The following is a 95,021-nucleotide window of genomic DNA, read 5'->3' as shown; positions in this document are numbered from 1 at the left end:
GGGTGGTCGGTGGCATCTGCGGGGGCGGGCCGAAGACACCGGAGGCCGGGGTCGCCGTCCCGGCTTCGCCCGCCGCCCCCACAGCGGCCTCGTCGCCCGCCGCCACCGACGGCCGGCTGAACCCCACGGGTCCCGACGCCTCCCCCGCGGGCGCCTCCGACGCCGCCTCCAGGTTCAGCAGCTGTACGGCGCCGCGGCTGACCTGTTCCACCAGCGCGCCCGGCAGCCAGCCGCCGGTCACCAGGCGGGCCGCGCCCCCGGGGGCCAGGCGCCGGGCCACTTCGCCGGGGGACGGGCGGGCGGACGGGTCCTTGGCGAGGCAGGACGCGGTCAGGTCGCGCACGTCACCGTCCAGGTCGGCCAGGCCGTCGAGCTGCGGTTCCTCGTGGACGACCTTGTAGAGCAGCGCCGCCGAGGAGTCCCCGGGGAAGGGAGGCCGTCCGGTTGCCGCGTACGCCAGGACCGCGCCCAGCGAGAAGACGTCTGCCGCGCCCGTCACGCCCTTGCCGAGGATCTGCTCCGGGGACATGTAGCCCGGCGAGCCGACCGAGACTCCGGTCGAGGTCAGGGAGGCGGTGCCGTCCGTGGCACGGGCGATGCCGAAGTCGATCAGGAGGGGGCCGTCGAGGGTGAGGAGGACGTTGGACGGCTTCACGTCGCGGTGGACGAGGCCCAGCTCGTGCACCGCCGCCAGCGCCTCGCCGAGGCCCGCGCCGAGCGCCCGTACCGAGTGGGCGGGCAGCGGGCCGCCGTCCGCCACGGCCGCCGTGAGGGAGGGGCCGGCCGCGTACGCCGTGGCGACCCACGGCACGCGCGCCTCGGGGTCGGCGTCCAGGACCGGCGCGGTCCAGGCGGCGCCGACGCGCCTCGCCGCGTCCACCTCGCGCCGGAACCTGGTGCGGAACTCCTCGTCCAGCGCGAAGTGCGGGTGCACGATCTTCACCGCGACCGTGCGGCCGCCGGCGCTGCGGCCCAGGTAGACCCGGCCCATGCCGCCGGAGCCCAGCCGGCCGAGCAGCCGGTAGGGCCCCACGGCCGTGGGCTCGTCGACATCGAGCGGCCGTACGGCGTCCCGCATGGCGTCCACCCCTCCCCCGTACGCCGGTGTGTGCCAGCAGGGTAGTGGGCCGCCGCCGCGGGTGCCCCGGGCGTGTCAGGTGCCGAGCAGGTCCACCTTCACGTCCGCCGGGAAGCCCGTGGTGGGGCCGACCCGGCGGGCGAACTCGCCGACCGCCTCCAGCTGCGGGCCGCCGAAGCGGAAGTCGAGGGTGGTGAAGTACTTCGCGAGGGTCTTCTCGTCGAAGGCCTCCCAGCGGGCCGCCTGCTCGGCGACCTTGTCGACCTCCTCCAGGGAGAGGTTGCGGGAGGCGAGGAAGGCCTCGTGCACCTTGCGGGTGATGACCGGCTCGCGCTCCGCGTAGTCGCGCCGGGCCGCCCAGACCGCGAAGACGAACGGCAGGCCCGTCCACTCCTTCCACAGCGCGCCCAGGTCGTGCACGTCGAGGCCGTAGCGCGGGCCGTCGATCATGTTGGCGCGCAGGGCCGCGTCGCCGATGAGGACGGCCGCGTCGGCCTCCTGCATCATCAGGCTCAGGTCCGGCGGGCAGGTGTAGTAGTCCGGCTGGACGCCGAAGCGTTCCGCCAGCAGGAGCTGGGCGAGGCGTACGGAGGTGCGCGAGGTCGAGCCGAGGGCGACCCGGGCGCCGTCCAGCCGGTCCAGCGGGACCTGCGAGACGATCACGCAGGACATCACCGGGCCGTCGCAGCCGACGGCGATGTCGGGGAAGGCGACGAGGTCGTCGGCGTTCTTGAGGAATTCGACCAGGGTGACGGGGCCGATGTCGAGATCGCCCTGCACCAGCTGCTCGCTGAGCTTCTCCGGGGTGTCCTTCGTCAGCTCGAAGTCGAGGAGCGTGCCTGTTCTCGCGAGCCCCCAGTACAGGGGCAGGCAGTTCAGGAACTGGATGTGGCCGACACGCGGCCGGGTGCGAGAATTATCCACATCGTGAGGCTAGACCTCCCGGCGTATCGGCCCGCCTTCGACCCCCGGGGTCAGCCGAACGGCGCAGGTGTTCAAACGTTCGGGTGAAGTGATCTTGGCCTCTGTTGCGCCGGGGGGCCTGCGTGCTAGGCTCACAGCAAGTTGCAGTTTGGTTTCCCTTGCAGTACAGAGCCTGCGGAGCATGTGACCGCGGGCTCTCGTCGTTCTCAGGCGTATGCAGTTGTGCGGAATTTAACATCTTCACACTTGCTGGTTCTGGAGCAGGGCAACCCTTTGAGCCCAAGGAGGGCTTATGGCTACCGGAACCGTGAAGTGGTTCAACGCCGAAAAGGGCTTTGGTTTCATCGCCCAGGAAGGCGGCGGCCCCGACGTCTTCGTCCACTACTCCGCGATCAACGCGACCGGATTCCGGTCCCTCGAGGAGAACCAGCAGGTGTCCTTCGACGTCACGCAGGGTCCTAAGGGCCCGCAGGCGGAGAATGTCACTCCTGTCTGATTGACAGCAGTACCCAAGGAGCCCCGCGCCGTTCCGGCGACGGGGCTCCTGCCCTTTTCGCGGGATTCACCGGCGTTCACCCGGATTTCGCCGGCCCACGCCGGAGTCAGTGGCTGTCTCCGGCCCACGCCGGTGTCAGTGGCTGTCGCTAGGGTCCGTGGCATGACCGATCCCGCCTTCGTGGCCAGCACCCGGACCTTCTACGACGCGGTCGCCGAGGACTACCACGACCGCTTCCGCTCCGTACTCGCCGACGCCCCGCTGGACCGGGCGCTCCTCGGTGCCTTCGCCGAGCTGGTGGGGCCGGACGGGCAGGTGGCCGACCTCGGGTGCGGGCCCGGCCTGGTCACCGGGCACCTGGCCGCGCTGGGCCTGCGGGTCTTCGGGCTCGACCTGTCCGCCTCGATGCTGGAGATCGCCCGCCGCGAGAACCCGGGGCTGCGGTTCGAGCAGGGGTCGATGCTGGAGCTGGACCTGCCCGACGGGGCGCTCGCGGGGGCCGTGTCCTGGTACTCGTCGATCCACACGCCGTGGGAGCGGCTGCCGGACCTCTTCGGGGAGGTGCGGCGCGTGCTGGCGCCGGGCGGGCACCTGCTCCTCGGCTTCCAGGTCGGGGACGAGCCCCGGCACCACGACCGCCCGTGGGGTCACCCGGTCGCCCTGGACTTCGAGCGGCGGCGGCCGGAGCCGATGGCCCGGCTGCTGGAGGAGGCCGGGTTCACGGTGCTGTCGCGGACCGTGCGCATACCGGAGTCTGACGCCTCGGCCCAGGTCCCGCAGGCCTGCCTCATCGCCCGCCGCTGAAGCCGGGGGTCCCGGGACCGGGCTGTCCGTCGTACAGGCCCTCCACCACTCCCGCGAAGTCCCGCATGATCGTCTCGCGCCGGAGCTTCATCGAGGGGGTCAGGTGGCCCTCCCACTCGGTGAAGTCCCTGGGCAGGACGGCGAAGCGGCGGATGGACTCCGGTCGGGAGACCAGTTTGTTGGCCTCGTCGACCGCGCGCTGGAGCACCGCGTGGACGTCCGCGTCGTCGGTCAGCAGCTCCGGCGGCACCGGGTGCTTGCCGTTCATGCGGCGCCAGTGGTTGACGCCGTCGGGGTCGAGGGTGAACAGGGCGCATACGTAGGGGCGGCGGTCGCCGAGGACCATGCACTGGGAGACGAGGGGGTGGGAGCGCAGCCAGTTCTCCAGCGGGGCCGGGGCCACGCTCTTGCCGCCCGCGGTGATCAGCAGTTCCTTCTTGCGGCCGGTGATCGTCAGGTAGCCCTCGTCGTCCAGGCTGCCGATGTCGCCGGTGGCGAACCAGCCGTCGGGGGCGGCCGGGACGACACCGCCCGCCTGGGGGTCCCAGTAGCCGTGCAGGACCTGGTCGCCCGCGATGAGGACCTCGCCGTCGGCGGCGATGCGGACGCGGGTGCCGGGCAGGGGCCAGCCGACGGTGCCGAGGCGCGGTTGGAGCGGTGGTGTCACGGTGGCCGCCGCGGTCGTCTCGGTGAGGCCGTAGCCCTCGAAGATGTCGATGCCCGCTCCGGCGTAGAAGGCGGCCAGGCGGCGGCCGAGCGGGGAGCCGCCGCAGATCGCGTACTTGACCCGGCCGCCCATCGCGTTCCGTATCTTGCGGTAGACGAGGGGGTCGTAGAGGGAGCGGGCGGCGCGCAGGCCGCGGCCGGGGCCGTTGCCCGTGCCGGTCTGGCGGGCCTCCTTGGCCTCGCCGTAGCGCACCGCCACGGAGGCGGCGCGGTCGAAGGCGGCGGCCCGGCCGCCGGACTCGGCCTTGGCGCGGGCGCTGTTGTAGACCTTCTCCAGCATGTACGGGATGGTCAGGAGGCAGGTCGGGCGGAAGGCGGCCAGGTCGGGAAGCAGGTCGGCGGGCTTCAGGCTCGGCGCGTGGCCCAGGCGGACCCGGGCGCGGACGCAGGCCACGGCGACCATGCGGCCGAAGACGTGCGACATGGGCAGGAAGAGCAGGATCGAGGGCTCCTCGCCGGTCTCCGCCTTGAAGACGGGGTAGAGCAGCTCGATCGCGTTGTCGACCTCGGCGAAGAAGTTCCCGTGGCTCAGCACGCAGCCCTTGGGGCGGCCGGTGGTGCCGGAGGTGTAGATCAGGGTGGCCAGGGTGCTCGGGCCGAGCATGCCGCGGCGCACCTCCACCTCCGCGTCCGGGAGCCGTCCGCCCAGTTCGGCCAGGCGCTCCACGTGGCCCTTCTCCATCACCCACAGGTGCCTGAGGTCGGGTATGCGGTCCAGTTCGGGGCCGAGCGCGGCCGCCTGCGCGGTGGTCTCGGTGACCAGGGTGACGGCGCCGGAGTCCTGGAGGATCCAGCGGGTCTGGAAGAGGGAGGAGGTCGGATAGATCGGGACGGTGACCAGGCCGGCCGCCCACGCGGCGAAGTCGAGCAGGGTCCACTCGTACGTCGTCCGCGCCATGATCGCGACGCGGTCGCCCGGCATCAGGCCCTCCGCGATCATGCCCTTGGCCACCGCGAGGACCTGCCCCGCGAACTCGGCCGCCGTCACCTCGGACCAGTCCCCGTCCGGCGAGCGGCGGCTGAGGACCGCCTGGTCCGGTACGGCGGCCGCGTTGTCGAAGGGCAGGTCGGCGAGGGACCCGCGGTGCACCGGCGGGGCGAAGGGCGGTACGTATGCCTCCCGCACCGCGCCGTCCAGCCGCCGGGTCTCGGGCGCCACCATGGTGGGGCCGGGCGAGTCGGCGTAGGCGGCGGACGCGGCGAAGGACGGAAGCGGGGTGGACACGGGCGGCTCCTGGGACGTGCAGCGAGGACACGGCTTCCAGCAAGGACTGCGCTTCTGCCCAAGCTCTCTGCTTACAGCTTTCGGCTGTCGCTGCTGTGCTCTGCTGCATGACGTACGTGCCTCGCGCGCCGAGGCGTTCATCGCCGGGCTCCGCGGACAGGGGTCACCGGCGGTCAGTCTCGGGATCGTACGGCCCCGGAGTGGGGAGTTGGTGCGCGTTCGGGGGCGGTCCCGCGTCGGGTGTGTGCAGTCCCGACGGAAACCTGAGGGTAGGTCACGTTCGTTCCAGTATCGCCGTGACACCCTGGCCGCCCGCCGCACAGAGGGAGACGAGTCCGCGCCCCGGTCCGTTCCGTTCGGCGAGCAGGGCGGCCAGCGTCGCCACGATCCGGGCGCCGGTCGCGGCGAAGGGGTGGCCGGTGGCGAGGGAGGAGCCCGCCACGTTCAGACGGTCTCGGTCCACCGGGGCCAGGCCCAGCTTCTCCCAGGCGGCGAGCGTCGCGAGGACCTGGGACGCGAAGGCCTCGTGGATCTCGACGAGGTCGAAGTCCTCGATGCCGAGGCCGGCCCGCTCCAGCATCCGCGGGACGGCGTACGCCGGGGCCATCAGCAGTCCGTCCCCGCCTCCGGCCGCACCACCGGCCGCGTCACCGCCCGCCACACCATCGCGCGCCGCACCGCCGCCCGTCACGTCCCCGCCGACGAAGTCGACGGCCGCCGTCTCGTACGCCGTGAGGTACGCGAGCGGCTCGAGGCCGCGGGCCTCGGCCCACTCCTCGCTCGCCAGCAGCACGGTGGCCGCGCCGTCCGTGAGGGGCGTCGAATTGCCCGCGGTCATCGTGGGGTCGGGCCCGTCGAGCCCGAACACCGGCTTCAGCGCGGCCAGTTTCTCCGCCGTCGAGCCGGGGCGCAGGTTCTGGTCGCGGTCCAGGCCGCGGAAGGGGACCACCAGGTCCTGGAACAGGCCGCGTTCGTAGGCCGCCGCCAGCCGCCGGTGGCTGGTCACCGCCAGCGCGTCCTGGTCCTCGCGGGTGATGCCCCAGGCCCGGGCGGTCACCGCCGCGTGCTCGCCCATCGACAGCCCGGTGCGCGGTTCGGCGTTGCGCGGGATGTCGGGGACCAGGTGGCCCGGGCGGATCCCGGCGAGGGCCTTCGCGCGCCCGCCGGGGGACTTCGCCCGGCGGGCCTCCAGGAGGATGCGGCGCAGACGGTCGTTGACGCCGAGCGGGGCGTCGCTCGCCGTGTCGGCGCCGCCCGCGACCGCCGACTCCGTCTGGCCGAGAGTGATCTTGTTGGCGGCGGCGATCACGGCCTGGAGGCCGGTGCCGCAGGCCTGCTGGATGTCGTACGCCGGTGTGCGCGGGTCCAGGGCCGAGCCGAGGACCGTCTCGCGGGCGAGGTTGAAGTCGCGGCTGTGCTTGAGGACCGCGCCGGCCACGAACTCGCCGACCGCGCCCGGACCCTGGAGGCCGAACCGGTCGACCAGGGCGTCGAGGGCGGCGGTGAGCATCTCCTGGTTGGAGGCGGTGGCGTAGGGCCCGTCGGAACGGGCGAAGGGGACGCGTGCGCCGCCGATGACCGCGACGCGGCGCGTCGACCGCGGTGCCGATGGGCTCATCTCGACCTGCTCCTCACCCGTGACATAGGATTACCTCCGGTAACCTTACTCCAGAGTAAGTAGATCTGGGCAACCGTACAGCCGCTGTTGGGGAGATCACGACATGGCCGACCGCTATCTCAGCTTCACCGGCACCGCACCCGGCCGTTTCCTCACCCGCCGGCTCGGCCTGCCGCAACCCGCGCCGCTGCGGCGCGACGCCCTCGACGGCGGTCTGCTCCACCTCACGGCGGGCAAGACCGACCTCGGCCTCGCCCCCGTCCTGGCCCGCGCGGGCCTGCCCGCGGACGAGAACGGCCGGCCCGCCGCCGTCGTCCTCGACGCCACCGGCGTACGCGACGTCGACACGCTCGCCGAGGTGCACGCCGCCCTGCACCCCGTCCTGCGGTCCGTCACGGCCGGCGGACGCGTCGTGGTGCTCGGCGCCCCGCTCGACCCGGCCGACCACCACCAGGCCGCCGCCCAGCAGGCGTTGGAGGGCTTCACGCGCTCACTCGGCAAGGAGGTCGGGCGGGGCAGGACCGTCAACCTCGTCCGGATCGCCGGTGCGGACGCCGGCGCCGCCGAGTCCACCCTCCGCTTCCTCCTCTCCCCCGCCTCCGCCTTCGTCAGCGGACAGGTGATCGAGGTACGGGCGGCGACGGACCCGGTGACCGCCCCGGACGACTGGGAACTCCCGCTCGCCGGGCGCACCGCCCTCGTCACCGGCGCCGCGCGCGGCATCGGCGCGGCCGTCGCCGAGACGCTGGCCGGGCAGGGCGCGCAGGTCGTCGTCCTCGACGTTCCGCAGGCCGGCGACGCGGCACGCCGGGCCGCCGAACGCCTCGGCGGCACCGCCCTCGCCCTCGACGTCACGGCGGCCGACGCGGGCGAACGCATCGCCGCCGCCGTGCCCGGCGGACTCGACATCCTCATCCACAACGCCGGTATCACCCGCGACCGGCGCCTGGTCAACATGGACGCCGCCCGCTGGAGTTCCGTCCTCGACGTCAACCTCGCGAGCGTCCTGCGCACCACCGACGCGCTGCTCGCGGCGGGCGCCGTCAACCGGGGCGGCCGGATCGTGGCCACGGCGTCGATCGCCGGGCTCGCGGGCAACGCGGGCCAGACCAACTACGGCGCCAGCAAGGCCGGTGTCGTCGGCCTGGTCCGCTCCCTCGCGCCGCGCGCGCTCGCCGAGCACGGGGTGACGGTCAACGCGGTGGCGCCGGGCTTCATCGAGACGGAGATGACCGCGGCGGTCCCCCTGTTCATCCGCGAGGCCGGCCGCCGCATGAGCTCCCTCGCCCAGGGCGGCCTGCCCGTCGACGTCGCCCGCACCACCGCCTGGCTCGCCCACCCGGCCTCCGGCGCCGTCAACGGCCAGGTCGTCCGGGTCTGCGGCCAGAGCCTGCTGGGGGCGTGATGACCACGACGACCCCTGCCGCCACGCCCCTCACCACCGCTCCCGCGCTCGCCCCGCTCCTCGCCCGCGGCGCCCTGCTCTCGCCCCTCAAACGCCCCCGCCCCGACGCCGACTATCCCCGCGCCCGCCTTGTCCTGCCCGGCCTGCGCATCGACCTGGCGCGGCTGGCGGCGTACGAAAGGACCTGCGGGTTCGCGACCGGCGCGGACGCGCTCCCGGTCACCTACCCGCACGTGCTGGCCTTCCCGCTGGCCATGCGCCTGATGAGCGGCCGGCGCTTCCCGCTGCCCCTGCTCGGCCTCGTCCACACGTCGATCAGCATCACCCGCCGCGCCCCGATGCCCGCGACGGGCACGTACGAACTCGCCGTGCACATCGAGGGCCTGACCGCGCACCGGCGGGGCACCGAGGCGTCGGTGGTCACGGAACTGCGCGCCGGCGGCGGCACCGACCGCACGCCGGGCGGGCCCGGCGCGGCGCCCGTGTGGGAGTCCCGCAGCACGTACCTCGCCCGGCACCGCACCAACGCCGCGCACCCGTCCCCGCAGGCGCCCGCGAAGACGCCGGAACCGTCCGCGCCCCTGCCCGCCCTCGCCGAGTGGCGGCTCGCCGGTGACGTCGGGCGGCGCTACGGCGCCGCGTCCGGAGACCGCAACCCCATCCACCTGCACCCGCTCACCGCCCGCCTGTTCGGCTTCCCCCGGGCCGTCGCGCACGGCATGTGGACCGTGGCCCGGTGCCTGGCCGAACACGGGACGCCGGACGCGGCCGTGGTCCGGGCGGACTTCCGGGCACCGGTGCTGCTGCCGGGGACGGTGACGTACGGGGCCGGAGACGGCCGGTTCGAGCTGCGCGGCGGGGACGGGCGGCGACTGCACGTGTCCGGCGAGGTGGGGCCCTACCGGGCGCCCGGCCGAGTCGGCCCCTACCCGGCGGCCTGAGCCACGGGGCGGTGCGCCGGCTGCGGGCCGGGCTGAGGGTTCGATCGGGGGGCGGGCTGGGGGTCCGGTCCGGGCTGGGGGTCCGGTCCGGGCTGGAGGTCCGGTCCGGGCTGGAGGTGAGGGTCCGGTCCGGGCTGCGGATGAGGCTGGGGCTCCGATCCCGGCTCCGGCTCTGGATCCGACCCCGACCCAGCCCCCGACTCCGGCTCCGGCTCCCGCACGGGCTCCGACTCCGGCTCCGACTCCGGCTCGGGCTCGGGCTCGGGGTCCTCCGGTGCCGACCAGGGGCGCCCCGCCATCAGGTCGCCCAGGCCCGCCCAGGCGAAGTTCATCAGGGTCGCCGCCGCCTGCTTCGCGGTGACGCCCTCGGTGGCGCCCGCCCAGTCGGCCAGCGACTCGGCGGCCCCGACCAGCGCCTCGGCCAGCCCGGCGACCTCTCCCTCGGGCAGGTGCGGGTCCTGGTGCGCGTCCCGGGCCGCCGCCGCGATGAGCTGCGTCACGAACGCGACGATGTCCGCGCGCATCGCCGCGACCTCGGCCGCGAACCGCTCGCCGTGCGTACGGGCGTGCAGGTGCAGCATCCGCCAGGCGTCCGGGTGGTGGGCGGTGTGGGTGAAGAACGCCCGCAGGCCCGACCAGAGTTGCCCGTCCGCGGAGAGCCCCGGACGCACACCGGCCCGCACCGCCTCGGTGAGGGCGCGGGCCTCGCGGCGGATGCAGGCGGTGAAGAGGTCGTCCTTCGAGTTCAGGTAGAGGTAGACCAGCGGCTTGGAGACGCCCGCCAGTTCGGCGATCTCGTCCATCGACGCCGCCATGTAGCCGCGCCGTCCGAAGACGCTCACGGCCGCGTCCAGCATCTGCTGCTCACGGACCGCACGCGGCATCCGCTTGGTGGTCTTCTGGGCACCCATGCGCATCAGCGTACGGTCCGTGCGGCGGTGATCAGGACCCCAGCGCGGTGCCGACGCCCTGATCACCGAGGTCAGGCGGCGACCGGAACCGGCTCCGACTCCTGCTTCTCCCGCTCGGGCTCGTCGATCGGCGAGGCGTGGGCCTCGTCGTAGGCCTTGCGGTCGAGCAGCCCCTCGCGGGCGGAGACGATCACCGGGACCAGCGCCTGGCCCGCCACGTTCGTGGCCGTGCGCATCATGTCCAGGATCGGGTCGATGGCGAGGAGGAGGCCGACGCCCTCCATGGGCAGGCCCAGGGTGGACAGGGTCAGGGTGAGCATGACCGTGGCGCCGGTGAGGCCGGCCGTGGCGGCGGAGCCGACGACGGACACGAAGGCGATCAGCAGGTAGTCGCCGACCCCGAGGTCGATGCCGAAGATCTGGGCGACGAAGATCGCCGCGATGGCCGGGTAGACCGCGGCGCAGCCGTCCATCTTGGTCGTCGCGCCGAAGGGGACGGCGAAGGACGCGTACTCCTTCGGCACGCCGAGGCGCTCGGTGACCTTCTGGGTGAGCGGCATGGTGCCGACGGAGGAGCGGGAGACGAAGCCCAGCTGGATGGCGGGCCAGGCGCCCTTGAAGAACTGGAGCGGGCTCGCCTTGGCGACGGTGGCCAGCAGCGTCGGGTAGACGACGAACATCACGATCGCGCAGCCGACGTAGATGTCGGCGGTGAAGGTGGCGTACTTGCCGAGAAGGTCCCAGCCGTAGGTGGCGATGGCCTTGCCGATGAGGCCGACGGTGCCGAGCGGGGCGAGGCGGATGACCCACCACAGGGCCTTCTGGAGGAGTTCCAGGACGGACTCGCTCAGGTTCAGGATCGGCTGGGCCCTCTCGCCGAGCTGGAGGGCGGCGATGCCGGCGACGGCGGCCATGAAGACGATCTGGAGGACGTTCAGCTCGGTGAACGGCGTGATGACGTCGGTCGGCACGATGCCGGTCAGGAAGTCGATCCAGGAGCCGGTGTGCTCGGGCTTGGCGCCGTCGGCCGGGGTGAGGCCGGTGCCGGAGCCGGGGTTGGTGACGAGGCCGATGACGAGGCCGATGGCCACCGCGATCAGCGACGTGATCATGAACCAGAGGAGGGTGCGGGACGCCAGGCGCGCCGCGTTGTTGACCTTCCGCAGGTTGGTGATCGACACCAGGATCGCGAAGAAGACGAGCGGGGCGACGGCCAGCTTCAGCAGGCCGATGAAGGTGTCACCGACCTTCTCCAGGGTGGTGACCAGCCAGGATATGTCCTGGCTGCGGGCCAGCCAGCCCAGCAGCACGCCGAGGACGAGACCGGCGAGTATCTGCGCCCAGAAGGGGACCTTGAGGTACTTCGTGACCGAGGACACTGACGAGGAAGAGGACACGGACATGCTCCGTAAGGGGACGGGACGCGGGGATGGCGCTGAGCTGACGTGGGGCGCGGAGAGACGTGGAAAGACGTGGAGGACGGCGGGATGAGGGGGAACGTCAGGGGCGACAGTTCGCGGACGCGCACCGGCAGAGGTCCACGTGCAGGCGCGCCACGAGCGCGAGGCGCTGCGGTGTGAGGGGCGCGGCTGCTTGCTTCATGCACACGACTTTAACACTGGCGCTTTGGGACACTCAAAGCCTCACTTTGAGAGGCAGGAGTGCACCAACGCCCGCAAAACGCAAAGCGCCCCGGTTTCCCGTGAATTAGGAAGCCGGGGCGTGCGGGCGTGTGACGGGCGTTACGAGGCCGAGGCGTGGCCCTGGGCGCGCGCCGTGTCGTCGGCGACGTCCTCCTGGCCGCGGTTGGCGTCCAGGTTGGCCTTCATGCGGTCGACGCGCTGGACGACCCGCTCCGAGGCGCGGTCGCGCTCCTTGCGCAGGGCGATGTAGCTGATGGGAGCGGAGATCAGCAGGGCGAGCAGGAGGATCCACATGCCGTTGGAGTCGCCGAGACCGCGCGGGAAGACTCCGACGTAGACGAGGCCCCAGACGGCCACGAGGCAACCCGCGAAGATCCCGAGGCGCATCAGCGTGTAGCGGAGCATCTCAATCCACTCTTCCGTTTCCGGCACAAAGGGGCACCGTCCAGTGAAACATGCCGGGGTCCCCGTCCCGCAGGGGGGTCGCACTCGGTTCGCCGCCAGGGGCCGTCCGACGGCGAAGGCCAGGCCAGGTCAGGTCAGGTCAGGTCAGGTCAGGTCAGCGGCAGGAGCATGAAGACGTCGTCGCGGTCGTCGCCCGGCGCCACGCGGATCGCGGCGGGGATCCGGCCGACCTCCTTGTACCCGCAGGACTCGTAGAACCGCTCCAGGCCGAGGCCGCCGCGGCAGGTGAGGCGGATCGCCTCGATGCCGCCGAGGGTGCGGGCCGCCTCCGCGGCGGCGGTCATCAGGTCCCGGCCGTAGCCGCGGCCCTGGTGGCGGGGGTGGACCATGACCGTGTAGAGCCACAGCCAGTGGGTCATCAGCCGGTGCGTGTTCTGGACGAGGAACGCGGTGGCGGCCACCCGGCCCTCCTCGTCGTGGCCGACGAGCAGGCGGGTGCCGCCCTCGGCCATGCCGACCATGTGCTTGACCAGCGCCGGGCGCACCTCCTCGCGCGTCACGGGCGGCACGAAGGCCACGGCGCCGCCCGCGTTGGACACGTCGGTCCACAGGTCGAGCACGCCGTCGCGGAGTTCGGGGGTGACGGCCGGATCGAAAGTGAAAGTAAGGGACACGCAGCCATAGTAACCATTACGAAAGTGCCCGTGCAGCCACTTTCAGGTCCGACAGCAGCCCCTGGTAGGCGGCGTCCCGGTCGTCGGACCGCAGCACCGCCGAGGGGTGCACGGTCGGCACCAGCCGTTCGGGGTGCCCGTGGATCTCCTCCTCCAGCACGGTGCCGCGCACCCGGGTGACCCGGAACGCGGAGCCGAGCAGCGCCTTGCCGGCGGTGGCGCCGAGGACGACGATCAGCTCGGGCTTGACGCGGTCCAGCTCGGCGGCCAGCCAGGGGCCGCAGGCGGCCGCCTCGCGCAGGGTGGGCGCCTTGTGGATACGGCGCTTGCGGGGTTCGGTCCGGGTGAACTTGAAGTGCTTGACGGCGTTGGTGACGTACGCGTCCGCCGGGTCGACGCCGGCCTCCGCCAGCGCCCGGTCGAGCAGCCGCCCGGCGGGGCCGACGAAGGGCTCGCCCCGCCGGTCCTCCTGGTCGCCGGGCTGTTCGCCGACGAGCATGACGCGGGCGGAGGCCTTTCCGGCGCCGAAGACGGTCCGGGTGGCGTCCCGGTGCAGGGGGCAGCCGTGGCAGTCGGCGGCGGCCTTGCGGAGGGCGGTCAGGCCGCCGCGGTCCGGAACGAAGGGTTGTGCGGTGTAGTCGTCCTCGGTGGCCATGGGGTGCGGGTACCCGCCGGGGGGCGGTTCGATCGGATGCCGGGTACGGGCGCGTGGGGGGCTGGTCGCACCCACGCGGCGGAGCCGCATATCGATACAGCCCCGCGCCCCTGCGTCGGGACAGTCCCGGCGCCCCTGTCAGCAGGCGTCAGGGTGTGCCCAGAGAGGCGCGGGGAACTGCGCGAACGGCCGAACGGCCCCCACCGCCCGCAGCCGAAGAACGGCCTCGGGGAATCAGACCCGCATCGGCTGCGGCGCCTCCCGGCGCTCCGGGTCGGGGCCCTCGTACTCCCGCAGGATCTCGTACCGCGTGTTCCGCTCGACCGGGCGGAACCCGGCGTCGCGGATGAGGTCGAGCAGGTCCTCGCGGGTCAGCTTGTTCGGCGTGCCGAAGTCGTCCGCGTCGTGAGTGATCTTGTACTCGACGACCGAGCCGTCCATGTCGTCCGCGCCGTGCTGGAAGGCCAGCTGGGCCGTCTGGACGCCGTGCATGACCCAGAAGACCTTGACGTGCGGGACGTTGTCGAAGAGGAGGCGGGAGACGGCGAAGGTCTTCAGGGCCTCCGCGCCGGTCGCCATCTGCGTCCGCGCCTGGAGCCGGTTGCGGACCTTGCCGTCCTTCATGTCCACGAAGTCGTGCTGGTAGCGCAGCGGGATGAAGACCTGGAAGCCGTTCGTCTCGTCCTGTAGCTCACGCAGGCGCAGCACGTGGTCCACGCGGTGGCGGGGCTCCTCGATGTGGCCGTAGAGCATGGTGCACGGGGTCTTCAGGCCCTTCTCGTGCGCCAGGCGGTGGATGCGGGACCAGTCCTCCCAGTGGGTGCGGTGGTCGACGATGTGCTGCCGCACCTCCCAGTCGAAGATCTCCGCGCCGCCGCCGGTGAGGGACTCCAGACCGGCGTCGATCAGCTCGTCCAGGATGTCGGAGGCGGACATCCCGGAGATGGTCTCGAAGTGGTGGATCTCGGTGGCCGTGAACGCCTTGAGGGACACCTCGGGCAGCGCGGCCTTCAGTTCGCGCAGCGAGCGCGGGTAGTAGCGCCACGGCAGGTTGGGGTGCAGGCCGTTGACGATGTGCAGCTCGGTGAGGTTCTCGCCCTCCATCGCCTTGGCGAGCTTCACCGCCTCCTCGATGCGCATCGTGTACGCGTCCTTCTCCCCCGGCTTGCGCTGGAAGGAGCAGTACGCGCAGGAGGCGGTGCACACGTTGGTCATGTTGAGGTGGCGGTTGACGTTGAAGTGGACGACGTCGCCGTTCTTCCGCGTCCGCACCTCGTGCGCGAGGCCGCCGAGCCAGGCGAGATCGTCCGACTCGTACAGCGCGATGCCGTCCTCGCGGGTCAGCCGCTCACCGGAGCGGACCTTCTGCTCCAGCTCGCGCTTGAGCCCGGCGTCCATGCGATACCTCTTTCTGAGACGAACCCGTCAACCGTACGCTCCGGCGCGGCGGCCGGTTCCGGTGGCTAGACCTCTTCGGGGAGTTCGCCCACCCGGTTCTCCCACTTGGTGGACAGCACGATGGTGGTACGGGTCCTGGAGACGCCCTTGGTGCCCGACAGCCGCCGGATGATGCTCTCCAGGCCGTCCACGTCGGCCGCGCGCACCTTGAGCATGTAGGAGTCGTCGCCGGCGATGAACCAGCAGTCCTCGATCTCCCGCAGCTCCTTGAGCCGCTGGGCCACGTCCTCGTGGTCGGCGGCGTCGGAGAGCGAGACACCGATGAGTGCGGTGACGCCGAGGCCGAGCGAGGCGGCGTCGACGGTGGCCCGGTAGCCGGTGATGACGCCGGCCGCCTCCAGCCGGTTGATGCGGTCGGTGACGCTGGGTCCCGAGAGCCCGACGAGGCGCCCCAGCTCGGCGTAGGAGGCCCGGCCGTTCTCCCTCAGGGCCTGGATGAGCTGCCTGTCCACCGCGTCCATGCGATCGAAGCCTTCCACTGAAGAATTCTGAAGATGTGGGTAACGAAGGTGCGTGGGGGGTGTGATTGCGGGTGTGATCGGGGGTGTGGTGCTCAGGGGCCGGGCGGGCGGGCCGCGCCCAGCTCGCCCCGCCAGCGGCGGTAGAGGTCGTGGCCGACGCCCGCCGCGTCCAGGACGCGCCCGGCGACGAAGTCCACCAGGTCCTGGATGTGCGTCGCCCCCGCGTAGAAGGCCGGGGAGGCGGGCACCACGGCCGCGCCCGCGTCGTCCAGCGTCACCAGGTGCCGCAGGGTACGCCCGTCCAGCGGGCTCTCCCGTACGGCGACGACGAGCCGGCGGCGCTCCTTGAGGGTGACGCTCGCCGTCCGCTGGAGCAGGTCCTTCGACAGGCCGAGCGCGACACCGGCCACGCAGGCCGTCGACGCGGGCACGATGAGCATGCCCTTGGCCGGGTACGACCCCGAGGACGGCCCGGCCGCGAGGTCGCCCGCGCTCCAGTGCCGTACGCCGGTCACGTCCGCGTCGAACGCGTCCGGCTTTCCGTCGGCTCCGCGGGCCAGCCACTCGCGCAGGTCCTGCTGCCAGTGGGCGTCGCGGAAGGAGATGCCGGTCTCGTCGAGCAGGGTGAGCCGCGAGGCCCGGCTGACCACCAGGTCGACGCTCTCGCCGGCGGCGAGCAGCGCACGCAGCACGGCGGCGGCGTACGGGGTGCCGGACGCCCCGGACACCCCCACGATCCAAGGCGTGCGCTGCGATTCTCCTGGGTTCACATCTTGAGCCTACCGGTGGACGGGGCAGTCCTCAGGACCGGTCCGGTGCCTTGGGGTCCACGGGGAGGCGGCCGGTGTCGATGGTCAGCTTCCCGAGGGGGGAGTCGACGGTGAGGTCGGGGCCGTAGCGGAGCATGTCGCGGCCGCGGTATCCGTCGGGGCCGGGGTTCCACATGGTCACGACCTGCCCGCGCAGCGGGTCGAAGACCAGGTAGTTGGCGATGCCGCGGGAGGCGTACCAGAGCGGCTTGACCTCGTAGTCGCGGCGGACGCTGCTCGGCGACACCACCTCGGCCACGAACTCGATCAGGTCGGCCTGGTACGAGCCGCTGTTCTCGGCCTCGGCCTCGCTCGGAATGACCGCCAGATCGGGGCAGAACTCGTTGTCCCCGTCGAAGGGGAACGCGACGTCGGTGACCAGACTCCAGCCGTCGGGGAGCTGGTCCTCCAGGTCGACCCACAGTCGCGTGATCGTCCTCCCGTGGAACGGCCTGACCGGGTTCATCATGATGCTGCCCTCGACAATCTCCGTGCGATAGCCGGGGAACATGCCCTCCAGCCGGCTGAGCTGCGAGTGCAGGCGGTCAAGGTCCGAGACGGTCACGGTGGCCTCCCTGGGTTCCTGCTCCCGATGGTAGGCCGCACCGTATTCAGACGGTCAGACCCCGAACCAGCAGGTCCAGCAGCGCACACACGAACAGGGCAATGCCGATGAAGCCGTTGACCGAGAAGAACGCCCTGTTGAGGCGGGTCAGGTCGTGGGGGCGGACGATGGTGTGCTCGTAGCCGAAGGCGCCCGCCACGATCAGCAGGCCGAGCCAGAAGAAGGCGCCGGCGTCGGTGGCGACGGCGTACCAGGCGAACAGGGCGGTGGTGACCGTGTGGCAGGCGCGGGCGCCCCAGATCGCGGCAGGGACGCCGAAGCGGGCCGGGACGGACTTCACGCCGACCTGCCGGTCGGTCTCGACGTCCTGGCAGGCGTAGATCAGGTCGAAGCCGCCGATCCAGATGCCGACCGCCAGGCCGAGGATCACGGCCTCCCAGGACCACTCGCCGGTGATCGCCAGCCAGCCGCCGATCGGGCCCATGGCCTGGGCGAGGCCGAGGATGGCCTGCGGGAAGTTCGTGAACCGCTTGCCGTACGGGTAGACCACCATCGGTACGACGGCCACGGGGGCGAGGGCCAGGCAGAGCGGGTTGAGCAGGGCCGCCGCGCCGAGGAAGACGACGAGGGCGACCAGCGCGCCGGTCCAGGCGTGCTTGACCGACATGGCGCCGGTGACCAGTTCGCGGTGGGCGGTGCGCGGGTTGCGGGCGTCGATCTCGCGGTCGATGATCCGGTTGACCGCCATCGCGAAGGTGCGCAGGCCCACCATGGCGACGGTGACCAGGAGCAGCCGGCCCCAGTGGATGTTCTCGTCCCACCGGTACATCGCGGTCAGCGCGGCGATGTAGGCGAAGGGCAGCGCGAACACCGAGTGCTCGATCATCACCAGGCGCAGGAAGGCCTTGGTGCGCCCCGGCTGCTGCGGCAGGGCGGCGGAAGCCGACGTCACAGTCCGTACTCCTTCCAGCGGCGGTCGACCTTCGCCGCCGTATCCGGGTCGGACAGCACCATGTCCGGCCAGCCCCCGTCGCGCGTGTACCCCTCCTCGGGCAGTTTCCGCGTGGCGTCGATGCCCGCCTTACCGCCCCAGAACTGCTGGTAGGAGGCGTGGTCGAGGTGGTCGACCGGGCCTTCGACGACGGTGAGGTCACGGGCGTAGTCGGTGTTGCCGAGCGCCCGCCACGCGACCTCGTGCAGGTCGTGGACGTCGCAGTCGGAGTCGACGACCACGATCAGCTTGGTCAGGGACATCATGTGCGCGCCCCAGACGGCGTGCATCACCTTCTGCGCGTGCTTGGGGTACTTCTTGTCGATCGAGACGATCGCGCAGTTGTGGAAGCCGCCGGCCTCGGGCAGGTGGTAGTCCACGATGTCCGGGACGATGATCTTGAGGAGCGGGAGGAAGAAGCGCTCCGTGGCCCGGCCGAGGGGGCCGTCCTCCGTCGGCGGGCGGCCGACCACGATCGACTGGAGCAGCGGACGCTTCCGCATCGTCACGCAGTCGATCTTCAGTGCGGGGAACGGCTCCTGCGGCGTGTAGAAGCCGGTGTGGTCGCCGAAGGGGCCCTCGGGGAGCATCTCGCCGGGCTCGAGCCAGCCCTCGATGACGACCTCGGCCTGCGCGGGCACCTGGAGCGGGACCGTCTTGCAGTCCACCATCTCGATCCGCTTGCCCTGCAGGAACCCGGCGAACAGGTACTCGTCGATGTCGCCGGGGAGCGGCGCGGTGGAGGCGTACGTCACGGCGGGCGGGCAGCCGAAGGCGATCGCGACCGGCAGCCGCTCACCGCGCCGGGCGGCGACCTGGTAGTGGTTGCGGCTGTCCTTGTGGATCTGCCAGTGCATGCCGATGGTGCGCCTGTCGTGGCGCTGGAGCCGGTACAGGCCGAGGTTCCGGATGCCCGTCTCCGGGTCCTTGGTGTGGGTGAGCCCGAGGTTGAAGAAGGAGCCGCCGTCGTCGGGCCAGGTGAAGAGGGCCGGGAGGCGGTCGAGGTCGACGTCGTCGCCGGTGAGGACGGTCTCCTGGACGGGCGCGCTGTCCCCCTTCACCTTCTTCGGCGGTACGTGCGTCATCGCGCCGAGCTTCCCGAAGGCCTCGCGCACACCGACGAAGCCCTGCGGCAGCTCGGGGCGGAGCAGCCCGCCGATCTTGTCGGAGATGTCGGAGTACGCCTTGAGCCCGAGGGCCTTGAGCAGGCGGCGGTCGGTGCCGAAGACGTTCATCGCGAGGGGCATGTCGGAGCCCTTCACGTTCTCGAAGAGCAGCGCCGGGCCGCCCGCCTTGTTCACCCGGTCGACGATCTCCCCGACCTCCAGGTACGGGTCCACCTCGGCCTTGATGCGCTTGAGGTCGCCCTCGCGCTCCAGCGCCCTGAGCAGGGAGCGAAGATCGTCGTAAGCCATGCCGTCCAGTATCCCCGAGCGGTTACCCTGGCCCTGTACCTGGGGGCCCGTGACGCGTCCCCACCCCTCGCTTGAGCTGGAGAGGCCCATGCTCCGGGTGCTGATGTTCCTCGTCCCCCTGGCCCTGAGCGTCTACGCGTTCATCGACTGCATCAGCACGAAGGACTCGGACATCCGTCACATGCCCAAGCCGCTGTGGGCGATCCTCGTGCTGCTCTTCCCGCTGGTCGGCTCGATCTCCTGGATCATCGCCGGCAAGAAGCGGCAGCCGGCCGGAACGTCGCCCTGGCCGGGCGGCGGGCGGCGGCAGTGGGTGGCGCCGGACGACAACCCCGACTTCCTGAAGTCCCTCGACAACGACGAGGAGAGGGACGACAAGAAGGACAAGGACTAGACAAAGGCCTGGACAAGGGCCAAAGGCCCCAATGGATCCGAAGGGGCCAAAAGGCGAAGGAGTGGGTGCGGGCACAGGCGCCGGGCCGGGCCTCCCGGGGCTGCGGGCCGGTCAGGACGACCGGGACCAGTGCTGGAGCGCCGAGCCGTCGCACACCTGCATCATGACCAGTCCGCTGACCGTGGACTCCTCCATGCACCTGCCGGTGTTGGTGGCGACGAGGGAACTGCCCGAACCGAGGCGCCACTCCTGACCGCTCTGCGAGCTGCAGTAGGCGGCGTGGAGCGAGCCGTAGCTGCTCAGGCAGTTGCCGGACGCCTTGTGGACGACGCGGTAGGTGCCGGACGAGGCGCCTTTCAGGTTCCAGACCGCGGCCTCGCCGCTGCAGGAGCCCGGGCGGATGTTGCCCTGCGCCACGGTGACGCAGTGCCCGGTCTGTCCGTTGCGCAGGACGGTGCCGCCGCCCGTCGACGGGGCGCCGTCCCCGCTGCCGGGGTCCGTGCCGGTGCCGTCGTCGGAGCCGGTGCCGGTGCCCGGGTCCTGGTCCGAGGAGGAGCCGCCGCCCCCAGCGCCGCTGCCGGCGTCACCGCCGCCCGCACCGTCGCCCGAGCCTTCGTCACTCTTCGCTCCGCTTCCGTCGTTGTCCGAGCCGGTGCCCGCCACACCGGACGCGGTCGCCGACTCCTTCGCCTCCGACTCCGGCTTCTTCGGGGAGGACGCGCTGGTGGACGGCGACGGCGCCGCGGATCCGGTGCCGGTGCCCGACGGTGTCGCGGTGGTGGAGGCCGTGACGGACGCGCGGGCGTCGGGCCCGGCGGCGTCGCTGGAGTCGGTGACGTAGGGCAGGAGTTGGAAGGCGAGGGTGCCTCCCGCCACGACGACCACGACCGGGACCAGCACGGGCCGGATGCGCCTGCGGCTGCGCTCCTTGCGGGACTTCTCGGGCTTGCGCCGCCCCACGGGGTCGGGATCGGGGTCGCGGTCGGGCTCCCGCGCCGTCTTGGGCTCCGGTTTCCTCTCCGGCTCCGGCTCCGGCTTCTTTTCCTGCTCCTGCTCCTGCTCCTGCTCCTGCTTCTCCTCCGGCTCCCGTTCCGGGGTCGGGTCCGGCTGGGCGGTGGGTTCCGGCGGTGGGAGGTCGTCGGGGTGCGGGGTGCGTGCCGCGAAGGCGGCCCGTTCGGTAAGCCTCTCGGTGATGTCCTCCGGCCACGGCGCGGCGGCCGACGCCCCGTGCCGCTGGGCGAGTTCGAGGAGTTCGGCGGCGGTCGGGCGGCCCTCGTGGTCCTTGTCGAGGCAGGACGCGACCACGTCCGCCAGTTCCGCGTCCAGGTCCCGCAACGGCTGGAGGTCGGGCTCCTCGTGCACGATCCGGTACAGCACCGCATGCCCCGACTCGTCCCCGAACGGCGGCCGCCCGGACGCCGCGTACGCCAGCACCGAACCCAGCGCGAACACGTCGACGACACCACTGGACGCCCGGCGACCCGAAGCCTGCTCGGGAGACATGTAAGCGGGCGTGCCCACCACCATGCCGGTCCTGGTCAGCTGACTCTGCTCCGCCGCCCGCGCAACACCGAAGTCGATGAGCGTGAGCCCCTCAAGCGTCAGCATCACGTTCGACGGCTTGAGGTCCCGGTGCACCATGTCCAGGGCGTGCACCGCCGCCAGCCCCCTCGCCGCCTCCCCCAGCAACAGCCACAGCGCGCCGGCGGGCAGCGGGCCGTGCAGGTCGACGGCCTGGCGCAGGGTGATGCCGGGCACGTAGGCGGTCGCGAACCAGGGCGGCCGGGCCTCCCGGTCACCCGCCAGCAGCGGCGCGGTCGCCTCGTCGGGCAGGCGCGCGAGGTTGTCCAGCTCGTGACCGAAGCGGCGCAGGAAGTCCTTGTCCTCACCCGCGACGGAGGGCAACACCTGCTTGACGGCCGCGTACCGGCCCTCGTGGACGCCGAGGTAGACCCGCCCCATGCCCCCGACCCCGAGCCGGCCCAGCAGCGGTATCGACCCGATCCACCGTGGGTCCTCGTCCTCCAGCGGCCCGGCCCCGCTGCCGTCCAGCTCCAACACGTCTGTCCTGTCTCCCCGTTGATCCGACGACCGGGACCCGCGGCCCGCCTGCTCCCCTCCGAGACCCGGGCGGACGCGCGCGTCCCGCGGGACTCAGTCTGGGCCAGACGGACTTAGGATGGGAAGCAGTTTCTAGAAATTCATTCTAGAATCGAAATTGGGAAATCCACGCTGAACGACGAGAGCGCGCACCCACCCATGAGTCCCAAACAGCACCGCGGCGAGGTCACCGCCGATCTCCTCCTGGACGCCGCGCTCCGCCTCTACACGGAGTCGGGCGAACAGGGCGTCACGGTCACCGCCGTCACCCGGACCAGCGGCATCAGCCTCGGCAGCCTCTACCACCACTTCGGAAGCCTGGACGGCCTGCTCACCGCACTCACCGAGCGCTGGATGGCGCGGCTCCTGGAGCACCTGGTGACCGCGCTGACCAGCACCGACACCGCCCGCGAGGGAATTCGGGCCGTGGTCGGGGCGTATCTCGCCTTCGTGCGCGACCACCCCGGCGCGGCGCTCCTCATCCACTCACCGCGCAGCGACCGGCGCCTGATGGCACAGGGCAGGGAGCTGCGGGAGGCGCAGGGGCCGGCCGTGTCGGCGACGGCCCGGTGGCTCCAGCCCCGTATCGACGCCGGCGAAGTGGCCCCGCTGCCCATGCCCCTGCTGGAGACCCTGATCCTGGGCCCGGTCGTCGCCGTCGCCCGGCGCCGGCTCTCCGGGATCCGCGACGTGGACCTGGACGAGGCGGCGCGCATCCTGCCGGAGCGGATCTGGCGGTCGATCCGCGCGGAGGAGGCGTGAGGAGGGGGAGGGCGCAGAAAGCAGAGAAAGGGGAGGACGTAGGGAAGGGGAGGGCGTAGGGAGGGGAAGGTGCCCGGGGGCCGGAGTTGTCCCCCGGGGGAGCTACGCGCAGGTGTCCACCGCGGGGTGACGATCCGGGAGCGCCGGATCCATAGAGTCCTCATCAGTCGCCGAGAACGACAGGCCGACCGGAAAGACCCCCACATCACCCGATCCGTACCCCACCCTTGCCTGCTGGAGGCCCCCATGTTCCGCACCATCGCCAAGACGGTCGCCGCGATCGCCGTCGTCTGCACCGTGGCAGGAGCGGGACTCGTCCTCAACGAGGAGTTCGGCAAGGACGACGGGAAGGACACCGCCGCCGACGCGGGCCTCTCCTTCACGGGTACGAAGAAGATCCGCGTCGACGGCCACTCGGTCAACGTCTCCTGCTCCGGCAGCTCCGACGCCGAGCAGCCGCTGGTGATGCTGATGGCGGGCGGCGGCGAGGGCCTGGGCAACATGGCTCCGCTGCAGAAGGATCTGAGCGGGAGCAACCGGGTCTGCTCCTACGACCGCCTCGGCGAAGGCGCCAGCGACGAGCTCGAGAAGGGCAGCCTGCAGCACATCAACGACGTCTCGGTCCTGCTCACCGGCGTCCTCGACCAGCTCGCCGGGGACCGCCCCGTCGTCCTGGTCGGGCACTCCCTCGGCGGCAACATCGCCGCCCGCTACACCCCCGACCACACCGACCGCGTCAAGGGCCTCGTCCTCCTCGACGCCACCGTGCCCCACCTCACCCGCGACATGAAGCGCACCATCCCCGCCGACGCCACCGGTGCGTCCGCCCAGGCCCGCGACGGCGCGATCGGCGCCAACGCGGGCCAGAACGACGAGCAGCTGGTCATCGACGACGGCCCGGTCCACTCGGCCGGTGACATCCCGGTCGAGATCCTCACGCACGAGTCCCAGTACTCCGTCTTCCCCGAGTACGAAACCGCCCTGGAGAAGATGTGGGCGGACGGCCAGCAGGAGTGGCTGAAGCTGTCCACCGACAGCAAGGTCACCACGGCCGAGGGAACCGACCACTACATCCACACCCGCAACCCCGGCCTCACCGCCAAGACCGTGCAGGATGTCACCGCGCGCGCGGCGAAGGCCGAGTAAGCCCCCCTCAGCCCCCGGAGTGAAGAGTGCGAGGGGGAAGGGTGAAGGAGGTACGGGGTGCGAGTCCGTATCGGCGTTCGAGGGGCCATCCGTTCCGTTGAACAGTGCCGACACACCAGGTGCGCGGCCGCGAAGACGGCATTCCCTTGGTCGGGTCTGTACATCTGCGAACGGAGACCCTCTCGTGCGAATGACCGACATCCAGCGCTGCGAGATCCGGCCCGGGCGCCTCGTCGAGTGGACGCTCAGTCCGAGGACGCTCGACATCGCGGCGGGTCTGCCCGAGGACGCGCGCCCGCCGGCGTACATCCAGGAGTCGCACATCCGCACGGCGCGGTCGGTGCGCGAGGACGGCCTGTTCGTGCCGACCTGGCTCGGCGCGGCCTTCGACCTCCCCGGCCCGGTCGACCTGGACGTGCTCCAGGAGGCCCTGCGCGCCTGGACCCTGCGGCACGAGACGCTGCGCAGCGGGTTCCGGTGGGGCGGCGAGAGCGGTGACACGATGCGCCGGTTCACGCTCGAGCCGGACGCCGTGTCGCTGCACCGCGAGGACGTCGGCGACTTCCCCGACGCCGCGGACCTCGCCCGCCACCTCCAGGACCGCTTCGACCGGGTCGCGGACGCGCTGCGCTGGCCCAACCTCATCTACACGGCGGTCGTCCGCGACGACGGCGTGAGCGTCTACATGGCCTTCGACCACAGCAACGTCGACGCCTACTCCATCTACCGGATCCCCGCAGAGGTCGGCGAACTGTACGCCGCCGGCGCGGCCGGGCGGAGCGTGCCGCATCCCAGGGTCGGCTCCTACGTCGACTTCTGCGAGGCGGAGCGGGCGGACGCGGACCGGATCGACGGCGACCACGACATCGTCGCCCGCTGGCGGGAGTTCATCCGCCGCTGCGACGGCCGGCTGCCGTCCTTCCCCGTCGACCTCGGTCTGCGGCCCGGCGGGGCGCTGCCCGAACAGCGGCTGCTGCGGGAGCCGTTGGTGGACGCGGCCGACGCCGCCGCCTTCGAGGCGTACTGCCGCCCCTACGGCGGCAGCCTCGTCGGCGTCCTGGCCGCGACCGCGCTGATCGTGCACGAGATCGGCGGCGAGAGCGTCTACCGCACGGTGGTGCCCTTCCACACCCGGTCGCGGTCCCAGTGGTCCGAGTCCGTGGGCTGGTACGTGGGCGGCGCGCCGATCGAGGTCCCGGTGGACGGGGCTCACGACTTCCCCGCCGCCCTGCGTACCGTCCGCTCCGAACTCCAGGCCAACCGGCGGCTGTCCCGCATGCCGATCGACCGCGTGCTGCGCCTGCTCGGCACCGACTTCCGGCCGACCTCGCCCGACCTGTACTCGATCGTGTCGTACGTCGACGCCCGCGACGTGCCCGGCGCCGGCGGGTGGCCGGACCAGTCGGCGTACGCACTGCTGCGCGTCTCGTACGGCGACCAGGTGTGCGCCTGGGTGACGCGGCTCCCGGAGGGCCTGTGGTTCGCGAGCCGCTACCCGGACACCGACGTCGCCCACAAGAACCTGCGGCTGTACGTGGAACGGCTGCGGGACGTCGTCAGGGGCGTCGCCCGCGGCGACCTGACTCGGGTGTAGCCGCGGGCGCGGGCGGTCAGAAGCCGACCGACTGGAGGGCGCCGAGGCCGACGTCCGCGTAGGAGTGCTTGCCGGAGACGAAGATGTTGACGCCGTAGTAGTTGAACAGCCAGCAGCCGAAGGCGACCAGCGCGAGGTAGGCGGCCTTGCGGCCCTTCCAGCCGGCGGTGGCGCGGGCGTGCAGGTAGCCGGCGTAGGCGACCCAGGTGATGAAGGACCAGGTCTCCTTCGGGTCCCAGCCCCAGTAGCGGCCCCAGGCGTCGCCCGCCCAGATCGCGCCCGCGATGATCGTGAACGTCCACAGCGGGAAGACGGCGGCGTTGACGCGGTAGGCGAACTTGTCGAGGCTGGCGGCGGCGGGCAGCCGGTCCAGGACGGAGGCGGCGAAGCGGCCGGGCGTGCCGCCGGAGGCGAGCTTGTTCTCGAAGCTGTCCTTGAAGAGGTACAGGACCGTGGAGACCGCGCCGACGTAGAAGACCGCGCCGCAGAAGATCGCGGTGGAGACGTGGATGTACAGCCAGTACGAGTGCAGGGCCGGGACGAGCTGGTCGCTGGCGGTGTAGAGGACCGTGACGGCGAGGCCGAGGTCGAGCAGGACCGTGGTGATCAGGGGCAGGCCCAGCCAGCGGACGTTCTTCTTCAGCAGGAGCAGCGCGAGGTACACGCCGACGGCGACCGTCGTGAACGTGATGTTGAACTCGTACATGTTGCCCCACGGCGCCCGCTCGACCGACAGGGCGCGGGTGAGGACGCCGCCCGCCTCGATCGCGAAGGCGAGCAGGGTGAGCGAGATGGCGATCCGCCCGTACAGGTCGCCCTGTTCGGTGCCGCCGTGTGCGCCGGGCCCGTCGGGCACGTCGCGGGAGCCGGAGGCGGCCCGTACGACGACCTCGGGGCGCTCCAGTACGGCGGTGCCGCCGGCCTTGTTGACGGTGACGGCCGGGCCGGACTTCACCCCGGTCTTCGCCGCGTCCGTGGCGGTGAGTGCGGCGGCGGTGCGGCCGACCTTGCTGCGGCTGCCGAAGAGCCACTCGGCGATGTACGCGAAGAAGGCCAGCGTGTAGACGGCCATCGAGGAGTAGATCAGCGTGTTGCTGACGTTCGCGAGGTTCTCGTTGGTCGCGGCGGCCAGTTCGGTTGCGGCGGCGAGAGTCACTTCTCAGCCCCTTCGGCAGGTACTTCGTGGGTGTCGGTGGCGGAATCTGCGGTTCTTGCGGGCTCGGGCGCCCGGTCGTACAGGAGCCCGGCGAGGTCGCCGAGTTCCTCCGGGACCTTGGCGGACTCGCTGCGGCCGAGGCCCGCCATCTCCACGACGGTGACGCCGTCGGCGCCGCGCACGGCCCGCACCCAGACGCGGCGGCGCTGGATGAACAGGGAGCCGGCCAGGCCGAGGATGGCGACGACGGCGCCGCCGAGCGCCCAGCCGCTGGCGGGCTGCCGGGTGACCTGGAAGCCGGCCCACTCCTGGATGCCGTCGAAGGTGACCGTGCCGGCGCCGTTCGGGAGGGTCATGGTCTCGCCGACCTTGAGCTGCTTCTTGAACAGCTCGCCGTCGGAGTCCTTGAACTCCTTCAGGTTGGACTTGTCGAGCTGGTAGACGTTCTGCTGGAAGCCCGCGTCGACGCCGAGGTCCCCGTGGTAGGCGGACAGCGCGAGCATCGGGTTGAGCAGCGCCGGGAAGGTGGAGAGCATCGTGCTGCCCCGGCCGCCGTACGTCGGCAGGAAGAACGCGTTGAAGCCGAGCTGCTCCTTCTCGCCCTCGGCGTTGCGGTAGCCGTCCATGACCTTCACGGCGCCGGAGGAGGTGACGTTGGCGTCGAGCGGCAGCAGGGCCGTGGCCGCCTTGTCCATCACGACGTTGCCCTGGGCGTCCTTGACGGTGAGGATCGGCGCGTAGCCGTGGCTGACGAGGTAGACCTTGGAGCCGTCGATCTCCAGCGGCTTGTTGACCTCGATGGTCTTCGTCTTCTGCGCGCCGTAGGCGCCCTCGCTGTAGGAGACCTCGGCCTCGTAGATGCGCGGGGTGCCGCGGTTGGGGCCGGTCGCCTCGTAGGTGCCGTGGAAGTTCTTCAGGGAGAAGCTGAAGGGGGCCAGGTCGTGGTCCGGGTCGAAGAGGTTGCCGGACTTGAAGTCGTCGTACTGGGTGAGGGTGTTGGAGAAGCCGTCGCCCTCCAGGATCAGCTTGTTGCCCTCGTACTTGAAGAGCTGGCCCCAGGCGAAGGCGATCAGCATCACGATCAGCGCGATGTGGAAGGCGAGGTTGCCGGCCTCGCGCAGGTAGCCCTTCTCGGCGGAGACGGCGTCGACGGCGGCGTCCGCGCGGAAGCGGCGCTTCTTCAGCAGTGTCAGCGCGGCCTCGCGGACCTCCTCGGGCTCGGCCGCGGTGCGCCAGGTGGTGTAGGCCGGCAGCCGGTCCAGGCGCCGCGGGGCGCGGGGCGGACGGCCGCGGAGCTGGCCCACGAACTGCCAGGTGCGCGGGACGATGCAGCCGATGAGGGAGACGAACAGCAGGATGTAGATCGCGGAGAACCACACCGAGCTGTAGACGTGGAAGAGCCCGAGCTTGTCGTAGAGCGGGCCGAGGATGTCGTGGTTGTCGCGGAACTCCTCGACCTTCACCGCGTCGACGCCGTCCTGCGGGATCAGGGACCCCGGGATCGCGCCCAGCGAAAGGAGCAGGAGCAGGAGCAGCGCGACGCGCATCGAGGTGAGCTGGCGCCAGAACCAGCGGGCCCAGCCGGTCACACCGAGCGAGGGGAGGTTCGGGGCCTCCTCCTTGGGGGCGGTGGACAGCTGGGAGCCGGCGGCGCCGAGGTCCTGGTCGTCGCCTTCGGTCCTCGGCTGCTTGCCGGGACCGGTCGTCGAAGTGGTGCTCATCGGTCAGATCCCCACAATGAAGCCGTTGGACCAGGTCTGCATGGACTGCACGATGCTGTCCCACACGCCGGTCAGCAGCAGCAGGCCGGTCGCGATCATCATGACGCCGCCGACGCGCATCACCCAGACATAGTGCCGCTTGACCCAGCCGAAGGCGCCGAGCGCCTTGCGGAAGGCGACGGCGGCGAGGACGAAGGGGACGCCGAGGCCGAGGCAGTAGGCGACGGTCAGCACGGCGCCGCGCCCGGCGGTGCCCTGCTGGGAGGAGAGGATCAGCACGGAGGAGAGGGTAGGGCCGATGCAGGGCGTCCAGCCGATGCCGAACAGCGCGCCCAGTATGGGCGCGCCGACCAGGCCGTTCACTGGCTTCTTGTGGAAGCGGAACTCGCGCTGGGTGAACCAGGGCATCAGGCCCATGAAGAAGACGCCCATGAGGATCATGAACGCGCCCAGGACGGTGGTCAGCACGCCCCGGTTCTCCTGGAGCGTCTCGCCGAAGTAGCCGAACAGCGCGCCGCTGGAGACGAACACGGCGGTGAAGCCGAGGACGAACAGGGAGGCGCCGGCGACCATCCGCCCGCGCCGGGCCTCGCCCAGGTCGGTGCCGGTGACGCCGGTCACGTAGGAGAGGTAGCCGGGGACGAGGGGCAGGACGCAGGGGGAGAAGAAGGAGACGAGGCCGCCGAGCAGGGCGATGGGCAGGGCGACCAGCAGGGCGCCGTTGAGCACCGTGCCGTTGTAGCCCGCCTCCTCGGCGAGGGTGATCACCGCGGACACGTCACTTCTCCGACTGGAGGAAGGGGTCGAGCATCTTGCGCAGCTTCTCCTCGCTGAGCGCCTGGAGCGTGCGCGCGGCGACCTTGCCCTCCCGGTCGATGACGAGCGTCGTGGGGATGGCCTGCGGGTTGAGGGTGCCCTTCTCGAAGCGGAGCAGCAGCCGGCCGCTCGGGTCGTACAGGCTCGGGTAGCTGATCCCGTAGTCCTTCTCGAACGCGCGGGCCGGTCCGGCGGAGGTGTCGCGGGTGTTGATGCCGACGAACTGGACGCCCTGGTCCTTGGTGTCGTCGTAGACCTTTTCCAGGTTCTTGGCCTCGGCCCGGCAGGGACCGCACCAGGAGCCCCAGACGTTCAGGACGACGATCTTGCCCTGGTAGTCGGCGACGTCGACCTGTCCGCCGTCGACGGTCTTGCCGGACAGCTCGGGTGCGTCGGCGCGCTCACCCTTCTTGGCGGTGGCGATGCCGTCCGAGCCGGTGATGAAGCCCGTCTGGCCGCCGCCGCCCGAGGTGCCGCCCGAGCTGCACGCGGACACGAGCAGCGCCGCGGCGGCCGTGCCGACGGCGAGGACGGCGCGGCCGCCAAGGCGGGCGGTGGAGCGGGTCGAGCGCAGGGGGGCGCGGCTGGCGGCACTCATGTGAAAAGTTTCGCATGTCCGTTCCGAGGATCTTGCGCACCCCCCTCGCGGCCGGAAACCCGCATCTCAGGCGCCGTTCGCGGGCGGTCCCTACCTGGCCGCGGAGGAGTCCGGAGAGGAGGGTGCGGAGGAGTCCGGGGCGCCCTTGAGGAAGGCCTTCCAGCCGCCGGCCGGCTGCTGCCCGACCTGGACGCCGCGCAGCTTGTCGAGCACCTCCGGCTTCTGCACGTCCAGCCAGTCGGTGAACTGGCGGAAGGAGACGAGCCGGATGTCGCCGCCCTTCTCCTTCTCGCGCGCGATGTGCTTGAGGGCGTTCTCCACGGCGTCCATGTAGATGCCGCCGTTCCACTCCTCGAAGTGGTTGCCGACGAAGAAGGGCGCCCGGTTCGACTCGTACGCCCGCTTGAAGCCCGATATGTACGCGTTGGTCGCCTGCTCGCGCCAGCCCGGGTAGTTGTGGGCGGGGGCGTTGGTCGAGTTGACCGACTGGTTGGCGAGGATGTTGTAGTCCATCGAGAGGACCTCGAAGGAGTGGCCGGGGAAAGGTATCTGCTGCAGCGGCAGGTCCCAGATGCCGTCCTTCTTCGCCGGCCACATCTGCAGGCCGCCAGGCGAGGAGGCGTCGTAGCGCCAGCCCAGCTCGCGGGCGGTGGACAGCAGGTTGTCCTGACCGAGGAGGCAGGGCGTGCGGCCGCCGACGAGTTCCTTGTCGTAGTCGAAGGGCAGGGCGGGCAGGTCGGTCCAGCCGGTGTTGGTCTTCCACTCCTTGACGAAGGACTTCGCCTGGTCGATCTCGCTGCGCCACTGCGCGGGCGTCCAGTTGCCGACCGTGCCGCTGCCGCCGCAGAAGTGGCCGTTGAAGTGGGTGCCGATCTCGTGGCCGTCCAGCCACGCGCGGCGCACGTTCTCCAGCGTGTCCTTGATGTGCGCGTCGGTGAGGTAGCCGATGTCGGAGGCGCCGCGCGGGTTGTTCGGCGGGTCGTAGAGACGCTTCTTCGACTCGGGCAGCAGGTACAGGCCCGAGAGGAAGAAGGTCATGTGCGCGCCGTGCTCCTGGGCGAGGTCCAGGAAGCGCGGGAAGAGTCCGTTGCCGACCTCGCCCGCCCCGTCCCAGGAGAAGACGACGAACTGCGGGGGCGTCTGGCCCGGCTCCAGGGGCACGGGCGCCTCGGGCTGGTGCGGCTGCTTGCCGGTGTACGACGTGGAGCCGTCGCCGATGGGCTTCGCGGGCGCCTTGCCGCTGCCGGAGGGCGACGGCTTCCCGGAGCCGCCGGCCTGGTCGGAGCCGCCCGACGAGGAGCCGGAGCCGGTGCCGCAGCCCGCGAGCCCGACCGCCGCGGCGGCCCCCGCGCCGAGCCCGAGCATCCCCCTGCGGGTGAGAGTGCGGTTGGAAGTGCGCATCGCAACCTCGTTCGTCGCGTCCTTGGTGGTCACTGGGTGAGAGGACGCGACGTACGAACGGGTTCCGGAAATATGTACGGGTTGGGTAACAGCGAACTGACAGGAACGGGGTCACGGAGCGGACGGCGGGGCCGGCGGACGGGCGGAGGGGGCGGAGACGCCCCCTCGTCCCCGCCCCCTCTCTCCTTACGGCCGGCTCAGGCGCCGTACGCCTTCCCCTGCCCCTTCACGGGCCTGGCGCCCGCGAGCAGGTGTGCCGGGACGAGGTCGCGGGCGGGCTCGGTGTAGCCGACGGAGACGATCCGGTCGCCCCGGTAGGTGAACGTCGTCAACGACGCCAGCGTGCACTGCCGCTTGCGCGGGTCGTGCCACAGCCGCCGCCGCTCGACGTAGGACCGCAGGATCCAGATCGGCAGCTGGTGGCTGACGACCACGGCCTCGTGCCCGCGGGCCCGGTCGCGGGCGGCGTCGATCGCGCCCTTCATCCGCACGACCTGGTCGACGTACGGCTCGCCCCAGGACGGCTTGAAGGGGTTGACCACGTGCTTCCAGTTGGCGGGCCGGCGCAGTGCGCCGTCGCCGATGCCGAAGGTCTTGCCCTGGAAGACGTTGGCGGCCTCGATGAGGCGCGAGTCGGTGTCGAGGTCGACCCCGTGCGTCTTGGCGACCGGCGTCGCCGTCTCCTGCGCCCGCTCCAGCGGGGAGGCGACGACGTACGTCACGTCGCGGGGCGCGAGGTGCTCGGCGACCCGCTCGGCCATGCGCCGGCCCAGCTCGGAGAGGTGGTAGCCGGGGAGCCGTCCGTAGAGGACGCCGGTCGGGTTCTCGACCTCGCCGTGCCGCATGACGTGGACGACGGTCAGCTCATCGTTGCTCTCGTGGTTCTCGTGGCTCATGCCGTCGCCTCCGCAGCCGCGCGGGCCGCCGCCGGGAGGGCGTCGGCGATGCGCTGGACGGCCCGCTCGTCGTGGGCGGTGGACACGAACCAGGACTCGAAGGAGGACGGCGGCAGGTAGACGCCGTTCGCGAGGAGGGAGTGGAAGAACGCGGTGAAGCGGAAGGACTCCTGCGCCTTGGCGTCCTCGTAGTCGTTGACCGGCCGGTCGGTGAAGAAGACGGAGAACATGTTGGAGGCGGTCTGCACCGTGTGGGCGACGCCCTCCTTGGCGAGCGCCTCGGTCACCAGCCCCTGGATCTGCGCGGACACGCCGTTGACGGTGGCGTAGGCGGCGTCGTCGAGGAGCCGCAGCTGGGCGAGCCCGGCGGCGGTGGCGACGGGGTTCCCGGAGAGGGTGCCGGCCTGGTAGACGGGTCCGGCCGGCGCGAGGTGCGCCATGACGTCGGCGCGCCCGCCGAAGGCGGCCGCGGGGAACCCGCCGCCCATCACCTTCCCGAAGGTCATCAGGTCGGGCACGACCCCCTCCACCCCGTACCACCCGGCGCGGCTGGTCCGGAACCCGGTCATGACCTCGTCGGACACGAACAGCGCGCCGTTCGCCGCGCAGGCGTCCTTGAGCCCCTGGTTGAACCCGGGCAGCGGCGGTACGACGCCCATGTTGCCGGGCGACGCCTCCGTGATCACGCAGGCGATCTCGCCGGGGTGGGCGGCGAAGGCGGCGTGCACGGCCTCCAGGTCGTTGTACGGCAGCACGATCGTGTCGCTCGCCTGGGCGCCGGTGACGCCGGGGGTGTCGGGCAGCGCGAAGGTGGCGACGCCGGAACCGGCGGCGGCGAGGAGCGAGTCGACGTGACCGTGGTAACACCCGGCGAACTTGATCACCTTGGTGCGCTGCGTGAACCCGCGGGCGAGCCGGATGGCCGACATGGTCGCCTCGGTCCCGCTGGACACGAGCCGGACCTCCTCCAGCGGCGCGACCCGGTCCACCATCGCCTCGGCGAGCGCGACCTCGCCCTCGGCGGGCGTACCGAAGGACGTCCCGCGCGCCACGGCCTCCTGCACGGCGGCGACCACCTCGGGGTGCGCGTGCCCGAGGATCATCGGGCCCCAGGAGCACACGAGGTCGACGTACTCACGCCCGTCGGCGTCGGTCAGGTACGGCCCGGTGCCGGACACCATGAACCGGGGAGTGCCGCCGACGGCGCGGAAGGCGCGCACCGGGGAGTTCACCCCTCCGGGTGTGACGGCGGCCGCGCGGTCGAACAGAGCCTGCGAGGCCGGTGCTTCGTATGGGTATGCCAGTTCGCTCATGACCTGCGACTTCTCCGACCTTCTCGACCTTCTCCGACGTTTCGGGCTCCCCTCGGCCTCTGGTTGCCCAGGGTGACCTCATTAAGGGTAGACAACCGCCCCGATCGCCGTGCCGTCTGCCAGACTGGAGCCCGTCCACGCAGCTCACCGGGGCAGCGGGGAGAGGGGGCTGCCGACACCCTGGCGGACATATGACAGACAGATGAAGGCCATATGTCTCACCGCACGTTTCGGCGAGCGGCCGTGGGGGAGGTCACTGACACGATGATCGGGTTGCGCGGCGGGGGCCACGCGTCCTAGAAAAGCAGTCGGGTGGAGATATGCATCGCGGTGGCGGACTGGGCGAGGGGACCGATGACCTGGGTCCTCGACGTGCCCGGCGGGGAAGGCACCGACGCGAGGCGGAGGAAGCGTCCGAAGCACGTCAGGCACACGGCACACCTGGCGAGCCCGACCGGCTCTCCGGGCGGGCCGACCGGTCGGGGGCGGGGAGCAGGAATGGTGGTCGGGTGGGGGTGACCTACAAGTACTTCGGCGCGCCCGACGGCGCGACCGCGGCCCGCGTCCCGATCTCGATGCGCCCCGAGGAACTCGGCGGGGACGAGCTCGGGATGAACGGCATGTTCACCAAGATCAAGCCGGAGACGATGGCCGCGATGGTCCTCACCGGCATAGAGGGCGTCCCCCTGCACAAGGTGCCCCCGCTGGAACTGGTCGTCCTGCACCCCGACTACGCGGTCGTGAAACTCCCGATGACCGTCGTCGACCCCCTGCGCGGCATCGGCGAGGAGGCGGTCGGCGCGGCGGCGTTCATCTGGTCCACGGTCCCGGACCGGGGCGGCCCGCGCGACGCGTTCAACGTGTACCAACTGCTGCACGAGTGGCAGGACTTCTCGCACCGGCTGCATGAGGCGGGGCATCAGCCGTATTGCCTTGTGTGGCCGTGAGCTGGGGTTTCGTGGGGTGCGGGCGGGGCTTTCGGGCTCCGCCCTCGTCATGTGCCGGGAGGGGCCGTCAGGTGGCCGGGGCACATTGAGGGCACATGGGTTAGGGCTAGAGCACTGATGTGCCCCTGAGCTTCGCCGGTGTCCTTGGGGCTCCGCCTCGGTGAAGGAGTAATCGATCGCCTTGCCGGCGCGTGTACGTCCGCAACGTGAAGCCGAAGTCCGAGGTAGTCGGAGAGCGTGAGGTCGAAGTACAGCTCAGAAACGTCCCTGACCTGCGTATACGAGGTCGGCGCACCGTGGTGCACAACCGGTGCATAACTGGGCGAGGGCCGCCGGCTGAACCGGTCAGCAACTTCAAATGGCGCTCACCAGCGATGCCGCTGACCGGATCAACCCTCGTCTTGCCCTGCTCCGGTCCCTCTGGGTGTATGGTCCCCATCGCTTGGGTCGACAGCCAGGGTGCCCGGGGCGGTGACCCTTGTTGAGTGATCCCGAGAGCCGGCATCGGTGTTGGCGCTCAGTTCGTGCCGGACCTGCCGCCACGCACGGATGATTTGTGGCAGCCTCTCGAGCACCTCGCTGATCTGCGCCAGCAGTAGCGTGACGCAGCCGGACGCGGCGAGGATGACGAGGGTCACTTCGTCCCACTTCACCGGGGGCCTCTACCTTCTGCTGGGTCGTCTCGCGGCGCTCGGGCAGCTGCAGAACCGCGCGACCGAGTCTGACGTGGACGTGGTCACTGGCAACACGCTTGACGGCAGTGGGGATAGCGAACTGCGCGGGCGAAGGACGCCGTGGGCAACCGTTCGGGTGCCCTGGTGCGAGGGCTTTTCCAACCCCGGTCCGTCAGCGGACGGGCAGGCCGGGTGGCGCATTAGCCGAGTAGGGCCTGGCGGGAAATCCAGTCGAGGGCGTCTGCCCCCAGCCGGTCGGGCGCTTCGACCAACGCGGCTTCTACCGCCGCGAGATCTGTTAGCGCCTCGGGTGCGCCCGACCTGTCCAGCACAGCGAGACGGTCCATTGCTGAGGCGACGGCGCCAGGCCAGCCTGGCATACCGAAGTGGGTAGGAACCTTGAACACAGCCGAAGTGGCTCTATGCAGCAACCCCGCGCGCCAGCCCTGTTCACGCATCACTTCCGCGGTGAACCAGACCCGGTCGTCGACGTGCTGGACAAACTCCGCCACGGATTCGGACATCGCCCGCAGCGTGAAGCGCGAACCGCCGGCCCACGGAAGGTCCAGGTCCGAGGCAACGGCCACGAACGCGAGCAGCATCTCAGGCCCGTCCTCCCGTGCGGCCACCAGCGCGGCGCGAGCCCTGCGGTATAGATCGATGCTCTGCGCGAAGATCTCCCCGTCGCTTGGCCCGTCGTCGGCCGCGTGGATCACGTCCAGCGGCCCCTCGCGCCAGGCGTCGACCACCAGCCCGACCGCCGCCGCGCTCACCAGGGCATCCGTATCGTCGGCGTCGATACCGAAGTGCGCCAGGACAACGGGGGACTGCTCCTCAATGTCCGGCAGCAGCGAGTCCTTCTCCTCGGCCTCGGTCCTTCCCAAGAGAGCCGCGAGCCGAGGCGACAGAGGTTCGGGCTCCGGCTGCTCCACGGTGATTCCGCGCTGCGCCAGATCCTCGAAGACGGCGTCCGGTCCGCAGTCAATGTGAGAGGAGTCATGTCGTCCCGAGCAGCCTTCCAAGCATTCGAGTTCCTCGCACATCTCCGGCTCCTCAGGCTGCGCCTCGTTGATGAGGTGATAGGCGAGCCGCTCCGCCACCGCCTCCCGCGCTGTGATCATCGCCAGGTCAAGCCGGAACGCCTCGTCCCTCAGCTCTGAGTCCTCGCGCTCCGCAGAGGTGGGTGGCTCCGGCGCCTCCGGGACCCAGGCGTACGCCGACTCCAGCGAGACCAGCAGCCAGGCGACTTGCAGCGGCTCGGTGTCACCGTCCCGGGCCAGCCCGGCCACGGCTTCCGCGGCCTGCCGCGCACTGTCGAGCCGGGCGACATGCCGCTCACGCACCGGCAGCCAGGTCGCGGACTCCGTTCGGGCCCGCTCGGCGTCCTGGGTCAGTGCAGCGTCACGGGCCCGCCGCGCCCGGGCGACCAACCGGGTTAGACAGGGATGGCAGCCGAACAGTCCCGACTCGGGAGTCGGCCCGAGCGGTACGGGCGGCCGATCTTCAAAGGGCTTGTCACAGAGGCAGCAATCCAGCGCCCCCACCTGGCGGGAGGTAGGGACAGTCGGCAGTGCGGACCGGATCATGGCATAGGCATAGTTAGGGATGTGCACGGGAGCAACTCCTTCGGAAACGGCACCGGCTCGCTCACAACGCTGTCTCCATGCTCGGGGCCTCCTTCGATTGCTTGTCATCGTTTGGCGCCCGGGACGGGGAAGTTGACGCAATCTGGCATGTGGCACTCTGCCTGCGACTTTTACGCTCTTGGCGCTATCTGACGGTCAGCCGGGCCGCCATCTGAAAGATCGAAGGGATCTGTCGTTTCGTGACCCCCAACACCGTCTCTCTTCCGAACGAAGCCCACGAGGAGCTGGTACGCGCCCTCGAAGAGCTCCACCGGGCGGCGGGCCGCCCCGGCATGCGAAAGGTGAGCGCCCTGATCGCTGAGGGCGACCACCCGGCGGTCGTCAGCCATGAGGGAGTCCGTACGACCCTCAAGGGTCTGAACGTCCCGCGCTGGGAGACCGTGCAGTCGATCGTGGCGGTGCTCGCCAGCGCCTGCGTCGATCCACCCCGAGACCCGACGGCCGAGGTGGCGCGATTCCTGCCCCTATGGCGCGCAGTGCGGGAGGGAGAGCCGGGTGGCATGAAGTCGGCCCGGGAACTGGCACTATCACAGGGGTGGGGCACGGATGGCGGGCAGTGGACCGCTGAGGCGGTCGTCGGCGTGATGATTAACCCGTTCAACGCCATTGAGATCGCCCCCTCGCTCGCGGTGCCGCACGAGCCTGTGATCTCAGAGGACGAATGGGTGCAGGTTGGTGTCCGCCTCATCGAGGAGAACGGTGCCGAGTTTGCTCTACGTGCTCTCCTGCGGACCCTGAAGGGCGACTACCTGGGCGCCGAGGAGGGCAGCCCCTTCGGCTACCACTATCCGGACCAGGAAGCGGTCGAAATGCATACGGCCTTCCGCTATGGCTGCGACCGGATACTCCAGCGCCTGGCAGTCGAGCCGAACCTCCTTCAGCGGTCGATCAGCGCCATGCATGCTGACGAGACCATGGACCGTGAGGACCGTATCGAGATGCTGCGCGCCGAATCGGACGTGTCCTTGATGCGGGAGGTCATGACCGCGACACCGGAGACCTGGCATGAACTCTCCGAGGAAGCCCACCATCAGCTCTTTGGCTATCTCATCAAGGCGATCGGCCCGGTGGGCAGATTCGGGCTTCCACCGGACCAGCGGTTCCGCATCACCTGGCGCATCCCTGAGCCGCCTACGGCATAGCTTCGCCGTAAAGTCCCTTCCGTTACCCAAGCCAGCGGTCGCCTCGGGGTCTGCCGCACGATCGGGTGGCGGCCCTGCTGCACTCCCAGCTTCGGACTCCCTGTATTCGGTGAAGGCATCGTCGATCGCGTTGCGGGTCCGGCTCTCGCTGGACGGCAGCAGGTGCGTGTACGTCCGGAGCGTGAAGCCCGGGTCCGAGTGGCCGAGGTACTCGGAGAGCGCCTTGATGCTCTCCCCCGCGTCCAGGAGCACGGAGGCGTACGCGTGCCGGAGGGCGTGCATGCCGTCCTCCGGGGCCGCCTGGAGGTACCTCACCCCGCGCTCGCGGGGAGGGATCACGCCGGCGGCGACCAGGGCTCGCTTCCAGGCACCCATGTTGAAGACGCTTCGGTTGTACGCTCGGCCCTTTTCGTCGACGAAAAGCAGCCGGAAGGTCTTGGGCTCGCCGTTGGGCTTCGCCCAGGGCAGCGTGACCGCCGTGGGCGGGAATCGCCTCATGTGGGCTTTGAGGGCAGTGGCCAACTGAGCCGACAGCGGCACTGACCGGATCCGGTTGCCCTTGGGCAGAGCGAAAACCGGCTTCGTGCCGACGAGCCGCACCTGGCGGTTGACGTGGATCCAGCCGCCCCTGAAGTCGATGTCTTCGACTGCGCAGCCGAAGACCTCCCCCTGACGCAGGCCGCACCCGAAGGCGAGCTTGCCGCCCGCCTGGAAGCGCTCGGGCAGCCCGGCGATGACGGCACGCACACGCTCCAGGGACCAGGGGACGATCTTCTTCTTGGTCGCGGTCGGCAGCTTGACCGACTTCGACTTGCACGGGTTCTTCGGCAGCAGCCCGTCCTCCACAGCCATGCCGAGGATGCTGGAGAGGATGTCGAAGATGCCCTCGATCGTCGACACCTCGAAGCCGCCGTCCTGCAGCGTCCGAATCCAGCCCTGAACGACCGAGGGCTTGTTCAGGGACCGCAGCTCGCGCCGGCCGAGGTGGGCGACGATGTGGTTGCGGACGGTGGCCTCATAGCGGAGGGCCGTGGTCGGGCCTACCGAGTTCGCGTCGAGCCACTTCTGGGCGTAGGCGCCGAGCGTCTGCTTCGTCTCGGCGGGGACGACGTAGCTGCCGCTCCGGATCTCGACGTCGACCTCGGCCGCCCGCTTGTCGGCTTCGGCCCTCGTGTGGAAGTTCTCCTTGCGCTGGTGGCTGTCCAGGTCCCGGTACCGGACCTGCCAGCGCTTACCGATCCCGTGGTCAGAGGTCGGGACCATTCGCCGGGTGCGGCTCTTGTGCTCGCTGCACTGGGTCTCGTCCGGCTTGGGATGGGACTTGTGCCAGCGGTCGTACACGTCAGCCAAGGAGGACCCCCTGGGCACGGCAGCAGAGGTCTGCTTCGGTGTGGCGAGGGTGGGCGGGGCAGACCCCAGCAGGCAGCAGAGCCGTCGCACGAACACCGAGGGCTTCGGCGATCACGACGAGGTCGTCGATGTCGCAACGTCGATGGGCGCGCTCGGTGCGGCTGAGCGCGGTGTTGGTCATCGGGCGGCCCATCGCGGTGCAGTGGGCAGCCAGCTGATGCTGGGTGAGGCCGAGCGCCAGCCGCATGCGCTCGATAGCGCGGGCGGTATGCAAGCCGGCGGGGCCTATTTCGAGAGGTCGAGTTGCCATAACAGGTAGCTGTAACTTGCAGCCGAAGCCTTTGGCAAGAGTTGGTTCTTAAACCCTACAGAAGTCGCACCCGGCCGGATCGACAATTGCGCCGGCTAATGCACGACACGCGACACCGGGAAGGCTGCGCCGCCGATTCCGCCCACCGGAAAGCGAGCGCAGTGTAGCTGACCACACCTCTCGACGATGGGCCACCACCTGGCCTTACGAACAGAACATCACCCTGGCGCCGACTTTTTGGTCAACCGCCAATTCACCCTTACGGTATTGCCTCCCGCGCTCACCGACGGGAACTTCTGGAGCCTTCTAGAACCAACTCTGGACTTCTCCGCCCAGGGTGTGGCTGTGTTGTCCACGCAGTTGTCCGAAACCGAAAAGGGAGCCCATGCCGAGCCTTTCCCCCCGCCCTGCCCACGCCAGTGCCGACGCCAACCGACGCGGCCCCCTCGCCACCCCGGCGGAAGTCGCCGATTACCTCGGGGTCCCGGTCAAGACGCTCTACCAGTGGAAGTACCGGGGCATCGGCCCGAACGTGCACAAGGTCGGCCGCCACCTGCGCTACCGCTGGGCCGAGGTGGACGCCTGGCTCAATGCCCAGGCCGCGTACGACCTCGCCGTCTGAGACCACCACACGGGAAAGCGAAGCGGCTCCCGGCGAGCCACCGCCGGGAGCCGCGCGGTCCCTGCCCTCATCGCCCCTTGCCAGAAAACGATCTGTCTCGGTGAGTCCGGACACTGCCCGTCCGGCGCACCAGGGAGGAATGCCTGTGGACGAATCTACGACCTCTCCGACCCCCACCGCGCCCGCCAGCTCTCTGCCTTGGCCACCCGAGGCCGTCCCCGGCCAAGGCGACGCAGCCGAGCCCCCGTCCTCTGGGGGTGACCAGCTGTACAGCGCCAACGAGGGCGCAGCACTGCTGGACGAGCTCCGGGCGGCGATCGCCCGATACCTGATCCTGCCCAACGGTGACGCGCTGACCGCCGTCACGTTGTGGGTGGCGGCCACGCACATACAGCCGGCACTGCAGCACGCACCGCGCCTGGCGGTGGTCGGGCCCGCGAAGCGGTGCGGGAAGTCCCGGCTGCTGGATGTGATCACGGAGACGGCGCACGACCCGCTGATCACCGTGAACACCAGCCCTGCTGTCGTCTTTCGCGCCATCGGTGACGACCCGCCCACCCTGCTGGTGGACGAGGCCGACACCATCTTCGGCAGCGTCAAGGCCGCAGAGAAGAACGAGGAACTGCGCGGCCTGCTCAACGCCGGCCATCAGCGCAACCGGCCCGCCCTGCGGATCTCCGGTCCCGAGCACAAGACGCGGAAGTTTCCCACCTTCGCCATGGCCGCGCTGGCCGGCATCGGCGCTCTGCCGGACACGGTCATGGACCGGGCGGTGGTGATCCGCATGCAGCGCCGCAAGGACGGAGAGCGCGTCGAACAGTTCCGCTCCCGCCGCGACATCCCAGCCTTGCACGCTCTGCGGGACCGCTTGGAGGCGTGGCTCCGTCCGCTCATGGACACCGCCGAGGACCTGGTACCGCGGATGCCAGTGCAGGACCGCGCGGCGGACACCTGGGAACCGCTCGTGATCGTCGCGGAGCTGGCTGGCGGCACCTGGCCCGAGGACGCGCGCGCAGCCTGCACGGCCATGTGCGCCGCCGAGGCGGACAAGGACGACGAGTCCAACCTCAAGACCCGCCTGCTGCAGGACATCCGGCGCGCCTTCGCCCGCTGCGGCGACCCAGACATCATGCGCACCCGGGACCTGCTGGAGGAGCTACTCAAGGACCAGGAGGCTCCGTGGGCCGAGTACGGCACCGCCGGCCTCAGCCCACGCCACCTTGGGCTCCTCTTGAAGGACTTCGATATCAAGGCCGCCACCCTCCGCTTCGAGGGCGGCAGGCAGGCCAAGGGCTTCGCACGCCTCCGCTTCACCGACGCCTGGGCGCGGTACTGCCCGGAGGAGTCCGCCTCCGAGAACGGTGACGAGAGCACCTGGACAGGCCCGGACCCGCACCCGTAAAGACTCGTCGCACCCGTCGCATTGCAGGTCAACCCCGTGACGGGTGTCGTCGCTGCGACGAGTCGTCTCGTACCACGACGATCACCCGTACCTGCTCTGACCAGCCGTGCGACGGGTGCGACGGGTCCGCCACCTCTCTGCCCACCAGCCCTCCCCGCTTGGAGCACCCGCTTGCCTGTGCGCACCACCGCGAGTCCAGTACCGATGATGACCGCCGCGATCCGTCTGGGGGTCGCTCTGGTCGGCACGATCGGCTTCGCCCTCTCGTACGACGCCCTGCGGCAGATGGCAGTGGCCATCCACATCCGCGGAATGCTGACGTACGCCTTCCCGCTCGTGATCGACGGGTTCATCGCCATCGGCGTCGCGGCCCTGCTCATCCTGCGGGCCGCCCCCTGGCGATCTCGCCTCTACGTCTGGGCCCTCGTCGGCATCGCCACCATCACGAGTATCTGGGCGAACGCCCTGCACGCAGTCCGTCTCAACCAGGAGAGCGACGCCGCCGGGCTCCACCTGGACGACGTCACCGTCGGCGCCCTGTCGGCCATCGCCCCGCTCGCACTCGCCGGAGCCGTCCACCTGGATCTCGTCATACGCCGGCACCCCAATGGTCGGCACTCGACTGAACCGGTTAGTGCTCAGCGCCACACTCACGTCGAGGACTTGCTGCGGTCCTCTCCGGACAGCGACACGGCCGATGCCTCAAAGGATGCGGCACAAGCACGGCCCGAAGTTGTGGCGGAGGACAGCGCGGACGTGGCGGACCCCCCGGCCGAAGTGGCGGATGCGCGTCAGCCCCACAGCCCGATCAAGGGTCGGCAGCCCAGCGCTTCCACGGAAACGCTCCTGGCTCTCGGCCGCGCCGCGCCCCTGGGCCGCCAAGGACGTATCTCCCGCCGCCACGTCGAAGCGGCGATCCGAGCCCAGGGCCACCCCGTCGGCAAAGACCGCCTCACCGAGATCACACGCCGCCTGCAGGCCGAACTCGACCGTACGCCCGAGCACGTCTCTTAGCGCGCTGACCGGTCGGTACCGCCCGTCATCGCGCTGCTCAGCGAGTGGACAAGGAGCGGAGCCGACCACCCCAGGCACATCCCGTCCGCCGACTCCTAGTAAGGACTGCCCCGATGCACGAAGCCCGACGTGAGCTGCCCGCCGGACAGCGGGAGATGACCACAAGCGTCACCCAGCCAGCAAGGTATGCCGTTGGACCGTCCAAGGGGCGGTCCAACGGGAGTTCCGCCCCGGGGGTGGCGGAGACCCACGGGCGCCAGGGGGCACCCGAGGAAGGACAACGCATCCAGGCCACCCCCGTCGTTCTGCCTCGTGCCGCCGAAACCGCCGCCCTGCACCGCATCGCCCGCCGCCGCAGGCGCAAAGACACCCAGCGCAAGGAGCGCGTCGACGTGCGCTACAGCGTCGAAGAGAAGAGCGCCATCCTCGCCAAGGCCCGGTCGCTCAACATCGCCGGCGCCCACTACGTTGGCGCCGTCGTCATGGCCCACATCCACGGCGACCTCGCCCTGCCCGGCCAGCGCACCCCTCTGGACGACTACATCGACGAGCTGACCGCCCTGCGCGAGCAGATCGCCAAGATCGGCAACAACGTCAACCAAATCGCCCGGAAGCTCAACTCCGGCGGCCATCCACACCCTGGGGACACCGCCGCCCTCGCCCAGGCCGAGCGCACCCTGAGCGCGGTCCGTGCTGCCATCAGCGAGATCACGGCAGCAGCGAACCAGACCGTCACCAGGAAGGCAGCCCAGTGATCGCCAAGATCAGCAACGGCAAGGACACGGCCGGCCTGATCCGCTACCTGTTCGACACCAAGAAGGCCAAAGACCACACCGACCCCCACCTCGTCGCCTCCTGGGACGGCTTCGCTCCGGACCCCGGCCGCACGGACGACTTCACCGCCACGAAGAGGCTGCTGGTGGCCGACCTCGACCTGCGCGTCAAGCAAGCCCGCCGCCTCGGCCGCGCACCCGAGCGCCACGTCTGGCACTGCTCCCTCCGCACAGCCACGACCGACCGCCACCTCAGCGATGAGGAGTGGGCCGACATAGCCCGCCGCGTCGTGGCCGCCACTGGCATCGCGCCACAAAACGACCCGGACGGCTGCCGCTGGGTCGCCGTCCGTCACGCCCCCGACCACATCCACATCGCCGCCACCAAGGTCCGCGGCGACCTGAGCACCGCACGCCACTGGAACGACTACCTCACCGCCGACCGCGAACTCGCCACCATCGAAAAGGGATACGGCCTCTTCCAAGTCGCCCGCGGAGACCGCACCGCCGCCAAGCGCCCCACCCGCGCCGAACAGGAAAAGGCACACCGCCAGGGCCAGGAGAAGCCGGCTCGCGAACGCCTGCGCACCATCGTCCGCACCGTCGTGGCCGCCACCACGAGCACCGACGAGTTCATCGGCCTGCTCAGCCACACCGAGGGCGTGCTGGTCGAAGCCGTGTACTTCCCTTCTGGCGATGTGCGTGGCTACAAGGTCTCCAGCGAAGACACCACCACGGCAGGCAGGCAACCGATCTGGTTCTCCGGCTCCGAACTCGCGCCGGACCTGTCCTTCCCCAAGATCCGAGCACGCCTGGAGGCCACCGACCCGCAGCCCGCCGACGGGCCCGGGAGGCTCAGGCCCAACCCTTGGCACCGGGCAACCGCAGCTGCCGAACGCATCCCCCACCACCTCAGCGGATACGACGACCGAGCCTCCCAGGCCCACCTCGCCGCCTTCGGTGAAGCTCTCGACGCCCTGCCCCTCCTCGCTCCCGCACCCCTCCGCGCCCAGCTCCGCGAGGCAGCTTCCGCTTTCGAGCGCGCCACCCGATCCCGCGTCCAGGCCGAACACCATCACGCCCGCACCCTGCGAAGCGCCGCACGGGCGATGCTCCGCGAGCCCGCCCCCGGGGACGGCACGGCTCTGGCGATGCTCCTCGACGCCGCGATCCTCGTCACCGTCGCGGCCACTCGCTGGCACCAGCTCCGCCACCACGACCAGCAGGTCACCGCCGCGCAGCAGGCCCTGCTCCACCTCCAAGCCGCCTACGACGAGGCAGCAGGCGCGCCCCTGACCGCTCTTGTCCAGCATCGACCGCCCCAACAGGCGGTGAACCGGTACATGCGCCACATCCGCCGGGCCCTGCCCGAGCACGCGGAACAGGTCCTGTCAGATCCCGCTGTCGACGCCCTCACCACCGCGCTCGCCGAAGCGGAAGCACTCGGCCACGACCCGGAGCGACTCCTCAAGCAGGCGGTCGACCAACGAGCCCTGAACGACGCCCGCTCCCCCGCCAGGACCTTGACCTGGAGAACGCAGCGCCTTATCGCACGACCCGCGCCCAGCGACCGTGCAGAACAGGACCCCAGCACAGTGCAGGCCGAAAGGTCACCACGACCCAACCCGTCGGGCCACGTAGCATCTGCGGTCGCACCCCCGCGACCGCCGCAGGCACGAAGGCGCTGATCACGACCGCGTAGACAGCCTGGGAGCGAGCAGTTCCAGCACTTCCTCCCAGCGGTAGCGGTCGGCCCCGCCGCCAACCTTCGGCCGGTGAGGCTCGTAGGAGCCGATCATGACACCCATCTCGCGCAACACGTCCAGGCTCCGGCGGTATGCCGGATGGGCAGCCTGGGCGGAGTTCAGGTACGGCAGCACGGTGACGGGAACACCCATGGCGGGTGCCTCGCACAGGATCGCCAGCGCGAGGTTGTCGGAGATCCCGGCGGCCCACTTGTTGACCGTGTTGAACGTGGCCGGGGCGACCGCGATGGCATCCGCAGTACGGCTCGGGCGCGGCTCCCCCGGTGACCGCCAGGCCGAGCGGATGGGGCGGCCGGTCTGGGCTTCAACCGCCGCCGCGTCAAGGAAGCCGAGCCCTTGCGGGGTGGCCACGACGCCGACGTCCCAGTGGCGCTCCTGGGCTGCCGTGATCAGTCGGCCGACGTCGGCGGCGACCCCGGCCGCGCAGACCACGATCTGCAGGAACGGCTTGTCGTGCTGGTCACTCACGCGGGCACTCCCAGGTGGCTGCTGACACGGTGCACGTGCGGATTGGCCAGGGTTTCAGCCGACGCAAGTTTCGCCGTCCGTGTAAAGGCCCAGCAGATCATCCAGGGCGGAGCGGCTGAGAATCACCGGTGACAGTTCAAGGTCTTTTGAGTCGCGTACCGCTGCGTACGCACCGAGGTCGGCGATCTCGACGCAATCGTTGGCGCCGCCGCTGTAGGAACTCTTGCGCCAGCGCGCCTTCTGAAGTTCCTCGGCGTGGAGGCGGCGCGGCGGGGGCGTGCTCACGGTTCAAGCTCCTCGGCGGTGCGGGTGAGATGGGTACGGGTCTCGGCGGGGCTGAGGGCCGAGGCCCTGAGCTGGTCGAAGATGTCCGTGTAGTTCTGGATGTCGCTCTCGGACTCCAGGTACACGGAGTTGTTGGGGTTCTCCAGCCAGACCAGCGGTGCCGTGGGCTGGGGGAAGGTGAGGATGACGAAGGGCCCGTAGAGGCCGGGGTGGGCGCCGGCGGAGAACGGGAGAAGTTGGATGGTGACGTTGGGCTGCTCGTCGGCCTGGACAAGGTAGTCGAACTGCTGGCGCATCACGGCGGGAGAGCCGATAACCCGGTGGAGGACGGCTTCGTCCAGGACGGCCCACAGGTCGGTGGAATGCTCGCCGGACAGGCGGCTTTCCTGGCGTTCCATCCGTACCTTGACCAGGGCGTCCACCTGGTCAGAAGTGAGCTCGGGACGCATCTGGGCGATGACTGCGCGAGCGTAGTCCTCCGTCTGAAGCAGGCCGGGAACGAGCAGGGGCTGGTAGTTGGCCAGCCCGACGGCCCCTGCCTCCAGGGCGAGGTAACCGTCGTAGCGGGTCGGGGTGAGAACCGTGGAGTACTTCCGCCACCAGGGCTTCTGCTGTTCCTTGTCGGCACGCACCAGGTCGAGGATGTCGTCACGCAGTTCGGTGTCGGTGACGGCGTAGCAGTCGAGGAGAGCCCGGACCAGTACAGGGGTGGTGCCGCGCTCGCCGGTCTCGATCCGGCTGAGGGACCCCTGGTTGACCTCGATCTGCTTCGACACCTCGGTGAGGGTCAGGCCGGACGCCTCCCGTAACTCGCGCAGCCGTGTGGCGAGCTGACGTCGGTAGACCGACTGAGGGGCCAGCTTCCTCTTCAGTGCCATGGAGGCAGTCTGTCCATCCACCCGTTGGCGGACAACCCGAACGGGCCAACTTGGCCAGACATATTGCCTAGTTGCGCTTTGCGTCGGCACTCTTGCGTAGGACATCCCGTACGCCGCACGGTCCGGCGTGCGTGCCGTTTGCCGAGGAGCCCATGGTTCCGCCGACGTGTTGGGAGGTCTTCCATGCCCCGGAACACGCTGCTTCGGCAGTTACTCGAAGAGCGCCACCTCACGACTTACACGGCATTCGAGGTGCAATTCTCCCGCGCGGCCAAGAACCTGGCCAAGCAGGCGGATGACCCTCGGCTGGCCTCGGTCGCGGTCTCATCGCGGCAGTTCGACCGGTGGATGAGTGGGGAACTGAAGCAGCTTCCCCGCCCGGACACGTGCCGCATTCTGGAGGAGCTGCTGGGCAGGACTGCCCGCGACCTGTTCGCTTCGCCCTCGGCCTATCCACCGTCCGCCCCGGAACCCCTACCTGCGAACGTTCCACCTTCTCCCCAGCCCGGCCCGCCCGCCCCCGCCGACGACCCGACGGACATTGTCGCCCGAGCCCGCCAGCTGGCCTCCGGCAACGTCGACCAGACCACTCTGTCCTTTCTCGCCTCCCGGATCGCGGGAATCACCGAGCGGTACGAGAAGGACGGGCCGGATGGCCTGTGGGGGCAGACGAAGAGCCTGCACAGCATGGGGCACACCCTGCTCGCCGGTCAGCAACCTCCGGCCGCACGCAAGGAACTGTTCCGGATCGCTGCACGCGCTGGCGGACTGCTCGGCTACATGGCGGTGAACACCGGCGCGTTCCCCCTGGCTGAGGCGTACTGCGCCGAAGCGCTGGAACTGAGTCGGGCGATCGGCGATCTCGACACCGAGCTGTGGGCCTGCGGCACCCAGTCCTTCGCGGCGTACTACGCAGGCCGCTACGACGAGGCCGACGCGCGGGCCGCCGCTGCGGTGGACCGGGCGCCGAACCACCCGCAGGCCATCCGGCTGCTGGTCAACGGCCGGGCCCGGGCGCTCGGCAAGCTCGATGACCGGGCCCAGGCTGAGCGGGCCATCGGGCGGGCTCTGGAGCTCTCCGATCAGCATGACGTGGCTCCTGGCCTGACCTCCTGCATCTCCTTCTCGCCGTATGGGCGGGCCCGCACCTTGGCCAATGCGCTGACCGCCCGTGTCGCTCTGCAGGACACCGGGCACGTGCTGCGAGACGCCGAGAACCTCGACGACCTGGTCGAGAAGTCCGACTCCGCGTGGAGCCGCTCGCTGGTCCGCATCGACGTGGCCACCGCGATGCTTCAACAGCGAGCACCGGACGTGGAGCACGCCATGTCCCTCGGGCAACAGGCGATCACTCTGGCCAGCCCGCTGCCGATCAGCTCGGTGCGACAACGCTCCCGGGACCTGTACGAGCGAGCAGCCCCTTGGCGGTCCCGGCCGGCGGTGCGCGAGTATGGCGAACAGCTCCGCGCCTGGGGCTGTCAGTTCCCGCCTGCTGAGGCAGGGTGATCACGGAGGAGTTCGCCGGGTGTCTTGGCCGCACGTCCAGCTCAGCGCCGATCCCGCAGCCTTCCCTGCCCACCCGCCGGCCGACCTGAGTGACCCGGCGGTGATTGCGGCGCACGACCAGGGCGTCTTCGACGCCGTGGAGACCATGGTCGATCACTGGGACCGGCCCGGCTGGACGGCACAGACCCGGGCGTACTACTGGATGCTCACCTTCCCGGACAGCCCAGCGCTGGCCGACCTCGCTCTTCGCTGTCAGCAGCACCTCGCGCCGCTTGGCCTGGATCCGGTCCCCGACGACGGGTTGCACATCACGCTCACACGCGTCGGTGCCGCCGCAGCGCTGCCGCTGAGCCGTCTCGATGACGTCATCAGCGCAGCGGCACCGCTTCTCCCGGCGGCCTTCAGCCTGCGGGCGGTCCCGCTCGCGGGTTCTCGGGGAGCCGTACGCCTGACGGTCGCGCCCTGGGGCCCGATACTGGCGCTGCACGCGGCCCTCAGCAAGTCCATGGCTTCCCTGGAGCTGACTCCCCGGAAGCCGACCGCGCTGTTCCGCCCCCACCTGAGCCTGGCCTACAACAACCGGCCACGCCCCGCTGCCCCGGTCATCGAGGCCGTCACCCCCCTCCGCGGCCTTGCACCAGTCGATCTGCACGTCCAGGAAGTGCAGTTGGTGGAGCTGCGACGCGAGGAACGCACCTACCGGTGGAACGTCGTCAAGAGCCTGCCGCTCGGCTGATCGCTGCTTTCCCGCGCGGCAGGACGGCAACGACCGCCTTGCCGACGGCAGTGGTCTCCACATACCACCGACGTGCCAGCGTCTGCACCAGCCACAGTCCACGGCCGGACTCGGCAAGCGGATCCGCAGCCGTCTCCGACAGGTGCACCCGACCGTCGTCAGGCTCCGGGTCGTGGACCGCGACGACGACCTGATCCCCGTCGATCTCGATGGTCAGACGGTCAGGGCCGGCAGTCGTGTGTCGCACTGCGTTGCCCACCAGCTCGGATACGACCAGCACAGCGTCGTCCACGCTGAGGACGACGCCGGCCAGGACGGTACGAACCCGGTCACGGGCCAGGGAGAGCGGCTCGCACCGACCGGTCAGAGGCATCCAGTGCATGTGCGGACTGTGCACTGCCGGGCTTGAGTCGTTCAGCATCGCGGTCGCTCTTCCGGTCGTACGAATGGGCGTGCCCCACAGGGTCCGCTTGTCCGCAGCGCGTCTCCACGCCGTCCCCCCGACGCTTCTCCGCCGCCCGGACGGCGGGGAGACGGCGTATCGGCGGCGTGGAAACGCCCCTACCGCGACGGGAGCCTCGAAGCCGATGGCCGGCCCTCTCCAGAGCCGTCCGGATCGCCGACTTCGCGCCAAGACCTCGTGATCACGCCGTGGGACTTGCTCGGTGTCTTCGCTCGTGCCACCACCCTGGCTCGCCAAGGACGGGGGCGGGGCCTGGCCGAACACTGGCAGGCTCTGAAGTACTGCCAGGCACTTGCCGCTGGAGCCAGTGGCTACCTCGCGCTCACCGAGGAGGGGCAGATCCCGGAACTCTCCTATAGAGGTATGCAGGCGCGGGAACTGGGCAGAGCGCTGGGGCTGGCCGTCGCGGAACGAACTGTGCGGAACCGTTTCCCGGACCGCCTGATCTCGGTCCTGGACGCCGAGGTCGTACTGCTGGCGGGATTCGCGCGTTCCGGTCCACGCCCGACCTTGGGCGCTCGACCACGTCCCGACTTCTTCATCGAAGCCTGGCAGCCCGGAGAGGCCTCTCGGATATTCGTCGTGACCGTCAACGGCAATCATCAAGTCGCCACTAAGCGCACCAGCAAGTCTGATCGCTCCGCGTTCAAACAACTCGCGAGGGCCACCGAGCGCGCCGAGCAGTTCCACCTCGCCGAGTGGAACACCACGCCCTGCCTCCTGATGTCCACGGAACTGCTGGCAAAGGAGGGCGTCACGGTCAATGTCTTACAGGCACCGGGAAACGGGCTGCTGCCCGCCAGGCCGCCCACGGGGCGTGGGTGCGCAGACGCGACGTTGTCGAAGCGAAACCCTCCCTACGCCGGAGCCGTCACGGTGCCCGCTCATGACGGCCGCAAGGAACGAGTACAGGACGGGTTCCTCATCCCGCGCAAAGACCTCGGCTGGTTCGGTCAGTTACTGGCGCGAACAGCGGCTGCCGGTCAGCTCGCATTGTCCGGCGCAAGCGAGGAGGTAGCTCAGTACTTGACCGACGAACAAGGACGCAAGCACTACGAGCAGCGCACCTTCGCCGGCTCTTCGAGCGTCCGAGACGCATGGCACAAGATCGGCCCTACGCGATTCGTAGGAACGGATCAGGTTTTCCGACTCGGAGGAATACGGGTGGAGGCGTTCTCCGGTATGGATCAGGAGTTGTACCAGCTCCTGGTGGACGGCGAGGTCGAGGCGTACAGGCAGCTGGTGTACAGGAAGCGCCTCACCTACCCGACCGACACCACGGCCCCGGAGTGGGGTCCCGTCTCCTTCGGTGACGACGGCACAGTCGTAGCACTGCGCATACTGCCCCCGGGCTGAGCCAGGTAAAATCCCCGACCTGAAAAGTCGCCGTGCGCCCCGGATCAGCCCAACACCACCGCCATACCTGCGGCAGGTTGAGCGACTGGGGCCCGACAGCAATATCACCGGCCACCGGGCCTCATCGACTCGGAGACCACGCATCATGGGGCATGGAAGCCCTCGTCAACAGCGGGATCTGCGCCCAGGGCTGCAAGACGTTCGCGGCGTTCGCGGCTCATTGTGAAGTCGCCGAGCCGCGACGCATATATGGCAGCCCATACCGCTGTGTCCGCGTCGCGGCCGCGGACGATTCCACCCGCGGGTCCTGGGGTTCGGGACCTTCGGTCATGCGCCCGCCCTTGTCCCATCGTCCGGACGGCGACGAGCGACGGTTGCCGGCGTTGGGCGTTGTGCTGAAGTATTGGGGTTGCGGCCACGACCTCGATCTGTGGGTGCACCCGTAGAAGGCGGAGCGACGGGCGCCGTCGCCGCGAGATCATTCAACGTGGCATTCACCACCGGCCAGCACATGTCGAGCGTGTCACGATTCGGGCTGTGTCCGGTCTGTTTCTCCGCCAAGGGATGAACGAGATTCCTGCACTGCCGGATGAGCTCCGAGGCCAGTTTGGCATCGTGCTCGATCCACTTACTCTCGTACGCAAAATCCAGGAAGTCTTTCAATCCCATGTTCCGCATCGGCTTCGGCATGCGTACGCCTGTGGTGCGCGTCTGTGCGGCATGCGCGAGCACTCCCTCCAGGAGGCTCCCGAGCATGATGACCGCCGACGTATAGGCGCCGTGCTCGTAACAGATGCGCGCCTCGTCCAGCCGGAGTTGCACAGTGGCAGCCAGTTCCGGATCGTTCACCACCTCGCTGATGGAGACCTTCAGCTCGACCCGCCGTAGCTGCCGCTCCTCGTGCTCAAAACCGGCTTGGCAGGGGATGAGGACCGGCTGGCCTCTTTCCTCCTCGATCCGGCGACCGTCAAGCACCAGAATCTCGTTGAGGCGCTTCAGCGTGGCGCGGTACTCCTGTTGCTGGTTGTAGTACTCAAGGCGATTCGCCAAACGCAGAATTGCGCGTTCAGCATCGTCTGTTCCGTCCTCCTGACGCTCCTTGAGGAGTTCCCTAGCCCACTTGTATCTTGGTGTGCCGTCGTACTCTGGAACGTCGTCCCAGCCCGCACGCTGGAAGAAGGCGGCTATCTCGTACCCCTTCCGGTAAAGCAGTGGCGTCTCGTCCCCGCAGATCAGGTGGGCAATCTCCGTCAGCGTGCTGTCATCGAAGATCTCGTTCACATCAGGCCCCTTCGAGAGAGACGGACGCATCCTCATCGAGCATGGCGTCGAGTTCATAGGTGGTGAGGTCGGCGTCGTCCATCTCGATCGGGGCCCAAATGCTCCCCGAGTCGCCCTGGGCCTCCTCGGTAACTCCGGGCCGGATCCCCAGAGCGTCAAGGCGCTTCCACAACGGGGTCAGCGAATCCTCGGGAGACAGGGCGAACTCGCTGCTGCGTATACGCCAGAACTGCCAGCCTGCCCGGCGCAGTTCCCGCTCCCGCTCGTAGTCGTCACGGATCTGGTCAGGGGTGGAGTGATACGGGCTGCCGTCACACTCCACGGCGAGGCGGCCCGTCTCTCCAACGACGACGAGATCGATGCGTTTGCCGCTGACTTTCCACTGAGGGACGACGTGGTAGCCACGTTCCTTGATCCTGCGGAAGACCCGCTGCTCGAAGAGCGAGTCGAACGGCTCGCACTGCTCATCGGGTGAAACGGCGGAAAGGCCGGGAGAGGTGCCCTGAAGTTCCGGCGGCGCCTGCATATAGGTGAGCAGGGAGTGGCGCAGGTCCCTACTGCGCAGCTGGTCCGCTGTGACGGAGGTGAACAGCCACATCTGGTCGCGGGCCCGGCTGGCAGCCACGTTGAACCGTCTTCCGTCGCCCTGGCCGGTCAGGGCCCGGGTGTTGTCGGCGTCGACGACCAGCGAGAGCAGGATGACGTCCCGTTCGTCCCCCTGGAACTGTTCGGCCGTGCCGACACGTATGTTGTGCCGCTCCTGGATCGTGGAGTCGATCTGCGTGTCGATGAGACTCTCCAAGAGCCTTGTCTGGTGTCCGGAACGGAGCACGATGACCCCGAAACTCCGTTTCGCATATGCTTCGTCCTCCGCGAGTTCCTGCAACTTGGCGACGATGCGTTCGGCCTCGGGCTTGTTGACCAGGGTCTCTCGCCGTCCCTCACAGTGACCTTCATGCACGTGAACGACTTCGAGGGGCCGCAGTCGGTCCGCTCCGTACTGCCGCAGCGGCACGAGTTCGTTGTCGGGATAGAACTGGGCGGAGGACCACTTGATGATCTCCGGCATGCACCGGAAGTGCTCGGTGAGCCTGATCGTCTCGCTGAAGCGCGCAGACAGCAGGTCGTAGAGGTTGGACTTGGGGCTGAGTCCGTCCCGCTGCCAGTCGGTGAGATGGGGCAGGAGTGAGTCGAGGAGTTCGTTGAGCCGCTCGTGCTTGCCGCCTGTGTAAAACGGGACACACTGCTTGTCGTCACCCACGACGATGATCCTCGGAGCGAGCCACAGCAGCATCAGACCGTCCAGACCGACCTGGCTCGCCTCATCCACAATGACGACGTCGAAGGCGTCCGGCTCGGGATCGATCATTTCGGCCACCTGTTTGATCGGCATGACCCATGCCGGGACCGCGGCACGCGCGTCACGCATCGCGGAACGGGCGGCCTTCAGGTGCCGCTTGCCGAGTGCCGTCATTCCCTTGCCTGCGTTCGCCGTGGCCGACGCGTAGGCACTCAGCGCCTGTTTCTGTCCGGCCGTCATCCGGTCCAGGCAGTGATACAGCGCTCGGTCGGCCGCTAGTTGAGTCACCGTTCTCCTCAACTGCGTTTCGATTGCCTCCAATTCGCCTTCTAGCTTGGCTTCCCTGCCAGGTGTCAGCATCGTGTCCTGGAAGGTACGCGCTCGCCGCCATGCCCAGGCCCCATCCAGGTCTACAAGGCGGGTCTCCCACGCCGCCTCGGTCGGGGACTCGGCGAAGCGCCGTGCCAGTTCGGGGTGGTCCTCGGACAGGCGGTCCAGGAGTTTGCGGGCCTCCCGGCGATCAGCCTCACGGTGGAATGCCTCGGTCAGCGAATCGATCGCGGACGTGTACGCCTGTGGATCACGGTCGGTGACGGCCCGGTGTACCTCTGCCAGTTCGGCCACTCCGCGGGCATCGGGTCGCGGCAGCTGCTCGGAGATGGACCGCAGCCTCTCCTCCGCCTCACGGGCACGGAGCAGCCGTTCCGCACCGTTCGCCGACGTACGCACGTCGTCCCACTGTTGCGCCGTCCGCACCGTGGCCTTGATCCGGGCCTTAGGTAGGACTTCGTGCAGCTTACGCACGGATTGGGTGAACCCGTCCACCGCGCGGAGCGTCGGCACCCGGTCCAGCAGCTCCGACAAAGCCACCTGCGTGGAGCCTTCGGCCTCGGGCGCGTCGACGCTCTTCCAGCGCTCGTTCAGCTGCCGAACGCACTGGCGTGCCGCCAGATGAGCCACCAACGCGGAGATCTCGTCCGGTGTGCTGGGCAGCCTCCCATCCACCCGGCAGTCCCGCAGAAGGACTTGGGCCTCCTTCTGGACTGGCCTCGGGGCGAACTTGCGCAGCTTGCCGCCTGCACGCAAGTACCGTTCGAGATCCTTCCCGGCGGCGATGAGACGTGATTCCTCGGCAAGCGCCACGTCGGGTACGTCGAGCACGGTGAAGAGCATGTGCTGAAGCACGCTTTGCACGTCCTCGGCACGGGCGGACGCCTGCCGCACTCCCTCCCACAGCTGCTGCCGCCGGCCTGCCATTCCGTCCTGCAAGGCGCGCGTGGTCCACTCCTCGGGCGGCCAGGCGGCAGGGTCACCCGGCAGTCCCTCGCTCTGCAGCGCGTGTTCCGCTGCGTCCAGCAGACCGACCAGTGTCGCGATCAGCTCATCCCCGCGGTCTGCGAGTTCGAGGGCAAGTGTGTCGGACGCCGACGCAGCACAGGCACGTACAGCGGCGTCCAGGGCGTTGACCGCTTCTTCGAACAGCACGGGTGCGATGAAATCCGCGGGGTCCGGGCAGCGGGCGGCATACTCGTCCAGCACGCCAGCCCCGTGCCGGGACACCAGGCCCAGCAGGCGCTGGGCCTCGTCCTGGGTCAGTGACGGTTCGCGCGGTGCCGAGGCGGGCAGAGCGGGCATCCAGTCGTACTTCGGTGCACCAGCAGCGACCGTCTCCACAATCTCCGCGAGCCGCCCCTTGTATCCGGGTGCCACGTCGAGGTGTTCGTACCACTCCGCCTCACGTATGGCGCGCAGTTCGTCACGAAGCCGCGCGCGGGTGTCCGACAGTTCCGAGCGCAGCGCCTCATGGCTCTTGATCCTTACCTCGAGACGCTCCGTCGACTGGGTGGCACTGAGCTGGGAAAGCGCGCGCACGGACTGTTCCAGGTCGTCGCTGCCGTCCTGGCGCCGGTCGCCCTGGAGGACGCACAGGTTGCGAAGCTCGGGCGGCAGTTGCTGCCGCAGGACCTTCAGAGCCTGGCCCTTCTCACTCGTCACGAGCACCCGCTTGCCGTCCGCCAGCAAGGCGCACACGAGGTTGGCGATGGTGTGGGTCTTTCCCGTGCCTGGCGGTCCCTGAACCACGACGCCGGTATCGGTCTGTAGGCGCCTCAGCACCTCCCGCTGGGCTTCGTTCGACAGCAGCGGGAACAGCGGGTCAGGGCCAAGGGCGGGCGGCACGTCACGGCTCCCCGCCGCCGTACCCCACACCCTGCGGTCCTCCGCTTCCAGCTGGTACAGCAGCTGAGCCAAGCCCAGCGGAGCCATGGCACCGGGCTGAGCGAGGCGGTTCGCGATGCCGTCGTAGAAGTTTACGAGGGCACCCTGGCCCCTCTGGCGGAGAATGATCGCCGGCGCGAACCCAAGTGTGGGCACCGGCAGCGCGAGGTCTGCGGATGGGCGGCCCCAGCCACGGTGGAACGCCACCGCGCGATCGGTGCCGAACGCCCTCTCCGACCAGTCGCCGAGCACGTCCTGGGAGTCACGGGACAGCGGATGGAATCCTTCTGTATCGATACGGTCCCGCAGCGGGCTCAGCAGACGGGTGCTGTAGCCCGCGTCCGCGTCGAGAAACTCGCTGTCCTCCATCCGCGCCGGGTCGCCGGGGGCGAGGGCGACGGTGATGGACATGTTCGTGGGATTCACGGTGAGTATCAGCGGCGCCGTCAAAATGTGCCGGGCGATGCGTGCCGACGGACGTGCGGCTCCAACGGTCAGCAATCCGGCGCCCAGTACCGCCTCGTATTCCTCGCCGTCCTGCTGAATCCTGGTCGCCATTCGGTACAGCTGCTGATGGAGTTCCCTATAAGGACGGTCGATGCGCTCTTTCTCCGACCACTTGCGCCACGCGTCGAGCCACCGTGTGTAGGCGCGCAGCACGTCGTGCGCTTCCTCCCGGCGAATCTCGGAAACTTCGAACAGGTCTCCGTTTTCGTCCTCTTGCCAACCCTGCCCCGGTCCCGATTCGGCCAGCGGTGGCACTTCGGGCGATGCGGTGGCGGCGGCTTCGGGATCGACCCATCCCACCAGCGCCTCGGGCAGGACAGGAGCCGGGCGGGACGGGCGGTGCGCCACCTTAAGCAGCGTCCGGTCGCCATCCGGGTTCCGCCGGAGCCTGTCGTCCGGAATGTCGGAAAGCCAGAGGACCTCCGGGTATTTCTGCCAGTCCCGCACCGGCTTGTATGACCCGCGAACAAATTCGCGCATGTATTCGATAAGTTGGCGCGTGCGGTGGACCGCCTCCGGATGGTTCGCACGGAGTGCAGAGTGAAGAGACACCTATCCCCCCAGATCATGGCTCAACGGAAAGCCTTCCAGGATGTGGGAGAGAAGCGCGGCCTTCAACAAGGACCGGCGAGTAATGACGTAAACCAGCCACATTCTGCGGAAATTGGCTGTAACCCAGCCAACCGTTCAGGGGCGAACCCACGTGCGGCGATCACGTGCCGCCATGTACACCAACTCGACCTTGTCCGGTCCCCAGCCAGCCTTGGGGTGCTTGAACGTCGCGATGTCGCGCTCCTGAAGGACACGCACGTCGTGAAGCGACGGCACGACCTGCAGCTCTGCCACCGCAACGAAGGCAAGCACCGGCTGAACCTCGACGGGAAAGCCACACGCACGCGTCAGCGCGCTCGATGCCCGACGCGCCTCGGCTCGACTCTTCCGCACGTAGGGGTACGACTGGCCGCCTATCCGAACCGAGTCGTCGCCCACCCACACACGCGCACCGCGGTGGCACTTCGTGTTGACGCAAAAGGCTCCGCCCGGACCGATCAGGACGTGGTCGATGTCGACATCGCCTGCCAGGGGTATGGAATGCAGTACTCGCCAGCCTCGCCACGCCAGCCTCTCCAACTCCACCCCCACCCGGCGCTCACCGGCCAGTCCGGTGCGCCAGCTGTCCACCTCCAGACGCCTACCGGACATCCTGGCCAACACCCACCGCCAGAAGCCGGGTGCCAGTTCGTCCACCTTCCTCTGCAGCGCGTCTCCTGGGCGGTTCCCCACAAGGTCGTCTTCAGAGCGCAGTGCCTTGTGCACTACCGGCAAAGAAGAAGTAGCAAGGTAGGGAGCGAGGGCGTCGAGTACCGCGTCCCGCTGCTCCTCGACCAGAAGCTCCAGAGACCCCGTGCGGCGGTCGAGCCAGGCGACCTTCGTGCCGTCCGGCTGATTCACGTAGAGACGGTCATGTCCGTAACGTTTCCACACAGAGACCCGTAATCCGCTCACGCGTCCCCCGTTTCGCATCCCACCAAAAGACCAATGACCATGTGACCAGGGTCAGAAGCAGTGAGCAAGACGGCCTCATGTATGCGCCGGGCAGGCGTGCGCTTCCCAGCCGACTCTGCAGCCAGGACAGGGCACATCCAGGGCACATGAGCCCGGGAAACGGCGTTGACCCGTGAGAACTACCGAAAGCAGTTTCCGCAGGTCAACGCACACTTCACCGAGAAGCACCAGGTCAGCGCCCCGCCGCGTTCAATCGCTCCACGAATGGCAGGACTTCAGCCACCGGCTGCATGAGGCGGGGCACCAGCCGTACTGCTTGGTGTGGCCCTGAGCCGGGGGTTCCCTCACACTTTCGGGCGAAGTTGATCACGTCCCGGCCGACAGCCCTGGAGCCAGCAGCTCCAGCACCTCCTCTTCGCCTGCCTTTTCTCCTCCTGGCACACCGCACCAGCGGAGGCCAAGGAGGCGTTCGCCGCTGCCAACGCTGCGGCGTGGCAAGAGATCGCCCGCGCCGATGCCGCGCTCTGGAAGGCTTCAACGGCTGGGTACGCTGCCGCCTTCCATGCCCATGAGGTCGGCGCGGATACCGAAAGCGAATCGGCCCGCGCCGGGGAGAGGGCGACTCTCACCTGTACGCAGAAACTCACCGACCGGCCTTCGCTCCCGTTGTGCAGCAGGTGCGGCCCGGTTGGCAGCCGCACGCGTCCTCGTCGGCGTCGGCCGCGGCGGTCCCCGCGCCGGCCGGAGTGACGGGGGCGCAGCAGCCCTTGCCCTGCCAGGCGTCGCGTCCTTCCTTGACGGCGATGCCGGCGATGACCAGCGCGGCGATCGGGTCGGCCCAGGACCAGCCGAGGGTGGCGTTGAGGACGAGGCCCGCCAGCAGTACCGCCGAGAGGTACGTGCACAGCAACGTCTGTTTGGAGTCCGCCACTGCCGAGGCGGATCCGAGTTCGCTCCCGGCCCCTCGCTGAGCGGCGGACAGAAACGGCATGATCGCAAGGGAAAGCGCGGCGAGCACGATGCCGGGGACGGAACGCTCGGCCTCGCCGGTTCCGGCCAGGGCGCGGACCGCGTCGACGGTGACGTACGCAGCGAGCGCGAAGAACGACCCGGCGATGATCCGGAGCGTCGTCTTCTCCCGGGCCTGACGCACCGCGTGATCGGCTGCGGAGAACTGCCAGGCGACCGCGGCCGCGGAGGACACCTCGACGACGGAGTCCAGGCCGAAGCCGATCAGTGCGGTGGACGAGGCGAGCGTGCCGGCGGTGAGGGCGACGACCGCCTCGACGACGTTGTAGGTGATCGTCGCGGCGACCAGCAGCCGTATCCGCTTCGCCAGCGCTTCTCGTCGGGCCGGAGAAGGGCCGGGGGACGTGGATACCTCTGCCCTCATGGTCAGCAGCACCCCTTCTCGTCGGCTTCGACGCATGTGCGGTCGCTCTCCACGGCCAGCACGGCGGTGCGCAAGTCGTCCAGCGCGTGGCCGAGTCGTTCGTCGGCCAACTCGTAGCGGGTGCGGCGGCCGTCGGGGACCGTGACGACCAGGCCGCAGTCGCGCAGGCACGCCAGGTGGTTCGACAACCGGGTCCGGGAGACGCCCAGCATGTCGGCAAGGTCGGCCGGATAGGCGGGGGCCTCGCGCAGGGCGAGCAGGATGCGGCAGCGGATCGGTTCGGCCAGCGCGCGGCCGAACCGGGCCAGCACCTCAATGTCGGGGGCAGCAGTCAGCACACCACGACGATACAGGGAATCGTGAATTCAGGAAATCGTGTATTGATGCAGCCGCCCGCCGGTGCTTCCTGCGCAGCCGTGCCTACCACCGCGGGCGCGACGAGTGTCACCGCCGGAATGCCGGCTGCTCAGCGGGTGACCAGTTCTGGGTTGCCCTTGCGGACGAGGTCGAGGACGGGGCGCAGGCCGGCTGGGCGGGCGTAGGCCGGGAGGTGGTCGACCAGGTGGACGGGGCAGCCGAGGGCCAGCGCGCCGGTGTCGGCGTGGCGGTCGTCCCCGACCATCACCACCTGCTCGGGCGGGAGGCCCAGCGCCTGGCAGGCGGTGCGGAACAGGGCGGGGTCGGGCTTCTGCACGCCGTGCTCGTAGCTGAGCACGAACGCCTTCACCAGGTCCGCGAGGCCGTGGGCGCGCAGCACGGGGCGCAGGTCCCAGCCGATGTTGCTGACCACTGCCACCGGCACGTCGCGCCTGCGCAACTCGGTCAGTACCTCCGCAGTGTCCGGGTAGGGCCGCCACGCAGACGGCGTCATGTGGCGGGCGTACAGGGCGTCGTACACCGTCCGGCCCCAAGGGAGGTCCGCCTGGCGGGCCAGAGCGGCGTACGCGGCGCGGTGGCGGTCGGCGGACAGGTCGCGTTCCTGCCACAGCCCGTCGAGAGGGGAAGGCAGGGACTGCGGGGAGGCACCGCCGGGCTGTGCGCCGCAGCGTTCCAGCCGGGCGGCGTACTCCTCGACCTCCGCCTCGGTGGCGGCGGTGCCGGTTTCGGTCAGGACCGCGCGAAGCCAGTCGGCGGCAGGCTCGATCCGCATGAGCGTGCCTGAGAAGTCGAACATGCAGCCTTCGACGGTCACCGCGGTGTCTCCTGTTCGGGGGAGGCGGCAAGGGCGGGGCCCGTGGGCACCTCCACCTTGTCGCCGGGGACCTTGGGCAGGTGGAAGACGAGGAGCCGGACGGGGTGCGGCACCGGCAGCGCGCCGTGCGCGTCGTTCGGCTCCAGGACGAGCAGGTCGCCGGCCGCCAGCCGGACCAGTTCGCCGGCGACCCAGTAGTCGGCGTCGTCCAGGAAGTAGAACACCTCGTACAGGTGCCGGTGGTAGTGCCTTCCCTCGGTGAAGTCGGCGGGGTGCTCGACGTAGAGGACGCCGGCACGGTCCACCGGCACGTCCACCGGAAGGTCGAGCAGGGACAGCACGGTCCGGCCGTCGGGGCGACCGACCGGTGCCAGGTCGGCCCGGTGTACTACACGCATCCCGCGGGCTCCTCTCCGTCAGTTTCTGTCGGGTCCATCAGCGGTGTACGGCTTCTGTCCGGTCCATCAGCGGTGTACGGCGCGGCCCGCTCAGCGCGTCGTCCCGGACGGGGCGGGCGCGGGGGCGGGCGGCCATCAAGTCGCGGTGGAGGTCGTTGATCAGTTCCAGCCCGCGGGCGTAGCAGGCGAGCACGACGGTCTCGCGCTGGTCGTGCGCGATGTGGAACGGCATGACGCTGCACATGTGGGCGGCCTCCGCGAAGCGGACCTTGAGCAGCCAGTGCGGGTCGTCCTGGTGCCAGCCCGTCGCGGTGAGCCAGGCGTGCACGCGCTCGCGGATCCGGCGGTAGAACGCCACGAGGTGGGGGGATGTGAAGGTGTAGTCGATGCCGTCGGCGCCGGCCGCCACCTCCACATGGCCCGCGTGGATCAGGTCGTACAGGGAGTTGACGGAGTGCCAGACCTTGCCCAGGTCGTACGCGGGGTCGTAGCCGGCGTTCCCTCTGGGGTCGATCAGCAGGAAGCGATGGTTGTGCCGGTCGACGAGGATGTTGTCGAAGTGCGGGTCGCCGTGCGTACGCACCAGCCGGTCGGGGGTGAGCATGCGCAGCGCCGTTTCGTCGCGGACGAGGTCGGCCACGAGGGCGCGGGCGTTGCGCAGCCGGACGCCGTTGACCAGGAGGCTGTCCGCCGTCCACAGCCGGTGCCGCTCCGCCAGCGCGGCGGCGGTCTGCGCAAGCCTGGTCTCGATACGGTCCAAGTGGGTGCGGCGCAGATAGCCGGCGGGGGCCGGCCGGACCCCGGCCGGGTACACGTCCCGGCGGAGGACGGCCAGCACCCGGCGTGTCCAGCGGGCGGCCTCCTCCTCGTCGATCTCCCCGGTGAGGATCAGCCCCCGGAGGGTGGGCAGGTGGTGGTAGGCCAGGTCCATCGAGACGCCGTGCGGCTCGACGCGGGACGCGACGATGTCGGGGAAGTGCCGGCCGGCGGTGGTCTCCAGGCCGTGCAACCAGCTGACCTCGTCGTTCAGTTTGCTGAGGCCGGCGCTGACCGCCTCTTTGCGGACCGTACGGCTCCCGGAGCCGCTGTGCAGGCGGATGTAGGTACGGGCGTGGGAACCACCGGCCAGGCTCCCCTCGATCACCATGTCGTCCCCGTGGACGTCCCGGGCGAGGACCGCGCACCGGATGCGCGTACGGCGGGCCAGGGTGCCGATCGCGTCCTGCCAGGGGAAGCCGGCCGCACGGTCGGGGTGGCGGGAGGCGTGGGAGTCGAGTATTCCGGCGAGGAGCCGCCGCTCCGCGCCGGTGAGTAACAGGGCGCCGAGGAAATTGAAGGGGGCTTCGGTGGCCCGGTCGGGGGCGTCGTGCACGGCTGGTGGGCGGCTCCCGCCGTCCGGGCGGTCCGGGCAGCTCGGGCCACCCGCTGGCATGCGGCTCCCGCAGCCCGGGCCGGTCGGGCCACTCGTGGCGTTCGGGCCGACGGTTGCGCCGTCCCGATCGTCCGCGTCCAGTACGCCATCCCGATCGTCCAGGCTGTTCAGGCCGTCCAGCATCACGTGGCGGCCCTGCCGGCGGGTCGCGGCCGCGGCGCGGGCCGGGTGGTCCGGCTGGTCGGTCACCAGGGCCGTAGCGGCGCCGAGGTTGGCGAATGCCGCGAGGATGCCGGGTCGGATGTCACAGGCGCAGTCGAACACCAGCATGCTGCCGGTGCCGCGGCGCAGTCCGGCGGCGAGGAGCCCGTACCGCTGGTGCTCCCGGCCCGGGGCGGTCCACTCCACGGCGCCGGGCCACCGCGCGGGCCCGTCGGCGTCCGCCGCCGTGTCGGCGGCCAGCACGCCGACACGGCTGAGCGTGCCGTCCAGGACAGCGTCCCGCACCTGGTGGACCACCCCGGCCGAGGCCGCCGGGTGCCGTCGGCAGGTTGTGTTGCACACGATGACTTCCACCACGGATCTCCTTCTGTGAGAGGGACAGGCGGTCATGGGCGCCGTCACCTTCCGGCGGAGGCCTGCCCAGGTGTGCTTCCCGAGGTGCTTGTCGAGGTGCTTGTCGAACGCAGGTAGTCGGCGGCGCGGCGGTGGATCCCGGCGGGTGGCCGCAGCCCGAGGGACTCCAGCCGGTCGGTGCGCAGCCAGGGGCGTTCGGGCCTGCGGGCACCGCCCGTCGCGCCGGGCGAGGGACGGGACGGTCGCAGCAGGGCTGACGGCAGCCCCGCCGCCTCGGCGACGGCCCGTCCCCATACGTACTTGGTGGCGCCCTCCTGCGCCGCCACGTGCAGGACGCCGGTGAGGTCGTCGGCGATCACCCGGGCCAGCACCGCGGCCACGTCGTGGCTCCAGGTGGGCTGGCGCTCGTAGTGGTCGTCGAGGTCCACCGGGCGGCCCTGCTCCAGCGCTTCCAGCATGGCTTCGAGCCAGGTGGGGGTGCGGCCCGGGACGGGGTCGCCGTACAGGACGGGCAGGCGGACGGTGAGCGCGCCGGGAACCTGGGCGGCGTACCGCTCGCCGAGGAGCTTGGTCTCGCCGTAGGTCTGCAGCGGATTGGGCGCGTCGTCCTCGCGATAGCCGTCGCGCGATGAGCCGTCGAAGACGTATTCCGTGGAGAGATAGACGAGTTTCGTGCCGTGGCGGGCGCATGCCTGCGCCACGTTCTCGGTGCTCGCGGCGTTCAGCAGGTGGGCCATCCGCGGATCGCGTTCGCATGCCTGGACATCGGGGGCGGCGACGCAGTGCACACAAACCTGCGGAAGGTGTTCGGCGAAGTACCGGTCCACCTGTGCGCGGGAGGTGGCCTCGATGCGTTGCAGTCCGGGAAGGGGGCGGCGGTACGACCACCCCGTGACTAAGTTGCCTGCATTGTCATTTTCGGTAACTTCCAGGTCCTCCGTGTTTCCCGGATTTACCGTGCCGAGCACCGTCAATAGGCGGCTTCCCAACATTCCGCCGGCGCCTGTGACGAGGATATGGCGAGACATGCGGTTCTCCCTCATGCTCGGGGATCACGGATGCGCCCGGTCGAAACCGGGCCCGCTGCGGCTGATGGCCGTCGGGCAGGAGCGGTGCTGTGGGCTGATGAGCTGCGGGCATCAGCCACGCAGGGCACCGCCCGGGATGCAGCGTGCCGTACCGGGCCACCGGTGACGGCGCCGGCAGGACAGACCGCTGGAAAGGGCTTTCTCTTTCCGACAGAAGACGAATTCATGCATCGAGTGGGAGCGCTCCCAACATTTTTGCAAGTCCGACCGGATTTCCCTCCCACAGGATCGCGGCACCCTTGCACCACTGTCAACCACCCCGCAATACCGGCCGTCCAGGGCAAATCCGGAAAGTCGGCACGCCGGCCGGACGCCATAAGATACCGAATAACGCCAAGCCGCTGATACGGATGTTTTGTCGATATTGCGGGCGTCCGGCTATTCGAGCGGTAGCCGTGGCAGCTGCTCGGCGCTCCTCCGGTCGTTCCGCGTCGCCGGCCTCGACGAGCTGCTCAACGATCCGGCGACTGCATCGTAGATCCGCGCGTTGGGGCCCTCCGGCCTCAACGGCCGGCCGACGCCGACGCCGCTCGGGTGACGGGAAGAATCCCCAGAACCCGCCGCAGAGCCGAGTGGATGTTGCGGTACCGGTGCCCGGCCTGCCCGGGGTCGGCGGGCGCGTGGCCCGCTCCTGCCTCGGTGACCAGCGTCCAGGGCAGGTCTTTGCGGATCGCCTCGTCGGCCGCGCGCCTGCTGTGCTGCCACTGGGTCACCTCGTCCTCGCTGCCGTGCACGAGGACGACGCGCTGTCCGGGAGCCGTGGCGGTGAGGTGTTCGGGGTCGAAGACCCGCTGTGCCGGCGTGGCCGACGCGGCCAGTTCGAACCGGGCTCCGAACCAGTCCCGGTAGGAGGGGTCCGCCGCGGACGCCTGCTCGGCATGGCGTCGGATGTCGATGAGCGGTGCGCCTGCCACCGCGCCGGCGAGATCGTGTCGCAGGACACAACCGAGCAGGGCGAGTGCGCCGCCGAAACTTCCCCCGAGAAGAGCGATGCCGGCCGGGGCGACCCCCCACTCCGCGGCCGCGGCGACACAGGACTCCAGGTCCTCCCGGAACGCGGTGGTCCAGGCCTTCCACGCCCGCTGTGTGTGGAGTCGACCGTACCCGGTGGATCCGCAGTAGTTGAGTCCCATGACGGCCACACCGGCGTCGAGGAGTTCGCGGTACAGGCCGTCCCAGCGGAGTTCGTCGCGTTCCAGTGACTCCGGTCCGCCGTGGAGCGCGACGACGGCTGCCACCGGAGGCTGCTCCGGCAGGTACCGCAGCACGGGTGTCCGGCCGTACCAGACGTGGGCCAGCGTGGCCCGCCCGTCGTAGCGGGGCACGTCGCCCCTGGTCCGGTGCAGGTGTCCGTCCCGGTCCAGCCAGAGCCAGAAGGAGCCTGCCAGCGTCGACACCTGGTAGATCCCGATGCCGGACGGCCCCGCGGTCCGGATGCGCAGCCGGCCGGTGCCGTCGAGGGGGAGCCGGGTGGTCTCGTCGTTGTCCGGATGCCACAGGTACAGGGTGTCCGAGCCCTCGGCGGTGGCGACGACGAGGACCCGTCCGCTGCCGTCCCGCAGGAAGCGCGCGTCGTCGACGTGTCCGGCAGGGACGGTGACCGTGACCGACGAGCAGGTGACGAGGTCCCACACCATCAGGCGGCTCTCGGCACCGGGCGGCGTCTCGATGAGCAGGCCGCGGCCGTCCCAGCCGTCGGCCCACCGGGCTTCGACCGGTTGCGGGGCGGCCTTCGACAGGGGGCGTTCCAGGTGCAGCCCGCAGTCCCGGGGGCCGCGGTCCGCACGGAGAACGGCCGCGTCGCGGCGGAGGTCCCAGTGGACCAACTGGCCCGGCACAGCGGGCCGGTGGGTGCGGGTTTGCTTGCCGGCCCGGATCTGGTGGAACTCGACGGAGCGGGGCCCGGATTCGTCCTCGACCGTGAGGACCAGGCAGGGGGCGCCCTCCTGGTCCCGGGCGTGCACCACGTCCGTCAGGGTCCACTGGCCGTGCCGTGCCGGTGGCAGCGCCGCATGCCACCGCTCGCTCCTGCCGTCCAGACCGCTCTCGACCACCACGGCATCCGTGTCGTTCAGATGCACGGTCACGAGCAGTCCGCGTTCCTCGACGAACAGCACGGCGTCACCGTCGAGTTCGATGCGACGGCCGTCCAGGGCGCGCTTCGCACGCACGGGTACGTCGATGTGCAGCGCGCCGTCGTCCTGGACGGATCCCAGCACCGGGCCTTCGTCCCACGAGAGCAGGAACCGGCTGCGCTCGGTGAGGAAGAGTTCGGACACGTGGCGCTGGGAGGGGGCGGCGTCAGGTGGTCGCATGGGCACTCTGCCTTTGCGGGTCGGTCTCGGCGAGTCTGCGCAGACGGCCGTAGAAGGCCGGTACGAGCAGTGCGTTGGCCAGGGTGAGCCCGGTGGCGATGAGGACCGTGTGGGAGCTGCCGAGCTGGTGGTACAGCCAGCCGCCCACCGCGCCCCCCAGCGAGTCTCCGGCCAGGAAGGCACTCTGTACGAGCCCGAAGAGAACTCCCGCGAGGGCACTGGGGAACGCGTTCAGTTGCAGCAGTTCCTGGGAGACGGTCGCTCCGAGCAGGAAGGCGCCGCGCACGGCGAGGGCACAGGCCGCCAGCCACGGACTCACCGACAGAGCCAGGACCAGCGTGGCCGCCGCACAGCAGCTCTCCGAGACCAGGAAGACCGCCAGGGGCGAACGCTCGCGGAGGTACTTCCCGGCGACGGCCGCCGCGGTCAGCCGGACGACGCCGGCCACAGCGAGTACGACACCGACGAGAGCCACCGGCACACCCCGCTCGGCAAGCAGCAGGGGCAGGTACGGGCTGAGGATGCTGACGTAGGAGCCCATCAGGAATCCGAGGCCGACGACACCGAACACCAGACCCCGGTGCTTCCGGAACACGGTGGCGAACCCCGCTTCGCCTGCCTTCGCCGGGGCGGCGGAGACCGTACCGGTGCGCGTCGGGGGAAGGAGGAAGAGCCCGGCCAGCACGCAGGCCGCGGCGAGGAGCAGTACGCAGACGTAGCCTCGGTCGCCCGCGCCGACGAACGCGGCGAGCGCTCCCGCACTTCCCATGCCGAGGGCCGTTCCGGCCTGGGTCATGAACTCCCGGCGGGACACGATCGATACGCGCTGCTCCTCGGTCGTGTGGTGCAGGGTCCACGTGCGCAGTCCGATGAACACGGATGAGGCTCCGAGACCCGCCACGAGGCCGGAGGCCACCGCTACGACGGCACTGTCGTGGACGACGCGCAGCGTCATGCCGGCCGAGTAGAGGACGGTGCCGCCGACGAGTACCGCTCGTGGCCCCCACTGGTCCGAGAGCCTGCCGATGAACACCGACGTGGTGCCGGCGACGGCCATCGCGGTGTACGACAGACCGAAGTGCACGAGATCGTCGTGCGCGTCGAAGTACAGCGGGTGCACTGTCTTCGAGAGCCACATGCCGGTGAAGAACATGAAGGTGTAGGCCACGATGCGGCGGGCCCCCGGGACCGGCGGGCGCCGGTCCGACGGCGTGGCACGGGGCGAGGGCATGGACGCCTTTTCGGCTTTGGACACTTGATTCCCTTTTCAGGGCACGCGGGCTTGGGAACGGCGTGTTGCGGTCACGCCAGGGCGGCGGCCACTTGTTCGAGATTGGCGCGGGCGTCGGGGTCGTCCGGATCGAGTGCGAGAACCTCTTCCAACGCCGAGCGGGCTGCGGGAAGATTCCCGAGCCGGGCGTGCTGCTCGGCCGCCAGGGTAAGGAGTTTAGCCGCCTGCTCGCGCGGCAGCAGACCGGGGTCCAGGGTGCGGGCCAACTGCAAGGCCCTTTCCGGCTGCTCGGTTTCGGCAAGGAGGTAGGCATAGTCGTACAGCGCTTCGACGTCCTGCGGATCGCATTCGTGGGCGATGCGGTACGAGTCGAGGGCCTCCGCCGCCTTCCCGATCTGCATGTACGTAAATCCGATGAGTGAATGCACCTCCTGAATGGAAGGCCCCAGCTTCCTGGCTTTCAGCAGGGAGGCAAGCGCTGCGTCGAACTGCTCGGTGCTCAGGTAGCAGTGCGCGAGCTCCATGTGGTATTCCGGCATCTTTCCGTCGACGCCGAGCAGTTCACGGTAGGTCTCGATGGCGGATTCGGTCCTGCCGATGCGCCGGTAGCACTGTGCCAGGTTGTAGATCAGCACGGTCTGGTGCATGCGGTGGACCGCGGTGCCGCTGCGGAGCTTCGAGATCCCGGCCGTCAGATGACTGATCGCCGCATCGACGCGGCCCCGCCGGAATTCCACGAGGGCGTAGCCGTTCCGGTTGAAGACCCGGTGGAAGGTGAGATCCCGGTCGTCGTCCTCGTCCACCCGGCCCAGGGCCGCGTACCCGTGTTCCAGGAAGTCGGCCGTCCGGTCGAGGGAGCGCAGGTGCTCCGGGTGGTGGCGCGCGTAGAGCATGGAGAGCGCGTAGTCGGCGCCGGCCACCCCGACGGGGTCGGTGTCGCCGCGCCACCTCAGACAGCAGAACTCCGCCTCCAACGTCCTGCCCTGCATGGTGTAGGCCAGGCCGAGGCGCCCCCAGACGGCCGGCACGTCGCGGTGCGGCTGGATGCCCCGCAGAATCCGCTCGGCGGTCCAGCTGTCGCCGACGCTCAGGTATTCCACCGCCTGTTCGTACAGGTGGTCCAAGTCGGCTTCCGCAAGCGTTCCGACCTGGGCGAACAAGCGGTTGACGGTCTCTTCCCGGGGGCTCCTGGGCGGTTGGACGGTGGCCGCGGAGCCGCCGGCGCCCAGCCGGAGCCGCACCTCGGCGTCCCGTCCCGGAGCCATCGCCAGCGTCTCCAGGAAGAGCCGGCTGCCTTCGTCCAGCAACTCGGCGTGGGTCACCTCGACGGCGCAGGGACCCACGTCGGACAGCCAGGCCCTGCTGACATCACGGAAGTTGCGGGTGAGGCGGTCCTTCAGGAAGAACCGGATCCGGTCCTGGGCCTGGGCGGCGTCCGTGAGGCTCGCTTCGCTGTCGATGCCGGCGCAGGAGGGATCGTCCGGGGAGATCAGTTTGAGCCCGATCAGCGCTTCTCGCGGCCACCGGGACCTGTCCGTCACGTCGATGAGCGCCTTGACCGGCGAAAAGCTCACGACTCCGCCGGCGGCTGAAACCACGAAATGGCGCATCCCGTCCCCCGTTTCCCCTGCAAGTCCGTCCAGGCCGGAAATTCAACGTGCCCGTGAGGGGCAGAGAATCTCTGCCCCTCACGGTTGTGCGGCGCCTCGGATCAGACCGGGGCGTTGTACATCACGGAGAACGTAACCTTCTTGACCGCAGGAGCAGCCTTGATCAGCTTCATCGCATTCCCCTTTGCGTTTTCGGGCTGGGTTGCCCGGTCAAATCAAGATTCAGCTGTCACCCTTTCTGTGAGCAAGTACTTTCCGGTCGACCGAGGACGTGACGTGGATCACCGTCGCGCAATGTTTGTCGATCGCCGACAGACTTGAGCCATCCCGAGTGGACCGAGCAACCGCTGTTCTTGACGTTCGTCACCCCGAAATTCCTTGCCATGCGGTGTGGTGGCTGTATAAACCAAGAGAATCTTTACGTCTCATTCAAGCCAAGGCAGGTGAGCGCCCGTAGGCGACGAACACCTGTACCGGGGGTGAAAACGGCGAACGTCGACTTCGCCGGCAGCGCAGCGAATACGGAAGCAGGCGCTGTTCCACGCGACCCTCGAGCGCCTGGTCGGCCAGGTGCGCACCGCCGCACTGACCGCTCTGGAGCGCGAGGACGCCTACCTGCCCCGGCGGCTGGCCGACGCGATGGTCGCACTGCAGGCGGGCGCGGCCGCGGAGGACCCCGCCGTCGTACGCGAACTGCTGGGGACCGCCACCGACATCAGCGGCCCGCTGCTGGACCGGCTCCACGACGACGTGGTCGCCCGGATCGCCGGCCTGCTGCGGGCCACCGGCGTCGAAGCCCAGTGGCGGGGCGCCGGTCTGAGCGCCGACCAGTTGGCCGAGCACCTGTACCTGATCACCCCGGCGGTCGCCCAGTCCGGGCGGGACGGCACACAGCAGTACGAGGCGCTGTACACCGCGGCGCTCATCGTCGCCCGCGGGCACTGCGGCTGACCGGCACGCCGACGCGGCACGACCGACCACGCGACAGGAGTACCCCCATGACCGTACGCGCCCATGCAGTCCACCAGGCGGGCGGAGCAACCGAGTTGTACGAGTACGAGCCCCCGCCGCTCGGTCCGCTGGAGGTGGACGTCGCCGTCACCCACAGCGGCATCTGCCACACCGACCTGGGAATCATCGACGACCACCACGGCCATGCGCGCTTTCCGCTGGTCGCCGGGCACGAGGCCGTCGGCGTCGTCAGTGCCACGGGTTCCGCCGTCGACCCGCGACTGCTGTCCGTCGGTCAGCGGGTCGGCGTCGGGGCGATCGCTGGGTCCTGCTTCCGGTGCGAATGGTGCCTGACCGGTTCGCAGCACCTGTGTCCGGACCGGGACGACACGGTCCTGCGCGGCATGGGCGGAACCTTCGCCAGCCAGGTGCGCGCCGGCGACTGGCGACATGTCCCGGTGATTCCCGACGCCCTGGAGTCCCAGGAGGCCGCGCCGCTGCTGTGCGCCGGCACCACCGTGTTCAACGCCGTGGTCGGGCAGGGCGTCCGGCCGGCCGACACCGTCGCCGTGGTCGGCATCGGCGGCCTGGGGCACCTGGCCCTGCAGATCCTGGCCGCCTGGGGCTGTCACGTCACCGCGATCTCCACCAGCGACGACAAGGCCGACGACGCGCGCCGCTTCGGCGCCCACGACTTCCTCAACGCCCGCGACCTGCCACGGGCGCGCGACCGGTTCGACTTCGTCCTCGACACCGTCGGCGCCGACCTGCCCTGGGACGACTGCTTCGCCGCCCTGCGCCCCCGCGGCAAGCTGTGCGTCGTCGGCTTCCCCGACAGCCCCTTCACCATCAGCCCGATCAGCGTCCTCCCCGTGGAGAAGTCCCTGGTGTCGGCCGTGGTCGGGCCGCCGGCCGTGACGCGCCGGCTGCTCGACTTCGCCGCGCTGCACGGCATTCGCTCCGAGGTGGAGGTCTTCCCCTCCGAACGGCTCGACGAGGCCATCGACCACGTCCGCAGCGGCCGCGCACGCTACCGGGCCGTCGTCGACTTCACGACCGGCGGCTGACCCCGCTCAGCGGTCACTCCGGCCGCTCGCGCGGCAGCAGGATGCGGAAGGTGGCGCCGGTTCCCGGTGCCGTGCTCAGGTCGACCCGGCCGCCGTGGGCGCGGACCAGCGAGTCGACGATGGCCAGCCCCAGGCCGGCGCCGCCGCCTTCGGAGCGGGCGCGTGCCCGGTCGGCGCGGTAGAAGCGGTTGAAGACGCGTTCGGCCTGGTCGCCGGTCATTCCCGGGCCCTCGTCCGCGAACTCCAGGACGGCGTGGCCGTCCTCGACGCCGACGCCGATGCGGACCGGCGTGCCGGGCGGGGTGTGGGCGACGGCGTTGCCGACGAGGTTCGAGGTGACCTGGCGCAGCCGTGCCTCGTCGCCGAGGACGGGAGCCGCACCGGGCCGTCCGCCGCCGGGACCGGTGAGGTCGACGGGCCGCCCCGGGTCGAGGGCGCGCAGGTCGTGCAGCGCGTCCACGGCCAGGGTGCGCAGGTCCATCGGCGTCAGGTGCAGCGGCAGGGCGGCGGCGGTGCCGTGCTCGTCGAGGCGGGCGAGGAGCAGGAGTTCCTCCACCATGTCGACCAGGCGGGCCGCCTCCCGCTCGATCCGGCCCATCGGGGTGTCGACGTCGGTGCGTTCCGGCATGCCGCCCATCCGGTACAGCTCGGTCAGCCCCTTGATGCCGGCGAGCGGGGTGCGCAGTTCGTGGCTGGCGTCGGCGATGAACCGGCGCATCCGCTGCTCGGAGCCGGCACGGGCGGCGTCGCCCGCCTCGATCCGGTCGAGCATGCCGTTGAGGGACGTGGACAGCTTGCCCAACTCGGTGTGCGGGGCGGCCAGTTCCGGTACGCGGCTGGAGAGGTCCCCGGTCGCGATCGCGGCCGCGGTGGTCTCGATGCGGCGCAACGGCTTCAGCCCCGCCCGTACGGCGAACCACCCGGCGAGTCCGAGCAGCAGCAGGACGGCAGCGTTCAGTACCAGGACCCGGCTGGTGAGGCCCCACACGGCGTCCTCGACCTCACCGAGCGAACCGGCCACAACCACGCTGCCGCCCCCTGCGGCCGTGCCGTCACCGGCGGCCGTGCCGTCGGCGGCAGCCCCGCCATCGTCGGCGGCCGTGCCGTCGCCGGCGGCCCCGGCGTCACCGGCGGCCTCCGCGTCACCGGGCGCGCCCGTCACGGTGGCGAGCGGTACGGCGATCACCCGCCAGCTCCCCTCGCCGTCCTCGCCCTCCAGGGTGAAGGGCTCACCGGAACGGTCGGCGACCGCCGCGGCGTCCAGGTCCGGCAGCACGGGAGGCCGCCGCGCGGTGGGCCGGACGACGCGCTCGACCCGGCCGTCGCGAGTCAGGTGGGCGACGTAGACCTCCCGCAGCCACTGCAGCTCCACCGTGTCGCGCACCTGCCCGGCGGTGTCCCCGTCCACGGCCCGCTCCAGGACGGGAAGCCGCGCGGTCACCTCGGCGACGCTGCGGACCTGCTCGTCGAGCCGCTCCACGAGGCCGCGCCGGAGTTGGTCGACGGCCAGTCCGGTACTGCCGAGCAGGGCGGCCACCAGCAGCAGCAAGGTGATCACGAGCAGCCGGCCGCGCAGGGAGAGGCCGCTGATCCGGCGTGCCGCACCGCCGCTCACCGCGAGGGCCTGCGCAGCACGTAGCCGGTGCCGCGCACCGTGTGGATCAGCTTGGGTTCGGAGGTGTCCACCTTGCGCCGCAGGTAGCTGATGTAGGAGGCGACGATGCTGTCGTCGCCGCCGAAGTCGTAGTGCCAGACGGCGTCGAGCAGTTGGCGCTTGGTCAGCACCTGGCCGACGTGCTCCATCAGTACCCGCAGCAGGCTGAACTCGGTGGGGGACAGCAGGACCGGCTGCCCGCCGCGGGTCACGTGATGGCCCTCGGGGTCCAGGGCGAGGTCCCCGACGACCAGCCGGACGTCCGGCTGGCGGCCGCCGGTGCGCCGCAGGATGGCCCGGATGCGCAGGATCAGCTCCTCCAGGTTGAACGGCTTGGTGACGTAGTCGTCGCCGCCCGCGGCCAGCCCGCTGATCCGGTCCTCGGTCGCGTCCCGGGCGGTGAGGAACAGCACCGGCGGGGGCTCGGCCGGGGTCAGCGGCCCGCGCAGACGGCGTACGACCTCGAAGCCGTCGAAGTCCGGGAGCATCACGTCCAGGACGATCAGGTCGGGCGGTTCGTGCCGCACCGCGGCCATCGCCTCGGCGCCGGTGGTGACCGCCCGTACCTGGAAGCCGACCAGCCGCAGACTCGCCGAGAGAAGCTCGCGCAGCGTGGTGTCGTCCTCCACGACCAGGAGCTGTTCCGCCATGCCCGTCCCTGCTTCCGTCCCCGTCACCGTCCCCGCTTGCGTCCCCGTTTCCGTCCCGTCACCGTGCCCGTTTCCGTCCCCTGTCCCCCGGGCCCTCCCACCAGGGACCGATCCTCCTACGCGTCGCGTCGGCGGAAGGTGAAGAGTGCCGCGGTCAGCAGAAGCACCGCGCACGCCGCCATCACGGCGAGGCCCGGCCACGGGTCGAGCAGGGCGGGGTCGCGGTACGCGGTCAGGATCTGGCCGCCCGCGGACGACGGCCAGTACTTCTCCGTCCAGTCCGCGAGGACTCCGGGCAGGGCCGGTGCGAGGGCGGGCACGATCGCCATGCACACGAAGAGGGTGGTCACCGTGGCCGTGGTGCTGCGGATCAGAGTGCCGGCGGCGAGCCCGACGACCGCGGCGAGTACGAGGTGCAGCCCGCCGCCGAGAACGGCGCGCCACGTCCCCGCGTCGCCGAGCGCGAGATGGGGGGCGCCGGAGGACTCCAGCGCGGCCTGGCCGGCGAGCAAGCCGCCGAAGGTCGTCAGCAGCCCGGTCGGCAGCGCGACCGCCACGACCACGACGATCTTGGCGACGAGCACCCGGCCCCGGCGCGGGACGGCCGTCAGGGTGCTGACGATCGTGCGGCTGCCGTACTCGGAGGCGATGGCCAGGCCCCCCATCAGCGCCAGGACGAGCTGCCCCAGGACGACACCCTTCAGGCTGGTGGCCAGCGGATCGAAGGTGAGCCGGTCCGCGGCCGACATGGCGGCGTACTCTTCCCCGGCCGCGGACCCGCCGAGCGTGCCGAGGCCGGCCCCGGCACAGACGGTCGCCAGCACGGCGTAGAGGGCGGAGCGCATCGTGCGCAGCTTGATCCACTCGGCGCGCACGCTGTGACCGAGGGTCGTCCGTTCCGGCGGACCGGCGGCCGGGGCCTCGCGCCGCCCGCGCCGCGGCACAGCCGGCCGCTTCAGCCGCGTCCTGCGGGTCTCGGCAACGTCCTGGCTCATCGGGCGACCTCGCCTTCGGGGACGTGGCCGGCTCGGGAGGCGTACTCGGCTTCGGAGGCGTAGTCGACGCTGTCGCGGGTCAGTTCCATGAAGGCGTCCTCCAAGGACTTCCGCCGTGGGGCCAGTTCGTGCAGTTCGACTCCCGCGGCGGCGGCCAGCGCGCCGATCCGCGCGGCGTCCAGCCCGGTCACGGTCAGCACCTCCCCCTCGTGCCCCTCGTGCCCCTCGTCGCCCCGGCCGGTGCGTACGGCGGCGCCGGCCGCCGCCAGCAGGTCGGCCAACTCGGCCGACCTGGGCGAACGCACCACGACCTCCCGGCCCGCGACCGAGGCGATGAAGTCCGCCATGCCGGTGTCGGCGATCAGCCGGCCCCGGCCGATGACGACCAGGTGGTCGACGGTCAGCTCGACCTCGCTCATCAGGTGGCTGGACATCATCACGGCCCGCCCCTCCACGGCCATGTGCCGCACCAGGCGGCGCATCCACACGATGCCCTCGGGGTCGAGCCCGTTGAGCGGCTCGTCGAGCACGAGGACCGGCGGGTCGCCCAGCAGGGCGCCCGCGATGCCGAGCCGCTGCCGCATGCCGAGCGAGTACGTCCCGGCGGGCCGGCGGGCCACGTCCGAGAGCCCCACCTGGTCCAGCACGGCGTCGACCCGGCGGCGCGGGAGCCCGTTGCCCGCCGCGAGTGCCAGCAGGTGGTGGTACGCGCTCCGGCTCGGCAGCACCGCCCCGGCGTCCAGCAGCGCTCCCACGGCCCGCAGCGGCACGGGGTGCTCGGCCACGCGGCGGCCGCCGACGGTGGCGGTGCCCGAGGTGGGGGCGTCCAGGCCCAGGATCATCCGCATGGTGGTGGACTTCCCGGAGCCGTTCGGGCCGAGAAAACCGGTCACCTCACCGGGACGCACGGTGAAGTCCAGACCGTCGGCGGCGACGACCTCACCGTAGCGTTTGGTGAGCCCGCGAACCTCGATCATCAGCTCTCCTGCTTCACTCGTAGGCCTCGCCGCACCGTCGCGGTGCGGCGAGGCCAAGAGTCGCCGGGGCCGATGGGAGCCGGGTGAACGATCCTGTGAGCCGGATGGGAAACGCACACGCCACCGCGTCCCGAACACCCGGTATGCGGCACTTTGCCGAGGCTGGACACCGTCTTCCGCGAGGAGACTCCCAGAGCTTTGTCAGGAGGCCCGGGCGCACCTCCCCCCTCCGCCCGGCTCGTGAGCCCTCCGCGGCCCCCTACCGCTCCGCGTAGCGCAGGAACTGCCGGCCCAGTACGGCCAGGGCGAGTGTCTGCAGGAGGGAGACGGTCACGAGCAGGGTCCGGGCCTCGGTGGAGCACCAGAAGGCGGTCACGGAAACCATCGGCAGGACCAGGTAGGTGAACAGATCCACTGCGGTCTGCAGACGCTTGCGCGTGGTGCGGCTCGCGTCGCCGCGGTGGTAGGTCTCCCAACCGAACACCGCGCCTTCGGCGCCGCTGAGCTCGGCCAGTCTCGGTCCCAGCCGGTCGCGGACGTAGCTGCCGGCTGCCGAGATCTTCTCGTCGTTGACCAGGTAGGTCCAGCCCAGGACCAGGCAGATCACGGGGACGGTGAGCAGCAGTCGGGCCTGCCCGCTCTGGACGGCGATCGCCAGGACCGCGGTGGACGCGGCGAGGGTGAAGTAGAGGAGGTTGTCGCGGAACCCTATTCGGGTCTTCTGCTCCTCCTTGATGCGGTCGTACTCGGCCAGCAGCAGTCTGCTCTCGGTGACGTCGTCTTCTGTGGCGGCCACGGCCTTCACCCTTCCTGAGCTCGGGTCCCGGCGGGGCGGGCGGGTTTTGGCGTTCTGTCCCCGGCCCACCTCGCGGGCGGACCCATCAGTCGGTCGCGTCGAAGGGCGGAAGGTTGCCGGGGTCGTTTCGTTCGAGCCACCCCTTGCCGTCCGCGGCGATGCCTTCCAAGAGGCGGAAGGTATGGATGAAACCGGCCGAATCGAGATTGATTTCGGCGATTTCCTCGGCGTTCTCGTCCGGCGCCAGTTGATGGGAGTCGGCGTCCTTGACCCGGATGTTCCTGGCCGGCCCGTTGGTGAGGACGAGCTCCAGGTCGTAGCCGACCCGGGTGCGTTCTGTGACCTGTACGGAGGACAGGGCGTCGAACCGGTAGTTGCTCCGCTGCTCGTTCTCCCGCTTCGCGTCGGTGAAATCGAATTCCGTGCCGATCTCACGAACGCCGTCCTGAGTGACGAGGAAGAGACGGAAGCTGTAGCGCGAGTACCGCCAGGGACCACCCTTCACCCGGCCCCGCTTGTAGGGGCGCGCCGGTGTCACCAGGATGGTGTGGGTGATCAGGTCGCGCCAGGAGAGCTGGTAGTGGCGGAGCGCCTCGTCGACGAGCAGCCTCTTGTCGCAGGTGAGCCAGGTCTCCATCTCCAGCTCGGTGGGCCGTGTGGTGTCCAGGAAGGACTTCCAGTTGTCGTACGCGGCCTGCCGTGCGCCCAACTGCTCCTGGTATTCCCGGGTTTCCTCGGCCATCCGGCGCTCTTCGCCCCGGGCCCTCAGCCACGAGGCCGCAGCCCGGCATCCGGACCAGACCCCGCAGGCTCCGGCCAGGAGGGCCAGCAGGAACGGCGACCCGCCGCCACCGCCCGAAGCAACGGTCCCCAGGAGCATCACACTGGTGACGCCGAGCGCGACGAGAGCCGTCACGCACAGCACCTTGGACGTACCCGGGGTCCGGTTCCGACGCTGGTCGGACAGGGTGCCACGGTTGTGGCGGTCCCGGGTGTCCTCGGCGAGGTGGCGGATCAGCCAGTTGAGCCGGTCCACACCGACACGTTTCTCGCGGTAGAGGAGTGCGATCTCCGCGACGAGGGCGCTGCGGACCTGTGCGGTGTGATGAAGCCAGGCGCGCGGGTCGAACCCGGCGGGCGCGCGGTGACTGAAGTAGTACTCGAAGGAATGACGGACCTGGTTGGTGAAACCGTCCCCGGTGGCGGCGGGGCTGCCCGGGTGCGGGATGCGGAGTTCGTTCGCCCTCGCCTTGAGCTGGTGTTCCTCGTACCACCACTGGGGGCCGAAGCGCGCCGCGGTCAGTCCTGCGCCGAGCGACACCAGCAGCTCGACGACCGCCGCGGCCGGATCCGCGGCCAGCGCCAGGATGTAGAGGAACGCCATGACGAGGACGAACACGCCCGCTTGCAAGGGGAATGCGGCCCGGGCGGCGGCGCCCGTGCTGGGGCGGGGCTCCTGGGCCCGTGGTCCGATGGGATCAGGTTCGAAGTAGGCCCAGACCCGGTGGACGCGGTCGTTGCCGAAGCGCTCCGCCTCGGCCTGTGCGCGGCTCTGCGCCCACAGGCTGTCCTTCAGCCCTCCGGTGAGTACGAGGTCGAAGTGGTGGAGGATGGCGTCGCGCCGAGTGGGAGGCAGGGCTTGCAGCCGCTCCAGTACGCGTCCTGTTTCACCACCCGCGCCCCCGACCGTCGCCAGCAGGGCGAAGGCGGTCTGCAGCGCTTCCTTCCACTCCGAGTCGGCGTACGTTTTCACCAGGCCGGCGGCCTGGTGCAGCCGCTTGCGGTCCTCAGTGCCGAGGTCGTGGTAGGAGCGTGCGCTGAGCATGGCGAGCACCCAGTGGAAACGGACCTCCGCGTTGTCGTGTCCGAGCGCCATCACGTCGTTGAAGACGTCGCGGGCACGGCTCGGGACGCCGTTCTCCAGGTGGCGCACGCCGACCTTGTACTTCTCCTCGGGCGACGCGTCCGCGTTGATGTTCACCGTGGGGTTGTGCACGGTCTCGGCCTGGAATCCCACGGAGGATCCGAACTCCGCCGAGTTGTACGTCCTCCTGATGCCGTCGTTCATGACAGGTCACCCGCCGCGACGACCATGGGGGCCAGCCGGGCCACCAACTCGGAGGACTCCGCGATCAGGCCGCGTAACCTCTTGAGCGCCATGGTCGCCCTTCTGGACGCGTCGGGGGTCTTCTCCCTCGCCGCCCGGCGGGCGAAGCCCAGTTCGGCCAGTGCTTCCAGGTAGGTGTCGTCGTCGAAGGCGCCCTCGGCGTGGTGGCGCTTCAGGTGCTCGCGGAAATCGTCCAGTTCCACGACCAGGTCCACCGGACCCGTGGTCTTCGAGCCCGCGTTCACGTGGACGCTGCTTTTCGTGACCGAGCCGGCCATGATGCCGACGGTGCTGTTGTGAGCGGTGTTGCTGACGTGCTCCTTGAGCCTGTCGGCCGACTCGGCTCTGTCTGCCTGGGACATGGCGATCTGCTCCTGTTCCTCCACCAGTTCCACGGCCAGCCGGGTGGCGAAGGCCGCCGCGTTCGCCGCGGCCCGTGGTTGCCAGTTGCGGTCGTTCGCGCTGCTCTTCGTGCCGTCCGCGCGGTCGCTGATCCCCCGGATGATGGCCACCGGTGCCCCGTTGAGATGGCCGGCCTGCGCCACCCCGGCGGCCTCCATCTCGATCGCGAGCGCGTCGTTGTAGTGCTGCCGGATCCACCGCGCTTCGGCCGAGATCTTCGAGTTCTGCACGACCTCTCCGGCGGCGATCGCGCCGAAGCGGATCTGGGGCGCGGGCCCGTGACCGGGCACGTCGTCGGCCCAGTCGTTCGCACGCGCCAGGTGCGAGCCGAGCTGGCTGATGCCGTGCGCCGTCTCCCAGGTCCGGGGACGGGACTTGAGTCCGTCGTCCTCGCTGGTCCCGCCGTGGTAGGCGTACACGTGCGTCGCCATCACCACGTCGCCCAGCCTGGCGGTCTCCCACAGGGCACCCGCCACGCCGACGAACAGCACGGCCACCGGTGAGAACTCCTGTATGGCCCGTTCCGCGATCACCGCGGAGGAATGATTTCCCTTGTTCGTCAGGCCGAGTACGACCCGGCAGGAAGTGCCGGGCACGGTTCCCACCTCGAACCGCGTCCCGCGCTCATGACGGTGCACCCGCGCACCGGCCAGTTTCCGGCGCACGGCCTGGTACTCCAGGTTGAGGGCGGTGAGGATCACCACCAGGTCTTTCGACATCTAGTCCCCTTCCACTTCTGTGTCCTGTTCCGTCGTCGACGGCACGGGTCGGGTCAGCGGCGGGGACAGCACGGTCTTCGGCCCGGCCCGGTACAGCCGCGCGGGCCGCCCTCCCGTGGTTCTGCGCCCCGCGCCGGCAGGAATGATGAATCCCTTAACGGCCTGAACTTTCCGGTAGAAATTACGAGTGTCGAGCGCGGTACCCCAAACCGCCTCATACACCTGTTGCAACTCGGCTATGGTGAAGAGTTCTCCGCAGAACGCCGTGGCCAGCGACGAGAATTCGAGCTTGGTGCGCGCCCGTTCGATTCCGTCCGTCAGGATTTGGTGGTGATCGAAAGCCATCTCGATCTCCCCGGACAGGACGGATTCCGCGGGGACCCACGCGGCATCCTTGGCATCCGTGCCGGCGACCGGCTCCGGGAGGCCCGGGGCGATCGCCAAGTGGGCCACGGACACAACACGCCCCCGTGGATCACGGCCCGCGTCCCCGTAGGTGCCCAGCTGCTCGAGATGCACCGACCCGGCACCCAGGGCGGTTTCCTCGCCCAGCTCGCGGTGGGCGGCGTCGAGGATCTCCTCACCGGCGTGATTGAGGAAACCGCCGGGCAGAGCCTGCATGCCCTGGAAGGGATCCTCACCCCGCTCCACCAGCAGGACACACAGTCTCTGCTCGCGCAGAGTCAGGATGACGAGATCGACTGTCAGGAGTACAGGCGGGGGTGACCACACGTCAGCTTGCATGCCACTGACGGTACTTGGGTTTCTGTCACTTTAACAAGAAGGGAGACGCGACAACTGCCGGTGATGTAGGGCGGAGGTGGTCGGACGCGGCGTCGGTGAGTCGCGAGGGCCCCGCGATCGCGGCCAGGACGTCAACGTCACCCGAGGGGCGCGGCGCCCCGCCCTGCTCCAGCCGGACGTAGTGAGGTCACCGCCGGTGGCGGCGGTGGGCGCGCCACCTGTGGTACAGGCGGTACAGGCGGAAGGCCAGCAGGGGCAGTACCACCGCGGCGACGGTGATTCCCGCCCACGGCGGCAGGCTTCCCGAGTCCGGCAGGTAGATCGCGTGGGTCGACGGTGTCATGGCGTCCTCACCTCGTCCCGCGCAGGCGCAGCAGGTACCGCGCCGTCAGGGCGACGGCCGGGTCCTCGTCACGGGTCAGGGACGTCAGGGCCCTCGTCGCGCCCGGGCCCGGGACGTCGCCCAGGGTCTGGGTGAGGCGGCCGCGGGCCGGGGCCTGCGCGTTCTCGGCGGTGAGGCGGGCGACGAGGGCGTCCGTGATCTCGTCCGCTGTCGTGGGTGCGGTCGTGGGTGCGGTCGTGGGTGCGGCCGTACGGGCTGTCGTGGGGGCTTCGGCGAGCGTGCCCAGGGCGTCGGCCGCGTCGGTGTCGTTGCGGCCCTCGACGATCATGTCGACGAGCGCCGGGACCGCCTCGGTGCGGCCGCGCGCGCCCAGTGCCAGGGCCGCGCAGCCGCGGACCGCCGGGTCGGGGTGGGCGAGGGCGTCCCGCAGGTGTGCGGCGGCCCGGTCGCCGGGCAGTTCGGCGAGAGCGCGGGCGGCGCGTTCCCGTACGGCGGGCAGGGGCGAGTCCAGGCCCTGCGCCAGGAGGGGCGGAACCTCACCGTCCGATCTCGCCAGGGCCCAGCGCAGGGCGCCGGCCACGTTCGGGTCCGTCTCGTTCAGGGCCGCCTCGGCGAGGGCCTCCGCCGGCAGCGGGGCCGTCTCGCCGGCCGAGGCGAGGGCGGCGCGCTGGCGTGCGCCGGCGTTCGTCGACGCCAGTGCCTGGAGGAGGGCGACCGCCTGGAGGACGTCCTCCCAGTCGGCCGGGTCCGCGGCGTCGATGCGGTTCAGACGGGTGAGCAGCCGCTCCTCGGCGGCGATGCGCTCCCGGGTGCGGTCGATGAGGTCGGTGACCAGTGCCGCGGGGGTGAAGGCGGGGTCGTCGAGGGCGCGGGCGGTCTCCTTGAGGGACAGGCCCAGCGAGCGGAGGCTCTCGATGTGGAAGATGCGCCGGATGTCGGCGCCGGAGTACTCCCGGTAGCCCGAGCCGGTGCGGGCGGAGGGGCGCACCAGGCCCAGTGACTCGTAGTGCCGGAGCATGCGGGCACTGATCCCGGACCGCCGGGCCACCTCACCGATCAGCATCCCGCCCATCGTGCCACCTCGCCGGCCGGTGTCCCGCCGCTCGTCGTGCGCGCCTCGGCGGTCCGCGTTCCGCCGCCCTTCGTGCACCTCACCGGTCGGCATCCCGCCGCTCCTCGTGCGCCTCACCGGTCAGCGTCCCGCCGCCTCTCGTGTCTCGCGCGCTCAGCCGCCCAGGGCCACGACGCGCTTCGCCTCCTCCACCGCCGCCTCGAAGCCGGCGTCCGGGGCGCGTCGCAGGCGGTCGGTGGCGAGGGCGTGGGTGCGTACGCGCGGGTCCGCGGCCTGCGTCGCGGCGTGCAGGGCGGACACCGTCACGCCGGCGAGTTCCACGAGTGCCCTGCTGAGGCTCAGCTGCGTGTCCCGTCCGCCCCGGCCCAGCTGGGTCACCAGTACCTCGGCCAGGGCCGGCTCCTCGCCCTCCGGTACGAGGACGGCCGCCGTCCGCCACGCGGCGCGCGCCACCTCGTCGTCGGGGTCGCACAGGTGGGCCCGTGTGATCGCCGGCCAGGCCCGTGCGTCGCCGAGCTTGGAGAGGGTGTGCAGCGCCTGGCTGCGGGCCTGGGCGGTCTCGGAGCGGAGTTCGCCGAGCAGCCGGGGCAGGGTCAGCTCCACCGGGTGGCGGGTGAGCGCCCAGGTCAGCATGTCCCGTACGAAGAACTCCGGTTCGCTCGCGCAGCGCTCGATCAGCTTGTCGACGTGGCGCGGGTCGGGGTCCGTGCCGACGGCCAGCGCCGCGCTCAGCCGGACCGACGCGTCGTCGTACTCCAGCGCGCGGAGCGCTCGTGCCGTGGGCGTCGCGCCCGTGCCTTCCGCTTCCGTCGCGTCCTGTCCCGTGATCCCCATGGGGCACCTCCTGGCGGCCAGTGAAGACCTTGTCACCGTGTCAGGGTCAAGCGCCGGCCGGGGCGGTCACGGTCACGGGGCAGGACGGCGCGGGGCGTCAGGGCGCCAGGAGGAGGGCGTTCGTGCGGGACTTGGCGGCCTCGTAGCGCTTCGCCACGTCCTGCCAGTTGACGACGGCCCACATGGCGTCGATGAAGTCGACCTTCTGGTTCTTGTACTGCAGGTAGAAGGCGTGCTCCCAGGCGTCGAAGACCAGGATCGGGGTGGCGCCCTGGCCGACGTTGCCCTGGTGGTCGTAGACCTGCTCGACGATCAGGCGGCCGCTCAGCGGCTCGAAGGCGAGGACGCCCCAGCCGGAGCCCTGCGTGGTCGCGGCGGCCTTGGTGAGCTGCGCCTTGAAACCGGCGAAGGAGCCGAAGGACTCGGCGATCGCGTCGGCCAGGTCGCCCACGCCGTCCGCCGCCAGGGGTTCGCCGCCGCCGTCGCCGGTCATGTTGTGCCAGTAGATGGAGTGCAGGATGTGGCCGGAGAGGTGGAAGGCCAGGCTCTTCTCCAGGCCGTTGATCGAGCCCCACTGCTCGTTGTCCCGCGCCTCGGCGAGCTGCTCGAGCGTGTCGTTGGCGCCCTTGACGTAGGCCGCGTGGTGCTTGTCGTGGTGCAGCTCGATGATCTGCGGGTTGATGACCGGTTCGAGCTCCGAGTAGTCGTAGGGAAGCTCCGGGAGCGTGTACACCGCCATGTCCAACATCCTCCGACGTTCAGCGTCCGTGCCGTTACTGCGTTGACGTGTTGTTGCCAACGATGTGCAACTGCACGCTAACAGTAGTTGAGGTGAAGAGTGATCAGTCGGGGGCGTGTGGGGAGTGCGGGTTGGCGAGCAGGTGGCGGGGGTCGGCGGCGCGGGTGATGGCCGACTCGACGGCGGCGACGCGGTCCGCGAGCAGGCCCAGGGCCGCGACGGCGCGCACGAGCGGGTCGTCGTCGGGGCCGCCGAGGGTGCGGGCCCGGACGTGGGCGGCCCGTACCTCGGCCCAGCGGCCGGCCTGTTCGGGGGTGAGCGCGCCGCGCAGTTCGGCCAGCTTGAGCAGGTTGGCCTCGGCACCCTGGGCGAGGGACTGGGCCTCGGCGGTGTAGTGGTCGTCGAGGACGGCGGCGCGCTCGGCGTCGTTCATCACCGGGCGCAGCCGCTGGGCGATCTTGTTCATGTTGCGGTACGAACCCTGCAGCCGGAACGCCGGTTCCGTGCGGGTGGCGTCCGACTGGGCCGCGGAGGCGATGTACGCGGCGTTGACGGCCAGCACCGTCTCGCGGGCGGCGAGGAGGTGGCGCAGCACGGCGAGGACGCGTTCCAGCTCGGCCGGCGGGAGGGCGTGGGCGAGGCGGTCGGCGTGGGCGGTGGGGTCGCCGTCGGCGAGCCGGACGAGGAGCTCCAGGTCGGCCCGGTCGCGGCCGGCGAGCGGGGCGAGGACCGGGTTCGCGGTGAGCGCGTTCTCCAGGAAGCTGAGCGCGAAGGCGTCCTCCTTGCCGGTCAGTACGTCGCCCAGGTTCCAGACGTCGGCCCGGTTGGCGAGCATGTCGGGGACGTGGAAGCGGGCGCCGGACTCGGTGTAGGGGTTGCCGGCCATGCAGACGGCGAAGCGCTTGCCGCGCAGGTCGTAGGTGCGCGGGCGGCCCTCCCACACGCCGTCGACGCGGCGGGTGGCGTCGCACAGCGGGATGAACTTCTGGAGGAGTTCGGGGGACGTGTGCTGGATGTCGTCCAGGTAGAGGAGCGTGTTGTTCGCGGACGCCAGCGCGAAGTTGACCTTCTCGATCTCCTGGCGGGCGGTGGCGTTGGGTGCGTCGGCCGGGTCGAGCGAGGTGACGGTGTGGCCGAGCGCGGGGCCGCTGATCCGCACCAGCATCAGGCCGAGGCGGTCGGCGACGTACTCGACCAGGGTCGTCTTGCCGTAGCCGGGCGGGGAGAGGAGCAGCAGGAGGCCGCCGGTGTCGGTGCGCTTGTCCGCGCCGGTGGTGCCGAGCTGCTTGGCCAGGCTGTCGCCGATGAGCGGGAGGTAGACCTCGTCGACGAGGCGGTTGCGGACGAAGGCGGACATGACGCGCGGGCGGTGGTCGTCCAGGCGCAGCCGCTCGCGTTCGGTGCCCACCAGGGCGGTGCGGCGCCGCTGGTAGGCGCGGAAGGCGGGCACGTCGTGCGCGGCGAAGCGTGCGGTGCGGGTGAGGAAGTCGTCCAGGCGCAGGTCGAGGCGGCCGCCGGTGATGCGCGGGTGGGCGCCGAGGAGACCCTCGACGGTGGCCGTGGGCGGGGTACCGCCGTCGTAGCGGGGCAGGTCGGGGCAGAGTTCGGCGGCCACCGCCTCGGCCAGGTCGCCGGGGGCGAGGTCGGTGCCGGCGGCGGACGCGTACGCCGAGAGCCAGGCCTCGGCGAGCTGTCGGCGGGCGGCCAGGGCTTCGTGGCCGACCGGACCGTCCCCGGTGGCCGGGTCGGTGAGCGCGGCCAGGTCCTCGGCGTAGGCCGGACCGCCCGCCGTGCGGTGGAACTTGTCGAGGAGGCCGCGGGTGTCCGCGCCGAGGACGAAGCCCTCGGGGGCGGTGGTCAGTTCGTGGAAGAGGTACGCCGCAGCCGCAGCGGCAGCGGGGGCGGGGGCGGGGGCAGCAGCAGCGCCGGACTCCGGGGTCGCGGACGCCCCGGACGCCCCGGATGCCCCGGGCGCCGGTGCCGCGGATGCCCCGGCCGGCTCCTTCGCCGTCCCTGCCGACTCCTCCACCGTCCCTGCGGGGCCCTTCGCCGTCCCTGCGGGCCCGTTCGCCGTCCCGCCCGCCCGCGCCTCGTCGGGGGCGGTGGTCCACGCGGTGATCGCCTCCGCCAGTTCCCGTTCCAGGTCCGCGATCGCGCCGGTGAGGCCGAAGGTGTCGCGGGCGCGGGCCAGGGACACCGCGCGCCGGGTCCAGGTTTCGCGGTGCCGGTCGGTGGTGCCGTGGGACCAGAAGAGGTGCGCGGTGGCGCGGGCGGCCGGTTCGTGGCGCAGGGCGCCCGCCTTCTCGTACAGCGGCAGCAGCGCCGTGAGGACGGCCGTGGTGTCGTGGTCGTGCACGCCCCGCTCGTAGCCCTCGTCGTACGCCTCCTGCGCGGCCTCGCGGACGAGGGCGGGCAGGTCCTCGGCGGCGGCGAGCGCGGCGGCGCCGTGTTCCCGCAGCAGGCGGGCGGCGAGGTGCTCGGCGCGGTAGACGCCGGGCGACTCGGACGGCAGGGAACGGTCCCAGTACGGGCGGGTGGCCGCGAAGCCGGGGTCGGTGACCGGTGCCCGGTAGTCGGTGCCGGTGAGGGCGAAGGCGATGCCGTCGCCGTCGGGGACGAGGGTGAGGTCGAGGGGCTGGGTGTTGACGGCGAAGCGGTGGGCGCCCAGGCGCAGGGTGCGGCCGTCGTCGGCGTACAGGTCGGTGCGGTCGCGCAGGGCGCGGGCGGCCTCCTGGCGGGCCGACTTGAGGCGGCCGTCCAGTTCCTCGGCGCGGACGGTGTCGCCGAGGGCGCGCAGTTCCTCGGCGGTGCGGCGGACCTTCGCGACCATCGGGTCGGAGGCGAAGTAGGTGCTGACCGCGTCGGGGTCGGTGAGGGCCGCGCAGCGCCTGGTGACCGTCTCCAGGATGCGGGCGGCGGAGGCGGCGAGCTGTTCGGCGCGGCGGGCGCGGGTGTCGGAGAGGGCCTGCTTGCGGGCGGCCAGCGCCTCGTAGATCTCGGTGCGCTTGTCGGCGAGTTCGCCGAGGAAGGCGTCGAACTCGGCGAAACGGGACTCCAGGTCCTCCAGGCGGGCCAGGAGCCGGGCGAGTTGGTCGTCGCAGCGTTCGGGGGTGTCGGCGGCGGCGAGTGCGGCGGTGACCGCCTGGCCCAGCAGGGCCGTCTCGGCGGCGAACTCGGCGCGGCCCTCGTGGTCGAGGAGGGCCCGGCGGCGGGCGTCGAGGGTGGCGCGGGCGCGGTTGACCCCGCCGAGGACGGCGGCGACGCGTTCCAGGAGGGCGGTGCGGACCGTGGCGTCGCCCATGTCGAGTTCGGCGACGACGTCGGTGACCGTGCGCAGCCCGTCGGCGAGTTCGTCGAGCCGGGCGGCGACGGGTACGGCCTCGGCGACGGTGGTGAGGTCCTCGGCGTCGGCTACGAGCCGTTCCACGTCGGCGCGTTGGGTGTCGAAGGCGTCCTCGCGGGCGAGGAAGGCCACGGCGCGCCGTCCGAGTTCGGCGAGGGACGCCTCGGCCTCCTCGGCGAGGGCGTCGACGGCTGAGGCATCGGCGTACCGCAGCTCCTTGACGCCGAGCAGGTGCCCGTGCGCGTGCCGCAGCTCGGTGAGGCCGCGCACCCAGGCGGCGGCCTCCTTCGGCGCCTCGCCGCGCAGCCGCCGGACCACCGCGGCGATCCGCTCGGCGGCCTCGTCGCGGGCCTCGGCCGCCCGCCGGGTGAGGTCCCGCACCGTCTCGAACTCGGCGAGCACCTGCTCGGCGGTCTCCCGCACCGACCCCAGCGCTCCGGCCAGGTCGCCCAACTCCTCCTCGCCGAGCCAGTGGTGGCCGTCGGTGGCGCGCACGCAGTCGGCGGCCAGCGCGCGGTACCCCTCGCCGGTGGTGATCCCGTCGGCGACGGCACCGGCGACCGACAGGGCCGCGGAAATGCCACGTACGAGGTCGGCATTGCCGACGCGGGCCAGGGGGCCGCTCCCGGCGGGCGCGGCGGCGGCGTACGTGTCGGAGACGTACGGCGAGTGCCACAGCTGGACCGGGTGCACCTGGGCGGGCTCGTCGCCGTCCGCGCGCAGCACGGTGAACGTGCCGTCCTCCGCGAGCGCCCAGCCCCGGCAGGGCAGCGGGTTCGCGACCTCCTTGCGGATGGTGTTGTACGACAGCAGCAGGCCACGGCTCCCGCCGCGCGCCTGGAAGGCGTACAGCACGTCCTCGCCGTTCGGCGAACGCATCTCGCGTTCGAACTCCAGGCCGGCGGCGTCGATCTCGTACGTCTTGTGGGCGCCCGTGGCCAGGCAGTAGCCGCCGGGGAAGACGATGCCCTGGTCGTCGGGCAGGCGGCGACAGGCCGTGCCGATGCCGTCCAGGCGGACCACGGACTTGGTGAGGGTGTTGCAGACCAGGTAGCGGTCGGTGTCCTCCTTGTAGGGCCGCACGCGCAGCAGGACCAGCGGGCCGACCCGGGCGTGGGCGACGTCGGCGTCCGCGAGGGCCTGGAGGGGCTCGTCGACGGGCTCGGTGAAGACGCCCCGGTCGGTCTCGGTGTCGTCGTCGAGCTTGACGGTGAGCGTGCCGCCGACCGCGCCGACGTAGAAACCTCCGGGGACGGCGATGTGCGGGTGGCGGCCCTGGACGTGGTCCTCGCGGGTCGTCTCCGTCCAGGGGAAGTCGTGGGCCGGCGGGAAGACGTCGTCGCGTTCGCCGCGGGCGTCGAGGAAGACGGCACGGACTTCCGGCGCGTCCCGGTCCACCGGCGCGTCCCGGACTTCCGGCGTGGCCCGGACTTCCGGCGTGGCCCGGACTACCGGCGTGGCCCGGACTACCGCGCCTGCGTGCCCGGCCTCCGTGAGGTTCCAGCGCAGGACGCGGATGTCGTCGGCCTTCTCGCCGGTGCGGAAGACGGCCAGCAGTCTGCCGTCGACGATACGCAGCCGCAGCAGGCGGGCCTCTCGGTAGTAGCGGTGCAGATCCGCGAACTCCCGTACGAACGCCGGGTCGTCGAGCAGTCCCGGGACGGCCGGCTCGGGCAGCGGGTTCAGGTCGCGGTCGTGGAGCGTGAAGACGTCGGACACCGCGGCCGGGGTGCCCGCGCCCGGCCGGACGGTGGAGCCGAGGAGCAGGACGCCGTCGCCGACGGCGGCGATGTCGCGGGGCACGCCCGGGCGCCCGGTGCGCAGCCGCTCGGTGCGCGCCAGTTCCAGTCGCGCCGATCCGAACTCCTCGACGCGGCGGGCGTTGAGGAGTTCGGCCCGCCGGGTCAGCTCGGCGGCCTGCGCGGCGAGGCGGTCGCGCAGCACCTCGTAGGCACCGGTGTCGGCGGCGTCGGCGGCGTCGGCGGTGTCGGCGGTGTCGGCGGCCTGCGTGCCGGGCACGTCGTCCGGGATCCCCGGCTGGTGCGTGGTGTCCGTCTCCGGGGCGGTGGCCATGAGCAGTTGATCCCTTCAGGAGGCGGGTGCGCGACTTGTGGTGGAGGAGGGAGAGGAGAGCGGCAGGGAGGATTAAGGACGGAGGGTGGAGGATGGAGGAGAGGGTGCCGAAGCCGCCGACCCCCGTACGGCGACCCCGGCACCCGGTCGGTGGCGGGCGGTCAGGCCCGGGTCGCGCCGTTCAGCGCGGTGAGCGGCGTGTCGGCGAGGCCGAGTTCACCGGCGCGCTCCAGGAGCCGCTGCACCTGCCCGGCGTCGGAGCCGCCCGACTTCATCAGCTGCATCAGCAGCGCGGAGACCGTCAGGTTCTGCACGTCGCCCGTGGAGACCGAGCCGAGGACGCGGGTCAGGTCGTCGGTGAAGCTCGACGAGCCGTCCAGCCACGGTCCGGCGAGGGTCTGTGCCGTCTCGGAGTGCTTCACGAACCCGTCGACGCCCTTGCCGAGCGCGACCGAGGACATCAGCCGGTCGAAGAAGACCGTGTCGCCGCCCACGATGTCGATGTCGGCGTTCTCCAGGCCGGTGGCGAGCACCGTGGCCTGCGCCTCGGCGACCTGCCGCTGCACGTCGAGCCCGGCCAGCCGGATGTCCTTCTCGGCCTCCAGGCGCAGCCGGTACTCCTCGTGGCCGCGCGAGGCGTCGTCCAGGGCGGCCATCGCCGCGGCCTTCTCGGTCAGTCCGGCGGCCTCGGCCTTGAGCCTGCCGCCGACCGCCTCGGCCTCGGCGAGCGCCTTGGCCCGCGCGCCCTCGGCCTCGGCACGCATCCGGGCCTCGGTCGCCTCCGCCTCCGCGCGGCCGGCCTTCTCGATGACGTCGGCCTCCTTGTCGCGCACCTGCACCGCGGCCAGACCCTCCGCGGCGGCCTCCGCCTGGAGTCCCTCGGCCATCCGCAGCTTCGCCTGCGCCTCCAGGTCGGCACTCTTCAACCGGGCTTCGGCCAGGGTGAGTTCCTCGGCTGCACGGTGGGTGGCCGCCGCCTCGGCCGCCTCCGCGGCCTTGATGTCCTTGACCAGCTGCTCCTGCGCCTGGGCCTCGGCGGCGATGACGACGGCCTGCCGCTCCCGCTCGGCCTCCTCCACGGCGCGCAGCTTCTTGATGGACTCCTCCTGCTCGGCGACCGTACGGTCCACGGCGACGCGCTCGCGGATGACCTCGGCGATGTCCCGCTTCTCCGCCTCGACCTCCTTCTCGGCGGCGATCCTGGTCAGTTCGGTCTCCCGGTCGCGGCCGATGACCTCGAGCATGCGGTCCTTCTCGATGCGCTCGTTCTCGACGGCGATGACCCGCTCGCGGTTCTTCGCGGCGACGGCGACCTCGCGGGCCTGGTTCTCGCGCTGCACGCCGAGCTGTTCCTCCGTGCGCAGGAACGCCGCCTGCGCCCGCAGCCGCTCCTCCTCCACGACCCGCGCCGTCTCGGCCTCCTCGCGGGCCCGGGTGGTGTCGATCTCGCGCTTCTGCTTGATCTCGGCGTCCGCCTGCCGGCGCTCCAGCTCCAGTACGGCCTCGCGCGCGTCGACGTTCTGCCGGGTGATCTCCTTCTCCTCCGTGCGCCGTGCCTCGTTGGTGCGCACGTGCTCGACGGCCGTCAGTTCGGTGATCTTCCGGATGCCCTGGGCGTCGAGGACGTTGGCCGGGTCCAGCTGGGTCAGCGGGGTCTGCTCCAGGTAGTCGATCGCCGCGTCCTCGAGGTGGTACCCGCTGAGGTCGACGCCGATGACCTCGATGATCCGGTACCGCAGCTCCTCGCGCTTGGTGTAGAGGTCGGTGAAGTCCATCTGCTTGCCGACGGTCTTCAGCGCCTCGGAGAACTTCGCGTGGAACAGCTCCTGCAGCGTGTTCCGGTCGCTGGCGCGGGCGGTGCCGACCGCCTGGGCGACCTTGACGACGTCCTCGACGGTCTTGTTGACCTTGACGAAGAACGAGATGCGGATGTCGGCGCGGATGTTGTCCCGGCAGATCAGCCCTTCCTTGCCGGCCCGCGTGATCTCGATGGTCTTCACCGAGATGTCCATCACCTCGGCCTTGTGCAGCACCGGCAGCACCACCTGACCGGTGAAGGTCACGTCCACCTTGCGCATCTTCGAGACGATCAGCGCCTTGCCCTGCTCGACCTTGCGGAAGAGCCGGGAGACGACGAACAGCACGAGGGCGACGAGGAGCAGGCAGACGACGGCGAGGACACCGATGACTTCCATGAGGCATACGTCCTTATGGCATGAGGCGGTTGGGCGGCTGGGCGGCCGCCATCCCGGCCGGGCGGCGGCCGGCCGGGAACGGTGGCCGGTCGAAGCGTGGCCGGGCGGGACAACCGCGCGGTGGTGTGGTGCCCGCCCGGGCGGGCGGAGGCCGGGTGGGCCGGTCGGGCCGTCGGCCGGTGAGAGCCCCGGTCGGTCAGGACCTCGGCCGGTCAGGGCCCCGATCGGTCAGGGCCCCGGCCCGTGCGGCCGGCGGTCCGTGCGGCCGGCGGTCCGTATGCGGGCCGACCGTCCGTACGTCCCGCGGCCCGTACGGCGCCCCGGCTCGTCAGGCAGACGGCGGCCGCGCCGGGCCCCGGCAGGACCGAGGCGTGGTGCTCGGTATGGGCTTCAGACGGACTGGGCGGCGCGAACGGCGCGGCGGTCGTGGGCCGCGGCAGCGGCGGCGCGCACGACTCGGCCGGGTTCGTCGGGGCGGAGCCGGTGCAGTGGGCGGACGAAGTCACTGTTTTTCGTCATCGTCCGCCCCCTGTCCGTAGTGCTCCCCGTGGCACCCATGATGCGTGAAGGTGCCATCGATCCGCATTGCCGGTTTCCGGAAGCGTTCACCGGGGCTTCGGTGCCGATTGCCGCCAAGTGCCCGGTGGGGCAGCCCGGTTGGGCCGCGGGACGCACGTACGCGTCAGTGGTGGGCGTGGGCCACGGCGTGCCCCTTGCCCCGGCCGATCATCCACTTGTTGACCGGCGTGGTGAGGACGAAGGCGACGGCGAGTCCGCCGAGGAGGGTGCTCCAGAACAGCAGGTCCGACAGCTGGGCGTCCATCGCGCCGGGCGTGAGGGCGACGATGCCGTTGTCGACCAGCTCCATCACGGCGATGGAGACGGTGTCGGCGGCCAGTGCGACCTTGATCGCGGACTTGAGGTCGAGGCCGGCGCGGACGACTCCGAAGAGTGTGAAGGAGTAGCCGAAGACGAACGCGAGCGCGATCGCCAGCACCATGGTCGGGGCGTTTCCCCAGGCCAGGGCGGTGCCTACGACCATGCCGAGGATCTCGCCGACGGCACAGCCGGTCAGGCAGTGCAGCGTCGCTCGGGCCGCCATGGACCAGGACGCGGGCGCGTGCGCATGCGGGTGCGAGTGCGCCTGCTCCTGTCCGGAGTGCTGTCCGGAGTGCCGGCCGGCGGGCGGGGCGGCGTGGTGGCCGGTGTGCCGGGTGGTGTGGTGCATGGGCGTCTTCCCTTCACCTCGCTCACGATCTCAGCGTACGACAACCATACCCCCCAGGGGTATATTCCCGCCTCTCGGCGACCGTGCCCGGCGACCTGCTCGGCGGCCTGTTACGCCCCCCCCGTCCGCCGCATTACCGGAAGCCGATCGGAAGCGCATCGGAACCGCAGAAATCTGGTTCCGGAAGCGCTGCCCCTGGTCGGATCGGTCGATGCACGAGGCACATCGGCCCACTCGGGGCGCGTGCCGTATCCGCTGGGTCGGATACCGGCGGCAATGAGGTGACAGATGAGCAATGCACGCGTTCCGTCCGGCGCCCGGGATTCCTACCCGGCGCCGGGACTCGCACTCACGCCCGGCCACGTACGCAACCAGGCCATGGCCGTCGTGGCGATCCCGTTCGTCCTCATAGTCGTGCTGGCCGTGGTGCTCGCCACGGCCGGCGACGACGAGGTGCCGGGCACCGGCGGGCTCTACGGAAGCGGCGCCCTGCCGGACTGGGGATCCGGGTCGGACGACGGCGGCACCGGCGACGACAGCGCGGACGGCACCACGGACGGCACCACCGACGACGGTACGAACCCCGACGGCTCCGGCGGCCTGACCGGCGGTGACACCTGGCCCTACGACGGCACCACGGACGACACGGCCACGGACGATACCGACAGCGACACCGAGGACACCGGCACCGAGGACACCGGCACCGAGGACACCGGCACCGACGACCCCTACGCCGCCGGCGACGGTCCGGAGGCGACGGTGACGGCCTACTTCGACGCCATCAACGACCGGGACTTCACCACCGCCTGGGAACTGGGCGGCAAGAACCTCGACCCGGACTACACCCACTTCGTCGCCGGCTTCGAGACGACCGACCGGGACGACGTCACCGTGACCGGAACGGCCGGCGACGAGGTGTCGGTCACGGTCGTGGCCTGGGACACCGACGGCACCCCGACGACGTACGCGGGCACCTACACGGTGCTCGACGGCGTCATCACCGCCGCGGACATGCGGGAAGGGAACTGAGCAGCCATGACCACCCACGCCGCCCCGCCGCCCCCGGACGCGACGAGCAACGCCACCCGCCTGCTGTGCGCCGGCACCTACCTCGACCCCCTCTACCGCAAGGCCGTCATCCGGGAGCTGCTGACCCACCGCTACCGCGTGGTGTCCCCCTCCTACGGCTACGACGCCGCGCCGGTCCTCGCGCACGCCCTCGCCGCCCACAACCTGCGCCGCAACCAGCTGATCGCCCTCGGCGCGGGCACCGCCGCAGTCGCGCTGCTGCTCTTCACGGACATGGTGAACGGGTTCACCGCGGCCCTGCTGGTCTTCTGGCTCGCGTGGGCCACGATGTTCCTGCGCCGCCTCGCCGTCCTCCAGACCCTCGCCGAGCACCTCGCGCCGCCGACGGACGACCGGGCGGGCTTCGACGGCGCCTACCCGATGACCTCGCGCCTCACCCCGGAGCTGGTCGGCAAGATCAACCGGGAGCAGTCCTCCGACACCGTCTACTACGGCGGCTACAAGCCGTTCGTCGGCGCCGGCCACTCGATCCGCCGGTGGGCCAACGCGGAGCTGCTGCTCGGCGCCCCGGTCTCACGGACCGGCGCACTCGGCCATGGCCTGCTCAACGGGCACGTCCCCGCCCAGCACGGGCCGGGGAACGGCGCGGGCGACTCCCAGCCGACCGAGCGCAAGCCGATCATCCCCTTCACCGTGGAGGAGATCACCGGCCGCGTCTGCGAGCAGATGCTGGCGGACCTGCGCGACAAGCCCGCCCCCAGCGACCGCGTCCGGCTGCTCTCGGTCGACCGGCGGCGCTTCGCCAAGGCGGTCCGTACGGCCGAGGGCAGCGAGCCCCTCGCCGTACTCCTCGACGACCCCGACCCCGACCGCGGCGGCCCGCACTGGCGCGAGGACTACGACGCCAGCCGCGAGTACCTGTGCATCCGCATCGGCGCCTGGCAACAGGAGCTGGTGACCTCGGTGTTCATCGGCTTCGACATCAAGGGCAGCACCCTGCACACCGAGTTCTACACCTACGTGCTCGGCCCCGTGCCGGAGAGCTTCCACCTGGCCGACCGGCTGCCCGCCACGATCGGCGGCGGGCTGATGCTGCGCATCGCCTGGGACGTCACCCGCAGCGCGCCCGGCGAACTCCTGCGGCTGATCACCAACCCGCTGCGCGAGCGGCTGCCCAGCCGCTTCGGTTCCGACACCGTCCGCACACTGGTGCGCCAGCCCGTCGACACCAGCGAGTTCCGGCTCGGCCGCTACGCGCTGACCGTCGTGGACTGCGGCGCCCTCACCAGCGTCCGCGAACTGGCGCCCGACCACGGCTTCCACCACTTCTTCCAGGAGACGGACGCCATCAAGTACATCCAGATCATCGAGCGCCATCTGCTGCAGATCGTCGGCGACTTCCTGCGCGACCACGACGTCGACACCCGCGAGCACGAGGCGGCGCAGACCAACATCCTCCAGCAGAACTTCGGCGCGGGCAGCAACAACAACTTCGGCAACAACCAGAGCGTCGGCAACAACAACACGCAGACCTCCGGCAACAACTCCGGGATCACCAGGGAGGCACGACCGGTATGAGCGGCCCCAACGGCAACACCAACCACGGAGGCAACCAGGCCGTCGGCGACGGCAACGTCCAGACCTCCGGCGACAACTCCCCCGTCGGCGGGCCGCCGCACCCGTCCTTCGTCCCGGCCGGGCGCTCCCACGCCACCGGTCGCCCGCAGCACGCGGCCACGGCCACGGCCACGGCCACGGGGGCCGCCGACGCGTCGCCCGGCGCCTCCGCCGACGCGGCCCGGGCGCGCAGCGTCTTCGTCGTGCACGGCCGCGACGACCAGGTGCGCCGGGAGATGTTCGAGCTGCTGCGCCGCCTCGACCTGCGGCCCAAGGAGTGGGAGGAACTGGTCGGGGCGACCGGCCACGCCTCGCCCTTCCTCGGGGACGTGGTCGCCGGCGCCCTCGCACAGGGCCAGGCGGCGCTCGTCCTGCTCACCCCGGACGACGTCGTCACCCTCCACCCGGAGCTGCGGGGCCCCGTCGAGCCGGAGTACGAGACCGGGTACGTGTGCCAGCCGCGCCCGAACGTCCTGATCGAGCTGGGCATGGTGCTGATGGCCTACCCCGAGCGCACGGTGATCGTCGAGGTCGGCGGCCTGCGGCCGATCGCCGACATCGCAGGCCGCAACGTCATCCGCTTCGACGGCTCCGAGACCGCGCTCGGCAAGATCGTGGAACGGCTGAAGCTCGCGGGCTGCGCGGTCAACGACACCGGCTCGGACTGGCGCCACACCTACCCCTACCGGCACCTGTCCGCATACCACCGCCGGCCGTAGCGCCCGGCGGATCCCGCGCCGCTCGGGGGACCGGCGCACCCGGCCCCCGGGGCACGTCCCGCCACGAGGCACGTACCCCGGGGACCGGCCCGTAGCCACGCCACCCGCCCCGTTCCCGCCGCACCCCGGCCCGTACGGCCACCCCCTCAGGCCCCCCAGGCGCACACCGTCAGGCCGCACCCCGGCCCGGGGGGGGGGGGGGGGGGGGGGCGGCGGGCGGGGGGGGGGGGCCCCGCCCCGCGGCCCGCCCCCGCGGCCCCCCGGGGCCGGGGGCGGCGGCGGGGCGCCGAGGCGGCGGCGGGCGGGGGCCGCCCCCCGGCGGGCGCCGGCCCCCCCGCCGGG

Annotated in this window: 79 protein-coding genes and 2 pseudogenes; 22 read left to right on the top strand and 59 right to left on the bottom strand. The window is 70.7% G+C overall.

Annotation, left to right across the window (positions count from 1 at the left end):
• Together HZS56_RS10020 and HZS56_RS10015 are read right to left on the bottom strand one after the other, a co-directional pair.
• Positions 1-1,078: serine/threonine-protein kinase (locus HZS56_RS10020; protein WP_216720370.1), on the bottom strand; the 1,078-nt coding region annotated here is incomplete at its 3' end.
• Between the two features lie 75 nt (positions 1,079-1,153).
• Positions 1,154-2,002, bottom strand: coding sequence for a menaquinone biosynthetic enzyme MqnA/MqnD family protein (locus HZS56_RS10015; RefSeq protein ID WP_216720369.1), 849 nt, complete (start codon positions 2,000-2,002; stop codon positions 1,154-1,156).
• Between the two features lie 292 nt (positions 2,003-2,294).
• Between HZS56_RS10015 and HZS56_RS10010 the strand changes: the two genes are divergently transcribed.
• On the top strand, positions 2,295-2,498 hold the full coding sequence (locus HZS56_RS10010; RefSeq protein WP_004984723.1) for a cold-shock protein: 204 nt from the start codon (positions 2,295-2,297) through the stop codon (positions 2,496-2,498).
• A gap of 162 nt (positions 2,499-2,660) precedes the next feature.
• Positions 2,661-3,302, top strand: coding sequence for a class I SAM-dependent DNA methyltransferase (locus HZS56_RS10005; protein WP_216720368.1), 642 nt, complete (start codon positions 2,661-2,663; stop codon positions 3,300-3,302).
• Here HZS56_RS10005 and HZS56_RS10000 read toward each other — a convergent pair.
• Positions 3,286-5,253, bottom strand: a complete 1,968-nt coding sequence (locus HZS56_RS10000) for an AMP-dependent synthetase/ligase (RefSeq protein ID WP_216720367.1) — start codon at positions 5,251-5,253, stop codon at positions 3,286-3,288. The genes HZS56_RS10005 and HZS56_RS10000 overlap by 17 nt on opposite strands.
• 274 nt (positions 5,254-5,527) lie before the next feature.
• On the bottom strand, positions 5,528-6,871 hold the full coding sequence (locus HZS56_RS09995; protein WP_216720366.1) for an acetyl-CoA C-acetyltransferase: 1,344 nt from the start codon (positions 6,869-6,871) through the stop codon (positions 5,528-5,530).
• A gap of 103 nt (positions 6,872-6,974) precedes the next feature.
• Here HZS56_RS09995 and HZS56_RS09990 point away from each other — a divergent pair, with 103 nt between their 5' ends.
• On the top strand, positions 6,975-8,276 hold the full coding sequence (locus HZS56_RS09990; RefSeq protein WP_216720365.1) for a 3-oxoacyl-ACP reductase: 1,302 nt from the start codon (positions 6,975-6,977) through the stop codon (positions 8,274-8,276).
• Positions 8,276-9,217, top strand: a complete 942-nt coding sequence (locus HZS56_RS09985; protein WP_216720364.1) for a MaoC family dehydratase — start codon at positions 8,276-8,278, stop codon at positions 9,215-9,217. The genes HZS56_RS09990 and HZS56_RS09985 overlap by 1 nt, the downstream gene beginning before the upstream one ends.
• 266 nt (positions 9,218-9,483) lie before the next feature.
• Here the strand turns inward: HZS56_RS09985 and HZS56_RS09980 are convergent.
• From HZS56_RS09980 to HZS56_RS09930, 12 genes and pseudogenes are all read right to left on the bottom strand, one after another.
• A pseudogene (locus HZS56_RS09980) lies at positions 9,484-10,128 on the bottom strand (TetR/AcrR family transcriptional regulator); the annotation flags it as partial.
• A gap of 71 nt (positions 10,129-10,199) precedes the next feature.
• Positions 10,200-11,531 carry a dicarboxylate/amino acid:cation symporter gene (locus HZS56_RS09975; protein WP_216720363.1) on the bottom strand — a complete coding sequence of 444 codons (1,332 nt, stop codon included), beginning with the start codon at positions 11,529-11,531 and terminating at the stop codon, positions 10,200-10,202.
• Between the two features lie 97 nt (positions 11,532-11,628).
• A complete protein-coding gene (locus tag HZS56_RS39055; RefSeq protein WP_374201113.1) occupies positions 11,629-11,730 on the bottom strand; it encodes a putative leader peptide in 102 nt (33 codons plus the stop codon).
• 140 nt (positions 11,731-11,870) lie between these two features.
• Positions 11,871-12,176: a DUF4229 domain-containing protein gene (locus HZS56_RS09970; RefSeq protein WP_216720362.1), complete on the bottom strand. Its 306-nt coding sequence runs from the start codon at positions 12,174-12,176 to the stop codon at positions 11,871-11,873.
• Between the two features lie 149 nt (positions 12,177-12,325).
• A complete protein-coding gene (locus HZS56_RS09965) occupies positions 12,326-12,850 on the bottom strand; it encodes a GNAT family N-acetyltransferase (RefSeq protein WP_216720361.1) in 525 nt (174 codons plus the stop codon).
• A gap of 16 nt (positions 12,851-12,866) precedes the next feature.
• Positions 12,867-13,505: a UdgX family uracil-DNA binding protein gene (locus HZS56_RS09960; protein WP_216720360.1), complete on the bottom strand. Its 639-nt coding sequence runs from the start codon at positions 13,503-13,505 to the stop codon at positions 12,867-12,869.
• Positions 13,506-13,739: 234 nt separating this feature from the next.
• A complete protein-coding gene (gene mqnE / locus HZS56_RS09955; RefSeq protein WP_216720359.1) occupies positions 13,740-14,903 on the bottom strand; it encodes an aminofutalosine synthase MqnE in 1,164 nt (387 codons plus the stop codon).
• A gap of 65 nt (positions 14,904-14,968) precedes the next feature.
• The gene (locus HZS56_RS09950; RefSeq protein WP_030401669.1) at positions 14,969-15,424 is read right to left on the bottom strand and encodes an Lrp/AsnC family transcriptional regulator; all 456 of its coding nucleotides are present in this window, start codon (positions 15,422-15,424) and stop codon (positions 14,969-14,971) included.
• A 92-nt stretch (positions 15,425-15,516) separates the two neighbouring features.
• A complete protein-coding gene (locus HZS56_RS09945) occupies positions 15,517-16,194 on the bottom strand; it encodes a UbiX family flavin prenyltransferase (RefSeq protein ID WP_216720358.1) in 678 nt (225 codons plus the stop codon).
• A gap of 31 nt (positions 16,195-16,225) precedes the next feature.
• Positions 16,226-16,798, bottom strand: coding sequence for a Uma2 family endonuclease (locus HZS56_RS09940; protein ID WP_216720357.1), 573 nt, complete (start codon positions 16,796-16,798; stop codon positions 16,226-16,228).
• Positions 16,799-16,844: 46 nt separating this feature from the next.
• On the bottom strand, positions 16,845-17,750 hold the full coding sequence (gene mqnP / locus HZS56_RS09935) for a menaquinone biosynthesis prenyltransferase MqnP (RefSeq protein ID WP_216720356.1): 906 nt from the start codon (positions 17,748-17,750) through the stop codon (positions 16,845-16,847).
• Positions 17,747-19,204: a menaquinone biosynthesis decarboxylase gene (locus tag HZS56_RS09930; protein ID WP_216720355.1), complete on the bottom strand. Its 1,458-nt coding sequence runs from the start codon at positions 19,202-19,204 to the stop codon at positions 17,747-17,749. Before HZS56_RS09930 ends, mqnP begins: the two co-directional genes overlap by 4 nt.
• A gap of 88 nt (positions 19,205-19,292) precedes the next feature.
• Between HZS56_RS09930 and HZS56_RS09925 the strand changes: the two genes are divergently transcribed.
• On the top strand, positions 19,293-19,598 hold the full coding sequence (locus HZS56_RS09925; protein ID WP_216720354.1) for a PLD nuclease N-terminal domain-containing protein: 306 nt from the start codon (positions 19,293-19,295) through the stop codon (positions 19,596-19,598).
• A gap of 111 nt (positions 19,599-19,709) precedes the next feature.
• Here the strand turns inward: HZS56_RS09925 and HZS56_RS09920 are convergent, their stop codons facing one another.
• The gene (locus HZS56_RS09920; protein WP_216720353.1) at positions 19,710-21,659 is read right to left on the bottom strand and encodes a serine/threonine-protein kinase; all 1,950 of its coding nucleotides are present in this window, start codon (positions 21,657-21,659) and stop codon (positions 19,710-19,712) included.
• Positions 21,660-21,857: 198 nt separating this feature from the next.
• Between HZS56_RS09920 and HZS56_RS09915 the strand changes: the two genes are divergently transcribed.
• The 3 genes from HZS56_RS09915 to HZS56_RS09905 all read left to right on the top strand — a co-directional run bounded on the left by HZS56_RS09915 (position 21,858) and on the right by HZS56_RS09905 (position 25,200).
• Complete coding sequence (locus HZS56_RS09915) at positions 21,858-22,460, top strand: TetR/AcrR family transcriptional regulator (protein ID WP_216720352.1); 603 nt, start codon at positions 21,858-21,860, stop codon at positions 22,458-22,460.
• A gap of 246 nt (positions 22,461-22,706) precedes the next feature.
• Positions 22,707-23,606: an alpha/beta fold hydrolase gene (locus tag HZS56_RS09910; protein ID WP_216720351.1), complete on the top strand. Its 900-nt coding sequence runs from the start codon at positions 22,707-22,709 to the stop codon at positions 23,604-23,606.
• A gap of 184 nt (positions 23,607-23,790) precedes the next feature.
• Positions 23,791-25,200 carry a condensation domain-containing protein gene (locus tag HZS56_RS09905; protein WP_216720350.1) on the top strand — a complete coding sequence of 470 codons (1,410 nt, stop codon included), beginning with the start codon at positions 23,791-23,793 and terminating at the stop codon, positions 25,198-25,200.
• Positions 25,201-25,216: 16 nt separating this feature from the next.
• On the opposite strand, the gene ccsB is transcribed toward HZS56_RS09905, so the two are convergent.
• The 7 genes from ccsB to hemL form a co-directional block, all read right to left on the bottom strand.
• Positions 25,217-26,356 (bottom strand): c-type cytochrome biogenesis protein CcsB, encoded by a 1,140-nt coding sequence (gene ccsB, locus HZS56_RS09900; RefSeq protein WP_216720349.1) that lies wholly within the window; start codon positions 26,354-26,356, stop codon positions 25,217-25,219.
• Complete coding sequence (gene resB / locus HZS56_RS09895) at positions 26,353-28,077, bottom strand: cytochrome c biogenesis protein ResB (RefSeq protein WP_216720348.1); 1,725 nt, start codon at positions 28,075-28,077, stop codon at positions 26,353-26,355. Before resB ends, ccsB begins: the two co-directional genes overlap by 4 nt.
• A 3-nt stretch (positions 28,078-28,080) precedes the next feature.
• The gene (locus tag HZS56_RS09890; protein WP_216720347.1) at positions 28,081-28,854 is read right to left on the bottom strand and encodes a cytochrome c biogenesis CcdA family protein; all 774 of its coding nucleotides are present in this window, start codon (positions 28,852-28,854) and stop codon (positions 28,081-28,083) included.
• 1 nt (position 28,855) lies between these two features.
• Positions 28,856-29,491: a TlpA family protein disulfide reductase gene (locus HZS56_RS09885; protein WP_216720346.1), complete on the bottom strand. Its 636-nt coding sequence runs from the start codon at positions 29,489-29,491 to the stop codon at positions 28,856-28,858.
• Positions 29,492-29,581: 90 nt separating this feature from the next.
• Positions 29,582-30,892, bottom strand: a complete 1,311-nt coding sequence (locus HZS56_RS09880; RefSeq protein ID WP_216720345.1) for a polysaccharide deacetylase family protein — start codon at positions 30,890-30,892, stop codon at positions 29,582-29,584.
• 197 nt (positions 30,893-31,089) lie between these two features.
• Positions 31,090-31,788, bottom strand: a complete 699-nt coding sequence (locus tag HZS56_RS09875; RefSeq protein ID WP_216720344.1) for a histidine phosphatase family protein — start codon at positions 31,786-31,788, stop codon at positions 31,090-31,092.
• Positions 31,785-33,101, bottom strand: a complete 1,317-nt coding sequence (gene hemL / locus HZS56_RS09870; protein ID WP_216720343.1) for a glutamate-1-semialdehyde 2,1-aminomutase — start codon at positions 33,099-33,101, stop codon at positions 31,785-31,787. The genes HZS56_RS09875 and hemL overlap by 4 nt, the downstream gene beginning before the upstream one ends.
• Before the next feature lie 320 nt (positions 33,102-33,421).
• Between hemL and HZS56_RS09865 the strand changes: the two genes are divergently transcribed.
• Positions 33,422-34,048, top strand: coding sequence for a hypothetical protein (locus HZS56_RS09865; protein WP_216720342.1), 627 nt, complete (start codon positions 33,422-33,424; stop codon positions 34,046-34,048).
• Between the two features lie 874 nt (positions 34,049-34,922).
• On the opposite strand, the gene HZS56_RS09860 is transcribed toward HZS56_RS09865, so the two are convergent.
• The 3 genes and pseudogenes from HZS56_RS09860 to HZS56_RS09850 form a co-directional block, all read right to left on the bottom strand.
• The gene (locus HZS56_RS09860; protein ID WP_216720341.1) at positions 34,923-36,335 is read right to left on the bottom strand and encodes a hypothetical protein; all 1,413 of its coding nucleotides are present in this window, start codon (positions 36,333-36,335) and stop codon (positions 34,923-34,925) included.
• A 1,241-nt stretch (positions 36,336-37,576) separates the two neighbouring features.
• Positions 37,577-38,851 (bottom strand): annotated as a pseudogene (locus tag HZS56_RS09855) (tyrosine-type recombinase/integrase); the annotation flags it as partial.
• Position 38,852: 1 nt separating this feature from the next.
• The gene (locus HZS56_RS09850; RefSeq protein WP_308408041.1) at positions 38,853-39,107 is read right to left on the bottom strand and encodes a helix-turn-helix domain-containing protein; all 255 of its coding nucleotides are present in this window, start codon (positions 39,105-39,107) and stop codon (positions 38,853-38,855) included.
• A 448-nt stretch (positions 39,108-39,555) separates the two neighbouring features.
• On the opposite strand from HZS56_RS09850, the gene HZS56_RS09845 reads away from it, so the two are divergent.
• The 5 genes from HZS56_RS09845 to HZS56_RS09825 all read left to right on the top strand — a co-directional run bounded on the left by HZS56_RS09845 (position 39,556) and on the right by HZS56_RS09825 (position 44,669).
• Positions 39,556-39,792 carry a helix-turn-helix transcriptional regulator gene (locus HZS56_RS09845; RefSeq protein ID WP_216720339.1) on the top strand — a complete coding sequence of 79 codons (237 nt, stop codon included), beginning with the start codon at positions 39,556-39,558 and terminating at the stop codon, positions 39,790-39,792.
• 145 nt (positions 39,793-39,937) lie between these two features.
• A complete protein-coding gene (locus HZS56_RS09840) occupies positions 39,938-41,194 on the top strand; it encodes a DUF3631 domain-containing protein (protein WP_216720338.1) in 1,257 nt (418 codons plus the stop codon).
• Positions 41,195-41,401: 207 nt separating this feature from the next.
• Complete coding sequence (locus tag HZS56_RS09835; RefSeq protein ID WP_216720337.1) at positions 41,402-42,208, top strand: DUF2637 domain-containing protein; 807 nt, start codon at positions 41,402-41,404, stop codon at positions 42,206-42,208.
• A 113-nt stretch (positions 42,209-42,321) separates the two neighbouring features.
• Positions 42,322-42,963 (top strand): MobC family plasmid mobilization relaxosome protein, encoded by a 642-nt coding sequence (locus tag HZS56_RS09830; protein ID WP_216720336.1) that lies wholly within the window; start codon positions 42,322-42,324, stop codon positions 42,961-42,963.
• Complete coding sequence (locus HZS56_RS09825) at positions 42,960-44,669, top strand: relaxase/mobilization nuclease domain-containing protein (RefSeq protein ID WP_216720335.1); 1,710 nt, start codon at positions 42,960-42,962, stop codon at positions 44,667-44,669. The genes HZS56_RS09830 and HZS56_RS09825 overlap by 4 nt, the downstream gene beginning before the upstream one ends.
• Here HZS56_RS09825 and HZS56_RS09820 read toward each other — a convergent pair whose 3' ends face one another.
• Genes HZS56_RS09820 through HZS56_RS09810 form a run of 3 tightly spaced genes read right to left on the bottom strand, consistent with a single transcriptional unit; the run spans position 44,670 to position 46,378 of the window.
• The gene (locus HZS56_RS09820) at positions 44,670-45,215 is read right to left on the bottom strand and encodes a flavoprotein (protein WP_216720334.1); all 546 of its coding nucleotides are present in this window, start codon (positions 45,213-45,215) and stop codon (positions 44,670-44,672) included.
• Between the two features lie 54 nt (positions 45,216-45,269).
• Positions 45,270-45,500, bottom strand: a complete 231-nt coding sequence (locus HZS56_RS09815) for a DUF397 domain-containing protein (RefSeq protein WP_042177101.1) — start codon at positions 45,498-45,500, stop codon at positions 45,270-45,272.
• Complete coding sequence (locus HZS56_RS09810) at positions 45,497-46,378, bottom strand: helix-turn-helix domain-containing protein (protein WP_216720333.1); 882 nt, start codon at positions 46,376-46,378, stop codon at positions 45,497-45,499. The genes HZS56_RS09815 and HZS56_RS09810 overlap by 4 nt, the downstream gene beginning before the upstream one ends.
• A 183-nt stretch (positions 46,379-46,561) precedes the next feature.
• On the opposite strand from HZS56_RS09810, the gene HZS56_RS09805 reads away from it, so the two are divergent.
• Entirely contained in the window at positions 46,562-47,884 is a 1,323-nt protein-coding gene (locus tag HZS56_RS09805; RefSeq protein ID WP_216720332.1) for a tetratricopeptide repeat protein, read from the top strand.
• Between the two features lie 19 nt (positions 47,885-47,903).
• Positions 47,904-48,620 (top strand): 2'-5' RNA ligase family protein, encoded by a 717-nt coding sequence (locus HZS56_RS09800; protein ID WP_308408040.1) that lies wholly within the window; start codon positions 47,904-47,906, stop codon positions 48,618-48,620.
• Here the strand turns inward: HZS56_RS09800 and HZS56_RS09795 are convergent.
• The gene (locus tag HZS56_RS09795) at positions 48,598-49,002 is read right to left on the bottom strand and encodes an ATP-binding protein (RefSeq protein WP_216720330.1); all 405 of its coding nucleotides are present in this window, start codon (positions 49,000-49,002) and stop codon (positions 48,598-48,600) included. The two genes, HZS56_RS09800 and HZS56_RS09795, sit on opposite strands and share 23 nt — an antisense overlap.
• A gap of 258 nt (positions 49,003-49,260) precedes the next feature.
• Here HZS56_RS09795 and HZS56_RS09790 point away from each other — a divergent pair, with 258 nt between their 5' ends.
• Positions 49,261-50,439: a hypothetical protein gene (locus tag HZS56_RS09790; protein WP_308408039.1), complete on the top strand. Its 1,179-nt coding sequence runs from the start codon at positions 49,261-49,263 to the stop codon at positions 50,437-50,439.
• 327 nt (positions 50,440-50,766) lie between these two features.
• Here the strand turns inward: HZS56_RS09790 and HZS56_RS09785 are convergent, their stop codons facing one another.
• The 12 genes from HZS56_RS09785 to HZS56_RS09730 all read right to left on the bottom strand — a co-directional run bounded on the left by HZS56_RS09785 (position 50,767) and on the right by HZS56_RS09730 (position 68,425).
• Entirely contained in the window at positions 50,767-51,720 is a 954-nt protein-coding gene (locus HZS56_RS09785; protein ID WP_216720329.1) for a hypothetical protein, read from the bottom strand.
• A 1-nt stretch (position 51,721) separates the two neighbouring features.
• A complete protein-coding gene (locus tag HZS56_RS09780; RefSeq protein ID WP_216720328.1) occupies positions 51,722-56,224 on the bottom strand; it encodes a PDDEXK-like endonuclease domain-containing protein in 4,503 nt (1,500 codons plus the stop codon).
• Positions 56,225-56,431: 207 nt separating this feature from the next.
• Positions 56,432-57,196 (bottom strand): nuclease-related domain-containing protein, encoded by a 765-nt coding sequence (locus tag HZS56_RS09775; RefSeq protein ID WP_308408038.1) that lies wholly within the window; start codon positions 57,194-57,196, stop codon positions 56,432-56,434.
• A gap of 697 nt (positions 57,197-57,893) precedes the next feature.
• A complete protein-coding gene (locus HZS56_RS09770; RefSeq protein ID WP_216720326.1) occupies positions 57,894-58,643 on the bottom strand; it encodes a cation efflux transmembrane domain-containing protein in 750 nt (249 codons plus the stop codon).
• A 2-nt stretch (positions 58,644-58,645) separates the two neighbouring features.
• Positions 58,646-58,981, bottom strand: coding sequence for an ArsR/SmtB family transcription factor (locus tag HZS56_RS09765; RefSeq protein WP_216720325.1), 336 nt, complete (start codon positions 58,979-58,981; stop codon positions 58,646-58,648).
• A gap of 128 nt (positions 58,982-59,109) precedes the next feature.
• Positions 59,110-59,817: an HAD family hydrolase gene (locus HZS56_RS09760; protein WP_253914008.1), complete on the bottom strand. Its 708-nt coding sequence runs from the start codon at positions 59,815-59,817 to the stop codon at positions 59,110-59,112.
• A gap of 14 nt (positions 59,818-59,831) precedes the next feature.
• The gene (locus HZS56_RS09755; protein ID WP_216720323.1) at positions 59,832-60,233 is read right to left on the bottom strand and encodes a cupin domain-containing protein; all 402 of its coding nucleotides are present in this window, start codon (positions 60,231-60,233) and stop codon (positions 59,832-59,834) included.
• A gap of 37 nt (positions 60,234-60,270) precedes the next feature.
• A complete protein-coding gene (locus tag HZS56_RS09750; RefSeq protein ID WP_216720322.1) occupies positions 60,271-62,181 on the bottom strand; it encodes a phosphotransferase in 1,911 nt (636 codons plus the stop codon).
• 44 nt (positions 62,182-62,225) lie between these two features.
• On the bottom strand, positions 62,226-63,209 hold the full coding sequence (locus tag HZS56_RS09745; protein ID WP_216720321.1) for an SDR family oxidoreductase: 984 nt from the start codon (positions 63,207-63,209) through the stop codon (positions 62,226-62,228).
• 563 nt (positions 63,210-63,772) lie between these two features.
• Positions 63,773-65,584 (bottom strand): alpha/beta hydrolase family protein, encoded by a 1,812-nt coding sequence (locus tag HZS56_RS09740; protein WP_216720320.1) that lies wholly within the window; start codon positions 65,582-65,584, stop codon positions 63,773-63,775.
• The gene (locus HZS56_RS09735; protein WP_216720319.1) at positions 65,571-66,839 is read right to left on the bottom strand and encodes an MFS transporter; all 1,269 of its coding nucleotides are present in this window, start codon (positions 66,837-66,839) and stop codon (positions 65,571-65,573) included. Before HZS56_RS09735 ends, HZS56_RS09740 begins: the two co-directional genes overlap by 14 nt.
• A 47-nt stretch (positions 66,840-66,886) precedes the next feature.
• Complete coding sequence (locus HZS56_RS09730; protein WP_216720318.1) at positions 66,887-68,425, bottom strand: tetratricopeptide repeat protein; 1,539 nt, start codon at positions 68,423-68,425, stop codon at positions 66,887-66,889.
• A gap of 570 nt (positions 68,426-68,995) precedes the next feature.
• Between HZS56_RS09730 and HZS56_RS09725 the strand changes: the two genes are divergently transcribed.
• Both HZS56_RS09725 and HZS56_RS09720 read left to right on the top strand, forming a co-directional pair.
• Positions 68,996-69,376: a hypothetical protein gene (locus HZS56_RS09725; protein WP_216720317.1), complete on the top strand. Its 381-nt coding sequence runs from the start codon at positions 68,996-68,998 to the stop codon at positions 69,374-69,376.
• A 47-nt stretch (positions 69,377-69,423) separates the two neighbouring features.
• Positions 69,424-70,443, top strand: coding sequence for an NAD(P)-dependent alcohol dehydrogenase (locus tag HZS56_RS09720; RefSeq protein WP_216720316.1), 1,020 nt, complete (start codon positions 69,424-69,426; stop codon positions 70,441-70,443).
• A gap of 13 nt (positions 70,444-70,456) precedes the next feature.
• Here the strand turns inward: HZS56_RS09720 and HZS56_RS09715 are convergent, their stop codons facing one another.
• The 16 genes from HZS56_RS09715 to HZS56_RS09645 all read right to left on the bottom strand — a co-directional run bounded on the left by HZS56_RS09715 (position 70,457) and on the right by HZS56_RS09645 (position 91,314).
• Positions 70,457-72,058, bottom strand: a complete 1,602-nt coding sequence (locus HZS56_RS09715) for a sensor histidine kinase (protein ID WP_308408037.1) — start codon at positions 72,056-72,058, stop codon at positions 70,457-70,459.
• Positions 72,055-72,747, bottom strand: a complete 693-nt coding sequence (locus tag HZS56_RS09710; RefSeq protein WP_216720315.1) for a response regulator transcription factor — start codon at positions 72,745-72,747, stop codon at positions 72,055-72,057. Before HZS56_RS09710 ends, HZS56_RS09715 begins: the two co-directional genes overlap by 4 nt.
• A gap of 116 nt (positions 72,748-72,863) precedes the next feature.
• Entirely contained in the window at positions 72,864-73,742 is an 879-nt protein-coding gene (locus HZS56_RS09705; RefSeq protein ID WP_216720314.1) for an ABC transporter permease, read from the bottom strand.
• Positions 73,739-74,719 carry an ABC transporter ATP-binding protein gene (locus HZS56_RS09700; protein ID WP_216720313.1) on the bottom strand — a complete coding sequence of 327 codons (981 nt, stop codon included), beginning with the start codon at positions 74,717-74,719 and terminating at the stop codon, positions 73,739-73,741. Before HZS56_RS09700 ends, HZS56_RS09705 begins: the two co-directional genes overlap by 4 nt.
• Before the next feature lie 259 nt (positions 74,720-74,978).
• On the bottom strand, positions 74,979-75,515 hold the full coding sequence (locus HZS56_RS09695; RefSeq protein ID WP_216720312.1) for a hypothetical protein: 537 nt from the start codon (positions 75,513-75,515) through the stop codon (positions 74,979-74,981).
• A gap of 85 nt (positions 75,516-75,600) precedes the next feature.
• A complete protein-coding gene (locus tag HZS56_RS09690; protein WP_216720311.1) occupies positions 75,601-77,583 on the bottom strand; it encodes a hypothetical protein in 1,983 nt (660 codons plus the stop codon).
• Positions 77,580-78,743 carry a 5'-methylthioadenosine/S-adenosylhomocysteine nucleosidase family protein gene (locus HZS56_RS09685; protein ID WP_216720310.1) on the bottom strand — a complete coding sequence of 388 codons (1,164 nt, stop codon included), beginning with the start codon at positions 78,741-78,743 and terminating at the stop codon, positions 77,580-77,582. Before HZS56_RS09685 ends, HZS56_RS09690 begins: the two co-directional genes overlap by 4 nt.
• The gene (locus HZS56_RS09680) at positions 78,744-79,487 is read right to left on the bottom strand and encodes an NUDIX hydrolase (protein ID WP_216720309.1); all 744 of its coding nucleotides are present in this window, start codon (positions 79,485-79,487) and stop codon (positions 78,744-78,746) included.
• Positions 79,488-79,674: 187 nt separating this feature from the next.
• The gene (locus HZS56_RS09675; RefSeq protein WP_216720308.1) at positions 79,675-79,830 is read right to left on the bottom strand and encodes a hypothetical protein; all 156 of its coding nucleotides are present in this window, start codon (positions 79,828-79,830) and stop codon (positions 79,675-79,677) included.
• A 7-nt stretch (positions 79,831-79,837) separates the two neighbouring features.
• Entirely contained in the window at positions 79,838-80,893 is a 1,056-nt protein-coding gene (locus tag HZS56_RS09670) for a HEAT repeat domain-containing protein (RefSeq protein WP_216720371.1), read from the bottom strand.
• 162 nt (positions 80,894-81,055) lie between these two features.
• Positions 81,056-81,736: a HEAT repeat domain-containing protein gene (locus HZS56_RS09665; RefSeq protein ID WP_216720307.1), complete on the bottom strand. Its 681-nt coding sequence runs from the start codon at positions 81,734-81,736 to the stop codon at positions 81,056-81,058.
• Between the two features lie 97 nt (positions 81,737-81,833).
• A complete protein-coding gene (locus HZS56_RS09660) occupies positions 81,834-82,475 on the bottom strand; it encodes a superoxide dismutase (protein ID WP_216720306.1) in 642 nt (213 codons plus the stop codon).
• Between the two features lie 103 nt (positions 82,476-82,578).
• Positions 82,579-87,891 (bottom strand): DNA repair ATPase, encoded by a 5,313-nt coding sequence (locus HZS56_RS09655; RefSeq protein ID WP_216720305.1) that lies wholly within the window; start codon positions 87,889-87,891, stop codon positions 82,579-82,581.
• A 161-nt stretch (positions 87,892-88,052) separates the two neighbouring features.
• Positions 88,053-90,086, bottom strand: coding sequence for an SPFH domain-containing protein (locus HZS56_RS09650; RefSeq protein ID WP_216720304.1), 2,034 nt, complete (start codon positions 90,084-90,086; stop codon positions 88,053-88,055).
• A gap of 390 nt (positions 90,087-90,476) precedes the next feature.
• A complete protein-coding gene (locus HZS56_RS38705) occupies positions 90,477-90,605 on the bottom strand; it encodes a hypothetical protein (RefSeq protein WP_301543000.1) in 129 nt (42 codons plus the stop codon).
• A 163-nt stretch (positions 90,606-90,768) separates the two neighbouring features.
• Positions 90,769-91,314: a DUF4396 domain-containing protein gene (locus HZS56_RS09645; RefSeq protein ID WP_216720303.1), complete on the bottom strand. Its 546-nt coding sequence runs from the start codon at positions 91,312-91,314 to the stop codon at positions 90,769-90,771.
• Positions 91,315-91,602: 288 nt separating this feature from the next.
• Between HZS56_RS09645 and HZS56_RS09640 the strand changes: the two genes are divergently transcribed.
• From HZS56_RS09640 to HZS56_RS09630, 3 genes are read left to right on the top strand one after another with little or no spacing between them, the layout of a single operon-like run.
• Entirely contained in the window at positions 91,603-92,343 is a 741-nt protein-coding gene (locus HZS56_RS09640) for a hypothetical protein (protein ID WP_216720302.1), read from the top strand.
• Between the two features lie 6 nt (positions 92,344-92,349).
• Positions 92,350-93,921, top strand: a complete 1,572-nt coding sequence (locus HZS56_RS09635; protein ID WP_216720301.1) for an AbeC-like domain-containing protein — start codon at positions 92,350-92,352, stop codon at positions 93,919-93,921.
• On the top strand, positions 93,918-94,679 hold the full coding sequence (locus tag HZS56_RS09630) for a TIR domain-containing protein (protein ID WP_216720300.1): 762 nt from the start codon (positions 93,918-93,920) through the stop codon (positions 94,677-94,679). The genes HZS56_RS09635 and HZS56_RS09630 overlap by 4 nt, the downstream gene beginning before the upstream one ends.
• Positions 94,680-95,021: the final 342 nt, after the last annotated feature.

This window comes from Streptomyces mayonensis (assembly GCF_018982965.1).
Lineage (GTDB): Bacteria > Actinomycetota > Actinomycetes > Streptomycetales > Streptomycetaceae > Streptomyces > Streptomyces mayonensis.
The sequence above is the reverse complement of the archived record's forward strand: the minus strand, read 5'-3'. Positions and strand labels throughout refer to the sequence as shown.

Coding starts and splice junctions, on each gene's coding strand:
- HZS56_RS09960 (WP_216720360.1), bottom strand. CDS start 13,505: ATGGCCACCGAGGACGACTACACCGCACAACCCTTCGTTCCGGACCGC.
- HZS56_RS09995 (WP_216720366.1), bottom strand. CDS start 6,871: ATGAGCCCATCGGCACCGCGGTCGACGCGCCGCGTCGCGGTCATCGGC.
- HZS56_RS09850 (WP_308408041.1), bottom strand. CDS start 39,107: ATGCGGCTGGCGCTCGGCCTCACCCAGCATCAGCTGGCTGCCCACTGC.
- HZS56_RS39055 (WP_374201113.1), bottom strand. CDS start 11,730: ATGAAGCAAGCAGCCGCGCCCCTCACACCGCAGCGCCTCGCGCTCGTG.
- HZS56_RS09745 (WP_216720321.1), bottom strand. CDS start 63,209: ATGTCTCGCCATATCCTCGTCACAGGCGCCGGCGGAATGTTGGGAAGC.
- HZS56_RS09675 (WP_216720308.1), bottom strand. CDS start 79,830: ATGACACCGTCGACCCACGCGATCTACCTGCCGGACTCGGGAAGCCTG.
- HZS56_RS09670 (WP_216720371.1), bottom strand. CDS start 80,893: ATGCTGATCGGTGAGGTGGCCCGGCGGTCCGGGATCAGTGCCCGCATG.
- HZS56_RS09720 (WP_216720316.1), top strand. CDS start 69,424: ATGACCGTACGCGCCCATGCAGTCCACCAGGCGGGCGGAGCAACCGAG.
- HZS56_RS10010 (WP_004984723.1), top strand. CDS start 2,295: ATGGCTACCGGAACCGTGAAGTGGTTCAACGCCGAAAAGGGCTTTGGT.
- HZS56_RS09830 (WP_216720336.1), top strand. CDS start 42,322: ATGCACGAAGCCCGACGTGAGCTGCCCGCCGGACAGCGGGAGATGACC.
- HZS56_RS09970 (WP_216720362.1), bottom strand. CDS start 12,176: ATGCTCCGCTACACGCTGATGCGCCTCGGGATCTTCGCGGGTTGCCTC.
- HZS56_RS09975 (WP_216720363.1), bottom strand. CDS start 11,531: ATGTCCGTGTCCTCTTCCTCGTCAGTGTCCTCGGTCACGAAGTACCTC.
- HZS56_RS09655 (WP_216720305.1), bottom strand. CDS start 87,891: ATGGCCACCGCCCCGGAGACGGACACCACGCACCAGCCGGGGATCCCG.
- HZS56_RS38705 (WP_301543000.1), bottom strand. CDS start 90,605: ATGACGAAAAACAGTGACTTCGTCCGCCCACTGCACCGGCTCCGCCCC.
- HZS56_RS09730 (WP_216720318.1), bottom strand. CDS start 68,425: ATGCGCCATTTCGTGGTTTCAGCCGCCGGCGGAGTCGTGAGCTTTTCG.
- hemL (WP_216720343.1), bottom strand. CDS start 33,101: ATGAGCGAACTGGCATACCCATACGAAGCACCGGCCTCGCAGGCTCTG.
- HZS56_RS09835 (WP_216720337.1), top strand. CDS start 41,402: ATGACCGCCGCGATCCGTCTGGGGGTCGCTCTGGTCGGCACGATCGGC.
- HZS56_RS09805 (WP_216720332.1), top strand. CDS start 46,562: ATGCCCCGGAACACGCTGCTTCGGCAGTTACTCGAAGAGCGCCACCTC.
- HZS56_RS10005 (WP_216720368.1), top strand. CDS start 2,661: ATGACCGATCCCGCCTTCGTGGCCAGCACCCGGACCTTCTACGACGCG.
- HZS56_RS09685 (WP_216720310.1), bottom strand. CDS start 78,743: ATGTCGAAAGACCTGGTGGTGATCCTCACCGCCCTCAACCTGGAGTAC.
- HZS56_RS09630 (WP_216720300.1), top strand. CDS start 93,918: ATGAGCGGCCCCAACGGCAACACCAACCACGGAGGCAACCAGGCCGTC.
- HZS56_RS09810 (WP_216720333.1), bottom strand. CDS start 46,378: ATGGCACTGAAGAGGAAGCTGGCCCCTCAGTCGGTCTACCGACGTCAG.
- HZS56_RS09650 (WP_216720304.1), bottom strand. CDS start 90,086: ATGGAAGTCATCGGTGTCCTCGCCGTCGTCTGCCTGCTCCTCGTCGCC.
- HZS56_RS09705 (WP_216720314.1), bottom strand. CDS start 73,742: ATGAGCCAGGACGTTGCCGAGACCCGCAGGACGCGGCTGAAGCGGCCG.
- HZS56_RS09755 (WP_216720323.1), bottom strand. CDS start 60,233: ATGCGTGTAGTACACCGGGCCGACCTGGCACCGGTCGGTCGCCCCGAC.
- HZS56_RS09930 (WP_216720355.1), bottom strand. CDS start 19,204: ATGGCTTACGACGATCTTCGCTCCCTGCTCAGGGCGCTGGAGCGCGAG.
- HZS56_RS09665 (WP_216720307.1), bottom strand. CDS start 81,736: ATGGGGATCACGGGACAGGACGCGACGGAAGCGGAAGGCACGGGCGCG.
- HZS56_RS09925 (WP_216720354.1), top strand. CDS start 19,293: ATGCTCCGGGTGCTGATGTTCCTCGTCCCCCTGGCCCTGAGCGTCTAC.
- HZS56_RS09690 (WP_216720311.1), bottom strand. CDS start 77,583: ATGAACGACGGCATCAGGAGGACGTACAACTCGGCGGAGTTCGGATCC.
- mqnE (WP_216720359.1), bottom strand. CDS start 14,903: ATGGACGCCGGGCTCAAGCGCGAGCTGGAGCAGAAGGTCCGCTCCGGT.
- HZS56_RS09660 (WP_216720306.1), bottom strand. CDS start 82,475: ATGGCGGTGTACACGCTCCCGGAGCTTCCCTACGACTACTCGGAGCTC.
- resB (WP_216720348.1), bottom strand. CDS start 28,077: ATGAGCACCACTTCGACGACCGGTCCCGGCAAGCAGCCGAGGACCGAA.
- HZS56_RS09645 (WP_216720303.1), bottom strand. CDS start 91,314: ATGCACCACACCACCCGGCACACCGGCCACCACGCCGCCCCGCCCGCC.
- HZS56_RS09845 (WP_216720339.1), top strand. CDS start 39,556: ATGCCGAGCCTTTCCCCCCGCCCTGCCCACGCCAGTGCCGACGCCAAC.
- HZS56_RS09640 (WP_216720302.1), top strand. CDS start 91,603: ATGAGCAATGCACGCGTTCCGTCCGGCGCCCGGGATTCCTACCCGGCG.
- HZS56_RS09865 (WP_216720342.1), top strand. CDS start 33,422: ATGCATCGCGGTGGCGGACTGGGCGAGGGGACCGATGACCTGGGTCCT.
- HZS56_RS09760 (WP_253914008.1), bottom strand. CDS start 59,817: ATGTTCGACTTCTCAGGCACGCTCATGCGGATCGAGCCTGCCGCCGAC.
- HZS56_RS09780 (WP_216720328.1), bottom strand. CDS start 56,224: ATGCGCGAATTTGTTCGCGGGTCATACAAGCCGGTGCGGGACTGGCAG.
- HZS56_RS09915 (WP_216720352.1), top strand. CDS start 21,858: ATGAGTCCCAAACAGCACCGCGGCGAGGTCACCGCCGATCTCCTCCTG.
- HZS56_RS09990 (WP_216720365.1), top strand. CDS start 6,975: ATGGCCGACCGCTATCTCAGCTTCACCGGCACCGCACCCGGCCGTTTC.
- HZS56_RS09795 (WP_216720330.1), bottom strand. CDS start 49,002: ATGCACTGGATGCCTCTGACCGGTCGGTGCGAGCCGCTCTCCCTGGCC.
- HZS56_RS09710 (WP_216720315.1), bottom strand. CDS start 72,747: ATGGCGGAACAGCTCCTGGTCGTGGAGGACGACACCACGCTGCGCGAG.
- HZS56_RS09700 (WP_216720313.1), bottom strand. CDS start 74,719: ATGATCGAGGTTCGCGGGCTCACCAAACGCTACGGTGAGGTCGTCGCC.
- HZS56_RS09635 (WP_216720301.1), top strand. CDS start 92,350: ATGACCACCCACGCCGCCCCGCCGCCCCCGGACGCGACGAGCAACGCC.
- HZS56_RS09880 (WP_216720345.1), bottom strand. CDS start 30,892: ATGCGCACTTCCAACCGCACTCTCACCCGCAGGGGGATGCTCGGGCTC.
- HZS56_RS09770 (WP_216720326.1), bottom strand. CDS start 58,643: ATGAGGGCAGAGGTATCCACGTCCCCCGGCCCTTCTCCGGCCCGACGA.
- HZS56_RS09680 (WP_216720309.1), bottom strand. CDS start 79,487: ATGCAAGCTGACGTGTGGTCACCCCCGCCTGTACTCCTGACAGTCGAT.
- HZS56_RS09910 (WP_216720351.1), top strand. CDS start 22,707: ATGTTCCGCACCATCGCCAAGACGGTCGCCGCGATCGCCGTCGTCTGC.
- HZS56_RS09740 (WP_216720320.1), bottom strand. CDS start 65,584: ATGCGACCACCTGACGCCGCCCCCTCCCAGCGCCACGTGTCCGAACTC.
- HZS56_RS09875 (WP_216720344.1), bottom strand. CDS start 31,788: ATGAGCCACGAGAACCACGAGAGCAACGATGAGCTGACCGTCGTCCAC.
- HZS56_RS09985 (WP_216720364.1), top strand. CDS start 8,276: ATGACCACGACGACCCCTGCCGCCACGCCCCTCACCACCGCTCCCGCG.
- HZS56_RS09950 (WP_030401669.1), bottom strand. CDS start 15,424: ATGGACGCGGTGGACAGGCAGCTCATCCAGGCCCTGAGGGAGAACGGC.
- HZS56_RS09885 (WP_216720346.1), bottom strand. CDS start 29,491: ATGAGTGCCGCCAGCCGCGCCCCCCTGCGCTCGACCCGCTCCACCGCC.